This is a genomic window from Dyella japonica (genome assembly GCF_040545895.1).
Classification (GTDB): domain Bacteria; phylum Pseudomonadota; class Gammaproteobacteria; order Xanthomonadales; family Rhodanobacteraceae; genus Dyella; species Dyella japonica_D.
On record NZ_JBEPMU010000004.1, the window covers coordinates 56,688 to 172,030 of the forward strand.

94 protein-coding genes (2 of these 94 cut by a window edge) are annotated in these 115,343 nt (G+C 64.4%); 45 read left to right on the plus strand and 49 right to left on the minus strand.

The annotated features are described in order from the left end of the window. From ABIC75_RS13580 to ABIC75_RS13590, 3 genes are all read right to left on the minus strand, one after another. On the minus strand, positions 1-451 hold the beginning of the coding sequence (locus tag ABIC75_RS13580; protein WP_354014411.1) for a 2-isopropylmalate synthase. The gene continues 1,139 nt to the left of window position 1, outside the view; only the first 451 of its 1,590 coding nucleotides appear in the window; the start codon lies at positions 449-451; its stop codon lies off the left edge, out of view. A 114-nt stretch (positions 452-565) separates the two neighbouring features. After that, positions 566-703 (minus strand): hypothetical protein, encoded by a 138-nt coding sequence (locus ABIC75_RS13585; RefSeq protein ID WP_354014412.1) that lies wholly within the window; start codon positions 701-703, stop codon positions 566-568. 147 nt (positions 704-850) lie between these two features. Beyond that, positions 851-1,405, minus strand: coding sequence for a TetR/AcrR family transcriptional regulator (locus tag ABIC75_RS13590; protein ID WP_354014413.1), 555 nt, complete (start codon positions 1,403-1,405; stop codon positions 851-853). Between the two features lie 201 nt (positions 1,406-1,606). Here ABIC75_RS13590 and ABIC75_RS13595 point away from each other — a divergent pair, with 201 nt between their 5' ends. The 8 genes from ABIC75_RS13595 (at position 1,607) to ABIC75_RS13630 (ending at position 11,912) form a co-directional block, all read left to right on the plus strand. After that, positions 1,607-2,176 (plus strand): hydrolase, encoded by a 570-nt coding sequence (locus ABIC75_RS13595; RefSeq protein ID WP_354014414.1) that lies wholly within the window; start codon positions 1,607-1,609, stop codon positions 2,174-2,176. Between the two features lie 52 nt (positions 2,177-2,228). Continuing rightward, positions 2,229-3,017, plus strand: a complete 789-nt coding sequence (locus tag ABIC75_RS13600) for a prolyl oligopeptidase family serine peptidase (protein WP_354014415.1) — start codon at positions 2,229-2,231, stop codon at positions 3,015-3,017. Positions 3,018-3,260: 243 nt separating this feature from the next. Then, positions 3,261-4,307: a LacI family DNA-binding transcriptional regulator gene (locus tag ABIC75_RS13605; RefSeq protein WP_354014416.1), complete on the plus strand. Its 1,047-nt coding sequence runs from the start codon at positions 3,261-3,263 to the stop codon at positions 4,305-4,307. An 88-nt stretch (positions 4,308-4,395) separates the two neighbouring features. After that, positions 4,396-7,365 (plus strand): TonB-dependent receptor, encoded by a 2,970-nt coding sequence (locus tag ABIC75_RS13610; RefSeq protein WP_354014417.1) that lies wholly within the window; start codon positions 4,396-4,398, stop codon positions 7,363-7,365. Between the two features lie 82 nt (positions 7,366-7,447). After that, positions 7,448-8,902 carry a glucoamylase family protein gene (locus ABIC75_RS13615; protein ID WP_354014418.1) on the plus strand — a complete coding sequence of 485 codons (1,455 nt, stop codon included), beginning with the start codon at positions 7,448-7,450 and terminating at the stop codon, positions 8,900-8,902. A gap of 6 nt (positions 8,903-8,908) precedes the next feature. Continuing rightward, positions 8,909-10,219 (plus strand): sugar ABC transporter substrate-binding protein, encoded by a 1,311-nt coding sequence (locus ABIC75_RS13620; protein ID WP_354014419.1) that lies wholly within the window; start codon positions 8,909-8,911, stop codon positions 10,217-10,219. Next, complete coding sequence (locus ABIC75_RS13625; protein WP_354014420.1) at positions 10,216-11,094, plus strand: carbohydrate ABC transporter permease; 879 nt, start codon at positions 10,216-10,218, stop codon at positions 11,092-11,094. The genes ABIC75_RS13620 and ABIC75_RS13625 overlap by 4 nt, the downstream gene beginning before the upstream one ends. Then, positions 11,091-11,912 carry a carbohydrate ABC transporter permease gene (locus tag ABIC75_RS13630; RefSeq protein ID WP_354014421.1) on the plus strand — a complete coding sequence of 274 codons (822 nt, stop codon included), beginning with the start codon at positions 11,091-11,093 and terminating at the stop codon, positions 11,910-11,912. Before ABIC75_RS13625 ends, ABIC75_RS13630 begins: the two co-directional genes overlap by 4 nt. 8 nt (positions 11,913-11,920) lie before the next feature. Here the strand turns inward: ABIC75_RS13630 and ABIC75_RS13635 are convergent, their stop codons facing one another. Continuing rightward, on the minus strand, positions 11,921-13,012 hold the full coding sequence (locus ABIC75_RS13635; protein WP_354014422.1) for an ABC transporter ATP-binding protein: 1,092 nt from the start codon (positions 13,010-13,012) through the stop codon (positions 11,921-11,923). Between the two features lie 149 nt (positions 13,013-13,161). Between ABIC75_RS13635 and ABIC75_RS13640 the strand changes: the two genes are divergently transcribed. Further along, the gene (locus ABIC75_RS13640) at positions 13,162-14,514 is read left to right on the plus strand and encodes a GH1 family beta-glucosidase (protein WP_354014423.1); all 1,353 of its coding nucleotides are present in this window, start codon (positions 13,162-13,164) and stop codon (positions 14,512-14,514) included. Positions 14,515-15,012: 498 nt separating this feature from the next. On the opposite strand, the gene thrC is transcribed toward ABIC75_RS13640, so the two are convergent. The 6 genes from thrC to ABIC75_RS13670 form a co-directional block, all read right to left on the minus strand. Then, a complete protein-coding gene (gene thrC, locus ABIC75_RS13645; protein ID WP_354014424.1) occupies positions 15,013-16,350 on the minus strand; it encodes a threonine synthase in 1,338 nt (445 codons plus the stop codon). Next, entirely contained in the window at positions 16,347-17,324 is a 978-nt protein-coding gene (locus tag ABIC75_RS13650) for a homoserine kinase (protein ID WP_354014425.1), read from the minus strand. The genes thrC and ABIC75_RS13650 overlap by 4 nt, the downstream gene beginning before the upstream one ends. Further along, complete coding sequence (locus ABIC75_RS13655) at positions 17,324-18,472, minus strand: homoserine dehydrogenase (RefSeq protein ID WP_436407927.1); 1,149 nt, start codon at positions 18,470-18,472, stop codon at positions 17,324-17,326. Before ABIC75_RS13655 ends, ABIC75_RS13650 begins: the two co-directional genes overlap by 1 nt. A 92-nt stretch (positions 18,473-18,564) precedes the next feature. Then, a complete protein-coding gene (locus ABIC75_RS13660) occupies positions 18,565-18,717 on the minus strand; it encodes a hypothetical protein (RefSeq protein ID WP_354014426.1) in 153 nt (50 codons plus the stop codon). 92 nt (positions 18,718-18,809) lie between these two features. Next, on the minus strand, positions 18,810-19,061 hold the full coding sequence (locus ABIC75_RS13665; protein WP_354014427.1) for a hypothetical protein: 252 nt from the start codon (positions 19,059-19,061) through the stop codon (positions 18,810-18,812). A gap of 158 nt (positions 19,062-19,219) precedes the next feature. After that, positions 19,220-21,211, minus strand: a complete 1,992-nt coding sequence (locus ABIC75_RS13670) for a bifunctional 2',3'-cyclic-nucleotide 2'-phosphodiesterase/3'-nucleotidase (protein ID WP_354014428.1) — start codon at positions 21,209-21,211, stop codon at positions 19,220-19,222. Positions 21,212-21,403: 192 nt separating this feature from the next. On the opposite strand from ABIC75_RS13670, the gene ABIC75_RS13675 reads away from it, so the two are divergent. Beyond that, positions 21,404-23,128, plus strand: coding sequence for an LTA synthase family protein (locus tag ABIC75_RS13675; protein ID WP_354014429.1), 1,725 nt, complete (start codon positions 21,404-21,406; stop codon positions 23,126-23,128). Positions 23,129-23,329: 201 nt separating this feature from the next. Here the strand turns inward: ABIC75_RS13675 and nagA are convergent, their stop codons facing one another. The 4 genes from nagA to ABIC75_RS13695 form a co-directional block, all read right to left on the minus strand. After that, positions 23,330-24,484: an N-acetylglucosamine-6-phosphate deacetylase gene (gene nagA, locus ABIC75_RS13680; protein ID WP_354014430.1), complete on the minus strand. Its 1,155-nt coding sequence runs from the start codon at positions 24,482-24,484 to the stop codon at positions 23,330-23,332. After that, positions 24,484-25,518 carry an SIS domain-containing protein gene (locus tag ABIC75_RS13685; protein WP_354014431.1) on the minus strand — a complete coding sequence of 345 codons (1,035 nt, stop codon included), beginning with the start codon at positions 25,516-25,518 and terminating at the stop codon, positions 24,484-24,486. Before ABIC75_RS13685 ends, nagA begins: the two co-directional genes overlap by 1 nt. Positions 25,519-25,581: 63 nt before the next feature. Beyond that, positions 25,582-26,634 (minus strand): LacI family DNA-binding transcriptional regulator, encoded by a 1,053-nt coding sequence (locus ABIC75_RS13690; protein ID WP_354014855.1) that lies wholly within the window; start codon positions 26,632-26,634, stop codon positions 25,582-25,584. A 90-nt stretch (positions 26,635-26,724) separates the two neighbouring features. Further along, positions 26,725-28,011 (minus strand): sugar MFS transporter, encoded by a 1,287-nt coding sequence (locus ABIC75_RS13695; protein ID WP_354014432.1) that lies wholly within the window; start codon positions 28,009-28,011, stop codon positions 26,725-26,727. Positions 28,012-28,216: 205 nt separating this feature from the next. Between ABIC75_RS13695 and ABIC75_RS13700 the strand changes: the two genes are divergently transcribed. The 3 genes from ABIC75_RS13700 (at position 28,217) to ABIC75_RS13710 (ending at position 32,410) form a co-directional block, all read left to right on the plus strand. Further along, a complete protein-coding gene (locus tag ABIC75_RS13700; protein ID WP_354014433.1) occupies positions 28,217-28,471 on the plus strand; it encodes a hypothetical protein in 255 nt (84 codons plus the stop codon). Then, positions 28,468-29,553, plus strand: a complete 1,086-nt coding sequence (gene glk / locus ABIC75_RS13705; protein WP_436407928.1) for a glucokinase — start codon at positions 28,468-28,470, stop codon at positions 29,551-29,553. Before ABIC75_RS13700 ends, glk (ABIC75_RS13705) begins: the two co-directional genes overlap by 4 nt. A 94-nt stretch (positions 29,554-29,647) precedes the next feature. Further along, positions 29,648-32,410, plus strand: a complete 2,763-nt coding sequence (locus tag ABIC75_RS13710) for a TonB-dependent receptor (RefSeq protein WP_436407929.1) — start codon at positions 29,648-29,650, stop codon at positions 32,408-32,410. A gap of 72 nt (positions 32,411-32,482) precedes the next feature. On the opposite strand, the gene pcp is transcribed toward ABIC75_RS13710, so the two are convergent. The 6 genes from pcp to pxpB are packed head-to-tail and all read right to left on the minus strand — an operon-like array spanning position 32,483 to position 37,323. Then, entirely contained in the window at positions 32,483-33,136 is a 654-nt protein-coding gene (gene pcp, locus ABIC75_RS13715; protein WP_354014435.1) for a pyroglutamyl-peptidase I, read from the minus strand. Positions 33,137-33,163: 27 nt separating this feature from the next. Continuing rightward, entirely contained in the window at positions 33,164-34,132 is a 969-nt protein-coding gene (locus ABIC75_RS13720; protein WP_354014436.1) for a 5-oxoproline transporter, DUF979 family subunit, read from the minus strand. A gap of 2 nt (positions 34,133-34,134) precedes the next feature. Continuing rightward, positions 34,135-34,830, minus strand: a complete 696-nt coding sequence (locus tag ABIC75_RS13725) for a DUF969 domain-containing protein (RefSeq protein ID WP_354014437.1) — start codon at positions 34,828-34,830, stop codon at positions 34,135-34,137. Further along, the gene (locus ABIC75_RS13730) at positions 34,827-35,618 is read right to left on the minus strand and encodes a LamB/YcsF family protein (protein WP_354014438.1); all 792 of its coding nucleotides are present in this window, start codon (positions 35,616-35,618) and stop codon (positions 34,827-34,829) included. The genes ABIC75_RS13725 and ABIC75_RS13730 overlap by 4 nt, the downstream gene beginning before the upstream one ends. Beyond that, positions 35,615-36,598, minus strand: coding sequence for a biotin-dependent carboxyltransferase family protein (locus ABIC75_RS13735; RefSeq protein WP_354014439.1), 984 nt, complete (start codon positions 36,596-36,598; stop codon positions 35,615-35,617). The genes ABIC75_RS13730 and ABIC75_RS13735 overlap by 4 nt, the downstream gene beginning before the upstream one ends. Beyond that, positions 36,595-37,323, minus strand: coding sequence for a 5-oxoprolinase subunit PxpB (gene pxpB / locus ABIC75_RS13740; RefSeq protein WP_354014440.1), 729 nt, complete (start codon positions 37,321-37,323; stop codon positions 36,595-36,597). The genes ABIC75_RS13735 and pxpB overlap by 4 nt, the downstream gene beginning before the upstream one ends. Positions 37,324-37,938: 615 nt before the next feature. Between pxpB and glk (ABIC75_RS13745) the strand changes: the two genes are divergently transcribed. The 5 genes from glk (ABIC75_RS13745) (at position 37,939) to ABIC75_RS13765 (ending at position 47,295) form a co-directional block, all read left to right on the plus strand. Continuing rightward, positions 37,939-39,012 (plus strand): glucokinase, encoded by a 1,074-nt coding sequence (glk, locus tag ABIC75_RS13745; RefSeq protein WP_436407930.1) that lies wholly within the window; start codon positions 37,939-37,941, stop codon positions 39,010-39,012. 132 nt (positions 39,013-39,144) lie between these two features. Next, entirely contained in the window at positions 39,145-41,958 is a 2,814-nt protein-coding gene (locus tag ABIC75_RS13750) for a TonB-dependent receptor (protein WP_354014442.1), read from the plus strand. 104 nt (positions 41,959-42,062) lie between these two features. After that, positions 42,063-43,904 (plus strand): glycoside hydrolase family 9 protein, encoded by a 1,842-nt coding sequence (locus ABIC75_RS13755; protein ID WP_354014443.1) that lies wholly within the window; start codon positions 42,063-42,065, stop codon positions 43,902-43,904. 20 nt (positions 43,905-43,924) lie between these two features. Next, positions 43,925-46,225 (plus strand): family 20 glycosylhydrolase, encoded by a 2,301-nt coding sequence (locus ABIC75_RS13760; RefSeq protein ID WP_354014444.1) that lies wholly within the window; start codon positions 43,925-43,927, stop codon positions 46,223-46,225. After that, entirely contained in the window at positions 46,222-47,295 is a 1,074-nt protein-coding gene (locus tag ABIC75_RS13765; RefSeq protein ID WP_354014445.1) for an acyltransferase family protein, read from the plus strand. The genes ABIC75_RS13760 and ABIC75_RS13765 overlap by 4 nt, the downstream gene beginning before the upstream one ends. Before the next feature lie 31 nt (positions 47,296-47,326). Here the strand turns inward: ABIC75_RS13765 and ABIC75_RS13770 are convergent, their stop codons facing one another. Further along, the gene (locus ABIC75_RS13770) at positions 47,327-48,715 is read right to left on the minus strand and encodes a sensor domain-containing protein (RefSeq protein WP_354014446.1); all 1,389 of its coding nucleotides are present in this window, start codon (positions 48,713-48,715) and stop codon (positions 47,327-47,329) included. 111 nt (positions 48,716-48,826) lie between these two features. Next, positions 48,827-49,336 carry an Lrp/AsnC family transcriptional regulator gene (locus tag ABIC75_RS13775; RefSeq protein ID WP_354014447.1) on the minus strand — a complete coding sequence of 170 codons (510 nt, stop codon included), beginning with the start codon at positions 49,334-49,336 and terminating at the stop codon, positions 48,827-48,829. A gap of 109 nt (positions 49,337-49,445) precedes the next feature. On the opposite strand from ABIC75_RS13775, the gene ABIC75_RS13780 reads away from it, so the two are divergent. The 3 genes from ABIC75_RS13780 to ABIC75_RS13790 are packed head-to-tail and all read left to right on the plus strand — an operon-like array spanning position 49,446 to position 51,365. Then, complete coding sequence (locus ABIC75_RS13780) at positions 49,446-50,363, plus strand: DMT family transporter (protein WP_354014448.1); 918 nt, start codon at positions 49,446-49,448, stop codon at positions 50,361-50,363. 6 nt (positions 50,364-50,369) lie between these two features. After that, positions 50,370-50,663, plus strand: coding sequence for a cupin domain-containing protein (locus ABIC75_RS13785; protein WP_354014449.1), 294 nt, complete (start codon positions 50,370-50,372; stop codon positions 50,661-50,663). Between the two features lie 18 nt (positions 50,664-50,681). Then, positions 50,682-51,365 (plus strand): glutathione S-transferase family protein, encoded by a 684-nt coding sequence (locus ABIC75_RS13790; RefSeq protein WP_354014450.1) that lies wholly within the window; start codon positions 50,682-50,684, stop codon positions 51,363-51,365. On the opposite strand, the gene ABIC75_RS13795 is transcribed toward ABIC75_RS13790, so the two are convergent. The 6 genes from ABIC75_RS13795 to ABIC75_RS13820 all read right to left on the minus strand — a co-directional run bounded on the left by ABIC75_RS13795 (position 51,366) and on the right by ABIC75_RS13820 (position 59,620). After that, positions 51,366-52,025, minus strand: coding sequence for a Pr6Pr family membrane protein (locus ABIC75_RS13795; protein WP_354014451.1), 660 nt, complete (start codon positions 52,023-52,025; stop codon positions 51,366-51,368). It lies immediately after the preceding gene. 100 nt (positions 52,026-52,125) lie between these two features. Next, positions 52,126-52,881, minus strand: coding sequence for a bifunctional demethylmenaquinone methyltransferase/2-methoxy-6-polyprenyl-1,4-benzoquinol methylase UbiE (ubiE, locus tag ABIC75_RS13800; protein WP_354014452.1), 756 nt, complete (start codon positions 52,879-52,881; stop codon positions 52,126-52,128). A 135-nt stretch (positions 52,882-53,016) separates the two neighbouring features. Continuing rightward, complete coding sequence (locus ABIC75_RS13805) at positions 53,017-54,375, minus strand: metal-dependent hydrolase family protein (RefSeq protein ID WP_354014453.1); 1,359 nt, start codon at positions 54,373-54,375, stop codon at positions 53,017-53,019. A gap of 226 nt (positions 54,376-54,601) precedes the next feature. Then, positions 54,602-57,253 (minus strand): glycerol-3-phosphate 1-O-acyltransferase PlsB, encoded by a 2,652-nt coding sequence (gene plsB, locus ABIC75_RS13810; RefSeq protein WP_436407931.1) that lies wholly within the window; start codon positions 57,251-57,253, stop codon positions 54,602-54,604. 155 nt (positions 57,254-57,408) lie between these two features. After that, entirely contained in the window at positions 57,409-58,407 is a 999-nt protein-coding gene (locus tag ABIC75_RS13815) for a hypothetical protein (RefSeq protein ID WP_354014455.1), read from the minus strand. Between the two features lie 313 nt (positions 58,408-58,720). Beyond that, positions 58,721-59,620: a 5'-nucleotidase, lipoprotein e(P4) family gene (locus ABIC75_RS13820; protein WP_354014456.1), complete on the minus strand. Its 900-nt coding sequence runs from the start codon at positions 59,618-59,620 to the stop codon at positions 58,721-58,723. A 175-nt stretch (positions 59,621-59,795) separates the two neighbouring features. Here ABIC75_RS13820 and ABIC75_RS13825 point away from each other — a divergent pair, with 175 nt between their 5' ends. The 3 genes from ABIC75_RS13825 to ABIC75_RS13835 all read left to right on the plus strand — a co-directional run bounded on the left by ABIC75_RS13825 (position 59,796) and on the right by ABIC75_RS13835 (position 65,263). After that, on the plus strand, positions 59,796-60,701 hold the full coding sequence (locus ABIC75_RS13825; RefSeq protein ID WP_354014457.1) for a prohibitin family protein: 906 nt from the start codon (positions 59,796-59,798) through the stop codon (positions 60,699-60,701). A 160-nt stretch (positions 60,702-60,861) separates the two neighbouring features. Then, complete coding sequence (locus ABIC75_RS13830) at positions 60,862-61,890, plus strand: AI-2E family transporter (RefSeq protein WP_354014458.1); 1,029 nt, start codon at positions 60,862-60,864, stop codon at positions 61,888-61,890. Positions 61,891-62,329: 439 nt separating this feature from the next. Further along, positions 62,330-65,263: a TonB-dependent receptor domain-containing protein gene (locus ABIC75_RS13835; RefSeq protein ID WP_354014459.1), complete on the plus strand. Its 2,934-nt coding sequence runs from the start codon at positions 62,330-62,332 to the stop codon at positions 65,261-65,263. 69 nt (positions 65,264-65,332) lie between these two features. On the opposite strand, the gene ABIC75_RS13840 is transcribed toward ABIC75_RS13835, so the two are convergent. Next, positions 65,333-66,913, minus strand: coding sequence for a tetratricopeptide repeat-containing sulfotransferase family protein (locus ABIC75_RS13840; RefSeq protein ID WP_354014460.1), 1,581 nt, complete (start codon positions 66,911-66,913; stop codon positions 65,333-65,335). 99 nt (positions 66,914-67,012) lie between these two features. Beyond that, on the minus strand, positions 67,013-68,995 hold the full coding sequence (locus ABIC75_RS13845) for a UvrD-helicase domain-containing protein (RefSeq protein WP_354014461.1): 1,983 nt from the start codon (positions 68,993-68,995) through the stop codon (positions 67,013-67,015). Between the two features lie 119 nt (positions 68,996-69,114). Between ABIC75_RS13845 and ABIC75_RS13850 the strand changes: the two genes are divergently transcribed. From ABIC75_RS13850 to ABIC75_RS13870, 5 genes are all read left to right on the plus strand, one after another. Further along, complete coding sequence (locus tag ABIC75_RS13850) at positions 69,115-69,852, plus strand: hypothetical protein (protein ID WP_354014462.1); 738 nt, start codon at positions 69,115-69,117, stop codon at positions 69,850-69,852. Between the two features lie 59 nt (positions 69,853-69,911). Further along, the gene (locus ABIC75_RS13855; RefSeq protein WP_354014463.1) at positions 69,912-70,709 is read left to right on the plus strand and encodes a hypothetical protein; all 798 of its coding nucleotides are present in this window, start codon (positions 69,912-69,914) and stop codon (positions 70,707-70,709) included. Positions 70,710-70,783: 74 nt separating this feature from the next. Next, complete coding sequence (locus ABIC75_RS13860; RefSeq protein WP_354014464.1) at positions 70,784-72,124, plus strand: NAD(P)/FAD-dependent oxidoreductase; 1,341 nt, start codon at positions 70,784-70,786, stop codon at positions 72,122-72,124. Positions 72,125-72,180: 56 nt separating this feature from the next. Beyond that, a complete protein-coding gene (locus ABIC75_RS13865; RefSeq protein WP_354014465.1) occupies positions 72,181-72,813 on the plus strand; it encodes a thymidine kinase in 633 nt (210 codons plus the stop codon). A 33-nt stretch (positions 72,814-72,846) separates the two neighbouring features. Further along, positions 72,847-73,602 (plus strand): hypothetical protein, encoded by a 756-nt coding sequence (locus ABIC75_RS13870; RefSeq protein WP_354014466.1) that lies wholly within the window; start codon positions 72,847-72,849, stop codon positions 73,600-73,602. 1,107 nt (positions 73,603-74,709) lie between these two features. Here the strand turns inward: ABIC75_RS13870 and mutM are convergent. From mutM to ABIC75_RS13900, 6 genes are all read right to left on the minus strand, one after another. Beyond that, positions 74,710-75,537: a bifunctional DNA-formamidopyrimidine glycosylase/DNA-(apurinic or apyrimidinic site) lyase gene (mutM, locus tag ABIC75_RS13875; RefSeq protein WP_354014467.1), complete on the minus strand. Its 828-nt coding sequence runs from the start codon at positions 75,535-75,537 to the stop codon at positions 74,710-74,712. A gap of 81 nt (positions 75,538-75,618) precedes the next feature. After that, positions 75,619-77,028, minus strand: a complete 1,410-nt coding sequence (gene gndA / locus ABIC75_RS13880) for an NADP-dependent phosphogluconate dehydrogenase (RefSeq protein ID WP_354014468.1) — start codon at positions 77,026-77,028, stop codon at positions 75,619-75,621. A gap of 142 nt (positions 77,029-77,170) precedes the next feature. Next, positions 77,171-77,665, minus strand: a complete 495-nt coding sequence (locus tag ABIC75_RS13885) for a hypothetical protein (protein ID WP_354014469.1) — start codon at positions 77,663-77,665, stop codon at positions 77,171-77,173. Further along, positions 77,662-79,017 carry a GldG family protein gene (locus ABIC75_RS13890; RefSeq protein ID WP_354014470.1) on the minus strand — a complete coding sequence of 452 codons (1,356 nt, stop codon included), beginning with the start codon at positions 79,015-79,017 and terminating at the stop codon, positions 77,662-77,664. The genes ABIC75_RS13885 and ABIC75_RS13890 overlap by 4 nt, the downstream gene beginning before the upstream one ends. Then, the gene (locus tag ABIC75_RS13895) at positions 79,017-79,802 is read right to left on the minus strand and encodes an ABC transporter permease (RefSeq protein ID WP_354014471.1); all 786 of its coding nucleotides are present in this window, start codon (positions 79,800-79,802) and stop codon (positions 79,017-79,019) included. Before ABIC75_RS13895 ends, ABIC75_RS13890 begins: the two co-directional genes overlap by 1 nt. Then, entirely contained in the window at positions 79,799-80,554 is a 756-nt protein-coding gene (locus tag ABIC75_RS13900; RefSeq protein ID WP_354014472.1) for an ABC transporter ATP-binding protein, read from the minus strand. The genes ABIC75_RS13895 and ABIC75_RS13900 overlap by 4 nt, the downstream gene beginning before the upstream one ends. Positions 80,555-80,728: 174 nt before the next feature. Here ABIC75_RS13900 and ABIC75_RS13905 point away from each other — a divergent pair, with 174 nt between their 5' ends. Both ABIC75_RS13905 and ABIC75_RS13910 read left to right on the plus strand, forming a co-directional pair. Beyond that, entirely contained in the window at positions 80,729-81,922 is a 1,194-nt protein-coding gene (locus tag ABIC75_RS13905; protein ID WP_354014473.1) for a DesA family fatty acid desaturase, read from the plus strand. 120 nt (positions 81,923-82,042) lie between these two features. Beyond that, entirely contained in the window at positions 82,043-83,155 is a 1,113-nt protein-coding gene (locus ABIC75_RS13910) for a saccharopine dehydrogenase family protein (protein WP_354014474.1), read from the plus strand. On the opposite strand, the gene ABIC75_RS13915 is transcribed toward ABIC75_RS13910, so the two are convergent. The 4 genes from ABIC75_RS13915 to rpmB all read right to left on the minus strand — a co-directional run bounded on the left by ABIC75_RS13915 (position 83,145) and on the right by rpmB (position 84,662). Further along, positions 83,145-83,558 (minus strand): thiol-disulfide oxidoreductase DCC family protein, encoded by a 414-nt coding sequence (locus tag ABIC75_RS13915; RefSeq protein ID WP_354014475.1) that lies wholly within the window; start codon positions 83,556-83,558, stop codon positions 83,145-83,147. The genes ABIC75_RS13910 and ABIC75_RS13915 overlap by 11 nt on opposite strands. After that, on the minus strand, positions 83,548-84,096 hold the full coding sequence (locus tag ABIC75_RS13920; protein WP_354014476.1) for a DUF4166 domain-containing protein: 549 nt from the start codon (positions 84,094-84,096) through the stop codon (positions 83,548-83,550). Before ABIC75_RS13920 ends, ABIC75_RS13915 begins: the two co-directional genes overlap by 11 nt. A 151-nt stretch (positions 84,097-84,247) precedes the next feature. Continuing rightward, the gene (gene rpmG, locus ABIC75_RS13925; protein ID WP_008211962.1) at positions 84,248-84,415 is read right to left on the minus strand and encodes a 50S ribosomal protein L33; all 168 of its coding nucleotides are present in this window, start codon (positions 84,413-84,415) and stop codon (positions 84,248-84,250) included. A gap of 10 nt (positions 84,416-84,425) precedes the next feature. Continuing rightward, positions 84,426-84,662, minus strand: a complete 237-nt coding sequence (gene rpmB, locus ABIC75_RS13930) for a 50S ribosomal protein L28 (protein WP_109127083.1) — start codon at positions 84,660-84,662, stop codon at positions 84,426-84,428. Between the two features lie 310 nt (positions 84,663-84,972). Between rpmB and secB the strand changes: the two genes are divergently transcribed. The 3 genes from secB to ABIC75_RS13945 all read left to right on the plus strand — a co-directional run bounded on the left by secB (position 84,973) and on the right by ABIC75_RS13945 (position 89,678). Continuing rightward, entirely contained in the window at positions 84,973-85,464 is a 492-nt protein-coding gene (gene secB, locus ABIC75_RS13935; RefSeq protein ID WP_354014477.1) for a protein-export chaperone SecB, read from the plus strand. Between the two features lie 15 nt (positions 85,465-85,479). After that, positions 85,480-86,508, plus strand: a complete 1,029-nt coding sequence (locus ABIC75_RS13940) for an NAD(P)H-dependent glycerol-3-phosphate dehydrogenase (protein WP_354014478.1) — start codon at positions 85,480-85,482, stop codon at positions 86,506-86,508. A gap of 143 nt (positions 86,509-86,651) precedes the next feature. Next, entirely contained in the window at positions 86,652-89,678 is a 3,027-nt protein-coding gene (locus ABIC75_RS13945) for a DEAD/DEAH box helicase (RefSeq protein WP_354014479.1), read from the plus strand. A gap of 418 nt (positions 89,679-90,096) precedes the next feature. On the opposite strand, the gene ABIC75_RS13950 is transcribed toward ABIC75_RS13945, so the two are convergent. Continuing rightward, positions 90,097-90,429 (minus strand): hypothetical protein, encoded by a 333-nt coding sequence (locus ABIC75_RS13950; protein ID WP_354014480.1) that lies wholly within the window; start codon positions 90,427-90,429, stop codon positions 90,097-90,099. Positions 90,430-90,561: 132 nt separating this feature from the next. Then, positions 90,562-91,245 carry an HAD family hydrolase gene (locus ABIC75_RS13955; RefSeq protein WP_354014481.1) on the minus strand — a complete coding sequence of 228 codons (684 nt, stop codon included), beginning with the start codon at positions 91,243-91,245 and terminating at the stop codon, positions 90,562-90,564. 284 nt (positions 91,246-91,529) lie between these two features. Between ABIC75_RS13955 and ABIC75_RS13960 the strand changes: the two genes are divergently transcribed. Beyond that, a complete protein-coding gene (locus tag ABIC75_RS13960; protein WP_354014482.1) occupies positions 91,530-91,826 on the plus strand; it encodes a hypothetical protein in 297 nt (98 codons plus the stop codon). Between the two features lie 29 nt (positions 91,827-91,855). Here ABIC75_RS13960 and glk (ABIC75_RS13965) read toward each other — a convergent pair whose 3' ends face one another. After that, the gene (glk, locus tag ABIC75_RS13965; protein ID WP_354014483.1) at positions 91,856-92,875 is read right to left on the minus strand and encodes a glucokinase; all 1,020 of its coding nucleotides are present in this window, start codon (positions 92,873-92,875) and stop codon (positions 91,856-91,858) included. 187 nt (positions 92,876-93,062) lie between these two features. Further along, on the minus strand, positions 93,063-93,764 hold the full coding sequence (locus ABIC75_RS13970) for an SDR family oxidoreductase (protein WP_354014484.1): 702 nt from the start codon (positions 93,762-93,764) through the stop codon (positions 93,063-93,065). A 205-nt stretch (positions 93,765-93,969) separates the two neighbouring features. Between ABIC75_RS13970 and ABIC75_RS13975 the strand changes: the two genes are divergently transcribed. The 8 genes from ABIC75_RS13975 to ABIC75_RS14010 all read left to right on the plus strand — a co-directional run bounded on the left by ABIC75_RS13975 (position 93,970) and on the right by ABIC75_RS14010 (position 103,944). Beyond that, complete coding sequence (locus ABIC75_RS13975; RefSeq protein ID WP_354014485.1) at positions 93,970-94,509, plus strand: winged helix-turn-helix transcriptional regulator; 540 nt, start codon at positions 93,970-93,972, stop codon at positions 94,507-94,509. Then, on the plus strand, positions 94,506-95,609 hold the full coding sequence (locus ABIC75_RS13980; protein WP_354014486.1) for an HlyD family secretion protein: 1,104 nt from the start codon (positions 94,506-94,508) through the stop codon (positions 95,607-95,609). Before ABIC75_RS13975 ends, ABIC75_RS13980 begins: the two co-directional genes overlap by 4 nt. Then, positions 95,606-97,204 carry a DHA2 family efflux MFS transporter permease subunit gene (locus ABIC75_RS13985; RefSeq protein WP_354014487.1) on the plus strand — a complete coding sequence of 533 codons (1,599 nt, stop codon included), beginning with the start codon at positions 95,606-95,608 and terminating at the stop codon, positions 97,202-97,204. Before ABIC75_RS13980 ends, ABIC75_RS13985 begins: the two co-directional genes overlap by 4 nt. A gap of 37 nt (positions 97,205-97,241) precedes the next feature. Then, positions 97,242-98,756 carry an efflux transporter outer membrane subunit gene (locus tag ABIC75_RS13990; RefSeq protein WP_354014488.1) on the plus strand — a complete coding sequence of 505 codons (1,515 nt, stop codon included), beginning with the start codon at positions 97,242-97,244 and terminating at the stop codon, positions 98,754-98,756. 217 nt (positions 98,757-98,973) lie between these two features. Next, entirely contained in the window at positions 98,974-99,597 is a 624-nt protein-coding gene (locus ABIC75_RS13995; RefSeq protein WP_354014489.1) for a hypothetical protein, read from the plus strand. Next, on the plus strand, positions 99,590-100,390 hold the full coding sequence (locus ABIC75_RS14000) for a hypothetical protein (protein WP_354014490.1): 801 nt from the start codon (positions 99,590-99,592) through the stop codon (positions 100,388-100,390). Before ABIC75_RS13995 ends, ABIC75_RS14000 begins: the two co-directional genes overlap by 8 nt. A gap of 190 nt (positions 100,391-100,580) precedes the next feature. Then, positions 100,581-101,648, plus strand: coding sequence for a hypothetical protein (locus ABIC75_RS14005; protein ID WP_354014491.1), 1,068 nt, complete (start codon positions 100,581-100,583; stop codon positions 101,646-101,648). Between the two features lie 220 nt (positions 101,649-101,868). Then, positions 101,869-103,944 carry a peptidoglycan-binding protein gene (locus ABIC75_RS14010; protein WP_354014492.1) on the plus strand — a complete coding sequence of 692 codons (2,076 nt, stop codon included), beginning with the start codon at positions 101,869-101,871 and terminating at the stop codon, positions 103,942-103,944. A gap of 109 nt (positions 103,945-104,053) precedes the next feature. On the opposite strand, the gene ABIC75_RS14015 is transcribed toward ABIC75_RS14010, so the two are convergent. Genes ABIC75_RS14015 through ABIC75_RS14025 form a run of 3 tightly spaced genes read right to left on the minus strand, consistent with a single transcriptional unit; the run spans position 104,054 to position 107,987 of the window. Continuing rightward, positions 104,054-105,493 (minus strand): c-type cytochrome, encoded by a 1,440-nt coding sequence (locus tag ABIC75_RS14015; protein WP_354014493.1) that lies wholly within the window; start codon positions 105,491-105,493, stop codon positions 104,054-104,056. Then, positions 105,490-107,265, minus strand: a complete 1,776-nt coding sequence (locus tag ABIC75_RS14020; RefSeq protein WP_354014494.1) for a GMC family oxidoreductase — start codon at positions 107,263-107,265, stop codon at positions 105,490-105,492. Before ABIC75_RS14020 ends, ABIC75_RS14015 begins: the two co-directional genes overlap by 4 nt. After that, positions 107,262-107,987 carry a gluconate 2-dehydrogenase subunit 3 family protein gene (locus ABIC75_RS14025; RefSeq protein WP_354014495.1) on the minus strand — a complete coding sequence of 242 codons (726 nt, stop codon included), beginning with the start codon at positions 107,985-107,987 and terminating at the stop codon, positions 107,262-107,264. Before ABIC75_RS14025 ends, ABIC75_RS14020 begins: the two co-directional genes overlap by 4 nt. A 403-nt stretch (positions 107,988-108,390) precedes the next feature. Here ABIC75_RS14025 and ABIC75_RS14030 point away from each other — a divergent pair, with 403 nt between their 5' ends. Next, positions 108,391-109,296, plus strand: coding sequence for a cation diffusion facilitator family transporter (locus ABIC75_RS14030; protein WP_354014496.1), 906 nt, complete (start codon positions 108,391-108,393; stop codon positions 109,294-109,296). Between the two features lie 10 nt (positions 109,297-109,306). On the opposite strand, the gene ABIC75_RS14035 is transcribed toward ABIC75_RS14030, so the two are convergent. Both ABIC75_RS14035 and ABIC75_RS14040 read right to left on the minus strand, forming a co-directional pair. Then, the gene (locus ABIC75_RS14035; protein WP_354014497.1) at positions 109,307-110,158 is read right to left on the minus strand and encodes an alpha/beta hydrolase; all 852 of its coding nucleotides are present in this window, start codon (positions 110,156-110,158) and stop codon (positions 109,307-109,309) included. A 193-nt stretch (positions 110,159-110,351) separates the two neighbouring features. Continuing rightward, positions 110,352-112,613 (minus strand): TonB-dependent receptor, encoded by a 2,262-nt coding sequence (locus ABIC75_RS14040; RefSeq protein WP_354014498.1) that lies wholly within the window; start codon positions 112,611-112,613, stop codon positions 110,352-110,354. Between the two features lie 189 nt (positions 112,614-112,802). Here ABIC75_RS14040 and ABIC75_RS14045 point away from each other — a divergent pair, with 189 nt between their 5' ends. Continuing rightward, on the plus strand, positions 112,803-115,343 hold the 5' portion of the coding sequence (locus ABIC75_RS14045) for a DEAD/DEAH box helicase (protein WP_354014499.1). The gene runs 2,097 nt beyond the window's last position; the window shows 2,541 of its 4,638 coding nt (coding positions 1-2,541); the start codon lies at positions 112,803-112,805; its stop codon lies beyond the right edge, outside the window.

The following is a 115,343-nucleotide window of genomic DNA, read 5'->3' on the forward strand; positions in this document are numbered from 1 at the left end:
CTTCGTGGCACAGCTTTTTCGCCCGCTCGATGGCGGCGCAGGCAGTGTCGATCACCTGCTGCTTGCTCATGTTGAGCTTGTGCTCGCGATGCAGCGGGCTGGTGGAAAGGAACACATGGATGCGTGCATGGCGCGCCGCCTCCAGTGCGCGGCCGCAGGCATCGATGTCGTTGTCGTGGCAGCGCGCCAGGCCGCACACGGTGGGGCCGCGCAGCACGCGGGCGATTTCCGACACCGAGGCGAAATCGTCGGGCGAGGCGCTGGGGAAGCCGGCCTCGATGATGTCCACGCCCAGCGCTTCCAGCGCGTGCGCCATGCGGAGCTTGGCCCGGCGATCCATCGAAAAGCCGGGCGCCTGCTCGCCGTCGCGCAGGGTGGTGTCGAAAATTCGCACGCGTTCGGCGGCTACATCGCCCACGTCGCTGTTCTCGTTGTTGTGATCGGGGTTCATCGCTTTGCTCCATGGGCACACGCCTCAGGCAACAAAAAACCCCGCATCCGTTACCGGGTGCGGGGTTCTTTGGTCGTATTCAGGTGGTCTTTCTAGTTACCTGGACACACGCCCTCAGCCCGCACCTCCGTTGGTAATAAGGAGTACGAGTACAAGGGCAAGAAGGAGGTTGTTGCGAAGGCGCAGCACGCCGCCGATGGTCGGTGGACCAATCGGTTCGGCAATGCGATCGTGGCTGTTGCGCTGCGACATGCAGACGAACCTAATGGTCCGTCCGACGGGTTGTCAACAGTTTCTTTTGAAAATGTTTGAATCGCGTGTCGAAGTGCGCATTCGGACGTCCAGATGGCTGGACGTCCTGCGCACGCGTTGCACGTGCGCACGAGAGGCGACAAAAGATCAGCGCGACGCGAGTTCTCGCAGGTACAGCGAAAGTGCTTGCTGCAGCTGGTTTTGCGCGGCTTTGCGAAGCGTCGCGGGCTGCTCGCTCTCGAGCGCAACGGCAGCTTTCATGAATTGCTGCACGACCATGGCGGCGGGACGAAGCTCGCCTGCGGCGATGCCTGGCGCGTGGATGGCGACAATCTGACTCAAATAATCGCGCATGCGCTGGCGAATGGTGCGGCCCAGCAAGGAGGGCAGGGAACCGGCCGTTTCCGCCAGCGCCGCGAAGGCGGGGTGCTGCTTGCGGTAGTCCACGAAGGTGCGGATCAAGCGTGCCGCAAGTTCCTCCGTCGTCCAGTCCGGCGTCTGCGCCACCAGACGCTCCATGGCCTCGTTCAGGCCGGCGGCGTGATGGCTCATCAGCGCCTCGGCCACCGCCTCCTTGGTGGGGAAGAACTGGTAGAGCGAGCCGATGGAGGCCTCCGCGCGCGCGGCGATCTCGGTCATCGTGGTTGCGTCGAAACCTTTTTCGACGAAGCAGTCCGAGGCCGCGGAAAGCAGCGCCGCCACCCGTTCGTGGCCGCGGCGGCGGCTGGGCGCGCGGGCACCCTGGCTTGTGTTTTGTGAGGACATCCTCATAAACTCCTATGTGAGGCTGTCCTCACATAATAGACTTTCCCGGCAGGCATCGCGACCTGGCTGAACACGGCCGATTGTACGTTGATGCCTGCTCGTTCCCGGCTCATTCCCCGCACATCGCTGGAGTTTCCCATGGAAAAGCTTGATCCCCGCATCACCGCGCTCGTCCTGATCGACCTGCAGAAAGGCATCGCCCCGTTCGGCGCCGGCCCGCATTCGAGCGCCGAGGTCTTTGCCCGCGCCGGCCGCCTCGCCGCGCGCTTCCGCGAGTTGAAGGCGCCCGTGGCGCTGGTGCGCGTGGGTTGGTCGGCCGATGGCGGCGACATGCTGCGTCCGCTGACGGACGAGCCCGCGCGCAACTTCACCCTTCCGGACAACTGGTGGGACTACGCCGATGAACTGGCCGTGGCCGAAGGCGACCTTCACATCACCAAGCGCCAGTGGGGCGCGTTCTACGGCACCGAACTGGAATTGCAACTGCGCCGCCGCGGCATTACGCAGATCGTGCTGGCGGGCATTTCCACCAACATCGGCGTGGAATCGACCGCGCGCCAGGCTTTCGAGCTGGGCTTCCACCAGGTGCTGGTGGAAGACGCCATGAGCTCGGGCGACGCTGCGCATCATCGCTTCGCGGTGGAGAACATCTTCCCGCGCCTGGGTCGCGTGCGTTCCACCGAGCAGGTACTCGCCGCTCTGGCTTGATGTACCTCAAGGTCTGTACTCTCCGGCGGATCGACCGGCGGAGAGTGCGGACATGGTGATGAAGCGCGTGGGATGGATGGCAGCCTCGCTGCTGGGCTTGGCGGGTTCGGCGCATGCCGCCGCGGCGCACTTCGTGGCCAGCGAAGTGACGGTGGATGGCCACCGTTATCCGTTCCAGGTATTCGTGCCGGCCGACTGGACGCCCGATCGCGCGTGGCCCGTCGTGCTGTTCCTGCACGGCAGCGGCGAGCGCGGCAGCGACAACGAAGCCCAGCTCAAGCAGGGCCTGCCGCCGTGGCTGGAAAAACACGGTGGCGACTTTCCCGCCGTGGTGGTGGCGCCGCAGGCGCCCGACAACACCGTGTGGAGCGGCGAAGTGGAACGTGCCGCCGTGGCCGCGCTGGAAAAAAGCATCACCGCTTACCACGGCGACCGCACGCGCCTGTACCTCACGGGCTTGTCGATGGGCGGTTACGGCGTGTGGCAGGTGGCGGTGGACCACCCGGGCATGTTCGCCGCCGCCGCACCGATCTGCGGCGGCATTCTCGGGCTGGACGACATGCCCGAGCTGAAGGTCTACGGCGTGCCGGGCGGTGCGGATCCCTACGCATGGGTTGCCCAGCGGGTGAAGCCCACGCCGATGTGGATCTTCCATGGCGCCATCGACGATCAGGTGCCGCCGGCCGATTCGCGCGCCATGAACAAGGCGCTTTCCAGGGCGGGCGATGAAGTGCGCTACACCGAATTTCCGGGCGTGAACCACGGCTCCTGGGTGCCCACCTACGACTCGCCCGCGCTCTGGCCCTGGATGTTTTCCCATCGAACCGTCAGCAAAGGCTGACGGTTCTTTCACTTCGGTGTCTGTTCCCCTACCGAAATTTTAGCGATCGATGTTGCGCTGCCGTATCGCGCGCCACCGCGGCGGCGGCGTGGCTGCGCCTGCGTCGCAAGTTTTCCCGGCAATAACTTTTGCAGTGCAGCGAAAAACGCGCGATATCGTGTCTTTACAAGTTTCGATGAAAACGTTTACGTTCCGCCGCGAAGCCGTCGGGGGAACGCCCACCGCCGTGTCCCAGGAGCCGATGTGACCACCAAGAAGGCCACCATCAAGGATGTGGCGCGCGAGGCGAAAGTCTCGATCGCGTCGGTCTCGCGCGTGCTCAACGGGCTGGGCGGTGTCACCGCGGAAACGCAGGATGCCGTGCGCAAGGCGGCGGCTCATCTCCACTACGTACCCGATTCCGCCGCACGCAGCCTGATCACCGGCCGCACGCACACCATCGGTGCGGTGCTGCCCGACCTGTATGGCGAATTCTTCTCCGAGCTGATCCGCGGCATCGACCTGGCGGCCCGTGCGCGCGGCCTGCACCTGCTGGTGTCGAGCTCGCACGACGGCGTGGAAGACGCTACGGCGGCCGTGCGCACGATGCGCGGTCGCGTGGACGGCATGATCATTCTTTCGCAGTTCGTCGACGGCGAGTTCCTGGACCGCAACCTGCCGTCGGACCTGCCCGCCGTATTGCTGGACAGCCCGGTCGACAACCCGCGTTATCCGTCGATCAATATCGACAACATCGCCGGCGCCCAGGCGATGGTGAAGCACATGCTCGATGCCGGCCACGAGTCGGTGGCCTTCATCACCGGGCCGGCCGGCAACTACGACGCGCAGGAACGCGAAAAGGGCTATCGCGCCGCGATGGCCCAACACGCGCCGAAAGCGCCGCTGCAGATCATCACCGGCGATTTCACCGAGGAATCGGGGTATCGCGCCGGCCGCGAACTGCTCGCGCAGGCCAGGCGTCCGCGCGCCGTGTTCGCGGCCAACGACATGACGGCCGTGGGCTGTCTTTACGCATTCAAGGAAGCCGGCATCCGTGTCCCCGAGGACATCGCGCTGGCCGGCTTCGACGACATCCTCATCGCACGGTACGTATCGCCTTCGCTCAGTACCGTGAGCGTCAGCATTGCGGATTTGGGCAAGAGCGCGCTGCTCCTGCTCACCGAGCTCATGGAAGGCAAGGGGCCGCAGGGCTCCAACACACGCACTTTGCGTTGCGACGTCGTCGTGCGCGAGTCGTGCGGAGCTCATCAGACCAACGTAGCAACGAAACATCCTCCGGCGCTCGTCTGAGCGGCGGCCTTTGTGGGAGGGGAGACACCAGATGATGACTCAAAGCCAAAAAAGTAAACGTTTACTAGCTGCCGCCATTGCCCTCGCGATGGCTTCTTCCGCGCCGGCGATCTCGTTCGCGCAGAGCTCTGACGCGACCATTCGCGGCCAGGCTCCGGCCGACACCGACGTGGTCGCCAAGAACACCGCGACGGGCGCTTCGCGTCGTACGCATTCGGACAAGGCAGGCAGCTATGCGCTGGTCGGCCTGCAGCCCGGTACGTACACGGTGGATGCAGGTCCCGGTACGCAGCGCACGGTGACGGTGACGGTGGCTTCCGTGTTCCAGTTGAACCTGACGGCGCAGCAGGCTGCCGCCGCAGCACCAGCGGAAGCGAATGCGAAGGAACTGGGCGCCATTTCCGTATCGGCCACGGCGCTGCAGGAAGTGAAAACCTCCGAAGTGGGCACGCTCGTGTCCATGCGCCAGATCGAGACCACGCCGGCCGCCTCGCGCAACTTCCTCGAGTTCGCCGACACCGTGCCGGGCATGGTGTTCACGCGTAATGCCGATGGAACGACCAGTCTGCGCTCGGGTGCGCAGGCCAGCTCCAATATCAACGTCTACATCGACGGTGTGGGCCAGAAGAACTACGTGCTGCCCGGTGGCGTCACCGGCCAGAACAACAGCCAGGGCAACCCGTTCCCGCAGCTGGCCGTGGCCGAGTACAAGGTCATCACGTCCAACTACAAGGCCGAGTACGATCAGCTTTCCAGCGCTGCAGTGACCGCCGAAACCAAGTCGGGCACCAACGAGTTCCACGGCGACGTGTTCGGCAGCTTCACCAATACTGCGATGCGCGCGGAAACACCGTCCGAGCAGAACGCCGGAAAGAAGGTCGATTCGCACGAGAAGGACTATGGCTTCGATATCGGCGGCCCGATCCTGAAGGACCAGGCGCACTTCTTCCTTGCCTACGAAGGCAAGGAATTCGATAGCCCGACGGCAGTGACGCCGCAGGGCGATTCCACGCTGTGGTCGAAGTTGCCGCAAAGCGTGCAGAACGAGTTCGGCCCGGCCAATCTGCCGTTCAAGGAAAACAATTGGTTCGGCAAGGTGGACTGGGAGCCGACCGATCGCGACCGCGTTGAAGTGAGCGCCAAGTACCGCGACGAAACGGCCATCAGCGGCGTGGGTGATGCCAACACCGCGAACGCCGCACTCAACACGCGCAACACCGACAAGCGCTTCGACATCCGCTGGGACCACAGTACCGACAGCTGGTTCAACCGTCTGCAGGCGACGTACGAAGACGCGTTCTATACGCCCACGCCGATCATCACGGGTTACGGCGCGAGTTACACAGAGCTGGAAAACCGCAACCAGACGATCATTACCGACGGTGCCTCCCCGCTCTCGTTCCAGAACAAGGGACAGAAGGGTCCTGCGATCTCGGACGACTTCACCCTCAACGACGTGCAGTGGCATGGTGACCACGTCATCAAGATGGGCGTGAAGTTCAAATCGGTGAAGCTGACCGCACAGGACGCGGGTGACAGCAATGCGCTGTACACCTACGCGGTAGGTCCGAATGGCACCGAGTCCATTCCATACCAGGTCCAGTTTGGTTCGCCGGTGCCGGGTGTGAGTCCGGTGGCGACCAGCCGCGACAAGCAGTTCGGCACCTATATCCAGGACGACTGGCAGGTGGACGACCACTGGACCTTCAACCTGGGTGTGCGCTGGGATTACGAAGAAACGCCTTCGTACCTCAACTACGTGACGCCGTCCGACGTCGTCGCCGCGCTCAACTCGCAGGATCCGAACGCGCCGACGGGCCAGACGTACGCACAGTCGCTCGCCAAGGGCGGCGTGAACATCAACGATTACATCAGCACTGGCAACAACCGCAAGGCGAAGAAGAACGAGATCCAGCCGCGCCTGGGCTTCTCCAATGATCTGTTCGGCGACGAAGAGCACGTGATCTTCGGCGGCTGGGGGCGTTCGTACGATCGCAACCTGTACGAGTCGTTGCAGGTGGAGCAGACCAAGTCGGTACTGTCGCAGCCGACGCTTCTCTTCAACACGCCGAACGTGCCGTGCGCGCCAAGCGCCACCTGTATCCCCTGGGATCCGGCGTATCTGAACCTTGCCAACCTGCAGGCGCTCGTCGCAGGCAGTACTGCGGGCAAGGAAGTGGATATGGTCAACAACAACCTGAAGGCGCCGTATTCCGATCAGCTGAGCATCGGCATGCGCAACAAGATCGGCGAGTGGAATACCAGCGTTACCTTCGTGAATATCAAGAGCCACGACGGCATCGTGTACACGTTGGGCAACCGGTATCCCGATGGCAGTTTCTGGCAGAACGGCAGCCAGCCGTGGAGCTATGGCATTCCGGGCTTCGGCAGCCTGATCATTGGCAACAACGGCCTGAAGACCAAGACCAATCAGTTCCTGATTTCTGCCGAAAAGCCGTACACGGCCGATTCCCATTGGGGCGCGACGATCGCGTATACGTATACGAATGCCGTGCAGAACAACGACAACAACGATCCGACCGATCAATACGCGTTCGACTTCTCGACCATCGGCGCCTATCCGTTCACGGGTGCGAATGTCGCCAAGCATCGCCTGGTGGCCACCGGTTCGCTGGACGGTCCGTGGGGCTTCGTGTTCGGCGGCAAGCTGACACTTGCCACGCCGACGGCGGATCTCAACCTTGCCTGCTATGGCTTGCCGGTGACGAACCAGGAAGTGGGCAGCGTCAACGGTGCAGGTTGCCAGGCCGTGTCGATCAGGCCGCCGGGTACGGGGCGCTTCATCGTCGGCGGCAAGGTGTTCGGTTACCGCGACATCGATTTCCAGGCCACCAAGAACTTCAAGATCTGGGGCAACTTCAACGGCTACGTGCGCATTGACCTGATCAATGCGTTCAACTGGAACAACTACACCCAGTACATCGAGAACTTCGGTTCCAACGGTGTGTTGAACAAGCGCGCTGTGGTCTACAACCCCATCGGCGACATCACCGGCTACCCGCGCACCCTCAAGGTCACCGCAGGTATCAACTTCTAAGTGGCACCCCCCATGGCCGTCAGGGACGATGGCATTTAACGAGGCCCGCGCATTGCGGGCCTCTCTTTGAGAGCATCGCATCATGACCAAGCATCTTCTTCGCGCCGTACTGGTCGGCGCTCTCACGCTGGCCGCCGGCACCGCCTGGGCGGCGCCGGTGCCGGATACCGCACCCACACTCAAGTACAACGCGCTTCCCAAGGACCAGCGCGCCGCCATCGATGAGCTGGAGCAGCGCACGTTCCAATGGTTCTGGGACAGCGCCGATCCGAAGACAGGACTGATTCCCGATCATTGGCCGGGCGAATCATTCGCCAGCATCGCCTCGGTGGGCTTCGGGCTCACCGCCTACGGCGTGGGCGTGGAGCGCGGCTACGTGACGCGTGCGCAGGCCGTGGATCGCACACTGGCCACGCTGCGTTTCTTCAACGAGGCCACGCAGAACGACAGCGAGGACGACGCCACCGGCTATCACGGCTTCTTCTATCACTTCCTCGACATGAAGACCGGCAAGCGCTATGGGCGCGGGGTCGAACTGTCGAGTGTGGACACCACGTGGCTGCTTTGCGGCGTGTTGTTCGCGCAGACCTATTTCGACGGCCATTCCGCCAAGGAAAAAGAAATACGCGAGCTGGCCGACGCGATCTACAAGCGCGTCGACTGGACGTGGATGCAACCGAAGGCGCCGCTGGTCAGCATGGGCTGGACGCCGGGCGGCAAGTTCATCCCGGCCAACTGGAAAGGCTACGACGAAGGCATGCTGGTGTACGTGCTGGCGATGGGCTCGCCCACGCATCCGGTGAGCGACGACGCGTGGCAGGCCTGGACAAAGACGTACCCGAAGCAGTGGGGCGAATTCCAGGGACGCACCTTCCTCAACTTCGCGCCTTTGTTCGGCCACCAGTACAGCCATGCGTGGGTCGACTTCCGCGGCATCCAGGATGCCTGGGGCCGCGACCACCACACCGACTATTTCGAGAACAGCCGCCAGGCTACCTACGCCCAGCGTTCCTACGCCATTGCCAATCCCAATCATTGGGAAGACTACGGCGAGAACGTGTGGGGCCTCACCGCCTGCAACGGCCCGGGCGATGCGGTGGTGAAACGCGACGACGGCAGCACGCGCGCGTTCTACGGTTACACGGCGCGCGGCGCGGGTCTCGACTACGTCTCCGATGACGGTACCATCGCTCCGACCGCCGCCGGCGGCTCCATCGCGTTCGCGCCGGAAATCGTGGTGCCCGCGCTGCTGGAGATGAAGAAGCGCTACGGTGATGCGGTCTATGGCAAATACGGTTTCGTCGATGCCTTCAACCCGAGCTACGACACCGGCGCCAAGCCCAGCGAAGGCCGCGTGGTGCCGGGCATGGGCTGGGCTGACGACAAGCAGATCGGCATCGACCAGGGGCCCATCGTGTTGATGATCGAGAACTGGCGCAGCGGCTTCGTGTGGAACGTGATGCGCAAGAACCCGTACGTCCGCAAGGGTCTGGAACGCGCCGGCTTCACCGGTGGCTGGATGGACCAGAAGAAGTGATGAGCGATGCCTGAGCCGTCACGCCGCATCAGCGCCACACGCAGCCGGCTGGCAAGCGGCTTGCTGCTCCTGGTTGCGCTGGTGCTGGCGGGCTGCTCTTCATCGCAGGACGCACACACGCTGACCTTCTGGACCATCGGCCGCGAAGGCGAAGCGGTGGTGAAGCTGTTGCCCGAGTTCGAGCGCGAACATCCAGGCATCCGCGTGAAGGTGCAGCAGATGCCGCTGACAGCAGCGCACCAGAAGCTGCTCACGGCGTTTGCGGGAAACTCCACGCCGGACCTTAGCCAGCTCGGCAATACCTGGCTGCCGGAGTTCGTGGCGTTGCGTGCGCTCGAACCGCTGCAGCAACGCGTCGCCGCCTCGACGGTGGTGAAGCCTGCGGATTACTTCGATCACATCTGGTCGACCAATGTGATCGATGGCAGGCTCTATGGCGTGCCGTGGTATGTGGATACGCGCCTGCTGTTCTATCGCCGTGACTTGCTGAAAGCGGCGGGTTTCGATGCGCCACCGCGCGACTGGGCGCAATGGCGCGCCATGCTGGCGGCGCTCAGCCATCCCGATCGCGGCACCTTCGGCATCCTGCTGCCCACCAACGAATACGAACAGCTGATGTCGCTGGCGCTGCAGCAGCCCGAGTCGATGCTGCGCGACGGCGGGCGCTACGGCAATTTCCGCAGCGCCGGCTTCAAGCGTGCGCTGGCGTTCTATGTCGATACGTTCCGCCTGCATCAGGCGCCGGCCATCACCGCGGTGGAGGCGGGCAACCCGTGGGAGGAATTCGGCCGCGGCGTGTACGCGTTCTATTTCTCGGGGCCCTGGAACATCGGCGAGTTTCGCCAGCGCCTGCCAGAGGATCGCGAGAACGAATGGGCCACGGCTCCGCTACCCGGCCCCGATGGTGCAGGCTCCGGTGCCGCGGGCGGTTCCAGCCTCGTGGTGTTCCGCCGTTCCACGCACAAGGATGAAGCATGGGCGCTCATCGAATACCTTTCGCGGCCCGACGTGCAGCAACGCTTCTACGATCTGCTCGGCGACATGCCGGCACGCCGTAGCGCGTGGGATGGCGGCAGCCTGCGCACCGATCCGAAAGTGCAGGCATTCCGCGAACAGCTCGAACACGTGAAGGCCACGCCGCCGGTGCCCGAATGGGAACAGATCGCCAGCGAGATGCAGCTGGTGGCGGCGCAGGCTGTCGCGGGTGAATTGACCATCGATGAGGCCGCGGCCGAGATCGATCGTCGCGCGGATCGCATCCTGGAAAAACGGCGCTGGATACTCGACCACTCGCCGGTGGCGCAGGTGAAGCCATGAACGGACAGCGAGCGGCATGGTGGTTCCTCGCGCCGGCGCTGCTGGTGCTCGGCGTGTTCTTCCTGCTGCCGGTGGTAGCCGCACTGGGGCTCAGCCTCACCGACTACGACCTCTACGCGCTCGCGGACATTCGCCATTTGCGGTTCGTTGCGCTGGGCAATTACTGGAATCTTTTGCACCAGCCCAAGTTCTGGTCCGCACTGGGCCACACGTTCTACTTCGTGGTCGTTGGCGTGCCGCTGTCGCTGATGGTGTCGCTGGGCGCGGCCTTGCTGCTGCATTCGCCGCTGGTGCGCTTCAAGACGGTGTTCCGTACAGCGCTGTTCGCGCCGGTGGTCACCACCGTGGTGGCCGTGGCGGTGGTGTGGCGCTACATCCTCAACACCAAGTACGGCTTGTTGAATTACGTGCTGGGCGCGGTGGGCATTCACCCGGTGGACTGGCTGGGCGACCCGCACTGGGCGATGCCTTCGATCATCGTGTTCGCCGCGTGGAAGAACTTCGGCTACAACATGATCATCTTCCTCGCCGGTTTGCAGGCGATTCCCAAGGATCTGTACGAGGCCGCGCGTATCGATGGCGCGTCCGCGTTGCAGCAGTTCCGCCACATCACGCTGCCCATGCTCGGCCCCACGCTGCTGATGGTGAGCATTCTTACCGTCTCCGGCTATTTCCAGCTGTTCGCCGAGCCGTACGTAATGACCGAAGGCGGCCCGCTGCAGAGCACCACCAGCGTGCTGTACCTGATGTACAACGAAGGCTTCAAATGGTGGAACTTCGGTGCCGCGTCGGCGGTGGCGTTCCTTCTGTTCGTGATCATGTTCGTGGTCACCGCGCTGATGTTGCGGTTGGGGCGGCGAGGAGAGCCTGCATGAATCCACGCGCAGCCAAGGCCATCATCCATGGGCTGCTGATCGGCGGCACGCTGGTCGCCGTGTTTCCCTTGCTGTGGATGTTCTCCGTATCGTTCATGCGGCCCGGCGAGGCGAGCAGCCTGCCGCCGCCGTTGTGGCCTGCACATGCGAGCTGGCATAACTACGAAGTGCTGTTCCTGCGCGCCGGCGTGGGGCGCTATCTCTTTAACAGCCTGGCGATTTCCACCGCCATCACCGTGCTGTCGCTCGCCTTCAACTTGATGGCGGGTTATGCCTTCGCGAAGTTGCGTTTCGCCGGTCGCGAGCGTCTGTTCCAGTCGCTACTCGGCATGCTGGTGATTCCGGCGCAGGTAGCGATGCTGCCGCTGTTCCTGATGCTCAAGTACATGGGCCTGGTGAACAGCTACGCCGCGGTGATCGTGCCGGCCATGGCCACGGCGTTCGGCATCTTCCTGGTGCGCCAATACGCACGCGGCATTCCCGATGAATTGCTGGAGGCGGCGCGCATCGATGGCGCAGGCGAGTGGCGCATCTTCGGCCAGATCGTGCTGCCGCTGCTCAAGCCCATCATGGTGACCCTGGCGATCTTCACCTTCCTCACCGCGTGGAACGATTTCATGTGGCCGCTGATCGCGCTGACTGGCCAGGAGCACTACACGTTGCCCTTGGGGCTGGCGTCGCTGGCGCGCGAACACGCGCAGGACAGCGAGCTGATGATGGCCGGCTCGGTGGTCACGGTGATCCCTGTGCTGGTGCTGTTCCTCGCGATGCAGCGCTACTACATCGAAGGTCTCTTGCTGGGCAGCGTGAAGGGCTGACTGTCCGCTCAGGCGATTCGTGCGCCGGAGGTGGGGTCGAAGACATGCAGACGATCAAGCGCCAGTTCGAAATGCATCACGCTGCCGGCGTCGGGCAACGCGCCAGGCGGTACGCGCGATACCAGCGATTGTTCGCCGCGGCGCAGGTTGAGGAAGATCTCGTTGCCGACGGGTTCCGTCACTTCGAGCACGGCATGCACCACTGCGTTCGCTTCGCTCGCAGGGCGCAGGTCTTCCGGACGAACGCCGAGGACCACGTTGCGATCGATCCACGGCAGCAGTTCGGGCGTTTGCGCCTCCAGTGCGCCCAGCCGCACATCACCCAGCGGCGTCTCGAGTTGCCAGCCGTCGCCGTGGCGCAAGGTGCCACTCAGAAGATTCATCGCCGGCGAGCCGAGAAAGCCGGCCACGAACAGGTTGGCCGGCTTTTGATAAAGGCGCATCGGGGTGTCGATCTGCTGGATCTGCCCGCCATTGAGCACCACGATGCGCTGGCCCAGCGTCATCGCTTCCACCTGGTCGTGCGTCACGTAGATCATGGTGGCGCCGAGCTGGCGATGCAGTCGCGCGATCTCCACGCGCATCGAGAGGCGCAGCTTGGCGTCGAGGTTGGACAGCGGTTCGTCCAGCAGGAACACCTTCGGCTCGCGCACCAGCGCACGCCCCAGCGCCACGCGTTGCCGCTGGCCGCCGGACAGCGCCGCGGGCAGCGACGTGAGTCGGTGTTCCAGCTCCAGTTGCCTGGCCGCCTGCTGCACACGCTGATCGATTTCGGTTTTCGACTTCCCGCGCAAGCGCAGGCCGAAGGCGAGATTCTCGGCCACCGTCATGTGCGGATAGAGCGCATAGTTCTGGAACACCATGGCGATGTCGCGATCCTTCGGCGACACGTCGTTCACCACGCGTCCGTCAATGCTGAGTGTGCCGGAGGAAATCGATTCCAGTCCGGCGATCATGCGCAGCAGCGTGGTCTTGCCGCAGCCCGAGGGGCCAACCAATACCAGCAGCTCGCCATTGGCGATATCGAACGTGGCTTCGGCCACGCCGATGTGGCCATTGGAGTAGACCTTGCTGACGCGATCCAGATTCACCGTTGCCATCGACGCCTGACACTCCTGCTCTGCGGCGGCTGGGTGGCTCACCGTATACGAATGTGGATGCAACCGGTGCACATCTTGGTCGCGCTCGGCTATTCTCAGTATGTAATCGTTTACATCAAGCCGCACTGCGGCATAGGGGATCTTTCCAAATGACCCAGAGCTATCGCTTTCCCCCAGGCTTCCATTGGGGTGCCGCGACCTCGGCCTATCAAATCGAAGGCTCACCCCTGGCCGACGGTGCGGGTCCGAGCATCTGGGAACGCTTCGCGCATACGCCCGGCATGATGGCCAACGGCGACACCGGCGACATCGCCTGCGATCACTACCGCCGCTACAAGGACGACGTGCAGCTGATGCGCACGCTCGGCTTGCAGGGCTATCGCTTCAGCATCGCCTGGGCGCGCGTGTTGCCCGAGGGTACCGGTCGCATCAACCAGAAGGGCGTGGATTTCTATTCGCGCCTGGTCGACGAGTTGCTCGAGAACGGAATCGAGCCCAACGCCACGCTGTTCCACTGGGATCTTCCCGCGGCGCTGGACGATCGCGGCGGCTGGCTCAACCGAGATATCGCGAACTGGTTCGCCGAGTACGCCAGCGTCATGTACAAGGCGCTGGACGGCCGCGTGAAGCGCTGGTCCACGCTCAACGAACCGTGGGTGGTCACCGATGGCGGCTACCTGCACGGCGCGCTGGCGCCGGGACATCGCAGCAAATACGAAGCGCCCATCGCCGCGCACAACCTGATGCGCGCGAGCGGCGCCGGCATCCAGGCGTATCGCGCCGTGGGCAAGCACGAGATCGGCGTGGTGTTCAACATCGAGCCGAAGTATCCCGCGTCCAACAGCCCGGAAGACATCGCCGCCACGCGTCGCGCGCATGCGTACATGAATGAGCAGTTCGCCGACCCGGCGCTGCTGGGCAGCTATCCGCCGGAGTTGAAGGAGATCTTTGGGCCGGCGTGGCCGGATTTTCCGGAAGAGGATTTCAAGCTCACCAAGCAGAAGGTGGATTTCGTCGGCCTCAACTACTACACGCGCGCGGTGGTGAAGCACGATCCCAATGCCTATCCGCTGAAGGCGGTGCCTGTGAAGCAACCCAACACCACGTACACGGAAACCGGTTGGGAAGTGTACGAACAGGGCTTCACCGACATGTTCACCTGGTTCAAGGATCGCTACGGCGATATTCCGCTCTACGTCACCGAGAACGGCTCGGCCTTCTACGATGCGCCGGTGGCCGAGGGTGATGTCGTGCAGGATCCGCTGCGCACCAGCTATCTGCGCAAGCACTTGAAGGCCATGCACGATGCCATCGAGCAGGGCGTGAACATCAAGGGCTATTACGCGTGGTCGCTGCTGGACAACCTGGAGTGGTCGCTGGGCTTCGCCAAGCGCTTTGGCTTGTATCACGTGGATTTTGCGACGCAGAAGCGCACGCCGAAGGCGACGGCGAAGTTCTATGCGCGGGTGATTGAGACGAATGGGGACGTGTTGGGGGATTGATTGCTCTGCTGCTGGCGCAGCCCTTTGCTCGTCATTCCAGCGAAAGCTGGAATCCAGTGACTTTGCGCTTCGGTTGTCGCGGTGTCGCCAGCTTGCCGCTTACGCAGCGGGCGTTTCGACTGCCTGCCGGCAGCCGAGTCACTTTTCTCTTGCTGGCCCAAGAGATCCCACGGGGACTAGCCTCGCGTCGAAAGTAACCCAAAGAGAATGGCCTCAAGAGCTGGCAGCATCGTGGCGAATACGAGCCAGAACGCTCGAGGCGCGTCTAACGGGACAACCCATGGGAGGGTACCCCAGGGGTACTTCCAAGCGCTGCGCAACGCGCCCGAATCGCTGAGGACTTAAAGCGGAGCTCGCTTCGCACGATGCACATCACTTCTCCCTCTCCCCGCCGGGGAGAGGGCTGGGGTGAGGGGCGGGTGCTCGCGGGAACGCTTCAACACTGCTTGCTGTGGATCGGGTGTTCGATGTGCTGACGCGCGGGCGACAGCAAACTACTCAACCTGTCGCCGCGGCCGTAGATCGAACCTCCAAGTTCTTATCCAGCCACGCCTTCAATACATCATCGCTTGCCGACATCGGCTCCGCATGCGCCGGGCGCTGCAGCATCGTTGCCAATGCAGGCGGCACTTCGATCCGACGACCGATCAACGGCTCGACCACGCTGTCGAACTTGGCTGGATGGGCGGTCGACACCACGGCCCAGGGCAGGCCGGTGACACCCATGTTGTCCAGCAGATGCACGGCGGTGGCGGTGTGAGGACAGAACACCTCGTCGTGGTCGCGCGCGTGGCGCACGATGGTGTCGCGAATGGCGTTGTCGTCGACGCTGCTGGCGTGCAGTTGCAGGCGCAGTTCGTGATCGTGCGGATAGGTCCAGCGCAGTCGTTCGAAGTTGCTCGGTGCGCCGACGTCCATGGCGTTGGCCAGCGTGGCCACGGCCGGACGCGGCGAATAGGGCGAGCCGTCGAAGTAGTCGCTGAGCGTGGCGTTGGCGTTGCAGGCAAGATGGATTTCGCCCACGGGCAGGCCCATGTCGCGTACCCACACGCAGGCCAGCGCATTGCCGAGGTTGCCGGTGGGCACGATGAAGTTGAGCGGCGCGCGGTGCTGATGCCACCACGCCAGCGAGGCATGCGCGTAGTAACTCATCTGCGGCAGCAGGCGGCCCAGGCTGATGCTGTTGGCCGATGAGAGCGGCACACGCGCTTGCAGCGACGCATCGTTGAGCGACGCCTTCACCATGCGCTGGCACTCATCGAATGTGCCGTCCACGCGCAAGGCCTGCACGTTGTCGCCGAAGCAGCCGAGCTGATGCGCCTGGCGTGGCGATACGCGGCCATCCGGATAGAGAATCACCACGCGCACGCCAGGCTGGCGATGGAATGCCGCTGCAACGGCGGCGCCGGTGTCGCCGGAGGTCGCGACCAGGATGGTCAGCGGCGCTTCGGCATGACGTCGCAGGCGACGGAAACAGGCGGCGAGAAAACGTGCGCCCACATCCTTGAACGCGGCGCTTGGGCCGTGGAAGAGTTCCAGTAGCGATGCATCCTGGCGATACGCCAACGGCCTGAGCGGTATGTCGAAGTTGAGCGCTTCACGGCAGATCGCCGGAAGTTCGCCAGCCAGCGACGATCCGCGGAAGAACGGATCGAGCAGCGTGGTCGCGGTGTCGGCCAGCGAACCATCGGGATCGAAGTCCGCCACGTCCAGCTGCGGCAATGCCTCCGGCACGTAGAGGCCGCCATCGGGCGCCAGGCCCGCGGCGATCACTTCCTCGATGCGTGCGGCATGCTTCGCTCCACGCGTGCTTCGGTAATGCAACGGCTCGATCATGCCGCGTCTTCCTCGTCGACCAGCGCTGCGGCGGGTCCATTGATGGGTGACACCAGCGCGTCGCTGGCGAGGCCTTCGTCGGCGAACGCCGCCGACATGGCCACCGCCGCACGCTCGGCATCCTCGCGTCGCTCATACCAGCCGAACACGCTGGGACCGGCGCCGGAAATACTTGCGCCGAGCGCGTGGTGATCCAGGGCCGCCTGTTTCACTCGCGCGAAGCCTGGGACCAGCGGCGCGCGCCTTGGTTCCACCAGGACATCCTTCAGGCCATCGCGCACCAGTTCCGCATCGCTGCGATGAAGGCCGGTGAGCACGAGGGCGAGGTTCGCGTGTTGCGCCACCACGTCATGCAGCGAGAAGCCATCGGCAAGCACCGCGCGCGCCTTGCGTGTTTCCAGCACGGTGTGCGGATGCACCAGTGCGCAGTGCCAGTGCTCTGGCACGGGCAACCGCAGCAGGCGATCGCGCGTGGCGAGCACCAGGCCACCGAGCAGCATGGGCCCGAGGTTGTCGCCATGGCGGCTGCCGCTGGCCACGGCTTCGCCGTCGAGTGCGAAGCCATAGAGCGCTTCGCGCGGAAGCGGGCGTTCGAGCAGCGCGTTGGCCGCTACCAACGCAGCCACGCATGAGGCCGCCGAACCGCCCATGCCGGAACCGAGCGCGATGCCCTTGTGCAGTTCCACTTCGAAGCCATGGCGCAAGCCCAGCGCGCGGCGCAGCGACAGCAAGGCGGCACCCGCCGTGTTGCTGCTGGCTTCCAGCGGCAGGTCGGTCACGCGCCCGTGGATGGCCGCGATGCGCACGGTGGGCTCGTCGATGCGGCGCACGATGGCGCGATCGCCCGCGCCGGCCACGCAATGACCAAGAATGTCGAAGCCGACCGCGACGTTGCCGACACTGGCATAGGCCATGGCTTGTGCGCTCAGCGCGCGCTGGGGAGAGGGCATGGGATCGATCAGTTGCGCATTCATCACCGCACCTCCAGCGCTTCGGCAATGCGCAGGAGATCGGCGAAAACGCCCGCCGCCGTCACTTCCGGCCCGGCGCCGGGACCCTGCACCAGCATCGGGTTCTCGCGATAGCGGTGCGTGGTGAACTGTACGATGTTGTCGGTGAGACGCGTATGAGCGAACGGATGCGATGCCGGCAACAGCGCCAGCCGCACGCTCGCATGGCCCTTCGCATCGAGGCTGGCGACATGGCGCAGCACGCAGCCCTGGGCCTGCGCATGCGCCAGCTGATTCGCCATGGGCGCATCGAGCCGATGCAGTTGGTCCATCGCCTCGGCGGCAGGCAGATCGGCCAGTTCGGGCGGCACCAGGCTCTGCACGTCCACGTCGTCGAGCGAGAGCGACCAGCCCGCCTCACGGGCGAGAATCACCAGCTTGCGCGCCACATCCAGGCCGGAGAGATCGTCGCGCGGATCGGGCTCGGTATAACCCAGCGCATGCGCTTCGCGAACCAGCGCGGAGAACGGACGGCTGCCGTCATGGCGATGGCACAGCCACGCCAGCGTGCCGGAGAACATGCCTTCCACCGCGAGCAATTCGTCGCCGGTATCGAGCAGATCGCGCAGCGTCTGCACCACCGGCAGGCCCGCACACACGGTGGCTTCGTAGCGGAAGCGCGCGCCGCCGCCGCATGCGGCGCGAATGGCTTGCAGGCGCCACAGCGGCCCGCTGCTGGCGAGTTTGTTCGGCGTCACCACATGGATGCCCGCGGCGAGCCAGTCGGCGTAGCGTGATGCCACGGCTTCGCTGGCGCTGCAATCGATCAGCAGTGCATGACGGCCATCGTCGCCACGCAGATGCGCGGCGAATTCATCGAGGTTGCTGGGGCGCCAGATCTGCGCGCTGCCGTGCCGGCCGTTGAGTTCGGGGTCGTCCGCATCGAGCCACATGCGACGGCTCGCCGCCACGCCACACAAACGCAGCTCCAGTCCTGCCCGCGCAAGACGCGGCTGGGCGGTTCGCAGCTGCTCCAGCAGGGCGCTACCGACACGGCCGGGGCCCACGAGGCCCACGGCGAGCACGCGTTGGCGTGCGGTGACCGTCGGCAGCGCCACGGCATGCGGCGGTAGCGACGGCTGTTCGAGCGAAGGTGATGCGACAACGTTCACGATGGTCTCCTTGTGGAGGCCCGTGTTCGTTGAGGAAGTCGGAGTGTGCGCCGGCCCGCCTCATCGAGGGCGGGGCCGTTGGCGTCAGAAACTTAGTCGCGCACGGAAACCCACCCCGACCCGGTGGTAATAGTGGTCGTGGTGGTGGTCATGGTGGCGAGGGTCATGGCGCCAGCGAACAGCGACGCGTACCCGGTGCAGACCGGGTTCTGGAACATGCGTGCTGGCGCAATAAGTGGCGACATGGCTTGAACATAGGTCGATTGCTGCACCGCAGTCAACAGATTCGTTTGAAACTTTCGGAGGTTTACACCCGGCTGTTTCAACGATGAAACGCTCAGTCGCCGCCACCCGAGCGCCAGCGTGGCGGCTCGCCCTTGAGCCAGCACACGAGCATCAGCAGGGCGGTGAGCGCGGCGGCGTAGAGCAGGAACAAGCCGCTCTGGTGATCGCGCACCAGCCATTGCGTGCCGAACGCGAGCGCTGCGGCATAGGCGACGAACACCAGCACGCCCTGCCAGGTCGTGGGAAAACCCCAGCCCCAGCCGTAGCGCTTGGCGGGGAACCAGTATTTCTTTTCGTCCTGCATGAAGGTTTCCAAGCATGCCGATTGGGATCGCTGCGGAGTGTATGCCGAAGAGAGCCCTGGAGCTTCCGCAAGCTCACGCATCAGCGTTCCCCCTCCACCGTCATTCCCGCGAAAGCGGGAATGACGGTGGGAGTGCTGGCTCCGTGCGGGATTTGGCCTCAGTGCGTGAGGTCGATGGTGTAGATCGCCGTGCCGTCGCCGTTGTCCTTGAGCTGGCGGATGTTCCTGAGGCCCGCTTCGCGCGCCACGTCCTGCTTGTTCGAGGCGGCCTTGAACACCACCTCGCCGCGCGTCTTCACCGGCACGAAATGCCACGAGGTGGCGGGCAGATCCTTGGCGGTCAGGGTCTGCTTCTTCTGCAGCCATTTGGCCAGGATTTCGCGGGCGCCATCGGGCGCGGCCAGCACGATGTTGTTGCCGTCCAGGCCTGGGAAGTTGCCGCCGCCGCTGGCGCGGTAATTGTTCGTGGCGACAATGAAGAACTGCTCCGGCTTCACCGGCTTGCCCTTGTAGCTGAGCTTGACGATGCGCTCGCCCACCGGCTTGGTCACGTCGATCTGGTAGCTGAGGTCGCCCTGGATCTGGTCGAAGTTGTAGCCGGGCAGGCGGTCGCTGATCAGCTGCTGCTCGCCGTCCTTGCTTGGGTCGATGCGGTTGAAGCGTTCGGCGGCCTTTTCCAGCCATGCCTTGAGGCCGGCGCCATCCACCTTCACCGCCGAAAGCGTATTCGGATAGAAGTACAGGTCGGCCGCGCTGCGCAGCGTGAGCGGGCCCACGGCGATGTCGGTGTAGTCGTCGGGGCCGCCAAAGCCGGTGCGGAACGCGGCGGCGGCGGAGAGCACCGGCAGCTTGGCCAGTTCCGGATGCGTCTTGGCCAGTTCGCCCTGCACGTAATCGCGCATCGCCGCGTTGATCGGCGCGAGCGCCGTCATGTTGCCTTCGTCTGCGAAGTAGCTGCTCAGGTGCACGCGCGTCTCGCCGATGGGCGTGTTCACGTAGGTCACGGCGCTTTCGTGCGCCTGCTTCACCAGCGGCGCGATGGTTGGGTCGGCCGGCACGCAGTCGTTCTTCTTGGCGCAGATGGGGCGCACTTCGCTATGCGTCTGGCTGTCGTCGATCACCCAGTGGCCGTCCTTGCGCTGCAGGGCCAGGTCGATCACGCCCAGGTCTTTGCCGAAGAAGCCGCCCATCACGGCGGGCTTGCCGCGTACGAAGCCGTGCTCGGCGTCCACGTCCTTCATGCCCTTGTAGTGCGGGCCGGGGAATTCGGTGTGCGAATGGCCCATCAGCAGCACGTCGATGCCGGGCACGCCGGCCAGGTACCAGCCACCGTTCTCCATGTCGGGCGTGTACGGCGCGGTGTTGAGGCCGCCGTGCAGCACGGCGACGACGATGTCCGGATGCTGCGCTTCGAGTTCCGGCAGGTATTTCTGCGCGGCTTCGACCACGCCGGTGACCGTCACCTTGCCAGCGAGGTTCTGCTTGTCCCAGTCGAGGATAGGCGGCGGCGTGAAGCCGATGATGCCGACCTTGAGCGGTACCTTGCGTGCCTTTCCATCCGGCCCGGTGACGGTGATGTCCTTCTGCACCACGGTCCACGGCTTGAAGATCGGCGCGCCGTCGCGGGCGCTGAACACGTTGGAGAGCACCAGCGGGAAGTGCGGGCCGGCGCAGCGGTCGGCGTGGCCGCCTTCCACGTTCATCGGCGTGCCGGTGACCTGGGAAAGGAAGGCCAGCCCGTAATTGAACTCGTGGTTGCCGGCGGTGCCGCCGTCGTAGCCCATGGCGTCCATGGCCTGGTAGATGCCCAATTCCTCACCGCAGCCCACCGGCTTCACCAGCGACTGGTAGTCGGCCAGCACGCTGCCCTGGATGGTGTCGCCGCTGTCGAACAGGAAGTTGTTCGGGTACTGCGCGCGGGCGCGGCGGATCAGCGTGGCCACGCGCTCGTAGCCCACCGTGTCGTCTTCGCGCTGCTTGTAATAGTCGTAGCTGAGCACGTTGGAGTGGACGTCGGTGGTTTCCAGGATAGCCACCTGCGCGCGGCTGCCATCGGGCAGGGCGGAAACGGGGTGGCTGGTCGTCTGGTTGGCGCAGCCGGCCAGCACGGCGGCGGCCAGGGCAGCGAGGGGAAGAAGGCGGTGGGTCATCGGCCTGTCCATGGGTGGGCAACGGGGGAAAACGGGAAACCTAGCAGATCGGCATGTCGGCTTGCCGGCGCAACGGCCGCTGAACCGCATGGGGCCGCCGTTTGTCCGTTGCCGGCCATTGTGCATGTGACAGTGGCAAGTCCGTAGAATTGCGGCCGAATGACACCGGGCCAAACAGGGGGCCTTTTCCATATGCCGCAACCACTGAAGCGCTTTCTGCAAAAAACCGGACCCTGGCTGGTCGCGGCCGGTTTCTTCCTGTTTTGCGTGAGCATGACTGCGCTGCGCGAGCCCGCGCTGTTGCAGCAGGCGTTCGTGATCGCGCTGATGGTGTGCGCGTTCGGTGTGCTGGTGTCGGCCTTTGCACGACCGGCCACGGCGCTGGTGGTCAGCGGCGGGTTGTTCCTCGGGCTGAACTTCCTGTCCGTGATGAAGCTGCGCTATCTCGACTCGCCGCTGATGCCGGCCGACTTCGTCTACTACGCGCGGAGCAGCCTGCTCGAAACGCTGGGCCACTATCCGCACCTGTGGATGCTCTCGGTGGTCGTGTGCGTGGTGGTGCCGCTGGTGCTGTGGGCGGTATGGCATTTCGATCGCCGCCTGCTGGCGCACCTGAGCCGCGGCCGCGCGTGGACGATGCGCTTGAGTGGCATGGCGCTGTGGGCCTTCGCGTTCTGGGTGTGCCTGCTGCCGAACGGTCCCTTCGCCGAAGTGCATGCGAAGAACGTGTGGGAGAAACTCTCCGACGACGCGCAGATCACCAACTTCTTCGTCAACTTCAGCGACTCGGACGTGCGCATGCCGGAGATGGGCGATGACGCCCAGGCCGAGCAGGAATGGGGCGCCACCGCATCGGGCGAACCAGCGGCCATTCCCCGTTCGCCGGAGTCGTATCCGGACATCGTGCAGGTGCTGGAAGAAAGCACCTTCAATCCGTCCAACTTCACCCAGTGCAACATCCCCGAATGCCGCGTGGCGATGTTCAAGCCTGACGTGCGTACGCGCTCGACCGGCCCGATGCGCGTGCACACGTTTGGCGGCGGCACGTGGGTGAGCGAGTTCGCCACGCTTACCGGTATGCCGCAGGACATCTTCGGCCCGGGCGGCATGTACGCGCCCTACGTGCTCGCACCGCACGTGCAGGACAGCCTGCCGCGCCAGCTGCAGCGCCTGGGCTACCTCACGATAGCCATCTATCCCACCAACGGCGCCTTCCTCAACGGACGCAACGCGTACCGCGCGTACGGTTTCGACCAGTTCTACGATGCCAACCAGCTAGGTCTGGAAGAGTGGGAAGAGACCGACAAGCAGATGTTCGACGCCGCCAAGCGCGTCTACGACAAGGTGAAGAAGCCGGGCCAGCCGGTGTTCGTGATGATCCTCACGCTGGCGCAGCACGGGCCGCACGATACCGATCCGCTGTCGTCGCTGCCTGCGCCGTTCAACAAGGGCGTGCTGAAGGGTTTGCCGACGCGCGAGTCGCTCAACTTCAACACCTACCTGGCAAACCTGCGCAATTCCGATGTGGCGATGCGTGGCCTGGAGCACGACTTCCTCGATCGCGCGCAGCCCACGGTGATCGTGCACTTTGGTGACCACCAGCCGTCGTTCAGCGGTTTGATTCGCGAGATGCCGCGCACGTGGCCGGATGAGTTGTCCTCGGTCAAGGACTACCTCACCTATTACATGATCAAGAGCAACTTCCAGGGTGCGTCACTGCCGCACTACCCGATGCTCGACATTGCGCTGCTGCCGAGCATGGTGCTGCAGGCGGCCGACCTGCCGACCGATCCGTATTTCTCGGCGGCCATCGCACTGCGTACGCGTTGCAAAGGCCTCTATACCGATTGCGCGCAGCCCGGGCTGGTGAAGTCGTATCACGCGTGGATCTTCAATCGACTGCACGTGTACGAGTGAGCGAAATTCTTGGGGCTGTTTCACGATCCCCTGATGACTTCCTGCCCCTCGCCGTTATTCCCGCGAAAGCGGGAATCCAGCGTCTTCAGGCATGTAAGAGCAAAGTCTCTGGATTCCCGCTTTCGCGGGAATGACGGTGGGGGATTGGCTGCTCACGGAAACGCTTGAACAGGCGCAGATTGCCGTGTCGCGTAGCCGACATTAGGTGTCGTAACGCACGCCCGAAATCCATGTCTCTGTGACTACCAGGCCATCATCGAGCACGGCGAAATCCGCATGCTGGCCGGCGACAAGGCGACCGTGCGTGCGGTCGAGTCCCAGCCAGGCGGCGGGGTACGCGCTCGCCATGCGCGAGGCCTCGGCCAGCGGCAGCCCGACCATCTCCACCAGGTTGCGCACGCCGGTCGCCATGTCCAGCGCGGAACCGGCGAGCACGCCGTCGTCGCTCTGGCAGACGCTGTCGCGAGCAACGATGGTCTGGCCGTTGAGCACGTACTCCGGGTTGTCCGAACCCACCGGCGGCATCGCGTCGGTGACCAGCACGCTCTTGCCCTTGGCCTTGGCCGCAATGGCTACGCGCAGCGCGACGGGATGCACGTGATGGCCGTCCACGATCAGGCCGCACCAGCTGTGCGGATCGTCCAGCGCCGCGCCGACCACGCCGGGCTCGCGACTGCCGAGCGGCGTCATGGCGTTGTACAGGTGCGTGAAACCGGTGACGCCCGCATCGAGCGCCGCGCGCGTGATGTCGTACGTCGCCGCGGTGTGGCCCGCGACCACGATGACGCCTGCTTCGCTGAGCTGGCGAATGGTATCCATCGGCACTTCTTCCACCGCAAGCGTGAGCATCACCACGCCGCGACGGTTGCGCGTGATGGCGGCGATGTCATCGGCATCGGGCAGGCGGAACAGCTTGGCGTCGTGGATGCCCTTGCGCGCGGTGGCGAGGAACGGGCCTTCGAGATGGATGCCGAGCACGCCCGGCACGCCTTGTTCGATGGCGGCGTCCACCGCATCGAGCGCCTTGCGCATCACCTCGGCAGTGTCGGTGATCAGCGTGGGCAGGAAGCCGGTGGTGCCGTACTTGCGATGCGCGGCGCCCATGGTCGCCAGTGCCTCCACCGTGGGCTCGGCGTTGAACAGCACGCCGCCGCCGCCGTTGACCTGCACGTCGATGAAGCCGGGCAGCAACAGGTGGCCCTTGAGATCGTGCGTCTTCGCGCGGGTGATGCGTGCGTCGTCGGCTCGCGTGATCGCTTCGATGCGATCGCCGCGCACCAGCACCGCCAGTCCGCCTTGCGGGCCGTGGTCGGTTAGGACGCGACCGTTGATGAGTGCGGTGAGTGGCGTGCTCATTACATCGTCTCCGTCACCTTGCGCAGATGCGGCGGTACGTCAGGATCGAAACCGCGTGCGAGCGACAGCGCGCTGGCGGCGCGATAGAAACTCTGCACGGCGAGCAGCGGCGTCACGATGGGCGCGATGTTGTCGGGCAGCGGCAGCTTGTCGGGATCGTGGTTGCCGGGCGCGGCGATGAACACGCGCGCGCCGCGCGAGCGGAACTCGTTTGCCACGGCGATGGTGTTGTCCTGCGTGCCGTCGCCCTGCGCGAAGAACAGCACCGGAAAACCTTCGCCCACGATGGCCATCGGGCCGTGTTTCACTTCGGCGGCGCTGAAGGCCTCCGCGTGGAGTCCGCAGGTTTCCTTAAGCTTGAGCGCGGCTTCCAGTGCGGCGCCGAAACCGAAGCCACGACCGACCACAAACAGGCTGCTCGCATTGGTGAGGCCTTGCACCATCGCGCTCCAGTCGCAGTCCCAGCCACGACGCAGATCATCCGGCAGTCGATTGACCACTTCGTGCAGCGTCGCGTCGTTGCTCCAGTGCGCGGTGAGCTGCAGCACGGCGGCCAGCGTGGCGAGATAGCTCTTGGTGGCGGCCACGCTCAGTTCCGGGCCCGCGCGCAGTGGCACGAAGGTGTCGGCCATCTGTGCCAGCGGCGAATCTTCCACGTTCACCAGCGCCACCACGTGGGCGCCGGCATCCTTCGCGGCCTGTGCGCTGCGCAGCAGGTCGGGGCTCTTGCCCGATTGCGAGATGGCGACGAACAGCGCGCCGTCCATGTGCAGGTCGGCATCGTAGATGGAGGAGATGGACGGCGATGCAGAAGCAGTGATCAGCCCCAGGCGCGTTTCGAACACGTACTTGGCGTAAGCGGCCGCGTGATCGGAACTGCCACGCGCACAGGTGACGATGAAGCGCGGCGGCTTGGCCCGCAGCTGCTCGCCGAGCGTCTTGAGTATCTGCGCGTTCTCGCGCAGCTGGCGCTCGACCACGGCGGCCGCCTCGTGGGCCTCGCGGTACATCAAAGTGTCGCTTGCTTCTTTCATCGTCCTATCTCGGTGACATGCACGAGGCGCATGCCGCGAGGCCAGAGGTGCGCGAGCGCGACCTCAGCCCTTGCGGGGCGCCGGGGTTTGCGGCGGCGCGGTGGATCCACGCACGACCAGTTCGGGTACAAAACATTCGCTGTGCGGCAGCTCGACGGCGGCGCCGGCCTTGCGCTGCAATTCGGCCATCAGCTGCAGCGCGGCGTGGCGGCCGATGTCGCTGGTGGACTGGCGTGCGGTGGTGAGTGCTGGCCATGCCTGCTTGGAGAACGGGCTGTCCTCGAAGCCGGCGATGGAAAGGCCCCACGGCACATCCAGCCCGCTGGAGCGGGCGGCGGCGAGCACGCCGGCGGCGATTTCATCGTTGCTGCCGAAGATGGCGGTGGGCGGATCCTTCAGCGCGAGCAGCTTGCGTGCGCCGCGGAAACCATCGTCGAACGCATAGCGGCCGGGCAGCACCAGCTTCTTGTCGAGCGGCAGGCCGTAGTCGCGCAGCGCGTCGGCATAACCCTGGTAACGCTCCGGGCTGGAACGGTGATGCGGTTCGCCCCACAGGAAGCCGATGCGCTTGTGGCCCATCTGGATCAGGTGTTCGGTGATCGCGTACGCCGCGCTGCGGTCGTCGATGTAGACGCATGGCGCGCCATCGTGAGGATCGTCGCGCGAGGAAATGATGCGCACGAAGCTGATGTCGTTGGCGATCAGCGTGTTGACCAGCTCGGCCTGCTCGGACATCGGCGGCGCCAGCACCAGGCCTGCCAGGCGATTGCGCTCCACCAGCGCGCACAACTCCGCGGCGAGGTCAGGCGACGTCGAATCACACGGATGGATCAGCAGGCCGAAACCGCGCTCGCGACAGGCGGACAGCACGCCGTCCTGCATGCTGATCACGTAGTGCGCATTCGGGTTGTCGTAGACCAGCCCGATGGCATAGGCGTGCGTGCTGCGCAGGCCGCGCGCGGAGGGATTGGGCTGGTAGCCCAAGGCCTCGATCGCGCGTTCGACCTTTTCGCGCGTGTCGGCGCGCACCGAGGCTTCCCGGTTGATCACGCGCGAGACGGTCTTGAGCGAAACGCCCGAACGCTTGGCGACGTCCTTGATGGTGGGGTTGCGCAACACAAGAAACTCCAGCAAAACGGGGGAAGTGCATCGTAGCCCAGCGGAACCTTGCCTGCGGGTGGCGCGGCTTGCGCGCCAGCCCTGGGCTCAGCGTGCGTGCTGACCGACGCGGTGCCCCCTCATGCCGTAATAGAGGATGTACAGGTAGCAGGGCACCATCAGTGCCATGAATACCAGTTGGAAGTTGAAGTGCTGTTTCAGGTGCACGAACAGCTGCGGCACCAGGGCACCGCCCGCGATGGCCATGATCAGCAGCGCCGATCCGCGCTCGGTGAGGCGACCGAGGCCATGGATGGCGAGCGGGAAGATGGCTGGCCACATCATGGCGTTGGCAAAACCCAGGGCGGCGACAAAGCCTACCGACGTGTGGCCGGTGGTCACGTACGCGCCTATGGTGAACAGCACGCCGAGCACGGCGGATACGGCCAGGTAGCTCTGCTGCGAAATGAAGCGCGGAATCAGCACCAGGCCGGCGAGGTAGCCGGCGAGCATGGCGATCAGCGTGTACGAGGTGAAATGCTTGGTCTCATCCAGCGGCAGGCCAAAACCCTGGCCATAGGTGCCGATGGCGTCGCCCGCCATCACTTCCACGCCCACGTAGAGGAACAGGCACAGCACGCCCAGCCACAGGTGCGGAAAACTGAAGATGCCGCCCTTGGCGTGGCCGATGTCCGACTCGGCGTTGGCGCCCGATGGCTTGATCTCCGGCAGCGGCGAACGGACCACCCAGATCGCCAGCAGCACCAGCAGCGCCGCCATGATCATGTACGGCATGTGGATCTTGGCGGCGAACGCATTGAGCAGCGCTTCCTTCGCTTCCGGCGAGGGTGCGGCCTTCACCTGCGTGTCGAAGGTGTCGATGCCGGTGAGCACCAGCGCACCGAACACGAACGGCGCGAGGGCGCCGGCCACCTTGTTGCAGATGCCCATGAAAGCGATGCGCTGCGCGGCGCTGTCGATGGGGCCGAGAATGCTGATGTAGGGATTGGATGCCGTCTGCAGCAGCGCCAGGCCGGCGCCGATCACGAACAGGCCGACCAGCGCCGGATAGAAGATGCGCATGCTCACGAACTGGCCGAACAGCACCGCGCCAATCGCCATCACGAACAAGCCCAGGCCCATGCCCTTCTTCATGCCGGTGCGGCGAAGCACGCTGGACGAAGGGATGGCGAGGAAGAAATACGAGAAATAGAACACCAGCGGCACGAGGAAGGCGGAAACGTCATCCACGTTGAAGGCGAGCTTCACAAAGGTGATCAGCGGTCCGTTGAGCCAGGTCACGAAGCCGAAGATGAAGAACAGCACGCCGATGATGAGCATCGGCACCACGCTGGAAGCGCGCGACTCGCCAGCGGCAACGGTGTTGGCAGACATGGATGGACTTAACTCCCCGCGGATTGCCGCTGAACGATGGACCAGCAGTGGCCCGATTCCCCCGAAAGCCCTGCCCTCGGCGCACGGCGGAGGGCGGGATGAGCGAGTTATCGGTGCTATGCGTAACGTTGTCAAATTCTGACACGAGCAAGCCATCCAAAGGTGCACGCATCGGTGGTCGCAAGGACCCCCGTGAAAGCCTGCCGTGCTGCGCCGCAATGGTCCCGGTTTGGCAGCAGTTGCGCCCGCTTCAGTAGTTAAAAATCCCTTTGATTACATGGTGTTGCACTGCATCATGTTTTTGCGGCGCAGGCGTCATTTGCTGCGATTGCTGGGCTGCGCCAAATCCTTGTTTCGCATGAAAAAACGGTCTGTTGACAACGTTGTCATCCGTGACGAGACTCGGGCCAAAATCGGGTCGCAGGTCGTGCAATGCGACAAGGGAATGACGAGGGGATGACGGTGGCGCAAAGCAGCAACCACAGTCTGGAGGCACGTCGGCTGGCGCTTCCTGCGGGGGTGTTCCTGGCGGCGGACGTCGGAGGAACGCACGCTCGCATCGGACTGGTGAGCCGCGATCCGGACGGCACGCGCCCGGTGACGGTGCTGCAGTACCACCGCTATGCCTGCGCGGAGTGGCCGAGCCTCACTGCCGTGCTGCAGGACTTCGTCGGACAGCTCGACCGTTCCGTGCACGTGAGCCGCTGCGCCGTGGCCAGCGCGGGTTATGTGCTGGGCGACGCCATCGTCAACGACAACCTGCCGTGGCCCGTCTCCATTCGCGACATCCGCGACAGCCTGGGCATCGAACAGCTCGCCGTCGTCAATGACTTCGAAGCCGTGGCCTATGCCACGCAGTTCCTCAGCCAGGCCGACACCACCGCGGTGATCGACACCGAAGCGCTGCCGGCCGAAGGTCCGGTGCTGGTGATGGGCCCCGGTACCGGCCTGGGTTCGGCCGTACTGCTGCCCGGCAAACCGCACGCCACCGTGCTGGCCACCGAAGCAGGCCAGATCGCGCTGGCGCCGGGCAACGAACGCGAGATCGAGATTCTTCGTTATCTGGCACGCGACCGTGCGTACGTGTCGTTCGAACACGCGCTGTCCGGCCCTGGCCTGCTCAATCTCTATCGCGCGTTGTGCGTGTTGCGTGGGCAGGCACCGGTACTGACCTTGCCCAGCCAGGTGACGCAGTCGGCGCTGGAGCGCAGCGATGACGCGGCGGTGGAAGCGCTGGACGTGTTCTGCGGCCTGCTCGGCAGCTTCGTGGGCGATCTGTGCCTGCTGTACGGCGCGCGCGGCGGCGTGTTTCTCGCCGGCGGGATTCTTCCGCAGATCCGCGACGTGCTGCTGGCCAGCAGCTTCCGCCAGCGCTTTTTCAACAAGGGCGTGATGCGCGCCTTTCTGCAACAGGTTCCCGTACGACTGATGGAGCACGGCCAGCACGGTGTCATCGGCGCCGCCGGGCTGTTCCTCGATCTGCAAGACGGAGAGGGCGCCCTCACGGGCTCTCGCGCCGGGGAGAGCGCAGTAACCAGGTAGCACACATCAACTGACCGGGCGCAAGCCCAAACGCCACGTAGCAGCCGGACGTCCCACACATCCGCTGTCGTAACGCCTTCGAGGGGAGGAAACCATGTCACACCGTAGAACATTGCTAGCCGCGAGTATCGTTGCCGGACTGTGTATCTCCATGTCGCTCCAGGCGCAGGATGCGCCGCAGACCGGTACCACCACCACGCCACCGGCCACCACACAGCAGACGCCGGACCAGTCGCAAGCCAAGCAGCTCGAAACGGTGACCGTCACTGGCATCCGCGCCAGCCTGCAGCAGTCGCTGGACACCAAGCGCAATGCGGACGCCATCGTCGACGCCATCACGGCCGAAGACATCGGCAAGTTCCCCGCCACCAACGTGGCCGAAGCGCTGGCGCAGATTCCGGGCGTCACGCTGGATCGCGCATTTGGCGCCACGCAGCGCGTGAGCATCAACGGCATCGATCCCAGCCTCAACCTCTCGTTCCTCGATGGCCACCCGGTGGCGCAGGCCATGTGGCTGTACGGCGACAGCCCCAACCGCGGCTTCAACTACTCGCTGCTGCCGCCGGAAATCCTCGGTTCGCTGGAAATCTACAAGAGTCCGGAAGCGCGCCTGCCGGAAGGCAGTCTCGGCGGCACGGTGATCATGCACACCATCCAGCCGCTCGACGTGCCGGCCAACACGCTCAGCGGTTCGTTCGGCGTGAACTACAACGACATGGTCGAGCAGAGCCGTCCGAACGCGTCGCTGTTCTACAGCTGGCACAACGCCGACAAGACCTTCGGCGCGGATGTCTCCCTCTCGCACTACGAGCAGAAGACCGATCGCCAAGGCCAGGAAATCTTCGGCTATACGCCGGTATCGGCCATCGCCGCCGCCAATCCGGCCATTGCAGGACAGATCGCCGCCGGCACGCTCAAGGCATCCGACCAGATGCCGACGGAACTCAACGCGGCCGATTTCCAGCAGACCGAGAAGCGCAGCAGCATCCTGGTCAACCTGCAGTACAAGCCGAACGATCACTTCGAAAGCACGCTCAGCCTGCTGTACATGACCGATCGCCTCGACAACCTCAACGTGTCGATGTACCCGATCGCTGGCTTCAACTACGCCGGTATCTCGCACCTCACCGAAGGCCCGAACGGCATCGTGGTGGCGGGCACGCAGGTCGGCACGCCGTGCTTCAACACCACCTCGTGCACCAGCACGGCCGAAACCTTCATGGATAACGACGCACGCAAGTCGTTCATCCGCACCAAGGGCGCCGACTGGCGCGGCACCTACAAGGGCGATGGCTGGCGCATCAACGGCCAGTTGGGCGTGAGCACTTCGGACAACACCATCACGCAGGCCTTCAAGGAACTGTTCTACGGCGGCGGTTTCGACTGGAACATCAACAAGGGCTTCAACTACACCGACCTAGCCTCGGCAAACAACCCGTCCTATTGGGCGGACAACAACTTCGGCGGCAACATCGGTTACAAGCCGTACAAGGCGCGAGACGAATATGCCCAAGCCGATTTCACCAAGGACTTCGACGGCTTCTTCAACAGCCTGCAGGTCGGCGCACGCTGGGCGTCGCACTGGGAAAGCCAGTCGCTGCTGATCGACAATGTGGGCGTGCCCAACCAGACGCTCAATGAAATCGGTTATGGCGGCATCAGCAACCTGAGCGGCGCATCGAGCATCGGCCTCTCCGGCAGCACGGTACATCACGTGCAGACGCTGGGCTTCCAGTCGATCTACAACGCCGTGCTCGACGGCAACCAGTTGAGCTCCAACGACCCGGTCGACTACTGGGACAACACCTTCAACGTGCAGCAGCAGAACAGCGCGGGCTTTGCCCAGTTGAACTTCGGCAACGACAACGTGCACGGCAACCTCGGCGTGCGCTTCGTGCACACCAAGATCGATTCCTTCGGCTACAACGTGCCCAGCACTTGCAGCACCTGGGATTGCGTGTTCCCGCCGGGCTTTGGCTATGTCGGCACCACCAGCACCTCCAACGACTGGCTGCCGGCGTTCAACGTCGCCTGGAACGTAACGCCCGACATCATCCTGCGTGGTGCCGGTTCCGAGACGATTGCGTACGCGCCGTACAACCAGCTGGCGCCGTACTTCGAAGCCAACGACACCGTGCTCACCGCCACGGCCGGCAATCCCAACCTCAAGCCGTATCGTTCGGTGAACTTCGATCTTTCCGGCGAGTGGTACTTCAACAACGAGTCGGTGATCGCGGTATCTGGCTTCTACAAGAACGTGCTGAACTACGTGGTCAATGCTGCCACCGTGCAGGGTCGCCAGAACGGCTCGTGGGCGGAACTGATCCAAGGCTCCACCGGCCAGATGCTGGTGAATAACGGCATGTGTACGCTCGAAGGCTTCTGCCAGTACAGCGTGTCCGCGCCGATCAACGGCGGCCGCGCCAAGGTGAAGGGTGCCGCGATCAGCTACCAGCAGGCGTTCGGCGACAGCGGCTTCGGCGTGCGTGCCAACTTCACCTATTCCGATTCGAGCACCGCGGCCGGCGGCCCGCTGCCGTACAACTCCAAGGACTCGTACAACCTCTCGCCGTATTTCGAGAAGGGCCCGTACAGCGCCAGCATCGCGTACAACTATCGCAGCAAGTACCTCGCAGGCGGTTACGTGGCCGGTGCGCCGGATTCGTATACCGACAGCTACAAGGAACTCGATGCCTCGCTGGGCTACAAGTTCAACGACCACATGTCGGTCACGTTCGATGCGCTGAACCTGCTCAACTCGACCTACAAGCAGTTCTACGGCGCTCAGATGACCGAGCTCGCGAACGAATACGCCAGCGGTCGCGAGTACATCCTCGAAGCGCACTTCAAGCTCTGATTTACCCAAACCTCCCCGGTAAGGGCCTGGCATGTTGCCAGGCCCTCTTTTTATGCGCGGCTGGCGTGGTGCTCAGTCGAGCGTGCCGGCGCCGAAGCGTTCGTCCGCCTGCTGCGTGGCGGCCACGCGCAGCGCAATGGAGAGCGCGCGCACCACATCGTCCTGGCTCATGCTGGGTGCGTTCGGAAAACGCGCGGCCTGCGAAGGCAGGTAGGGAATGTGGATGAAACCCGCCCGCAGGCCGCGATGCTGCGCGGCCAGATGCAGCATCAAGTAAGCCACGTGGTTGCACACAAAGGTGCCTGCGGTGTTCGACACTTCGGCGGGCAGGCCTTCGGCGAGCAAGGCCTTCAGCATGGCCTTGATCGGCAGCGTGCTGAAGTAGGCGGCGGGTCCGTCGACAACGATGGCGTCGTCGATGGGCTGGGCACCGGCGTTGTCCGCGATGCGTGCGTCCTGCACGTTGATCGCCACGCGTTCGAGCGACAACCGACTGCGTCCACCGGCCTGGCCCACGCCGAGCAGGATGGCCGGTTCGACGTCATCCACCGCCAGCGCCAGCTCGCGTTGCGAGTCGGCGAAGATCGTCGGCAGCAGGCGCGCGACCACGCGATGGCCGCCGATATGCTTGCCGTCGAGTTCGCGCACGGCTTCCCACGACGGGTTGATGTCTTCATTGCCGAAGGGAGTGAATCCGGTCAACAGAATGCGTGGCGATGACGTCATGGTTGCAATGCTCGGGGCGTGCGTCGATTAGCGAAAGACCAGCGCCCACATGATGAGGAAGGTGGCGACGAAGATGCCGGCCGCGCTCCACGCCTGCGCGCGGATCACGCCGTAGGGGTTGCGCAGCTCCAGCAAGGCCGCGGGCACCAGGTTGTAATCGGCGGCCATGGGCGTGAGCAGCGTGCCGCAATAGCCGCACAGCATGCCCATGGAACCAAGGATGGCCGGACTTGCACCGTACCGCTGCACCAGCAGCGGCAGGCCGATGCCGGCCATCATCACCGGAAACGCGGCGAAGGCATTGCCCATGATCACGGTGAACAACACCATGCCCAGCGCGAACACCAGCAGGCACATGAAGGCGTTGCCTTCGGGCAGGATCATCTGCGCCAGCGCCGAGATGGCCGCGCCCACGCCACTCTGCGTGAACACCTCGCCCAGCGCCGCCAACAGCAACGGCAACAGCGCCGCCCAACCGATGGCATCGAGCAGGCGTCGGCCTTCCGACACACCCTGACGCAGCGGCGCCTGCGCCACGCGCGCTGCCGCGAACAGCGCCACCACGCAGGCGAGGGTGAGTCCGGTCAGTGTCATCTGCGGCTTGGCGAACAAGGCGAGGCCGCCGAGGGAAAGGTGTTCCCCGAGCAAGGCCACTAGCAAGGTCACCAACGGAATCAGCAGCGCCGGCACGAACAGCTTGTGACCCAGGCGAGCGGCCGACGCCATGCGCGCTGACGCGCTCGCCGTTTCCGGATGCGCCTGGCGGCGCAGGCGCGGCGCGAGCAAGGCCAGTGCGATCACCATGCCGCCGGCGATCTGCGCAGGCAGCACGTTGCCGGCCTTCTGTTCGGCCAGCACCAGGTCGCCACCGGCAAACAGCAGGCCGAGCAAGGCCCAGAACGCCGCGCGCCAGAGCTGTCGTTCGCGCGCATTGCGCCACGCCGTGTAGAACAAAAAGGCTGCGATCAGCCAATACGCATATTCGATACGCAGCATGCTCAGGCTTCCTCGCCCGCGCGATTGGCCTGCGCGCGCCGTTGCAGCCGGCGCTGGAACAGCCAGACGCGCACCGACTGGATCACGAAGGCCGCGATGGCCGTGGGCAGCGCCCACAGGGCGATCGACAGCGGCGTGAGATCGATGCCGTGCTGCGCGTAGAAACCCTGGATCAACAGCACGGCGCCGAGCGCGATGAACACATCCTCGCCGAAGAAGCGGCCGATGTTGTCGGTGGCCGCGGCGACGGCGCGCACTTCGTCGCGCTCGGCGTCGCTCAGTTCCGGATGGATCTTCTCCGCAGCGGCTTCACTCATCGGCGTGAGCAAGGGCCGCACGGTTTGCGCGGCGCCCGCCACGCCGGTGAGTCCCAGCATGGCGAGCAGTTCGCGCACCAGCAGATAACCGATCAGCAGCCGCGCCAGCGTCATGCCGCGCAACCGTCCCATCCATTGCTGCGCATGCTCGCGCAAGCCGGCGTGTTCCAGCAGGCCAATGGCAGGCAGGGTGAGCATGAACAGCAGCAACATGCGCGAAGACACGAAGCTCTTGCCCAGCAACGCCAGCAGCTCAGGCAGGTGCAAGCCTGCCAGTAAGCCGCTGACGAGCGCCGCGCAAACCACCACGGGAACCGCATTGAAACGCAGTGCAAAGCCGATCACGATGACCGCGACGCCGAGCAGCGGCCAGTAATTCATGCGTGCGCCTCCGTGGCGCGTGGCGGCGCGATGCCGATGTCGGCCGCCTCCAGTGCGGCGCGCAGCTGGCGGGCGAAGGCGACCGCGTGCGCGCCATCGCCGTGCACGCACAAGGTGTCGGCCTGCAGCGTGACAATGCTGCCATCGACCGCGCGAACCTGGCCCTCGCGCGCCATCGCCATGGCCTGGGCAATGGCTTCGTCGCTTTCCTGGATCACCGCGTCAGGCTCGCGCCGTGGCTGCAGCGAACCATCGGGTCGGTAGCGCCGGTCGGCGAATGCTTCGGCCGCCACGGGAATGCCCGCGGCGATGCCGGCGTCGATCAACGCCGAATTGGCGAGGCCGAACAGGCACAATGACGGATCGAAATCGCGCACGGCGCGGGCGATCGCTTCCGCCAGCTTCATGTCACGTGCCGCCATGTTGTAAAGCGCGCCGTGCGGCTTCACGTGGCGCAGGCGCGTGCCCGCGGCCTGTGCGAAAGCCTGCAGTGCGCCGATCTGGTAGAGCGTCATGGCGTAGGCTTCGTTCGGCGTCACCGCCATCTCGCGTCGACCGAAGCCCTGCAGATCGGGCAGCGACACATGCGCGCCGATGGCCACGTCGTGCTGCACGGCCAGGGCCACGGTGCCGCGCATGATGTCCGGATCGCCGCCGTGAAAGCCGCAGGCGATGTTGGCGGAGCTCACGATGGCCAGCAGCGCGGCGTCGTCGCCCATGCGCCACGCGCCGAAGGATTCGCCCAGGTCGCTGTTGATGTCGATGGTCTTGGCGGTGGCAATCTTCATGCGGATTCCAGACGTTGTTCGATGCGTTGAAGCAGGCGTCGCAGCGAGGTATCCCGTTCGCCGAGGCGTTGCAGCGCCTCGTCCAGGGTGGTCTCCCGGAAGGATACGGTATCGCCTGGCCGCCGCTGCGCCAGGCGCGGCAGATCCACGGCGGCGAGCTGCCCGATGCGCGGATAACCGCCCGTCACCGGCGCTTCTGCCAGCAACAGGATGGGCTGGCCCGAGGGCGGCAGCTGCAGGGTGCCCGGCAGCGTCGCTTCGGAAATCAGTTCCAGCGGTTGGCGCAGGCGCAGCGGCGCGCCGTCCAGCCGGTTGCCGGTGCGGTTGCTGTCCTTGCTGACCATGAAGCGCTGGGTGAACAGGGCGTGTTGCGAGGCATCGTCCAGCGCATCCGCGTGATGGCCGCGCATCAGCGCCAACGGTTCGCGTGCATAGTCGAGCCACGGTTGCGGGTCGAGTCCCCAGCGCAGCGCCTGCATGCCAGGACCCGCGTGAAACCACGGCACCGAAGCGTGCTCGCCGATGGCAAGGACATCGCCCGCCTTCACGGCCTTGCCGTGCAACGGACCCACGCCCGCATGCAGATCAGTGCTGCGGCTACCCAGCACTAACGCGCCGTCGAAGCCGCCGCGCACGGCGAGATAGCTGCGGCAACCATGGCGCATGCCGCCGAGGCGAAGCACGCTGCCGGCAGGCAGGAAGCATGTGCTCCATGCCGGCAGCGGCTGGCCTTCCACGCGCGCTTCGATAAGCGCGCCGGTGAGCGCCACGATGGCGTCCTGCTGAAAGCGCAGCGTGGGACCGGCCAGCGTGATCTCCAACGCGGCTTCGTCCCCCGCGTTGCCCACGAGGGCATTCGCCAGTCGCCACGCGGGTTCGTCCACCGCACCGGCGCGGCCCAGGCCGAGGTGCGCATACCCGCGGCGCCCGGCATCCTGCAGGCTGGTGAGCAAGCCGGGCTTGATCACTTCGACGCTCATGCGCTCGCGCTCGCGCTCGCATCGTCGGCGAGTCGCCCGTACTCGCGTTCGTCGATGGCGCGGAAGCGCACATGGTCGCCCGGCTGGAGCAGCGAGGGCGAGGCGACGGCGAGATCGAACAGCCGCACCGGCGTGCGCCCGATCAACTGCCAGCCACCCGGCAGCGCTTGCGGATAGATGCCCGTCTGCTGCCCGCCAATCGCGACGCTGCCCGCGGGCACGCTGGTGCGGGGGTTGCTTCGACGCGGCATGGCCAGCGCGGGATCGAGGCCGAGCAGGTAGGGAAATCCTGGGGCAAACCCAAGCATGGCGACGCGATAGATCGCCGCCACGTGGCGCGCCACCACCTCGTCCGCCGACATGCGCGCATGCGCGGCTACCTCGGGCAGATCCGCGCCCGCGTCGCCGCCGTACCACACGGGAATGATCACTTCGCGCGTCGCAGTTTCCGTCGAGGAACTCGCGTTCCAGGCTGCGGCGATCACGTGTTGCAGGCGCTCCGCACAGAAGCGGCCGTCATCATCCAGCCAGTGGGTCACATCGAAGCGCAGCAACAGGCTGGCATAGGCCGGTATGCATTCCACGTTGAGGAGGTTCGCGCGCAGCCTTGCTGCCGCAGCGTGTACGCGGTTGTTCACATCAGCATCGATCGTGTCGCCGAAACGCAACAGCCATGCGTCCTCGGCCAGTGCTTCGATCTGTACGTCCGCCAGTGGGAAGGTCACGCGCGCACCTGCCCCGCACCGTCGTTCTCTGCACGTGTGCCGAATTCTCTTGTGTGCATCGACATGGGGCGATTCGTGAGAGGGGATGAGTCGAGTGCTGAGTGTTGCAGAAGCGATTGCGTTTGCCGACTTGCACTGCGGCAGGGCGCGCCTGCGCAAGACCTCGCCGTCTCCATCGCAAGCTGTGTCGAAAGGCGGCTCGCCGCCGCATGGCTTTGCGATGACGGCGGCGCATGTTTGTGTGCGCGGTGAATGCGTGGCACGTGAAATTGCGTCGCATGCTTCTGCGGTCCGGTGACTTCGCAACGTTGTCAAACGGGGACGTCTCCACCTGCCATGGCAGTCAAAAAGAGGCCGAAAATCCCCCCTTTTGGGAGCGGAAATGGCTGGCGTAGGTCAAGCGTCATGAGTGCCGTCGTGGCGCGCTGCGAGAGGGTTTTTCTGTGGCTTGTCTGGATGCCATAAAGACTTATAAAACATATGGTTAAGCGCGATAACCTGGGGCGGATTGCGGTACCGGAAGGACGAGGATGTTGCCCCGCCGCATAGGCCTTTTTCGTATGTGCCGGATGGATTGTTGACAACGTTGTCAGCCATTACCCAGACTCCGGCCAAATGGGGTCGCGTTCACAGGAACGTGACACAGGGATGACGAGGGGATCGCAAGTGGTCGAAGGGGTCAGCCACAGCGCACGTGAGTTCTTGGCGCAAGAAGCCATGTTTCTCGCGGCGGACGTCGGAGGAACGCACGCTCGCATCGGGTTGGTGAGCCGCGATCCGGACGGCACGCGCCCGGTGACGGTGCTGCAGTACCACCGCTATGCCTGCGCGGAGTGGCCGAGCCTCACCGCCGTGCTGCAGGACTTCGTCGGTCAGCTTGATCGCAGCGTGCACGTGAGCCGCTGCGCCGTGGCCAGCGCCGGCTATGTGCTGGGCGACGCCATCGTCAACGACAACCTGCCGTGGCCGGTCTCCATTCGCGACATCCGCGACAGCCTCGGCATCGAACAGCTCGCCGTCGTCAACGACTTCGAAGCGGTGGCCTATGCCACGCAGTTCCTCAGCCAGGCCGACACCACGGCGGTCATCGACACCGACGCATTGCCCGCCGAAGGTCCGGTGCTGGTGATGGGCCCCGGTACCGGCCTGGGTTCGGCCGTACTGCTGCCCGGCAAACCGCACGCCACCGTGCTGGCCACCGAAGCGGGCCAGATCGCGCTGGCACCAGGCAACGAACGCGAGATCGAGATTCTTCGTTATCTGGCGCGCGACCGCGCGTACGTGTCGTTCGAACACGCGCTGTCCGGCCCCGGTCTGCTCAACCTCTATCGCGCGCTGTGCGCGTTGCGCGGACAAGCACCGGTACTGACCTTGCCCAGCCAGGTGACGCAGTCGGCGCTGGAGCGCAGCGATGACGCGGCGGTGGAAGCATTGGACGTGTTCTGCGGCCTGCTCGGCAGCTTCGTGGGCGATCTGTGCCTGCTGTACGGCGCGCGCGGCGGCGTGTTTCTCGCCGGCGGGATTCTTCCGCAGATCCGCGACGTGCTGCTGGCCAGCAGCTTCCGCCAGCGCTTCTTCAACAAGGGCGTGATGCGCGCCTTTCTGCAACAGGTTCCCGTACGACTGATGGAGCACGGCCAGCACGGTGTCATCGGTGCGGCTGGCTTGTACCTGGACGGACGCACGTAAAAACCGCGCAAGACGAAGTACCGATTTAGCACCACACCGTTGCACTGAACCGGGCATCTGCCCAGACAGCCACGCCGCAGCCGGACGACCCACAACATCCGCTGCAGAAAACGCCTTCGAGGGGAGGACACCATGTCACACCGCAAGACTCTACTAGCCGCCAGCATCATCGCCGGACTCTGTCTGTCCGGTTCGCTCTATGCCGCCGACAACACGCCTGCGGCGCAGCCGGCCGCATCGGGCCAGGACAACGCACAGACCACCGCCGAAAAGGCCAAGGCCAAAGAGCTCGGCACGGTCACCGTGGTCGGCATCCGCGATTCGGAAGCCGAGTCGCTGAACCTCAAGAAGGCCGCTAACTCGCACATCGAAGTGATCACCGCCGAAGACATCGGCAAGCTGCCGGCCAAGAACGTGGCCGACACGCTGCAGCGCCTGCCCGGCATCAACATCAGCTCGTCCAGCGCCAGCGAAGGCGGTTTCGACGAGAACGATCGCGTGAGCCTGCGTGGCACCAACCCGAGCATGACGCAGACGCTCGTCAACGGTCACACCGTGGGCACCGGCGACTGGTTCGTGCTGAGCCAGGTGCAGACCGTGGGCCGCAGCGTGAGCTACAGCCTGCTGCCGTCGGAAATCGTCAGCGAAGTCACCGTGCACAAGACGTCCGAAGCCAAGCTGCAGGAAGGCGGCAGCGCGGGCACCGTGGACATCACCACGCGCAAGCCGCTGGAGTTCGCCAAGCCGTTCACCGCACAGGCGTCGATCGGTGGCGTGTATGCGGATCTTCCGGGCGATACCAAGCCGCAGTTCAACGGCCTGGTGAACTGGAAGAGCGACGACAACACCTTCGGTGTGATGGCGCAGGGCTTCTATGAGAAGCGCAGCCTGCAGCGCGATGGCCAGGAAATCGTGGGCGGCTACAGCCAGATCGGCGCGACCGATGCCATTGCCGTGGCGCACCCGGAGCTGGCGGGCAAGTACTACCCGAACCTGATCGGCCAGACGTTGTTCACGCAGACGCGCACCCGCAAGGGCGGCACGATCGACATCGAGTGGAAGCCGCTCGACAACCTCACGCTGAACCTCGACAGCTTCTACTCCAAGCTGGAAGCGGACAACTTCAACCGCAACTACATGCTGTGGACGAGCAAGTTCGTCGCCAGCGGCGCGCAGCTGCAGCCGGGTTATCAGGTGAAGGGCAACGTCCTCACCAACGCGAACTTCGGCAAGCCGTCGGCCACCGACGTCTGCACGCCCGCCACTGCTACCTCGTCGGCCGTGTTGTGCGCCGATACGCCGTACGGCGTGTACGACCAGATCTCGCGTCCGGGCGCTTCGTCGTCTTCCGCGTTCACCACGCTCGATGCCGAATGGCGCGCCACCGACCACCTGACCTTCACCGGCCAGGTCGGTACCACGCAGGGCAAGGGCAACAGCGACGAGCAGAACGTCAGCGAGCTGGGCTTCGGCGCCGGCGCCGGCGCGAGCTGGGGCATGCGTGGCACGGGCAATCCGACCAACTGGTCGATCGGCGGCGACAACACCACGCCGTCGGGCATCATTCCGTCGGCTGGCTGGATCTTCGGCGACCAGAACATCCACGTGAAGGACAAGGAAAACTTCTTCCAGGCCGACGGCGAATACGCCTTCGACAGCTCGCCGATTTCGCTGAGCACGCTCGACTTCGGCATTCGCTATTCCGATCACACCCGTGAGAACAAGACCGACATCGGTCAGGGTCCGACCGGCGACTGGCAGAATCCGGCCAACTATCCGACCAGCTGGAAGAACTATCCGGGCAGCTTCAACAGCGATCTGGGCGTGAATGGCCCCGGTCCGGCCTGGTACTACAGCGAGGGTGATCTCGCCGCGTTCGATGCGAAGTACGCCAACCGCGATCCGGTGACGCGCTTCAACTGGCAGAACATCTACAAGGTCAACGAGAAGGACACGGCGGCTTACCTGCAGGCCAACTTCTCCGGTGAACGCTGGAGCGCCAACGCGGGCTTCCGTTACGTCTATACCAAGGAAGACATCAACTACAACTCCAGCGCGGTGTCCAATTACACCGTGGCCGGCCCGATCACGGGCTCCGCGTTTGGCGACTACTACAAGAACACGTACAAGCACAGCTACGACAAGCTGCTGCCGAGCTTCAACTTCCGGTACAGCCTGACGGACGACCTGCTGGCACGCTTCGCCGGCTCGCAGACCATGACGCGCCCGGACTACTCGGCACTGGCCGGTTCGTACTCGCTCGACGACCTCACGCACACCGGCACCGGCGGCAATCCGCAGCTCAAGCCGCTGATCTCGACCAACTTCGATGCGTCGCTGGAGTGGTATTTCGCTCCGCGTGGCCTCGTGTCGGCCGGCGTGTACAACATGCAGCTGAGCGATTACATCAACTTCGGTAACCAGAACATCCAGTTCAAGGACCAGCAGGCCAGCAACACGGCCGGCCGCGATGTGTTCTCGACGTACCAGGTCAGCGTGCCGACCAACGTCGATGGTCACGTGAAGGGCGTGGAGTTGAACTACATCCAGCCGATCGGCGACAACTTCGGCGTGCAGACCAACTACACCTACGCCAGCGGTTCGGCGGACAACGGCGCGCCGTTGCAGGGCACCTCGAAGAACACGTTCAACGTGTCCGGTTACTTCGAGAACCAGATGTTCAACGCCCGCATCAGCTACACGTACCGTTCGTCGTTCTACGCCGGCGTGAGCCGCACCGACACGTTCTACCAGGACGGCATCGGCAACCTGGCGGCATCGTTCGGCTACAACATCAACTCGTGGCTGTCGCTCACTCTGGACGCCATGAACCTCAACAACCCCAAGCTCAAGTACTACACGCCCAGCGACAAGTACGGCAAGCAGCCGTATGCGTTCTACGTCAATGGCCGCCAGTACTACTTGAACCTGCGCTTCAAGATCTAACTTAAGGCTTCCTCCCCGCCACCGGGCCCGGCACACTTGCCGGGCCCGATTTTTCTTCGGGGATCGGAAAGCCGCTGTTCCAAGAACCTGCTGGAGTCGATGGCATGATGCAACGTCGTGTTCTTGCGGTTGCCTTGCTGGTGTTCGTCGCGCACGGCGCGGCCGCATCGGAAGGGAAGGTGCTGGTCGACCAGGTGGGTTACGACACCGGTGCGATCAAGCAAGCCATCGTCACCGGCGACGCGGCAGCGTCCGCGCAGGCTTTTCGCGTGGTAAATGCCGATACCGGTGCCGTCGCACTGCAGGGCACGCTGTCGCCCACGGGCAAGGTGGCCCGATGGAGCGATGACGGCTACGCCATCGCCGATTTCAGCATGGTGCGTACACCCGGCCACTACTACGTTGAATTGCCGCAAGGCGGTCGCGAATGGCGTTCGTGGACATTCGACGTGCAGGACAACGTGCTCGAGAGGAACACGCTCTCCAACGTCGTCTACTACTTCAAGGGCCAGCGTTCCAGCGGTCTGCTGGACAAGGCCGATACGCATCTTCCGCATCCCGACGGCACGCCGGGAACGCTCGATATCCACGGTGGCTGGTACGACGCCACGGGCGACTACGGCATCCACCTGTCGCACCAGAATCCGACCAGCTACTTCAACACCCAGCAGTTGCCGCTCGCCGCGTGGAGCCTGCTGCGCACCTGGCAGCAGCTGGAATCACGCAACGACAAGAATTTCCGCGAGTACGACCGTCGCCTGCTCGACGAAGGTTTGTTCGGCGCCGATTTCCTGGTGCGCGACAAGCGCCCCGATGGCTCGTTCTATCAGTCCATCGACGGTCCCGGCCCCGGCAAGCTGCCGCAAGACCGCCGCATCGGCGATCCGAACTGGCGCACGCAGATCAAGCTGAAGCCCGGCGACCATACCGAGCGCGTCGACGAACCTGCGCATGGCCCGCATGCCTACGAGGCGAGCTTCCGCGCCGGCGGCGGCATGGCCATCGCCACGCTCGCACTCGCTGCGCGCACCGGCGTGGACGGCGATTTCACCTCGAAGGATTACCTCAAGGCTGCGGAAGACGCTTACCGTTTTCTTGACGCGCACAATCGCGAGCTGACCAACGACGGCAAGGACAACATCACCGACGACTACTGCGCCTTGCTCGCTGCGGTGGAGCTTTATCGCACCACGCACAACGAGGCTTGGCGAAAGGCGGCGGATGCACGGGCCGATCATCTCCTCGCGCGGTTGATCACACACGGCGGCCATCGCGACTACTGGCGCGCGGATGATGGCACGCGTCCGTTCTTCCATCCTTCGGATGCCGGGCTGCCGGTGGTGGCGCTGGTGGAATACGCGGGCATCGCCGATGCGAAACGCCAGGCGAAGGTGCGCGACATCGTGAAGCGTTCGCTCGCCGCCGAGCTTGCCGTCACGGGCGAGGTCAACAACCCGTTCGGTTATGCACGGCAGCTGGTGCGCGGTGGCGATGGCCGGGTGCGCACGGCGTTCTTCTTCCCGCACGATACCGAGGCGGCACCGTGGTGGCAGGGCGAGAACGCGCGAATCGCCTCGCTGGCCGCCGCGGCGCGCATGGCAGCGCCGCTTTACACCGGCGCCGGCGATGAAGCGTTTCGGCAGCAGCTGCAGGCCTACGCCTGGAACCAGCTGCACTGGATACTCGGCCGCAACCCGTACGACAGCAGCATGCTGATGGGCAGCGGCCACCGCAACGCGCCGTACATGTTCTTCGACTCGTACGCGTACACCAACGCGCCGGGCGCGATCATCAACGGCATCACCGCCGGCCTCACCGACGACGAAGGCATCGCCTTCGATCTCGGCTACGCGCAGACCGGCAAGGACGACGACTGGCGCTGGACCGAGCAATGGTTGCCGCATGATGCGTGGTACCTGTTCGCCATCAGCCTTCCCCACGATTGACGTCGCAAGCGAGACGAACGATGAAGAAGACACGCTACGTGCTGGCCCTTGCCCTGGGTGGACTCAGCGCCTTCGCCCATGGCGCCGCGCCGGTGAACCTGATCCCCATGCCGGCACAGCTGAGTGTTTCGGGCCAAGGCTTCACGGTGACGCCGCAGACCACCATCTTCGTCGACCCGGGCGATCCGGCCGCGCGTCGCACGGCGGAATACCTTGCCTCGCTCACGGCGCATACGCGTCATCTTCAAATGCAGGTGAAGGCCGGAGACGCCGACGCCGGGGCGATCGTGCTCAAGCTCGATCCGAAGGCCCCGATCACAAGCCCGGAAGGCTACACGCTTGATGTCTACAGTGCGGGTATCCGCATCGTGGCGCGTGACGAAGCCGGCTTGTTCTATGGCGCCGTCACCGCATGGCAGCTGATGACGCCGTCGCCGGGAACGGGCGACGTGCGCGTGGAGCCGGTGCACATTCGCGACGAACCACGCTTTGCGTGGCGCGGCATGATGCTGGACTCCGCGCGCCACTTCCAGACGCCGGCCGAAGTGCGCACCGTCATCGACCAGATGGCGCAACACAAGCTCAACACGCTGCACTGGCATCTCACCGATGACCAGGGCTGGCGCATCGAGATCAAGCGGTATCCGGAACTCACGCGCATCGGTGCATGGCGCACGCCGCCCACGCTGGGCAAGAAGGCCGGGGCGGGCCGTTACGGCGGTTTCTATACGCAGGACGACATCCGCGCCATCGTGGCGTACGCCGCCGAGCGCCACATCACGGTGGTGCCGGAGATCGACATGCCGGGGCACGCGCAGGCGGCGGTGGCGTCGTATCCGGAACTCGGCGTCACCGGCACGCGTCCGCCGGTTTCGCCGGACTGGGGCGTGAACCCGTACCTCTACAACGTCGACGACAACACCGTGCACTTCCTGCAGAACGTGCTCGACGAAGTGATGGCCTTGTTCCCCTCCACCTATATCCACGTGGGTGGCGACGAGGCGGTGAAGGACCAGTGGAAGGCATCGGCCGCCGTGCAGGCGCGCATGCACGCGCTGGGCATCAAGAACGAGGATGCGCTGCAGACCTGGTTCATCGATCAGATGGGTGGGTACCTCACGGCGCATGGCCGTCGCCTGATCGGCTGGGACGAAATCCTCGAAGGCGGCATACCCGCGAGCGCCACGGTGATGTCGTGGCGCGGCACGCAGGGCGCCATCGATGCGGCCAAGCAAGGCCACGACGTGGTGCTGTCGCCGGCGCCGCAACTCTATCTCGACCAGATGCAGAGCGATCTTCCCGACGAAACCACCGGTCGTCTGCCATCGATGTCGCTCAAGAGCTACTACGACTTCGAGGCCGTGCCCAAGGCGTTGAACGCAGCGCAGGCGAAACACGTGCTCGGCATGCAGGCCAACATGTGGACCGAGCACATGCCCACGCTGCGTCACGTCGAGCACGCCGTGTTCCCGCGCATGGACGCATTGTCCGAAGCCGCATGGACGCCGGCAAAGGAACGCGACTGGCACGGTTTCCTCGACCGCCTGCCGTCGCAGCTGGCGCGCTATCGCATGCAGGACATCGCCTATGCCGACAGCGCCTTTGCGCCGTCCATCGAGGTCGATCGCAATGCGGCCATCGCCAGCGGCCACGCGAACGTCACGCTGTCGAACCAGGCGAAGTACGGCGGTGTGCACTACACCACCGATGGCAGCGAACCGAATGCTTCCTCACCGTTGTACGTGCGTCCGTTCGCCGTGAACCTGCCTACGACCATCAAGGCCGTGGCGCTCGCTGCCGACGGCACGCCGTTGGCCGACGTGCGCACGCGCGTGCTCGATCTGCCATCGCTGCGCACACGTGGCACCGGCGAGCTGGAGAACTGCCCGGGCAGCGATTTCCGCCTGCGCGTGCAGCCCACGCCTGACGCCACCAGCATGGCGCCCACATACCTGATCAACGTGTTCGACAACTGCCGCATGTATCGCGCGGCGAAGCTGGACGGCATGGCGGCGATTCGCGTGGATACGGCCACGCTGCCGCGCAATTACCAGTTGGCGCACGACGCCAAGCTGGTGAAGGCATACACGTCGGCCACGCCGCAGGGCGAACTGGTGGTGCGCATGGACAGCTGCAAGGGCAAGCCGCTGGCCTCGCTGCCGTTGCCCACCGATCAGCCGGCCACGTTCACCCTGCAGGGCGCCATGGCGAAGCAGGCGGGCACGCATGACCTGTGCCTGGTATTCACCTCGCCCATCACGGGGCCGATCTACGGCGTGGGCGCCGTGACGCTGGTGCCGGCCGAGAAGGCGGCGCCTTGAGCAGCGTGCTTCGTCGCCTCGCTTCGGTCGACGCCCTGCGTGGATGCACCGTCGCGCTCATGTTGCTGGTCAACGATCCGGGTGACTGGGAGCACGTGTATTGGCCGCTCGAACATGCACAGTGGAACGGTTGCACGCCAACGGACCTGGTGTTTCCGTTCTTCCTGTTCGTGGTGGGCGTTTCCATTGCGCTCGCCATCGGGCCGCGCGTGGAGCAGGGCGCGGACAAGGGCGCACTCGCGCGCGCGGCCATGAAGCGCGGCTTGCGCATCCTGCTGCTTGGTGTGGCGATCAATGTGCTGGCATGGTGGATCATGCCGCATGCGCATCTGCGTTTTCCCGGCGTGCTGCAGCGTATCGGCGTGTGCTTTGCGGGCGCGGCGCTGTTCGCGATCTACACCCGGCCGCGCGTGCAATGGATCACCATCGCCGTGTTGCTGCTCGGCTATTGGGCGCTGCTGTTGGCGGGCGGTTCGCTCGAACCCTTCGCCAACATCGTCAGCCGCACCGACTTCGCCATCTTCGGTCACACGGTTTATCTGATCGATCCGGCGACGGGTCGCGGTCATGATCCGGAGGGCCTGCTGGGCTGCCTTCCTTCGCTTGCCACCAGCCTGCTCGGTTTGCGTGCCGGCCAATGGCTGCGCGAGGAGAACAGAAAGGCGCTGATGCTATCGGGCGTCGCGTGGCTGCTGCTGGGTTTCGCGTGGTCGCTGGTGTTCCCGCTCAACAAGAACCTATGGACGTCGTCGTTCGTGTTGTGGACGGCGGGCTGGGCCACGCTCGCGCTGCTGCTGTTCCACGTGCTGATCGACCAGCACGGTTGGCCGGCCGTCGGGCGACGCTTTGGCGTGAATGCGGTGGCGGCCTATGCGGGTTCGGAGCTGATGCAGATCGTGCTGCCGGGCCTTGGCCTGCAGGACGCGCTCTATCAGCACGCGTTCGCCGGCTGGATCACGCCGATGGCGGGACCTTATGTGGCGTCGCTCGCCTATGCCATCGTGTTTGTCGCGGTGTGGTGGGTGATCGTCTACGCGATGGATCGCAGGAAGATCTACCTCAAGCTCTGATCGGCGCGCCGGCGATGTGCTGGCGCGTGCATCAGTGCGGCGAAGCGAAACTCGATCGTTCGCCGTCGTCGGCCAGGTCGGTGAGTATCGCCACACGCACGCGGTTGCCGCCTTCTTTCTTGACCTGGTACATCGCCGCATCGGCGGCGCGCGTGAGATCGCGCGACGTGCGTCCGTGCAGCGGGTAGGTCGCCACGCCCACGCTGGTCGATGCGTGCAAGGTGCGATCGGCCAGCTGGAACGGCGTGTTGATGGCGGCGCGCAGTTTCTCGGCCACCTGGATGCTGTCCGCCACCGATTGCAGGCGACACAGCAGCACCACGAATTCATCGCCGCCCATGCGCCCCACCACGTCGCCTTCGCGCAGGTGGCTGCGGATGCGCTGCGCCACTTCGCACAGCAGCAGGTCGCCGGTGTGGTGGCCGAAGCGGTCGTTCACCTGCTTGAACTTGTCCAGGTCGATATAGAGCAGGGCCAGGTTGCCGCCGAAGCGCGTCACGTTTTCCAGTGCTGCCTCGAACTGCTGGTGGAACAGGTCGCGGTTGGCCAGGTCGGTGAGCGGATCGTGGCGCGCGATGTGGTGCAGCCGCGCCTCGGCCTGTTTGCGTTCGATAGCGGCGGCCACCTGCGTGGACACGAACTGCAGCAGTTCCTTGTCGGCCTCGGTGTAGCGCGTGGCATCGGAATAGCTCTGCACCACCAGCGCGCCCACCGCGCAACCCTGCGAGCACAGCGGCACGCCCAGCCAGTGCAACGCATCGCTGCCGATCACAGGCAGCGACGGATCGGATGGCGCGCCCGGGGTGACCAGCAAGGCCTGCCCGGTGCGAATGAGTTGCGCCGTCAACGAACCGGAATCGATGCTTTGCGCGGGTGGTGCGCTGTCGTGCTCATCGACGAAATACGGAAAGCTCAGCTCGCCGTGCAAAGGGTCGTACAGCGCCACGAAGAAATTGTTCGCCGGCAGCAGCGTGCCGACGATGCGGTGGATCTCCTCGTAGAGCGCCGGCAGGTTGTCCGCCGTGTGGGCTGCCTCGGAGATGGCGTGCAGCGCGGCGGTCATCGACTCGGCGCGTTTGAGCGCGGTGATGTCGCGCGCCACGGCGATGCGCATCTGGTCGGGTTCCGACCAGCGCGCGGACCACATGATGTGCACCACCGAGCCGTCCTTGCGGATGTAGCGGTTCTGGAAGTGCGACTGCGGCTGGCCGGCCATGATTGCCGAGGCCACTTCCATGGTGGCTTCGCGGTCATCCGGATGCACCAGCTCGATCATGCGGCGGCCGATCACTTCCTCCGGCCTGTAGCCGAAGATGCGCTCGTACGAGGCACTGACGAAGACGTATCGCCCTTCCGTGTCCACGACACAGATGGCATCCCACAGGAGATCCATGATCTTGTTGAGTAGGGCGATTTCCATGGGGCGCGTCCGGACGGCTACCACTGGCTCGAAGTTGGCGGTATCCAACGGTGAGGCAAGATGCGTGCCGGAAGCCCGGTGGCTGGTCGTCTTCCAGCCTGGCAACGAAGGCTATTCGTCGAGCAGGGCGCGCGCCGTATTCCACATGGTACGGGTAAGCGGTCGGTTCTCGTGGGGAGTCTGCAACACCACGAGCGTCGTGGTGCTGATGCTGGCATGGATCTTCAGCAGGCGGTCCAGCACGATTTCCAGGTGCTGGATGGACATGGCCACCACGCGCAGCAGGGCCGAGTCCTCGCCGGCCAGGCGACGGCAGTCGAGCACTTCGGGAATGTCCGCCACCAGCGCGCCCACGCGGGCGCAAATGCCGCCATCGCAGCGCAGGCGGATCATGGCGTCGATCTCATAGCCCAGCTTGCGCGGGTTCACCACGGCCCGGTAACCGGCGATCACCCCGGCTTCTTCCAGGCGTTTCACGCGCTCGGCCACGGCTGGTGCGGAGAGTTTCACCTTGCGTCCCAGCTCGGCGTAACCCAGGCGGGCGTCCTGCTGCAGGGCCTCCAGCAGCAGCCAATCCGTGGCATCCCAAATCGGTTTCGATTCAAAGGTGACTGCGTTCATGGACATTTCGTTCGTTGGCGAAACATCCTCATCCTACGCTGATTCATCATTCAAGCGAAACGCGGCGGAACTTACGATGCGCAACATTCGCCACCGGAAAATTACCCCCATGCACACCGAACGCCTCGACGGGCGCGCGCTCGCTTTCATTGGCATCGCCCTGCTTACCTGGTCGTCGGCCTATGCCGCGATCGCTTATGCACTGGCCTCGTTCACGCCGGGCGAAGTGGCGCTGGCGCGGTTGGCCATCGGCTCGCTGTGTTTCGCGGTGCTGCTGGCCGTGAAGCGGGTGCCGTTGCCGGCCCGCCGCGACTGGCCGCAACTGACGCTGCTCGGCGTGATCGGTCTCACCGTGTACCACTTGTGCCTCAATACGGCCGAAACGCGCGTGGCCAGCGGCACCGCCGCCATCCTGATCTCGCTGGTGCCCGCGACGACGGCGGCGCTGTCGGCCATCTGGCTGCGTGAACGCTTGTCGCCGCGCACGCTCACGGGCCTGGCCATTGCGCTGATCGGCGTGGTGCTGGTGGTGCTCACCAGCGGCAAGGACGTGAAGATCGAACCCATGGCCGCGCTGGTGCTGGTGAGCGTGGTGGCCTGCTCGATCTTCTTCGTGTGGCAGAAGCCGTTGTTCGCGCGCAACAGCATGCTCGGCGTCACCGGCTTCACGTTCTTCGCCGGCACGCTGGCTGCGCTGCCGTTCGGCGTGCATCTGCCGCAGGCGTTGATGCATGCGCCAGCGTCGCATATCGGCGCGCTGCTGTGGCTGGGCATCGCGCCCACCTTCATCGGCTACATCGCGTGGAACGCTGCGTTGCAGCGCGCGCCGGCTTCGCAGGTGAGCAGCTTCATCTATTTCTCGCCGCCCATCGCCGTGCTGATCGGCTGGGTGTGGCTGGGCGAACGGCCGACGCTGCTCACCTTGGCGGGCGGCGTGATCACCGTGGGCGGCGTGGTGCTGGCCAACGCGCGTCGCCGCGCGGCTGCAGCGGCGCCCGTCGTGGGTTCGCCGGCCAAGCAGCACTGAGCCATAATGCCGATCCGGTTGGTCGATGCCGCTGCGCAGTTGCCCGAGGCCTGGTCCTCACGCGTGCTTGCCGCCTTCGGCGACGCACGCCTGAAGCTGTTGCGCATGGACGAGGCGGCGTATCCCGAGGAAAGCCATGATTACGACGAAGCCCTGCTCGTGCTCGATGGCGTGATGGTGTTGCGCATCCAGGGCGAGATCCTGCGGGTGGGCGCGGGCGAGCTGTATGTGGTTCCGGCCGGTGTGCCGCACAGCGTGGAGGGCGGCAGTCGCGGTACGCTGCTGATCATCGACACCTGATCGCACGCTGGAGCCGCCGTGGCCACGCTCTACATCGCCAACAAGAATTACTCGTCGTGGTCGCTGCGTCCGTGGGTCCTGATGACCCATCTGGGCATCCCTTTCGACGAGCAGCTCCGGGTGTTCGGCGAAGGCTCGAACTGGGATGCCTTTCGCCGGTTCTCGCCGAACGGCCGCGTGCCGTGCCTGCATGACGGCGATAGCGTCGTATGGGATTCGCTGGCGATCATGGAATACCTCGCCGAACGGCATCCGGGCATTTGGCCGTCCGATGCCGGTGCGCGCGCGTGGGCGCGTTGCGCGGCGGCGGAAATGCACTCGGGCTTTGCCACATTGCGCAATGCGTGTGGCATGAGCTGCGGCGTTCGCGTGCGATTGCGCGAGGTGGACGCCGCGCTGAAGGCGGACATCGCACGTATCAACGAATTGTGGAACGAAGGACTGGCGCGTCTTGGCGGCCCCTTCCTCGCGGGTAACGCCTTCACGGCCGTCGACGCGTTCTTTGCGCCAGTGGTGTTCCGCATCCAGACCTACGGCCTGCCCATGGAAGGCGCGGCCTCGGCATACGTGGCACGCATGCTGGCGCTGCCGGCGATGCGTGAGTGGTACGTCGCCGCGCTGGCCGAGCCCTGGCGCGATGGCGCGCACGAAGCGGAAACGCTGCACTACGGCGAGGTGATCGAGGATTTTCGCATCGCCTGATCAGGCGAGGTCAGCGATGGCATGACGCTGGCGACGCGCCTGCCATCGTCCCAGTGCCACCAGCAGCAACGCGACCACGATGAAAGCCGCCAGCACGCCGATGGCATCGATCAGTACCTGCGCATAACCGAGCTCGCGCACGTCGAGAAACGGATAGGGATACCAGCCGCTCACCGCGCCACGCAGCAGCACATAGAAGAAATAGCCGGCGGGGTAGCTTTGCCACGCCAGCACCTGCGTCCAGCGCAGTCCGCCCTTGGGCACGGCCAGCCACCAGTACGCGAGATACAGCAGCGGCATCGCGTCGTGCACGATCACGTCCGCCACCAGCAACCAGCCCGACGGACTCCACAACTGGCGCAGCATCAGGTTGTAGATCGCGCTGACGATCACGATGCTCATCGCCGCCGCCGTCTGCACGCCGGGCCTGGTGAGGAATGGGCTCAATCGGCTGCGCGAACCGGTGACCGCCGCCGTGAGCACGCCAGCCACCAGCAGGTTGGTGAGAATGGTGTAGAAACCGAGAAACAGCCACAGGCCTTCCAGCGCCGTGCCGCCGTTGTCTTCCGTCATCCGGATCGAGAACCACAGCTGCAAGGCAAGGCCGAACCAGCCGAGCAACGCGGCAACAAGGGCGAACTGGCGATAAGGCCGCGTCATGGTGTCGGGTTCCACGTGACGTCAGGCCAGCGATCCTAGACCGTGCCGCGCAGACACGCGGTGATGGCCGGCCACGCAGGCGCCCCGGCCATCGCAAGCATCAGAACTTGTACCCGCGATGGATGGCCACGATGCCGTTGCTGAGGTTGCGCACGTCCACGCGGCCGAAGCCGGCGCGCTCCATCATGCCCTTGAGCGTTTCCTGGTCCGGATGCTTGCGGATCGACTCGGCCAGGTACTGGTAGCTGTCGGCGTCGCCCGCGAAGAGCTGGCCGAGCTTGGGCAGCACCTTGAAGGAGTGGAAATCGTAGAGCTTGCTGAAGAGTTCGCTCTGCACGCGCGAGAATTCCAGCACCAGCGCGCGTCCGCCGGGCTTGAGCACGCGACAGATGTCCGCCAGCGCCTTGTCCTTGTCGGTGACGTTGCGCAGGCCGAAGGCCATGGTCACGGCGTCGAAGCTGTTGTCCGGAAACGGCAGGGCTTCGGCGTTGAGCTGCGTCCAGCGCAGGCCCGAGACCAGGCCACGGTCCGTCATGCGATCGCGACCCACGCCGAGCATGGCGGCGTTGATGTCGCCCACGATGATCTCGCCATCGGCGCCCACCACCGGCTTGAGCAGCGCGGCGATGTCGCCGGTGCCACCGGCCAGATCCAGCACGCGATCGCCACGGCGCACGCCGCTGACGGCCACGAAATGGCGCTTCCACAGGCGGTGGATGCCGAACGACATCAGGTCGTTCATCAAGTCATAGCTGCTCGCGACGGAGGTGAACACCTGGCCGACGAGCTTTTGCTTGTCGGCGACCGGGACGTCGCGGAAACCGAAATGGGTGGTCTTGGGCTGCTGGTCGTTCATGGGCTAATGGTAGCGGATTGGGGCGCGGGCTTTGTTGCGTGCAACTGGATAATCCTTGCCCCGCCACCCCGGCCTGCGCCGGGATGGCGGGTAGCAAAGTGTGCCGGTCGCCAGCGGGAACCCAGACCCGCGGCCTCAGTCCGTTGTCGCGCTCGCGTCAGCCTTGTAGATCACGCCGCCCTTCATCACGAAATTCACCTTCTGCATCACCGTGATGTCGTCGATCGGGTTGCCGGGCACGGCGATGATGTCGGCCATGCGGCCCACCGCGATCTGGCCCAGCTCGTTCTGCTTGTGCAGCAGTTCGGCGGCGTGGGTGGTGGCGGCCTGCAGCACGAACATCGGCGGCATGCCGGCCTGCACCATGTATTCGAATTCCTTGGCGTTCTGGCCGTGCGGATAGACGGCCGCATCGGTGCCGAAGGCGATCTTCACGCCGGCCTTGTACGCCTTGCCGGCGGTGGTCTGGATGATCGGGCCGACCTTCAGCGCCTTGGCGGCCACCTGCGGCGGGTAGTAGCCCGGCTTGGCGGCCATTTCCTGCACGTACTTGCCGGCGATGATGGTGGGCACGTACCAGGTGCCGTGTTCCTTCATGAGCTTCATGTCCTCGTCGTTCATGAAGGTGCCGTGCTCGATGGAGTCCACGCCGGCAAGCACGGCGCGACGGATCGCCTCGGCGCCGTGCGCGTGCGCGGCCACGGTGAAGCCGTAGTCGTGCGCCGCGGTGACCACGGCCTTGATCTCTTCGACGGTCATCTGCGCGTTGTCGGCGCTGCTGCTTTCATCGAGCACGCCGCCGGAGGGCATGATCTTGATCACGTCCACGCCATCCTTGTAGTGCTGGCGCACCGTCTTGTAGGCATCGTCGACGCTGTTGATGATGCCTTCCTTCGGGCCCGGATCGCCTTCCAGGTCCATGCGGTAGCCGTCGGTGGGGTCCGCGTGGCCGCCAGTGGTGCCAATCGCCTTGCCGGCGGTGAAGATGCGCGGACCCGGCACGATGCCGGCGTTGATGGCGTTGCGCAGCGCGATCGATTCGTTGCTGGCGTCGCCCAGGTTGCGCACCGCGGTAAAGCCGGCCATCAGCGTGCGGCGCGCGTAGACGGTGGAACGCACGGCGTAGTCGGCGACGTTCCAGCGGAACTGGTCGGTGTAGCCGGTCGGGCTGGTTTCGCTGGTGAGATGCGTATGCGCGTCGATCAGGCCCGGCAGGCAGGTACCGTTGATGAACTTCTGAAAGCGAAAGCTCGCGCCCGAGGCCTTGGCGGCATCGGCGTAGCTGCTGTAATCCGCGTAGCCCGCCTTGATCTCCTTGACCTGCTTGCCTTCGATCACCAGCGTGGTCTCGCCCAGCAGCTTGCCGGCGGCGGTATCGACCATGTGCGCACATTGCAGCACGGTGACGTCGGGCGGCGTCTGGGTGGGTTCGGCCGCGATGGCGGCGGGCAGCGCAAGGGCTGCAGCGATGGCGAAGGCAACGCGTGTGATCATGATGAGCTCCCCGGATGAAGGGGTCATCTTAGGGTGAGACCGGGGCGGCCGACCCATGACGATCTACCTATATGGGGAGGCGAGGTGCGGGTCAGTTCGTCCTACCGAATCTTGCGGGTTGCCGCAAAAGGAGAGCCGTCTTCCCGGCCTGCGCCGGGATGACGACGAGAGAGGTGGTCGCCAGGTTATTTGCCGCACGCGGGCAGTGACTGATCGCGAGGCGGCCTCAATCCTTCGACTGCGTCTCGCCGTTCGCACTCTCTTCCACTGTCACCGTCTCCACCACCGTCGCCTCGACCGGCGCATGCTCATGGTGCTCGGCTGTCACATGGCGTTCGTGCAGCGCTTCGCTGGTGGCATCGGCAGGCAGTGGCTTCTCGGGCGGTTCCTTCTCGCCGTCGCCGCCGGGCGTGATCTTGAGGATGGAGTGGCGCACTTCACGAGCGAGGATCACGCGCGCATCGCGCACCATGTCTTCCAGGCCGGTGTCGTAGTCGAGCTTGCCGGCGTCGTCGGTCCATACGATGCGGTTTTCGCGCAGCTTCTGGATGAAGCCGCGGAACAGCGCCTTGTCGAAGAACTCCGGTGCCGACAATTCGTTGAGCATGCTCAGGCGCTGCGCGGTGAGCGTGCAGGCGTTTTCCAGTTCCGCCGAGGTGAGCGTGTGCGGGCCGTTCTTCACCAGCGCGGCGATGGTGATGTAGTAGCGCTCGAACGCCTGGATCAGGCTGCGCGCGATGATCTTGAGCTGGAAGGCCGCATCGTCCTGACCCGGTCCGCGTTCGAGCACGCGGCCTTCGCCGGTGGCTTCGAGCAGGCCGCGGCGCACGAAGAAATCGATGGTGGCCTGCAGTTGCGTGCAGAAGCCGTCGGCATCCCACGGCAGGAACAGCTCGCCCTGGATGAAGGGATAAATGATGCGGCCCAGGCGCAGCACCGAGGCGCGCGACATGCGGCGGTTGTTCAAGAAGCACGAGGCCACCCACGCCGCCGTGGCGGTGAGGTGCAGCACGTTGTTGCGGAAGTAGCTCAGCAACACCGCCTGCTCGTCTTCGGTAACCAGCACGTCGCCCAGCGGATGGCGCACGCGACGGATCCAGCCCATCTGCTCGCCGTAGGCGATGATGCCGGGCGGATCCATCGAGGTGAGCGTCATACGATCGGAATAGGGCAGCTCTTCCAGCAGCGCCTTCATCAGTTCGATCTGCGCGAGCAGGTCGTTTTCCGCCATCGCATGCTTGGGCGTGGCGAGCAGCGCCAGCGCGAGCAGGTTGATGGGGTTCACGTCGGCGGCGCGGTTGATGTTGATCTGGATCTTGTCGGCCAGGTCATCCACCACGCGGCCCAGCCATTCGGGCTTGGCGTCCGGGTCGTCCGTGCGCCAGTCGGGGCTGGCGGCATCGAGCATGGGATTGAGTTCGATGGGTTCGCCGAAATTCAACGCCACGTGGCCATAACGCTGGCGCAGCACCTTCAGGCCGCGCAGCAGGCCGATCAGCGATTCCTTCTCCTTGGGCTTGCCGGAGAGTTCGCCGATGTAGCTCTTGCCTTCCATCAGCTTCTCGTAGCCGATGTACACCGGCTGGAACAGCACCGGTCGACGCGGCGCGCGCAGGAAGGCACGCACCGTCATCGCCAGCATGCCGGCGCGCGGCGCGAGCAGGCGGCCGGTGCGCGAGCGGCCGCCTTCGATGAAATATTCCATCGGCACACCGCGGTCGATCAGCTGCGCCACGTATTCGTTGAACACCACCGAATACAGCGCATTGCCCTTGAAGCTGCGGCGCAGGAAGAACGCACCGCCGCGACGCAGGATCGGGCCGATCACGGGCAGGTTGAGGTTCACGCCTGCCGCGATGTGCGGTACCACCACGCCGGACATGTGCAGCTGGTAGGACATCAGCAGGTAGTCGGCGTGGCTGCGATGGCAGGGCACGTACACCACTTCATGACCGGGTGCGGCGGCACGGGCCTTCTCGAAGTGGTGCATGTGGATGCCGTCGTACAGCTTGTTCCAGAAATTGGAGAGCAGGAACGAGGCGGAGCGCACCACCGGATGCGAATAGTCCGCGGCGATCTCCATCACCAGATCGTGCGCGCGACGCCACGCCTTGGCCTGGCTGATGTTTTCCTTCGCGGCAGTGGCCGCGATGGCCGCGCGCACGGGCTCGGCGTTCAACACCGAATCGACCACGGTGCGGCGATGCGAAAGATCGGGGCCAATCACCGCCGCGCGGATGCGGCGGAAGTGCGTGCGTAGCACACGACCGATCTTGCGCGTGAGTCGTTCGGGGCGGACCTCGCCCGCTTCGTTCACCACCGTGCGCAGCGACACCGGCGTGGAGAAATGCACCACCGTGTCGCGGCCGTTGAGCAGCAGTGCCAGCATGCGGCGGAAGCGGCCCACCACCACCCAGTTTTCCGAGAACAGCACGCTGAACCAGCCCGATTCGCGGGTAGGCGCGCGGCCGACGTAGATGGAGACGGGCACGATCTGTACGTCGCGCTCCGGGTCGCCTTCCAGCGAACGCACCAACTGGCCCAGCGGCTCATTCGGCGAACGCTTGCGGTTGCGGCCGAACAGCCAGCCGTCACGGCGGGCCAGGGCGAACACCGAGCGCTTGCGGCGCGTGCCGGAGAGCGGCTGCATGGGCGAAGGCAGCCCGGCCTCGCGGCAGGCGCGCTCCAGGATCAGGGCATCGGAAAGCCCGTCGCGCTCGATCACGTAGCAAACCGGGATGCCTGCCTTGAGCAGGGCAGCCGGTTCGGCGGGATCGCGGCGGATGCGCATCCAGGGTTCGAGCAACTGCCCGGCCAGGTTGAACCACCAGGGCGCGCGGCTACGGGCGGGAGAGTCCGTGGTCGACATATTCAGCATCCCCTGATTGTAACTGGTGGGCCCGGGTGATCCGGGATTTTTGGGCGCGGTCGGCGTCGTTCGCGACAAGTCGCAGTGTGATCGGCGAACGGCGCCCATGGGCTTCGCTCCGGCCTTTTACCGGAGCGGAAGTAAACAAGGTGTTTTGCGGAGGCTTAGTGCTTGGCGGGCGTGGGCGCCATCGCCTGGATCGGCGCATTGATGCTGGCCGCCGTGGCTGGCGTAGGCGCGCTGCCTGCCGGTGCCGGTGGCGCAAGCAGGCGCTCATGTGCCTCGCGCACGTTCTGCAGTACGTCTTCGCTGTACCAGCGGCCGTCCTGCTGGATCAGGTCCGATTGCGTGGAAAGCGGCTTGCCGAGCAGGGTGTAGTCGATTTTCACGTGGGCGTGGCCGCTGCGGATTTCCACCGTGCTCACCTTCACCGAATCGAGCGTCTCGTCCAGCGACAGGCCGTAGACCGTCAGGGCCTGCTTGATGCCCAGAAAACCGACGCTGTATTTCTGCATGGCCGTGTCGAAGTCCATGGCCTTCAGCTGCTCGGGCGTCTTCAGGTCGAGCTTGCGGGCGGTGTCCACGGCAATGCCGATCACCTGCTTGGCGCGGGTCTGGTCGAACCACGGCACGTTCTGCGCCCACGGCGCGAGCACGTTGATGACCTCGGTGGCCTGCTGCTTCTGCGGGTTGGTGAGGTCCTTGCTCTGCGATACGCCGGTGGCGGCGATGGCCTGGAAGATGCCGATCATCACCGGCACCTGATCCTGGTACTGCGCCTGCAACTGGCTGAGCTTCGGCTTGGCCACGGCGTACAGTTTGGTCTCCGCGTCCGGCTCGGTGAGCTGCTTCATGGTCTTGACGAAGTCGGCGCGGTCTTCCGGCGTCAGAGGATGCTCGTCGGGGCGCGGGCGGGTCCAGTCCGCGCGCAGCGTGTCGTAGTCCGCCGGCGGCAGGGCGTGCTTCCAGAAGCCGGCGAAGTCACCTGCCTTGATCAGCGCCACCGACTGCTGCACCGACTGCTCGGGCGTATCGCCACCGGCCACCACCGGCGCAAGACCGACGGGCTTGTGGTGCGACGTCATGAACAACGCGGCCGCCGTGGCCAGCACCAGCAGGGCAATGAATGCACCAACGGCGTAGTAGACAGATGAGCGACGCATGGAATCTCGTTTGGCGGCGCCCGGCGACCTGAGGTTGGGCGGTCGGCGGAGCGTAAGGGTGTCGGCTCCGCGCGAACAAGAGGCGTGACACCAAGTTGAGAGCCTGTTCAAGCGCTCTTTAGGAAGCACCAAAAGAAAACCCCGCGGGCGTTGGGCCTCACGGGGTAGTCCGGCAGAGCCGGAAGGGAAATGGCCTTGCCTGCGGAATTATCAAGGTCAGCAGGTGTTGGCGAGGAAGATGTTACTTCCCCGTCAAACTTAAAGCAATACTTTAGCTTGTGCCGTGTAAATGATTGTTTTTATTCGATGAATATCAATCAAAACGCAGCGACTGGATCTTCTGGCGGCGGCGCTCGTCGCGCGGGGCCGTGTAGTCATTATTAAACAATGCGGGTTCCCATGCGCCATAGGTCGGGTTGGGCAGCACGAACCAGCGGGTACCGATCCAGTCCATGTAGGGCTTCATAGCCTTCTGGCGACCGTCGGCATTGTTGGCAAGAACCGTCACAAAATCGCCGATCTGGTCACCAAACTGCATCAACACGCGGTATTTGTGGCTGATGAGCTGGCGGCGGCAACCCTTCTCCGTGCCGATCTGCTCGCAGTCCTCCACGAACGTGCCCAGGCCCAGGAAGGATTCCGGCCCCGATACCGGCAACCCCGCCTTGCGCAGGTTGGCCAGGGTGGCCTGGTCCAGGTCCTTGGCGCGGTTGGAAATGTAGATCACGGCAATGCCGTGCTTGGCGGCGAACTGGGTGAACTCGACCACGCCGGGCAGGGCGCGGGCGCGCTGTTCGTTGCACCAGGCGGCCCAATCGGCCTCGTTGTATTCGCCACCGCTCTTGATCAGGCGTGCCTGGTAGGGCGAGTTGTCGAGCACGGTTTCGTCGATATCCAGCACCACGGCCGGCTTCAGGTCCTTGGCGGGCGCCACGCGATCGTCCTTCGGCAGGGCGTCCCACTGCTTGTCGGCCAGGGCCGCGAGCAGCCGCGACTGGGCATCGCGATAGGTCTGCAGGTAGATCAGGTCGTGCTCGATGGCCGTCTGGCTCCAGGCGACCGCATTGAGGTTGTCATCGGCCGGCGTCGTGGGCGCGGGTGCAGCGACGGGTGCGACGGGAGCCGTGGGCGCAGGCGCCTTGGTCGGCGTGGTGGTGGAACAACCGGCAAGCAGGACCAGGGCGGCAAGCGCCGCCGACAAACGAACGGACATGAAGAATCCTCAGAGAACAGGGTGCGTAGGATCCCGTAACTTTACGACAGCGAGACGTCACCCTACATTCGCGGCGGGGAATTGAACTCACACTCTCGTCGGCCCGAAACGCAGGCTGCGCACAGACCGCGCCCGACCCGTGGCCGCTTCTTTCTTTTCACAAGGATGTTCATCGATGCCAGCACTTGCACCCGGCAACACCAACCTCATCAAGCTCCTGCGTAACCTGGTCATCGCGGTGATAGCGATCATCTTGATCACCTCGTTTTGGCCATTTCGCACCGTGCCTACGGGATCACGTGGCGTGCTGACCCAGTTCGGCGCCATCAAGAAGATCGAGCCCGAGGGCCTGGTCGTGGTGCCGCCCTGGCAGAAGCTCGCGCTTTTCAGTATTCGCGCCGAGGAAGCGCAGATCGACGAAGCCGATGGCAGCACCAGCGATACGCAGCCCGTCAAGGTCAGCCTCACCGTGCGCTACAGCATCCAGACTGACCGTGTGTCCGAGGTGTACGAGAAGTACAGCCATAATGGAGATCTTTCCTCCTACGTGCAGACAGCCACGCAGGAAGTCTTCAAGGCCGTGACGGCCCGCTATTCCGCGCCGGACCTGATCGCCAAGCGTTCGCAGGTGTCGTTCGACATCAACCAGGCGCTGAAGGAGAAACTCAACATGTACGGCGCGCAGGTGATCAATATCGACATGCGCAACTTCTCGTTCTCCGACACCTATATGCACGCCATCAACGAAAAGGTGACGCAGGAACAGCTGCGCCTGGCCGCGGAAAACAAGGTGAAGACGGTCGAGGCCGAACAGCGCGCCAAGGTGGTCACCGCGCAGGCCGATGCCGATGCGCTCAAGGCCCAGGCAGATGGCGAGGCTTATGCCACCGTCACGGCAGCCAACGCCCAGGCTGAGGCCCTCAAAGCGCAAAGCGAGGCCCTGGCCAAGAGCAAGGATGTACTGGAACTGCGCCGCATCGAGGTCGAAAAGATCAAGGCGGAAAAGTGGAATGGCGAACTGCCGCAGCATATCTATGCCAACGCACCCATCCCGTTCCTTCCGTTGGATGGCAACAAGTAAACCTGCTCTATCGGAAGGTGAGAGACCTCAGGCATACCGGTCGCCCGCGATCTTGGGCGAGGCGACCCGTGAAAGCATAACGGCCGCCCGTCGACGAGGCTGGCGGCCGTCATGGTCTGCTGACAGACTGCACGCATCCCCGTTGCCGGCATGAAGTTGCATGGAACCCGCCTCGAACGTCCGCTCGCCGTCGCCCGCCATCCGCATTACGAGCTATGCGCTGGCCGGCCTCGCGCTGGTGATGGTGTTGGGTTTGCGATTGCTGCCGGCGCTCTTTGCCGGTCTGCTCGTCTACGAACTGGTGCAGTCCACCGCGCCGTTGCTGGGCAAGCGCGTGCCCGGCGATCGCGCGCGCGTGCTGGTGGTGGCCTTGCTGGGCACCATCGTGGTCGGCTTGCTGGTGTTGCTGATCCTGAGCGCGGTGAGTTTCCTGCGCAATGAAATCGGCAACCCCGAACAGATGTGGCAGCAGCAATTGATGCCGCTGGTGGAAAAGGCGCGCGAACAGTTGCCCACCTCCGTGGTCGGCTGGCTGCCGGACAGCGTGGATGATCTGCGCCTGATGGCGCTGGAACTCACGCGCAAGCATTCGGTGAGCCTGCAGACAATAGGCAAGGAAGCGGCCCGCGTGTTCGTGCACATCCTGATCGGCATGGTGCTCGGCGCCATCGTGGCGCTCAGTCGCGCACGGCCGGCGCACCAGGTGGGTCCGCTTGCGTCGGCGCTGGGCCTGCGCGCGCAACGCCTGGCCGAGGCGTTTCACAACATCGTGTTCGCACAGATCAAGATCTCGTTCCTCAACACGGTGTTCACCGCCATCTTCCTGCTGGGCGTGCTGCCGCTGCTCGACATTCACGTGCCGCTGGCCAAGACGCTGGTGGTGGTCACCTTCATCGTTGGCTTGCTGCCGGTCATCGGCAATCTCATTTCCAACACCGCCATCACCATTGCCGGTTTGTCGATCTCGCTCGGCGTGGGCATTGCGGCGCTCGGCTTCCTCATACTCATCCACAAGCTCGAGTATTTCCTCAACGCACGCATCGTTGGTGGACAGATCCGCGCACGCGCGTGGGAACTGCTGGTGGCGATGCTGTTGATGGAAGCCGCCTTCGGCCTCGCCGGCTTGATCGCCGCGCCCATCTACTACGCGTATCTGAAAAGCGAGCTGGAAGCCGAACGGCTTATCTGATCGCGACGTCTTCGCGTCGCCACTTCGGCGACGACGCGGACACAGCCCATCTCATGTGAAGGCTTTCTTGCGACCTCGGCGGCATGCGCAGGTGCCAGCACGTGCTTTTTCACGTTCGCAAAATATTGCGCATCAGTCGACGCATGAGCCGCGATTAGCACTTGCGATCGATCCAATCGGCATCTTTCCCCGCGGTCCTAACGCGTTTCCGGGCTCTATTCCCCTTTCACATGACAAGCATGCAGGAGCGCTCACAGCATGAACTTGCGCTTCACAAAATTCGCATATGTAAAGGAAAAGTTTCGTGCTAAGAAACCTACGACGGGGATAGAAAGTTGACGACAACGTCCTAGGGGAAACAGGACTTGTCGGATCCCCGTTACAGCCCGCGCCGGGGGACGGCGTGATGTCTGACAATAAAGTGTAGGGGAGACAAAAGATGTTGAAGTCCAAGCTGACGGCTGCCGTCCTGGCAGCCTTGGCGTTCGGCTATGCGTCCGCGACACTCGCGGCCACCGACGCCGGTTCCACACCCGCATCATCCTCGCCGCAGGACACCTCCACATCGTCACAAAGCGGCACACAGGACGATGAAGCTGTAAAGAAGGCCAAAAAGCTCGAAGCCGTCACGGTGACCGGTTCGCTGATTCCACAGTCGCAGGTGGAAACCGCGCAGCCGGTCATCACGATCACCGCCGAGGACATGAAGGCTCGCGGCTTCACCACGGTGGCCGAAGCGCTCCAGCAGTCATCGTTTGCCACGGGCAGCGCGCAGGGCCCGCAGGACAACAACTCGTTCACCACCGGTGCGAAAACGCTCAGCCTGTTCGGCCTGCCGGTGGGTTTCACCAAGTACCTGATCGATGGCCGCCCGATGGGAGATTTCCCGGGCCTTTACAACGGCAGCGACGTATTCAACAACCTCAGCAACATTCCGCAGGAAATGGTCGACCACATCGACATCCTGCCCGGTGGCCAGTCGTCGCTGTATGGCTCCGACGCCATTGCCGGCGTAGTGAACATCGTGCTGAAGAAGAAGGTGGATGCGCCCACCGTCGATGTACGTTTTGGCGGCCTGAGCGAAGGCGGCGGCGCCAGCCAGCGCATCAGTTTCGCGGACAGCTTCAATGTCGGCAAATTCAACACGCTCATCGGTGCGCAGTACGAGCAGACCAAGCCGATCTGGGGCTACAGCCGCAGCCTGACCAAGACCTACTTCAACGGCGGCAGCGAACCGGGCGTGGCATCACGCGATTACCTCGTCACGGGTTACTTCAGCGGATACCAGTTCGAGGACCCGAACAATTGCGCGAACGTCAGTGCCGGCTACAACGGTGACGAGAAGTTCCGCAATCGTCCTGGCCATGGTGACTACTGCGGCTCGCTGGCCAGCGCCGGCTATTCCACGCTGGCCAACCAGGACACCACCGCCAACCTGTATTCGCATTCGACCTTCGACGTCAACGACAACCTGCAGCTCTACGGCGACCTGCTCTACAACTACGAGGAGCAGAAGTTCACCTCCGGCACCAACACCACGTTCTGGAGCACGGGCATTGCCACGGCCGGCGGCGCCCCCTATTTCTACGACCCCGCTACCCAAGATTTCGAGACGGTGCAGCGCATCTTTACGCCGGAAGAAGTGGGTGGCTACCAGAACATCATGAACAAGCAGTACGAGAACTCGTACCTGCTGACCCTGGGTGGCAAGGGCACCATTGGCCAGTCGAACTGGGATTACGACCTGGGCTTCTCCCACTCCGATGACAAGCTCATCAACCGCGACTTCCAGCGCTTCACGGCGCCGATCGAGAAGTACTTTGCCGACCACGTCATGGGTCAGGCAATTCCCGGCACGTACTCGGGCTATCCGCAGTTCTCGCCCAACTACGCTAACCTCTACCACCCGGTATCCAACGCGGACTTCCGCAGCTTCACCGGCTACACCACGTCCAACTCCAAGACGTGGGACAACATGACGCGCGGCCAGCTGACCAACCAGTCATTGTTCCGTCTCGCCGGCGGCGACGCGGGTATCGCGGTGGTGCTGGAAGGCGGCAACCAGGGCTGGGATTCCTCGCCTGATCCGCGTTTGCTGCAAACCTACGTTGACCAGTACGGCAACACGCAAAGCGTGGTCTACGGCACCAGCGCCACGCCGGGTGCCGGCCATCGTTCGCGTTACGCCGCCACCACGGAACTTCGCCTGCCGCTGATGGAGCAGGTGACCATGGATCTTTCCGGCCGTTACGACAGCTACAACGTCGAAGGAAAGACGGTCAGCCACCCGACCTTCAACGTGGGCATCGAATATCGCCCCGTCGATACCTTGTTGCTTCGTGGCCGCTACGGCTCGGCATTCAAGGCTCCCACGCTGGCCGACGAGTTCCAGCGCCCGAGTGGTTACTACAACAGCGTCACCGACTACGTGAACTGCGCTCGGCTGGGCTACGGCCCCGATGTCGCGGCCAGCAAGTGCCCGTATCCGTACGACTCGACGCAGTATCAGGGTCAGACCTACGGCAACCCCAACCTGGAGCCGATCACCGCCAAGGTGTGGAGCTACGGTTTCGTGTGGGCGCCGATCGAGCACATGTCGTTCGCCGTTGATTACCTGCATTGGGACATCAACAACGAAGTGTCGCAGATCAGTGCCGACCAGCTCTCCAGGACGGAATACCTGTGCGAGACCGGTGGCCTCGATCCAAACTCCGGTTCGTGCGTGGCGGCATTCAATCTCGTCACGCGCGGCGCAGGCACGACCGCACCGGACGGCACGCCGCTGCTGGGCCAGATCACCAATATCACCACGCCCAAGCTCAATATCGCCAACGAGCAGGTGAATGCCATCACGGCCAACTTTGGCTACATCCGGCCTATTGGCTATCTGGGTAGCCTGGCCTTGAACCTGTCGTATTCGGATGAGCTCAAGCACACCACGCAGGATTACATCACCGATCCGAAGATCGACGTGTTGCGTCATCCGGGTGCGTATCCGAACGGCACGGACTTCAAGAGCAAGGCGAACGGTTCGCTCACCTGGACCAACACCGGCGACAACTGGAGTGCCACGGTGTACTTCAACCGTTATGGCAGCTCGCCGAACTATGCCGCCACCATCGCCGACAACTACACCGATCCGGGTACCGGCAGGCTGGCGCCGTGGATCCTGTACAACGCGAGCGTGACGTACAACCCGTTCAAGAGCCTGGCAATCTCGTTGCTGGTGAACAACGTCTTCAACAAGATGCCGCCCAAGGACGACAGCTATCCGAATACGACGAATTCGCCGTACAACACGGATAACTACAACGTCTACGGTCGCGCGTATTACCTCGAAGCGAAGTACTCGTTCGGGGGTAGCGCGAAGTAAAAGTTCAGCTGGATGATTCGTTCATCGACGGCCCCGCTTCGGCGGGGCCGTTTTTATGAGTGGATCGCATCAGCGTTCGACGCGAATGCCGTTCGCTTCCAACAGCTCAATCAGATCGCCAAGCCTGGATTCGTATTTCTTCCAGCGTTTCACGGCGGACGTATAGATCGGCGCGCGAACCTGGATGGCGCTGGCAGTGGAGACGGGCGCTTCGTTCTGTTCGAAGTGCATGACGCTCTCGTGCCACGGAAGACCGCAGAAATCCAGCAACTCCCGCGAGTGCTGCTCCTGCGATGCCACCAGCGCCTCGTACTGGATCTCGAGGATCCGCCCGGGAAAGACGCGCTTCCAGTGCGCCATCAGGCGATCGAACAACACGTAGTAGCGCCCCGCGTCCAGCAGGTCGAACGAGTAGCCGTAGTAGGGCGACTTCTGTGCGAACAGCTGGCGGAAATTGCTCAGCACGGTGTCGATCGGATCGCGACGAAGGCAAATGATCCTGGCGTTTGGCAGCGCCTTGGCGATAAAGCCGACATAGAGAAAGTTGTGCGGCAGCTTGTCGATGAAATGCGCTTGGCTACCTGTTGCCGGTCGCGTGCTGCTGAGATAGGCCGCGCCGAGTCTTTTCAAGTCGACTTCCCGCGCTCGCGTAATCACGTCCAGGTCGAGCATGGCCGGCGTGCGGCTGCCCGTTGCGCGCTTGAGCGCCACGCCGAAGTTCTGCAACTCACCGGCGGAGTACACGTCCGGATGGCTGGAAACGATGCGCTCCACCAGGGTCGTGCCGGTGCGCGGCATGCCGATGACGAAAATTGGCTCGTCGGTCGGATCGCCGCTCGCTGCATTGTCCTGCACCGCGGGAAAGGCCCGGGTCAAGGCGTCGAACAGCGCTTCATCTTCTGCAAACGCGTAGTCGCGTTGCGCACGCCCCGCCGCCTTGCCTTGCGTGAAATGATCGAACGCCCGCGAGTGCTCGGCGAGGTCCTCATGTTCCTTTGCCAGCGCCATGTGCAGATACGTCTGCCCCATCGGGTCGCTGGTATGCGCAGAGAGCAACTTCTGCAGTCGCTCGATGTGATTCGACGCCGCCGTCTGCTTGCGCAGCTGTGACAGCGTAAGGTGTGCCATCCAGAACGTAGGGTCCAGCGCGATGCAGGCCTCAAGCTCGGTCTGTGCATCCTCGATGTCACCCGTTGCCACAAGCGCCGTGGCCAGGTTGAAACGATAGGGTGCATGGCGAGGCGCGAGTCGCACGGCACGACGGAACGCCTCGGCAGCGCGCTCATTGGCGTGCGCCTGCGTGTAGACCACGCCCAGCGTGTCGAGCGTCAGTGGATCGTCGGGCAAGAGGGCGAGTGCGCGATCGGCAGCCTCCAGCGCTTCCGACGTTCGTCGCACCATGGTCAGTGCCTTCGCGAACTGGGTGGCGAAATCGGCGCGCGTGGGTTCCCAGTGACTGGCCTGGTCCAGGTAGCCGAGCGCTGCAGGCATCTGCTTCAGCTCCATGCAGGAAACGCCGGTGATGTAGGAGACACCAGCGTGTCGGGGTGCAAGCGGCAGCAGCTTGGCGGCAACGTCGAGCACCTGTTGCCACTGCCGTTGGTTGAAGGCGGCGACGAGGTGTCCGTAGAGCTGGGCTGGATCGGTCATGGGATTCCGGGGCCACGAAGTTCGCCCTGGCATTCTATGCGAGCGGCGCCTGCCCGTCTGGCCTGCTTTCAGGTGCCGATGGAGCCGAAGAAAAGCGCCTCAGCCGCCCGCCAGCATCGCCGCAATCTTGGCCATGTGCGACTCGGCCGTTTCGCGCACCACTTCCTTGTCCGCTTCCGGATCCTTGCCCTGCCAATGCAGGTCGTCCTGCGGCAGTTCGTGCAGGAAGCGGCTGGGCTGGTTGCTGTGCACTTCGCCGTAGCGCTTGGTCTTGGCCGACCAGGACAGCGTGAGCATTTCCTTGGCGCGGGTGATGCCGACGTACATCAGGCGCCGTTCTTCGTCGATGCGGCCCTCGTCGATGGCGCCATCGTGCGGCAGCGTGCCTTCCTCGCAACCCACGATGAAGACGAAGCGGAACTCCAGGCCCTTGGCGGCGTGCAGCGTCATCATGCGCACGGCGTTGCCCGGTTCGTCACGGTCTGCATGCGTGAGCAGTGCGAGCTGTGCGGCGAGGTCGCCGGTGGTGTTGTCGTTGCGCTGCATGGCGCGAAACCAGTCGGCCAGTTCGCGCAGGTTGCCCAGACGGCGTTCGCGCAGCGTGGCGTCGGTGGTGCTGGCGGCCACATGCGCGGCGTAGCCGGTACGTTGCAGCACGGTTTCTACCAGGTCGGCCGCGCTCTGATGGATGGAGGCACTGCGCAGTTCGTCCATCAGCTGTGTGAAGGAGGCCAGCGCCGAGGCCGGACGCGGTGACAGCTGGCGCAACACCGCATCGCTGCGCGCGGCTTCCAGCAGCGGGGCGTGACGCGTCTGAGCGATTTCGCCGAGCTTCTCCAGCGTGGTGGCGCCAATCTCGCGCTTGGGTACGTTCACCACGCGCAGGAACGCGGCGTCATCGCTGGGGTTGGTGAGCAGGCGGAAGTAGCAGAGCAGGTCCTTCACTTCCGCGCGATCGAGAAAACTCAACGCGCCGGAAAGGTGATAGGGCACGCGCGCCAGACGCAGTGCCTTTTCCAGTGGACGCGCCTGGAAGTTGCCGCGATAGAGAATGGCAATGTCGTGCCAGCGCGCCTTGTGCTTTTCCGCGAGCGTGGCGGCAATGGCGGCCACGCGCTCGGCTTCGTGCTCGTTTTCCTTGCACTCGAGCACGCGGATCTGCGCACCTTCCGGGTGTTCGCTCCACAGCTTCTTTTCGTGGAGATGCGGATTGTTGGCAATCAGCTTGTTGGCTGCGCGCAGGATGCGCTTGCCGCAACGGTAGTTCTGCTCCAGCTTGATCACGCGCAGGCTCGGCCAGTCCTTGCCGAGCTGGTCGATATTTTCCGGATTGGCGCCGCGCCAGGCGTAGATCGACTGGTCGTCATCGCCCACGCAAGTGAAGCTGCCGCGCTCGCCGGCCAGGGCCTTGAGCAAGCGATATTGCGCGTCGTTGGTGTCCTGGTACTCGTCCACCAGCAGGTAGCGCAGACGTTCGCGCCACACGGTGCGGCATTCCTCATCGCTTTCGAGGATGCGCAGCGGCAGTCGGATCAAGTCGTCGAAGTCCACCGCGTTGAACGCGTTGAGGCGCGCCTGGTACATCTCGTAGATGGTGGCGGCGTCGAGCTCGCGCGGGCTGCGCGCGGCCGCCAGCGCTTCTTCCGGCGAGAGCCCTGCGTTCTTCGCGCGGCTGACCAAATTGCGGATGCCGAACAGCACGTCGGGCTTGATGCCCTTGGGCGCCAGCTCCTTGATGATGCCTTCGCTGTCGTCCGCGTCGAGTACCGAAAAACCCTTGCGCAGTCCGGCGCGCGCGTGCTCCATCTGCAGGAACTTCAGCCCCAGCGCGTGGAAGGTACACACGGTGAGCGCGGCGGCGTCTTCGCTGGTGATGAGCTTGGCCACGCGCTCGCGCATTTCCTTCGCGGCCTTGTTGGTGAAGGTGATGGCTGCGATGCGCGAGGGCGCGAGTTTCTTGCGGGCGATGAGATAGGCGATCTTCTGCGTGATCACCGACGTCTTGCCGGATCCCGCGCCTGCCAATACCAGCAGCGGACCGTCACAGTGTTCCACGGCGGCCAATTGTTGGGGATTGAGCATGGGAATCGCGGTCGATGAGCGGCGCCCGATGGTAGCAGAGCGTCCCCGCCCAAAGCAGGTTATGCTGGTCAAACCGCAGGCTGCGGCACGCCGGAACCTGCGCATCACAGGAGCGTGAGATGGACAGGCTGGCGAGTATCGGCATAGTCGTCCTGGCGCTTGCATGCGCCAGTCATGCAGCGGCGCAGCAGGCGGTCGACTCCACCGACATCAAGCGCAGCACCGAGCTGCTCGGCGGCATGGAGTCGCGCATGTTCGTCGATACCCATAGCGACCTGCGCTATCGTTACAAGGGCATGGAAGCCTATGCGGATGGCCACCATCGCGACGCCTTCCATTATTTCCGCCTGGCGTCCCGCTACGCCGACAAGACCTCGCAGGCGCTGGTGGGCGTGATGTACTGGACCGGCGATGGCGTGGCCAGGGATCGCCCGCTCGGCTACGCATGGATGGACCTTGCGGCCAGTCGCGGTTACCCCGAGCTGCTGCATCAGCGACAGATCTACTGGGATCAGTTGAGCGATGCGGAACGCGCCAAGGCGCAGGCGTTGCGCCCCACGCTCGACGCCGACTACGGCGACGTGGCCGGCGCCAACCGCGTCACGCTCGAGTTCGGTGCCGGCCGCAGGCAAGTCACCGGCAGCCACGTCGGCTGGGTGGGCACGGTTACCGCGTCCTACGGCGACAACACCGTGGAAGACTTCAGCAAGTTCAACAAGGCACTGCACATGAACACCGCCGAGTACCTGCAGGTGAAGGATGTGCAGTGGGAGTTGCAGATGAACAGTCGCGTCAACGTGGGCGAGCCGGAGCCAGTTGAGCCGCCCCGCAAGCCCCCCGCGCGACCCGCCGCATGAACCCACACGACAGGCCGGCGCGCCCGCTGGCCAAGTCGCATCGCCAAGGAGAGAGCGTCATGAGCAAGGCCGTCCTAAGCAGTCTCTGTATCGCCATACTGGCGCTCGCGCCGGGAAAAAACATGGCGCAGACCCCGGATTCGTCGGCGCATCCGGACGATCGCAGGCAGCTCGGCGAACTCGAGCGGGCGCAGGCCACACCTGACGTAGTGGAACATCACTCGGATCTGTATTTCCGCAGCATCGGGGTCGATGCCTACAAGGCGGGCCACCAGGAACGCGCGCTTGAGATGTTCATCGCGGCCGCTCGCTTCGGCGACAAGCCCTCCGAGGCAATGGTGGCCACCATGTACTGGAACGGCGAAGGCACGGCGGTGGATCGTCCGCGTGCGTACGCCTGGATGGATCTGGCCGCCGATCGCGGCTACCACGACCTGATCATCCAGCGCGAGCTGTACTGGAATCGCCTGAGTGCGAGCGAGCGCGACGAGGCCATCAAGGTGGGCAAGGATGTCTACGCGCAGTATTCGGACGAGCAAGGACAGCAGCATCTGGCGGCGGAGATGTTCCGCGCGACCAGCCAGATCACCGGCAGCCACACTGGCGCTATCGGCAACGGCGTGGTGATGCATTCGCTCGGCGGCATGGGTTCCATGCATATGCGCGCCACCTGGTTCATCGACGACAACGATGAGCGGGCGCTGGACAAGTACTACAGCAGCGCCGTGTGGTCGCCCAAGGACTACCTTCGCCTGAAGGACATGCAGTGGCGCCTGAGCGGTCCGCTGCAGGGTAACGTCGAAGTGGGCGAGCCGCTCCAGCTTTCATCCCCGCCCACAGTCCGGCCCCTGATCTGAGCCAGCCGCCTCGATGCGCCGCAACGGCCATCCTGAGGTCATAATCGGCCTGGGCCATGGTTTGGGGATGCGGCGTGTCAGAGGCGACTTCGGAAATCCACGATCAGTGCGACGTGGTGGTGATCGGCGGCGGTCCGGCGGGCAGCACGGCAGCGACGTTGCTGGTGCGACGCGGCCATCGCGTCATTGCGCTGGAGAAAGACCACCATCCGCGCTTTCACATCGGTGAATCGTTGCTGCCGATGAACCTGCCGATCTTCGAGCGGCTCGGCGTGATGGACAAGGTGCGTGCGCTGGGCGTGTTCAAGCCGGGTGCCGATTTCGAGGCCGACAACGAGGCCGGCTACATCACCTTCGAGTTCGCGCGCGCGCTGGGGCAGAGTCCGCCGCATGCGTATCAGGTGAGGCGTCAGGATTTCGATCACATGCTCTTCCGTCACGCCGCCGACAACGGCGTCGATGCGCGCGAAGGCCATGAAGTGCGTGCCGTGGAAGAAATTGGCAGGCACGACTGGCGGGTGCAGGTGACCAATGACAAGGGCGAGCCGTATGCCATTCGCGCGCGCTATGTGGTCGATGCCTCGGGTCGCGACGCGTTTCTTTCCAGCAAGAAGAAGCTCAAGCGCAAGAACGACGAGCATCAGAGCGCAGCCATCTTCGGCCACTTCCGCGGCGCGGAGCAGCGCCCCGGCGAGCACGCCGGCAACATCAGCATCTATCGCTTCGATTACGGCTGGATGTGGATGATTCCCTTGCCCGATGGCGTGATGAGCGTGGGCGCCGTGTGCTGGCCCAGCTATCTCAAGCAGCGCCGCGGACGCACCACCGATTTCCTGATGGAAACCCTGCGCCAGAATCCCTCGTTGTGGAAACGCATCGAGCACGCCGAACTGATCGACAACGAAGTGCGTGTCACGGGCAACTACTCGTACGACTCCGCACGCATGGCTGGTCCCGGCTGGGTATTGATCGGCGATGCGTTTGCCTTCCTCGATCCGGTGTTTTCCTCCGGTGTCTATCTGGCCATGAGCGGCGCGGAGCAGGCAGTGGAGGTGGTGGATGCAGCGCTGCGCGATCCCGCGCGCGAGGTGGCCTTGCAACGCCGTCTGGAACGTCGTCAGCGTCGCGGCATGAAACGCTTTGCGTTTTTCATCTACCGTTTCAACGGGCCGATCATGCGCCAGGCCTTCAGTTCGCCGCGCAATACCTTCCAGATCGAGCAAGGCGTGATCTCGATGCTGGCGGGCGACGTGTTCGATTCGTTCAAGGTCTGGAGTCGCATCCTGGCGTTCAAGGGCGTGTACCGCATTCTTTCCCTTCGGAACTGGGGCCGCTGGAGCGCCGATCGCCATGAGCGTCTCGCGCAGGCGCGTTCGCAATTCACCGGCGGCACCACGCCACTGGACAGGGAATAGGCGCTGAAGGCCATCGGACAAACGGGTAACATCAGCGCCCCGCCACAGGAACTGTCATGGCCAAGCTCTATTTCTATTATTCGGCGATGAATGCCGGCAAGACCACGACCTTGCTGCAGAGCGCCTACAACTACCACGAGCGTGGCATGCGCACGCTCATCCTCACGCCGGCACTGGACAATCGTTACGGCGAGGGCGTGGTGGCTTCGCGCATTGGCCTGAAGGCGAACGCGTTGCGCTTTGGTGGCGAAGAAGACCTGTTCGAATTGGTGCAGCAAGACATCGCCGGTCGCGGCCCGCTGCACTGCGTGTTCGTCGACGAGGCGCAGTTCCTCAGCAAGGCGCAGGCGTGGCAGCTCAGCGATGTGGTGGACAAGCTCAATATTCCGGTGCTGGCCTATGGCCTGCGCACCGATTTCCGCGGCGAATTGTTCGAGGGCAGCCGCTATCTGCTGGCGTGGGCGGACAACCTCGAAGAGATCAAGACCATCTGCCACACCGGCCGCAAGGCCACCATGGTGGTGCGCGTGGATGAACACGGCCGCGCCGTCACCGAAGGCCCACAGGTTGAGATCGGCGGCAACGACCGCTATGTCTCGGTGAGCCGCGCCGAGTTCAAGAACATTACGGAAGGGCACGGCAGGATTGAACTGCAGCAGCCGGTGCTGCCGCTGGGCGAAGGGCATTGAGCCCGTCGCATCCATCTAAGGAATGGTAACGGTATGAGCAAGATCCCTTTTCCCGCCTGGCAGCGTCCGCACTGGCAGCCGAGCAACGAAAACATCCTGTTGCAGTTCTTCGTGTTCGGCAAATTCCAGTCTGGTCGTGCGCCGTCGCTGGACTACGGCAGCGAGGGCCTGCCCGAAGGCGTGGAGATGACCAGCCACAACCACGCACAGCTGCGGCAGTGGGATGGCTATCCGCTGCGCGGCAGCGTGGGCCGCATGTTCAAGGACGATGCGCCCGAAGCCTACCGCCAGGCCATCGATGCACCCGAAGTGCTGGTGATCCGCGGGCAACTGCCCGACAGCGCCGACACCGGCTACCTGCGCGATACGCTGGGCGTGCTTGCCGCGTTGCTCGACATGGGCGGCGTGGCCATCCTCGATCCGCAAACGCTCAACCTCTACGACGCCGACACTTGGCGCCGCCACTTCCTCGTGCGCGATGGCGCACCGATCCGCAACCACCTGCTGATTCTGCGTGACGCGGAGAAGAACGGGAGTTACTGGATTCATACGCGAGGCATGCGCAAGTTCGGTCGCCCGGACATCAGCATTCGCAATGTGCCCGAATCCGATAGCGATCGCGCGGGTTTGTTGTGCGAGCGGTTGGTGGAGCTGGAAGCGTTGGGCGCGCGGTTCGCCGAGGGACAGGAGCTGGAGGCGGATGGGATGTCGCTGGTGGCGCGTTTGGGTGGTGGTCTGGAAGATCCGGATTTCAACAATACGTTTGTTGAGTTTCGTTGGCCGGAGTGATGGTTCTTTTTCCCTCTGCCTTGGCAGGGAGAGGGTTGGGTCATAGCCGCCTTTTCGTTGGCATTGCCACCGTCATGGTGGTGATGCGCCAACCTTGCCTCGTCGTGTAGATGTTCCGCTCTTTTTTGCTCGTCATCCCGGCGTAGGCCGGGATCCAGTGACTTTATGCTTGGTTGTCGCGTGGTCGCTATCTGGCTCGCCTGCGGCGGGCTTCCGACCTCCTGCCGGAGGCCGGGTTACTTTTCTTTGCTTGCCCAAAGAAAAGTAACCAAAAGAAACGGCCCCCGGATGACGCGCCTTCCGGGCGCAGCCCGGAAGGTACGCGTGCGGGTTGCGGGGTTTTTCGACAGGGCGTCCCTGTCCTGTCGAAAAACTGGCCGGCATCCATGCCGGCCACCCTACGGGCTTTCCTCCACCCGCCCGCCGCTGTCATACGGGGACCCCGAAGAGCCAAGAGCAAAAGCTCGTCTTCGCGACGCTTCCGCGAGCACCCGCCCCTCACCCCGGCCCTCTCCCGCAAGGGGAGAGGGAGAAGTGCGATGCATCGCGTATGACCTTGAAGAGCGAAGCCAAGCAAAGGCCGATGCGAGGCGAGGCTCCGCTTTAAGTCCTCAGCGATTCGGGCGCGTTGCGCAGCGCTACGGAGTATCCGCTGTATGGCCTCCCATGGGTGTCCCGTCCCAACCATCCTCTAGCGCTCGGGCTTATCCCAACACGATGCTGCGAGCCTTTGCTCTGAAGGCCATTTTCTTTGGGTTACTTTTCTTTGACTCCGGGCATCCTGCCCTCCGCCCTTCGGGCCGGCTTCGCCGTTCGCATGCGCTCCTGCGCATGCGTGGGCCAGCAAAAGAAAAGTGACTCGAGCGGCGGCAGCCGATCGAAACGCCCGCCGCGTAGGCGGCACGCTGGCGGCAGCGTTTTACAAGAGCGAGCAAAGTGATCGCGATAACCAAGTGCAAAATCACTGGATGACCAGCCTTCGGCTGTTGAAAAGCGCCTCCTGCTTTCGCAGGAATGCCGAACTAGAGCAAAAGTCGACGCACGAGAGTTGTCGTTGTGCATGCTCCACGCTTAATGAGCAAACAAAACGCAAACGCCACACCAACCCTACTTCTGACACCTCGCACACCAAAACGTCGACCGCTGTCCCAACACCACCTGCCGCACCGGCGTCCCACACGCCCGGCACGCCTCTCCCTCACGCCCATACACCTGCAACTCGCGAAAGAAATACCCCGGCGCACCATCCGGATTGATGAAATCGCGCAACGTCGTGCCGCCGCGCTCGATGGCCCACGCAAGAATGCGCTTCACCTCCGCCGCCAGCCGCGCATAACGCGCCCGTGAAATCGAGCCGGCCGGTTTGCGTGGATCGATGCCCGCCGCGAACAGCGCTTCGCTCGCGTAGATGTTGCCCACGCCGACCACGATCGCGTTGTCCATCAGGAACAGTTTCACTGCCGCCGTGCGCCCGCGCGACAGCCGCCACAGCAGGTCACCGTCGAAATCATCGGTGAGCGGCTCCGGGCCCAATGCTTCCAGCAATTCGTGCGTTTCTCCGGCGGGTTGCCACAGCAGGCAACCGAAGCGACGCGCGTCGGTGAAGCGCAGCACGCGCGGGCCTTCGGTGGCGGTAGGCTCCAGCGCGATGTCCACGTGATCGTGCTTGCCGACCAGTGCATCCGGTGGAAGCACGCGCAGCACGCCCGTCATGCCCAGATGCAGCAAGGCGCTGCCAATCTCGGTGTGCAGCAGCAGATACTTCGCGCGCCGCTCAACCGCATCGATGCGCTGGCCAGGCAATTGCGTGGTGATCTCCGGCGGAATCGGCCAGCGCAAATCGGGGCGACGCAGGGTCACGCCGGTGACGCGTCGTCCGATCAGGTGCGGGGCAATGCCGCGGCGCGTGGTTTCGACTTCGGGTAATTCGGGCACTGCGTATCTCGGTCAGGGCAGGTGGCGTGGCGTATCGCGATCACGAGGTTGCGCGTCGCGATACGCCGCATCAGGGACGCATCAGCTCCAGTCGTTGTGGAAGCTGCCTTCCTTGTCCACGCGTTCGAAGGTGTGTGCGCCGAAGTAGTCGCGCTGCGCCTGGATCAGGTTGGCGGGCAGGTGCTCGGCGCGGTAGCTGTCGTAGTACGCAATGGCCGACGAGAAGCACGGCACCGGCACGCCAGCCTTCACCGCCGCCGCGACCACCTCACGCAACGCGCCCTGGTATTCGGTGGCGATGTCGCGGAAGTACGGATCGAGCAGCAGGTTCTTCAGCTGCGCGTCGCGTTCGTAGGCGTCGGTGATCTTCTGCAGGAAGCGCGCGCGGATGATGCAGCCGGCGCGGAAGATGCGCGCGATGGTGCCGTACGGCAGGTTCCACTGGTATTCGTCCGACGCGGCGCGCAGCTGCGCGAAGCCCTGCGCGTAGGAGACGATCTTGCTCAGGTACAGCGCGCGGTGCACGGCTTCGATGAAGGCCTTGCGATCGCCATCGAGCTTGCCCGACGCCGGTCCCTTGAGCACCTTGCTAGCTGCCACGCGTTCGTCCTTCAGCGCGGAGAGCAGGCGCGCGAACACCGATTCGGTGATCAGCGGCAGCGGCACGCCAAGGTCGAGCGCGCTCTGGCTGGTCCATTTGCCGGTGCCTTTCTGCGCGGCGCGGTCGAGGATGATGTCGACCATCGCCTTGCCGGTGTCCTTGTCCTTCTTGGTGAAGATGTCGGCGGTGATGCTGATGAGGTAGCTGTCGAGCTCGCCCTTGTTCCAGTCGGCGTAGACCTCGGCGAGCTCTTCGTTGGATAGGCCGAGCACGTGATGCAGCACCGCATAGCTTTCGGCGATGAGCTGCATGTCGCCGTACTCGATGCCGTTGTGCACCATCTTCACGTAGTGGCCGGCGCCGTTCGGGCCCATGTAGGCCACGCAGGGCTCGCCATCGGGCGCTCGTGCCGCGATTTCGGTGAGGATGGGGGCCACTAGGTCATACGCTTCGCGCGGACCGCCGGGCATGATCGACGGGCCGTGCAGCGCACCTTCTTCGCCGCCGGAGACGCCGGTGCCGATGAAGTGCAGTCCTGCCGCGCTCATCTCACTCTCGCGGCGCATGGTGTCCTTGAAGAAGGTGTTGCCGCCGTCGATGACGATGTCGCCCTTGTCGAGCAGCGGCTTGAGCTGCGCCAGCGTGGCATCGGTGGGTTCGCCGGCCTTCACCATCAGCAGGATGCGGCGCGGCTTTTCCAGCGACGCGACGAAGTCCTCGAGCGTGTACGCGGGCACCAGCTTCTTGCCGGGGTTCTGCGCGACCACTTCGTCCGTGCGCTCGCGGTGTCGGTTGTAGATGGACACGGCGTGGCCGCGACTTTCGATATTCAGGGCCAGATTGCTGCCCATCACGGCCATGCCCACTACGCCGATCGCCTGCTTGCTCATCTCATCGCTCCTGTCGAGGTTGATTCCCATATGGGGAGTCTGGAAGACGGTGCAAGGTACGCTTTGGCGGGGCAGGAGTGAGTGAAGAAGAGTGAGAAGTGAGAGAAACCCGGGCTCCCTCTCACTTCTCACTCCTCCCTGCTCACTCCTTGATCTTGGTCGCCTCGCCGGTGGCGCCGCGCGGGGTATAGCGCACGGAAATCAGCGCCACGCGATCGCCCACCCGCACGTAACGCTGCGGACCCGTCACCGAGGTTTCACCAAATTCCAGCCGCTGGCCATCCAGCGTGAGCACCGCGACAGGTGTGGCCAGCCCGATCCTGGCGGGATCGAAATCGTGCAGTGGCCGCCAGCTCAGCACCGCGGCGGCGGCCGTATCGGCGAGTTCGCCGAGGCGGCCATCGTCCGCACGCGCAGGTGTGCCATCCGTGCGCCACCAGTGGCCGTCGCGCCGGGCGAAGTGTTCGGTGTTGCCGTTGCCGATGGCGAGTGCCACCGAGTTCACGCTGGCAGGGTCGAGCGCCAGCAGCGTGCCTGTGGCCTGTGCGCGATCCTGTTGCCACTGCCAGCCGGCCACGACCAGCAGGGCCGCGACGATGCCGGCAAGCCACAGGCGCTGTCGCGTCGCACGCTTCATGCGCGACGCCGGCGCCACACGATGAAGCCGCCGATCACCAGCAGCAACAGCGGCAGCACCACCAGGAAGCCGAGCGTCACGCTACTCAACTGCGCCTGCGTGATTTGCAGCACGCGATCCGGTGCGCCGCGCGGCGGCAGGTTCACCAGCGCGTCGTCGCCGAGCAGCCAGTCGAAGATGCGCTCGCCCAGCGCGCGGTTGCCGCCGTTGCCGAGGAAGGTGTTGGAGAGGAAATCGCCATCGCCGATCACCACCACGCGCTGTTCGGCCTTGTCGGGACTCGGCGAGAGGCGACTGAGTGCGAAGCCGAAATCCAGCGGACCCTTCAGCTCGCCGGCGCTGGCGTCGTACTGGATGGTCGAGGCCTGCGCGTTGTCGATCGCTTTGAACTCCGTCCAGCTCTGTGCGCTGGAGCGCAGGAACGGCGCCACTTTCCAGTCGGTGCGCGCGGCCATGGCCAGCGCGGACACCTGCGGGAACAACGTGGTCAGCTGGAAGCCGCGCGTGATCGCGTGCTGTGGGTAGTCGCCCAGCGCGAGCATGCGCGGGTCCTTCAAGCCGAGTGCCGCGCCCTGGCCATCGACCAGCACGCCCGGTAGCACGCGGATGCCCAGCGTGTCCGCCAGCGGCGCCAGATGCAGATCGTCGTTGGTCGGTTCGCTCAGCCACAGCAAATTGCCGCCGTTGCTCACGTAGTCGGTGAGCGCCTTCACCGCGCCATCGGGCAGCGCGAGTTCGGGGCTCGCCAGCACCACCAGATCAGTGTGCTGCGGCACAGCCGTAACCTGTGCGAAGTTCAGCGGCACGGCGCGCATGCCGCGGCCTTCCATCTGCGTCATGAACATGCCGAGGTCGGCGTTGCCCTTGTCGTCGGGGCGACGCTCGCCGTCGCCGGAAACGAACGCCACGATGCGCTCGCCGCCGCGCGCCAGACGTTCCAGTGCGTTGGTGAGGCTGCGTTCGGACAGCTCATCCAGACGCTGCTCGCGTCCCTGGTAATGCAGGATCAGCGCGCCATCCACGGTGATGCCCAGCTCACGCATCGCGGCCGGGTCTTGCTGCGGATCGACGAAGCGCACGGTGAGGTCGGGCTTCACGCGCGAATAGCGCTCGACGAAACCGGCCACGGTGTGGCGCAGGTCGCCTTGTGGATTGGCGTAGCTGACGATCTCCACCGGACCGTGCAGCGCGGCCAGTACCGCGCGGCTTTCGGGCGACAGGCTGGCGCGCCCGCCAAACGTCCAGTCGCTGACATGATCGTGGCGCGACGTGAGGTAGCCGACGGCGCTCGCGCCCATCAACAGGCCAGCTGCAAATAGCCATCCATTTACATGACGGAAGAAGCGCGCCATCAGCCACGCTCCTTTTCGGCAGCCAGTCGTTGGGTGGCCAACGCAAGCGCCACTACGATGACGAGCAGGAACCACGCCACGTCGGAAAGCGACACGAGTCCGCGCAGCATGTCTTCCAGATGGCCGCTCAACGCCAGCCAGTTGAACACGCCGCTGGTGGCGCCGGCCTTCTGCACGGCGATGTTCATGCCGGCAAGCACCAGGCCAACGGTGAGCGCGATGGTGGCCGCAATGGACGCATGCGATGCGTAGGCCGAACTTGCCACGCCAATGGCGCCCAGCGCGGCGAGCGTGAGCAATGCGCCCAGCGACGCGGCGGCAAGCTTGCCCCAGTCGAGCGTGACGCCGTGCGACAGACTCAACGGCATCGCCAGCGCGAGTGCCAGCCACAGCACCAGCCACAGCATCAGCGCGAGGTATTTGCCCAGCACGATGCGCGAGGCGGGCAGGCCGGCGGCGAACCACAGCGGCAGCGTGCCGTTGCTGCGTTCACCGGCCAGGGAAGACATGGTGAGCAGCGGCACGATCACCAGCGCCAGCTCCACCACGCCGAACGGCAGGATGCCGCCAGTAAGAATGCTGCTGAGCATCGGCACGCCCACCAGGTCGGTGTAGCCCGGGCCGCCGGGCAACGCGGCGAGCTTGATCTGCCCCGCCAGAAACCCGCCGAGCAGCAAGGTGAAGCGCCACGCCAGCTGCGCCAGCGTCAGCGCGGCGAGGACCCAGGCGAGCGGACGAACGAACAGGCGGCGCAGTTCCAACCGCGTCACGGCAAGCACACTCATGCGGCCTGCACCTTGTCGTGGCCGCCGTCGCCGCGCAGGGCGATGTCGAAGAACGTCTGCTCGAGCATCTTGTGATCGCTATCGGTGATGGGGCCGTCGTAGCGCAGCCGCCCTTCGTGCAGGATCGCCACGCGGTCGCAGGCCGCGGTGACCTCGGCGAGCAGATGCGTGGAAAGAATGACGGCGGTGCCGGTGGCCGCTTGTTCGCGGATCACGGCACGCAAGGCGGCCACCTGTACGGGATCGAGCGCGTTGGCCGGTTCGTCCAGCACCAGCAGCGCCGGTTCGTGCAGCAGCGCGCAGGCCAGGCCCAGGCGCTGGCGCTGGCCCTGCGACAGCACGCCGGCCAATCGACGCGACAACGCGCCAAGTTCCAGGCGCTCGACGATGCGCTGGCGGGCCTTGGCCAGCGCCGCGGCACCGAGGCCGCGCAGGCGGCCGTGTGCGTCCAGATGTTCCAGGACGGTCAGTTCCGGCCACAGCGGGGCACGTTCGGGCAGCCAGCCGATGCCGCGTTGCGCCAGTTCCGGGTGCTCCAGAAAGTCCTTGCCATTCAGCTTGATGGTGCCGCTGTCGGGTGTGAGCGCGCCCGCGATCATGGCCAGCGTGGTGCTCTTGCCGGCACCGTTGACGCCCAGCAAACCCAGTACCTGTCCCGCGTCCAGCGTGAGGCTGAGATCGGCGACGGCGGGTCGGCCCGCGCGATGACGGGTTATGTGATCCAGTTGCAATACGGCGGTAGGCGCGGTCATTGCATGATTGTCAGTGCGGCCCCAACTTCATACAACCGGGAGAGGGCGCCAGTGGGCGACACAGCACATTAACCTTGTCGCCTCAAAGGGGTGCGACAATATTTTGCTGGTCCATGCTGGCGGGTACGGAAACCCCTCGTTTAGACTGACTTTTCATACACCTGGGTGTTTCCCATGCTCGATGCAGTACTCAACTTCCTGTCCAACGGCCTGACGCACGCCAGTTGGCTGACCATGCTGGTCTACATGCTGGTCATGACCCAGCTCACCATTTTCACGGTGACGCTGTACCTGCATCGCTGCCAGACCCACCGCGGCGTGGATCTGCACTGGTCCATTTCGCACTTCTTCCGCTTCTGGGGCTGGCTCACCACGGGCATGGTCACCAAGGAGTGGGTGGCGGTGCACCGCAAGCACCACGCCAAGGTCGAGACCGAGGAAGATCCGCACAGCCCGCAGATCTACGGCATCAAGAAGGTCTTCTGGGATGGCGTGTCGCTCTACCGCGACGCCAGCGAAGTGAAGGAAGACCTGGAGAAGTACGGCCGCGGCACGCCGGACGACTGGATCGAGCGCAAGCTCTACGCCGCCCACCCGTACTGGGGCCCGACCCTCATGCTGTTCATCAGCGTCGCGCTGTTCGGCGTGATCGGCGCCGCCCTGTGGGCCGTGCAGATGATCTGGATCCCGTTCTGGGCCGCCGGTTTCGTCAACGGCATCGGCCACTGGTGGGGCTACCGCAACTTCGAAAGCGCCGATACCGCGACCAACCTCATTCCGTGGGGCTTCTGGATCGGCGGCGAAGAGCTGCACAACAACCACCACGCCTTCCCGAGCTCGGCCAAGTTCGCCCTGCGCAAGTGGGAATTCGACATTGGCTGGGCCGCCATCTGCGCACTGCGCGCCGTGGGTCTGGCCAAGGTGCTGCGTGTGGCGCCGACGCTGGACGTCCGCCCGAACGTGCACCTGCCGGATGCCGAAACGCTCAAGGGCGTGCTCACCCATCGCTTCGCCGCGATGACCGACTACTACCGCAACGTGATCATGCCGACCCTGCGCGACGAAGCGCAGCACGCCGGCGACAGCATCAAGTCGGTGCCGCGCCGCATGCGCCGTGCATTGGCCGATGGTGGCCGTTGGCTCGACAGCGAAGGCCGCGACCGCATGCAGGCCGTGCTGGCCAAGCGCCCCACGCTGAGCACCGTGTGCGAGTTCCGCAACCGCCTCGCCGCCCTGATGGAGCAGCGCGGTGCGGACCAGGCACTGAAGGGTCTGCAGCAGTGGATCGCCGAAGCCGAGCAGAGCGGTATCCGCGCGCTGCAGGAATTCGCCGGCCGCCTGAAGAGCTACTCGGTCGCCAGCGCCTGATCCAGCTTCACCGTTTCAAAGAAAAAGCCCGCCGCAAGGCGGGCTTTTTTTGTCCGAGGTTTTCGAAGCGTGCGCACTCGGTTCTAATCGTCGGCAATCACGGATGAAGAAGGACCAGGCATGGGATTGCGGGTAGTGGTGATCGGATCGACCGGCGTATTCGGCTCGCGGGCCGCACGCCGACTTGCGCACGACGCGCGCTTCGACCTCGTGCTGGCCGGTCGACGACGTCCGGCATTGGAAGCGTTGCGGGACGATATCGGCGATCCATGTGTGCAGGTGGCGGAACTCGATCTGGAGCGCGAGGGCTTTTCCTCCGCGCTCGCAGCACTGCAACCGGCCCTGGTCATCCATACGGCGGGCCCTTTCCAGGGGCAGGATTACCGCGTGGCCGAGGCATGTCTGTCCTGCGGTAGCGACTACATCGATCTTGCCGATGGCAGGACCTTCGTCACCGGCTTCCATCGCCTGGATGAGCAGGCCCGACGGGCCGGTCGCTTGCTGGTGACGGGCGCCTCCAGCGTGCCGGCGTTGAGTTCAGCCGCGGTGGATGCCTTGTTGCCGCGCTTTGCTTCGATCGAGGCCATCGAGCACACCATCAATCCGGGCAATCGCACGCCACGCGGTGATGCCACAGTCGCCTCGATCCTGGGTTATTGCGGGCGCCCCTTCAATCTATGGAAGGATGGCCGCTGGCAAGTCGCCCACGGCTGGATGGACAGTCGCGTGCAGTCCTATCCCTTTGGCCGCCGCCGTGTGGGCGTCTGCGATATTCCCGACCTGGCGTTGTTTCCCGAACGCTACGCGCCGGTGCGTAGCGTCGTCTTCCGCGCCGGCCTGGAGCTGGCACCGCTGCAGTGGGCCACCTGGTGCATGGGCGTGCTCGTGCGCATCGGCATCATCCGCGATCTCGCGCGCCATGCGCCCGCACTGCGCCGAATGAGCGAGTGGTTCCTGCGTTTCGGTTCGGACGTGGGCGGCATGACGGTGGAATTGCGCGGCAAGGCGCTGGCTGGTCAGTCCTTGCATCTGCGCTGGTGGTTATCCGCCGACGCGGGCGACGGGCCGCAGGTGCCGGTCACACCTGCCGTAGTCCTTGCTCGTCATCTTGCCGATGGTCGCATCACTGCCAAGGGCGCCATACCGTGCATGGGCCTGCTGACGTTGGACGAACTGGTGGAAGGCTTCGACGGTTTTGCGTTGCGCACCGGCGTCGAGGTGGTCAGTCGATGAAACGCCACGCCTGCTCGGGTTCGGGCAGGCGGCACTGCGAGCGCCTGCCGAACAGGTGATAGCGATGGCGCGCGATCCAGCGATAGGCCGGATCACGCAATGGCCTCGGAATCACGCGCAACGCAGTCGCGGTTGCACGCCAGCGGCCACCCAGCAGATGCAGTACGCGCGCGATGGCATCCGTATCGCTGTAACCCTGTCCGCCCTCGACCAGCAGGAAGGAAGCCGGATCGTCGGGAGACAGGCCATGCGCAAGCAGCAGGGCGCGTCCGTGCGTGCCCTGCATCGCCGCCAGCCGGAAGCGTCCCGTTCGATCGTGGCGCAGTATGAAATCCACCCAGCGGCTGCACAGCACGCAGACGCCATCGAAGACGATCACGGGACGATCCAGCTCAGCCGACATGGTCGATCTCCAGCCAGCCACGATAGGCGATCAATGGTCCCAGCAAGGGTAGGTGCACGTCGATGTCGAAGGCATAGCGACCATCGCGTGCCCCGCTGCGCGACAGCACCTGGGCACTGAGCGTGCGCGGCAGCGGCAGGCCCAGCAGTGTCACGCGATGCAGCTGCCAGTCGATCGCATCGCCGTCGCGGCGCAGCGTGAAATGCAGCGCCACGGGGCCCAGTTTTTCTTTCAGCGGTGTCGGCCCGCCTGGATGCAAGGTGGAGCGCATGTGGCCGCGCGCGAAACGGCGGGTCCATCGTTCGTGGGTGGCGTGGCGTTCGATGGTGAGTGCGATGCGTTGGCCGTGGCCGGGTTCCGGCAGCGTCAGCAGACGGCGCAGCAACCTCGCGAACGCGTGGCGGGCGCCGTCCACGTCGGCCTCACCGCTCGCCTGGATCACGCGGCCTTCGGCGTGCATGCGCTGCACCGCCGGCGCGAGACGTGACCAGTCGGCGGTATCGAGCAATACATGGAACAGGGCGGTGGGCGATGACATGCCACAGCATCATCGGGAACACGGTGGGCGAGAGCAAGCATGCGTTGTGCGGTGGGCGTCTGGTTCTTCTTTCGCGCGCGGAACCGGACCCAACAAAAAAACCCGCCTCGCGGCGGGTTCTTCTTGAAAGCGTCAAATAAACCCAAAGGGCTTACTTGATCTTGCCTTCCTTGTAGATCACATGCTTGCGAACCACCGGATCGTACTTCTTGAACTCGAACTTTTCCGGGGTGTTCTTCTTGTTCTTCTGCGTGGTGTAGAAGTGGCCGGTGCCGGCCGAAGAGATCAGGCGGATCTTGTCTTGCTTGCTGTTAGCCATGGCTCAATCCTCAGATCTTTTCGCCGCGGGCGCGCAGGTCGGCGAGGACGGACTCGATGCCGTTCTTGTCGATGGTGCGCAGGGCATGGTTGGAAACGCGCAGCTTCACCCAGCGGTTCTCGCTCGGGACCCAGAAGCGGCGCTCATGCAGGTTCGGCAACCAGCGGCGGCGAGTTTTGTTGTTTGCGTGCGAGACGTTGTTACCAGTCTGCACACCCTTTCCGGTGACTTGGCAAATACGGGCCATGATGACCTCCTGTTAGGCGCCCAAGGGCGCGTTTGCCACCCGTTAGCCAGGGCGGCATCGGCCCAGCGGCACAAGGCCACGCGATGCTGGAGATGGTTCTTTTCGCTTCAGCCGTGAGGCCCGCATCGCGTGGCGGACGTGCCCGATAAGTCGGGTCGGCATGGTCGAGCCGGCTATTCTCCCAGAAAAACAGGGTGGTGCGCAATCTTTCGCCAATTTCAGGATCCTGGCGCATGGCAGGGCGCGGGGATGTATGGAACAATCAAGACCTTTGCGTTTTCACGCACCGAACACTTACGAGGAATACCCCATGGCAGACGTCTCCGCCAACGGCCAGCCCGGCCAGCCCCAGCTGGTACTGCAGAAGATCTACATCAAGGACGTGTCCTACGAGGCGCCCAACGCCCCGCAGATCTTCCAGGAAGTCGGTGAAACCGATATGCAGCCGCAAGTTCAGCTGAACCTGGGCCAGAAGTCCGCCGACATGGGCAACGACATGTACGAAGTGGTGCTCAGCCTCACGCTGACCTGCTCGCTGAACGACCGCACCGCCTATCTGGCCGAAGTGCACCAGGCCGGCGTGTTCGGCATTGCCGGTTTCTCGGAAGAAGACCTGGCCGGCATCCTCAACAGCTACTGCCCGAACCTGCTGTTCCCGTACGCCCGCCAGATGCTGTCGTCGCTGGTGCTGGAAGGCGGCTTCCCGCCGTTCCTGCTGCAGCCGATCAACTTCGATGCGCTGTACGCCGAACAGCAGCGCCGCATCCTCGGCGGCAGCGCCGCACCGATGCTCAACAGCTGATCCAAGGCGTTGCTCATGGTTGAGCGTCCGACCCTGGCCGTACTGGGTGCGGGTTCCTGGGGCACCGCCCTGGCCGCCCTGGCCGCCCGCAATCAGGTGCCGACCCGGCTGTGGGGGCGCGATGCCTCCGCGCTGAAGGCAATGGAACAAACCCATTGCAACCAGCGTTACCTGCCCGACGTCGAGCTGCCTGCAGAGCTGGTCTACGAAGCCGATCTGGCCGCCGCCCTGCGCGGCGCCCAGGTGGTGCTGATCGTGGTGCCGAGCCACGCCTTCGCCTCCATGCTGGAGGAGATCGAGCCGTACCTGGAACCCGGCGCCCGCATCGCCTGGGCCACCAAGGGCTTCGAGCCTGGCACCGGCCGTTTCCTGCACGAGCTGGTGGCCGAGCGCTTCCCGGGCCGTCCGGCAGCGGTCGTCACCGGGCCCTCGTTCGCCAAGGAAGTGGCCTCGGGCATGCCCAGCGCCGTCACCGTGCATTCGGATGACGCCGCCTTCGCGCATGACATGGCGCTGATCCTGCACGCGCCCAACTTCCGCGCCTATTCCGGCAGCGACGTGCTCGGCGCGGAACTGGGCGGCGCGATGAAGAACGTGCTGGCGGTGGCCACCGGCGTGGCCGACGGCATGGACCTGGGCCTGAACGCCCGCGCCGGCCTCATCACCCGCGGCATGAACGAAATGCTCCGCCTGGGCATGGCGCTGGGTGCGCGTCCGGAAACGCTGATGGGCCTGGCTGGCCTGGGCGATCTGGTGCTCACCTGTACCGGCGATCTTTCGCGCAACCGTCGTCTTGGGCTCGCGCTGGGTCGCGGCAAGGCCATCGATGAAGCCGTGCGCGAGATCGGCCAGGTGGTGGAAAGCGTGCTCACCGCCGACGAGGTGGCGCGATTGGCCGCCAAGCATGGCCTGGATCTTCCCATCAGCAGCGGCGTGCGCGCCGTGCTTCATGGCGAGGTGACACCGGCCGAAGGGCTCAAGATGCTGATGAGCCGCGAACAGAAGCCTGAATATCCGCATGGCTTGTTCACGCCCGCGGTCTAAGCACTTGGGCTATCGGTGTGCCGGTCACGCTGAACATTTTGCTGACTGAGATAACTCCGGTTGAAAAAACCGGAGCGTGAGACGCGCACATACGCTAGACCCTTGCTAAGCTGAATCTTTTGGTCGCCCTGGACCGAATGCGCATGCAGTCACCGGACGATAAACGGCACGACCGCTTGACCACGCCACGCGACGAGGGCGTCAGCGAACCGCTGCCCGGCGTCTGGCGGAAGCTGCTGGCCTTGCCCGCCCCGATCGTGCCGTCGGAGCCGCTGGTACTGGGCTTCTTCATCGACGTGGTGCCCGAAGAAGGCGTGTTCTACGCACACGTGGATGTGGCGCCCGTGCTGCTCGCCATGGCCGAGCAGGGCCGCTACGTGCGCCCCGCGCCGCTGGACAGCAAACACCTGTCGCAACAGCCACTGCAGCCGCACGAACAACGCCTCGCCGCCACCGTGCTCGGCCTGCCGCAGACGCTGCGCAAGAGCCGCAGTTACGCACGCCTCGCCGGTCACGTGGGCGATGCCTTGCTGGCGGAAATCCTCGACACCACGCCGTGCTTCCTCGGCGGCCTGGCAGGCCTGCGCCTGTCGCGCGGCAAGGGCCACCAGCTCAACTGGCAGTGGCATCTGGAAAACGATGGCAGCCAGCGCCTGCAGCCGTGCATGCCGACCAATCATCGCGTGCTTCGCATCGACGCCCTGTGGTACCTCGACGCCGAGCGCGCGGAGATGGGCCATCTGGACGCGCCGCTGGAAGAAACGGCGTGGCTGGACTTGCCGCCGCTGAAGCACGAATACAGCCAGATCCTGCGCGATGCGCTGCCGAGCAGCCGCCTTTCGCATCGCCTGCCGCTGCCGCAGGTGCTGGGCGAAATGCGTCGCGCAGAACTCGCACCCAAGCCGGTGCTCACGCTGCACGCGCTCACGCGCCACGCACGCCTTGCTGCCGGCACGCCGCCGCTGGCCTATGCGCGCCTCGCGTTCGACTACGCGGGCGAACGTCTGCCCGGTCGCGGCGGCGAGCCGCTGGTGCGGCGCGTGCGCAACGGACACCTGGTCGAAATCACGCGCCGTCGCGCGGAAGAACTCTCCGCGATGGAACAACTCGAACGCGCCGGCCTCACGCCCGGCGTGGATACCGAAGGCCTGCCCTGGGATCTCGCCGACACGCTGCCGGAAGACGCCTGGCTGTTCCCTGGCAAGGGCTACGCGGGTGCGCTGGAAGTGAACACGCCGGCGCGCTGGCTGGCGCTGCGTCCCAAGCTGGAAGCGGAAGGCTTCGTGCTCGACTACGCACCTAGCTTCCCGTTCGAAGTGCTCGAAGGCCCGGTGCGTTGGTATGGCAACGCGGTGGAAGACACCGACGACCACGCCTTCGACCTGGAAATCGGCATCGAAGTGGAAGGCAAGCGCCACAACCTGCTGCCCGCCGTGGCGCAGGCGCTGGCCGACCATCAGTTGAACCTCAGCCCGGTGCCGAACGAGCCGGAAGACGCGGTGTGGTACGCACCCGTCGACGAACGTCGCCGCGTGCCCGTGCGCCTGAAAGAGCTGCGCGGACTGCTGGCGCCGCTGGCCGAATACCTCGAACGCCCGCGCAAGAAACTCCATCTGCCGCGCGTGCAGGCCGGCCGCCTGGAAGAACTGGTGGAAGCGCTGCCCACCGGCGGCGAACTCGTCGCGCCCGATGTGTTGCGTGGCTTCACCGCGCGCCTGCGCGACGCGGCGGAGCGTGCCAGCGATGTGGTGCCCGACGGCCTCACCGTCGAACTGCGCCCCTACCAGCGTGAAGGCCTGCGTTGGCTCAACGCGCTGGCCGAAGCGGGCGTGGGCGGCGTGCTCGCCGACGACATGGGCCTGGGCAAGACGCTGCAGCTCATCACGCATTTGCTCTCGCTGAAGGACAGCGGCGCGCTCACCGAACCGGCGCTGGTGGTCGTACCCACCAGCCTCATTCCGAACTGGCTCGCCGAAGTGGCGCGTTTTGCACCCGCGCTGCGCGTGCTGGCGCTGCATGGCCCGCAGCGCAGTGGCGACTTCTCGCAGATCGCCACGCACGATCTCATCCTCACCAGCTACGCGCTGCTGCCGCGCGACGTGGTGTCGCTGCGCAAGCAGCCGTTCTCGCTGATCGTGCTCGATGAAGCACAGCAGGTGAAGAATCCGCGCACGCAGGCACGCCGCGCCGTGCTCAGCCTGCGCGCACCGCGTTGCATCTGCCTCACCGGCACGCCGCTGGAAAATCACCTGGGCGAACTGTGGTCGCAGGTCGACCTGGCCGTGCCCGGCCTGCTCGGCGACGAAGGTGCGTTCCGTCGTCACTACCGCGTGCCGATCGAGCGCCATCGCGACACCGAATGCCAGGATCGCCTCAACCGGCGCCTTGCGCCGTTCATCCTGCGCCGCACGAAGTCGCAGGTGGCGAGCGAGTTGCCGCCCAAGACGGAGATCACGCGCCGCGTGGTGCTCGAAGGCAAGCAGCGCGAACTGTACGAAAGCCTGCGCCTGTCGCTGGCCGAAGAACTGCGCGAGGTGATCGCGCAGCGCGGCATCTCGCACAGCGGCATCGTGGTGCTCGATGCGCTGCTCAAGCTGCGCCAGGTGTGCTGCGATCCGCGACTGGTGAAGCTGGAAGCGGCGCGCGGCGTACGCGATTCGGCGAAGTTCGAACTGTTGATGGACATGCTGCCCGCGCTGCTCGCCGAGGGCCGCAAAGTGCTGCTGTTCTCGCAGTTCACCGAAATGCTGAAGCTGATCGCGCACGAACTCGATCGCCATCGCATTCCCTACGTCACGCTCACCGGCGAAACGCGCGACCGTGCCGAACCCGTTCGCCAATTCCAGGAAGGCGAAGTACCGCTGTTCCTGCTGTCGCTCAAGGCTGGCGGCGTGGGCCTCAACCTCACCGCGGCCGACACGGTCATCCACTACGACCCGTGGTGGAATCCTGCCGCGGAGGCGCAGGCGTCCGATCGCGCGCATCGCATCGGTCAGGACAAGCCGGTGTTCGTGTTCCGCCTGATCACCGGCGGCACGGTGGAGGAGCGCATCGAGGAGTTGAAGGCGCGCAAGGCGGAGTTGGCGGAGGCGGTGCTGGAGGGTGGTGGCACGCGGGAGAAGTTGAGTTTTGATCAGTCGGATCTGGATGCGTTGTTGGCGCCGGGTTGATCGCTGGTTTTCTTTCTTCTTTAGATCGTCATCCCGGCGCAGGCCGGGATCCAGTGACTTCGATCTCCGACTGTCGCGAATGAAGTGATGGCCTTCGGTTGCCGTGCTCCCGCGACCGGGCCGCCTACGCAGCGGGCGTTTCGAACGGCTGCCGCCGCTCGAGTCACCTTTCTTTTGCTGGCCCAAAAGAAAAGTAACCCAAAGAAAATGGCCTTTAGAGCCAAGGCTCGCAGCATCGTGTTGGGATAAGCCCGAACGCTTGAGTCGCGTTTTGACGGGACACCTTTCTCCGCTACACAGCGGATACTCCGAAGCCTTGCGCAACGCGCCCGAATCGTAGAGGACTTAAAGCGAGGCTCGCTTCGCATCGCTTGAGCATGTGCGTTCCAGCGCTGTTATGGCGAGGGAACGCTACGATTCACATCGCCGGCCTTGTCCTCAACAACGCATCCACCGCTTGTTGCCACTGCGGCGAACCCAAGGGTGATTGGGGTGCTTCCTGGCCGAGTTTGTGCTGCACGGCGTTGTTCCATTCCGACGAACCGCGGTCGGGGCCGTGGCCGTCGTCGCTGATGTGCAGGCGGTCGTCGACCCATTCGTACCATTGCGGCGAACCCAGCTCGGCATTGTCCGGCGTGTCCTGCGCTATCGCCGTGGCCTTGGGCTGCGGTGGTTTCTGGTCGGGCGGCGGCGACGAGGGAGAGCACGCGGCGAGCAGCGCGAGGGGAAGCAGGGCGAGGAAATGGCGCATGAGCCCTCCGGTGTGCGGATCCACTTCCGAGACTAGCGCAAGCGATGGCGTGGCGATGAATCGCGCCTGAGGACAAACACAAGAAGCGGGTTAAGCGGTGCGAGTGGCGTGCACTCGCACAGGCATAAAAGGTCAGCTGCGCGCGACGACTTCGTCGATGTGCTTGAGCAAATCCGCCGGATCTTCGTAGACGCGGAATGCGCCGGCATCTTCCAGTTCCTCCTGGCCGTATCCACCCGACAGCAGACCCACGCCGAGCGAACGTGCGCGCTGCGCGGCAAGCATGTCCCAGATGCTGTCGCCGATGACCAGGCTGTAGTGGATGTCCACGCCCAATCGCTGCGCCGCGGTGATGAAGAGATCGGGATCGGGCTTGGCGTGGCGTACCTGGTCACGCGTCACCACCGGCACCTTGGAAGGATCCACGCCGAGCGCTTCGAGGTTGTGCGCGGCCGTGGTCATGCGGCCGCTGGTGGCGATGGCCCAGGGAATCTCCGCGTCGGTCAGGAAGGCCAGCAGTTCGCGCGCACCGGGCAGCGGGCGCACCGAGCCCTGCGTCGCCTGGCGGTTGTAGGCCTCGGCATGCCAGGTGCGCAGACGCGCGAGTCGTTCCTCGGTGATCTCGATGCCGGTTTCGCGCAGCAGGATGTTGGCGAACAGGCCGCCGCTCATGCCGATCTTGCGATGGATGCGCCATACCGAGAGCTCGACGCCTTCGCGGTCGAGCGCTTCCTTCCAGGCCAGCACGTGCTGGTAGACGCTGTCGACCAGCGTGCCATCGAGATCGAACAGGAAAGCAGTATCGGCGCGGCGCATGGGGACATCACTCAACGGGAGGGCGTTCAAGCGTAGCACCGGCACATGCATCGCTTCGTTGGTGACGTGGGACACGTGGCTTTGTAGGCGCCCCCTCGTGGATGACAGAAATCGTGTTGCGCTTGGCCTAGGATCATTCCGTCGAACACGTGCATCCGCCGGGGGGCGAGGGGCGCGTGGTGCGGCAGGGGAGTGCGCTGCCCTGCCGCACTGCCGTTATCAAAGAGCTCTGCCCCGGCCGGTGACGCGTGCGACGCACCGATCATCACGCAAGGGGGCATCTCATGAATCGCAAACTTCTACTCATCGTCGTGGCGCTGGCATCCACGGGCGCGGCATATGCGCAAAGCGCCGAAAGCCAACTGTCGTTTACGGGGAGCGTGGTGCAGTCCGCATGCAATCCCGCGCAACCGCTGCCGGGCTCGCATGCCGGCATGGGCAGCTGCGGTACGGGCCGCACGCGGTCGATCTATGCGGAGCAATCCACGTTGGCACCGTATGCGACGGGCATCGCCATGCTCGACTATTTCACCGAACGCAGTGGCGGCACCAAATACATGGTTACGCGCGAATACCGCTGAGCAAGCGCGCCACGGCTGGCGCGTAAGCGTCAGCCGTTCGGCAGCAGGGTTTTGCCGGCGTCGAGCACGGCCAGCGCGGCGGCGCCGAGCAGGCCCGGGTCCGGATGCATCATGGCCACCGTGGGCACCTGTTCCATGGTTTCGCGGAAGCGGCCCTTGGCTTCGAAGCGTTCGCGGAAACCGCCATGCTTCAGCCACGGCAGCAGGATGGGCAGCATGCCGCCGGTGAGATAGACGCCGTCCCAGCCTCCCAGGTTGAGCACGAGATCGCCCGCCACGCTGCCGAAGATGCCGGCCAGCGTTTCCACCGTGCGCACGCACAGCGGATCGCTGCCCGCTTCCGCGCGGGCAGTGATGTCTTCGGGCGTGTATTCCTCCGGCGGCTGGCCGGCGATGTCGGCCAGGGCGAGGTAGAGGTTCACCAGGCCGTTGCCGCAGATCATGCGTTCGTTGGAGACGCGGCCAAAGCGCTCGTTGAGGCGATGCAGGATTTCCACGTCTTCGGTGGTGTGCGCCGCGAAGCCGGCGTGGCCGCCTTCCGTTTCCAGCACCATCCAGCGACCTTCGCGCCGCATCAGCCCTGCCACGCCAAGGCCTGTGCCGGGGCCCACGACCACGAAGGTCTGTGATTCACGCGTGCCCAGCGCGGGGATCGGTTGCGCACCGACCGACGAGAGCTGGTCGTGCGTGTGCAGCGGCACGGCCATCGCCTGCGCGGCGAAATCGTTGACCAGGTGCACCGCTTCCATGCCCAGCTCCGCCTGCAGCGCATGAGCCGCGACCTGCCACGGATTGTTGGTGACCTTCACCGTCTCGCCTTCGCTCACGCGGCCGGCGGCGGCGATGATGGCGCGCGAGGCAGTAAAGCCCGTGTCCTTGAAGTACTGGCGCATGGCCTCGGCCAGCGAGTCGTGATCCTTGACGCGGTAGCGGCGCACGCTGTCGTCCATCAACGGGTTGGCGCGGCCCGTATCAGCCAGTGCAAAACGCACGTTGGTGCCGCCGAGGTCAGCAAGCAAGGTCGGGGCGGCACGGGCTGGTGTTCTCATGGACGGTCCTGCACTTGGGGAGACGGTAAGCGTGACTCCCTCGGGCTTTTTCGTCCAGTAGTGCGCTGCAGCGAAACGCCACTTTTTCGCCATTCGCCGCCGCATGGCCGGCCCTCCGGGTGTCCCGATGGGCCTGGCTTGCGACAACGCCGCAGGCGATCGGCTCGCCTGCGGCGGATGCTGCCGATCAGGCGCCCAGATAAGCCGCCGGCGTGGCGTTGAAGCCTGCCTTCACGTACTTGGCGGTGTCGTCGGCGAGCACTTCGGAATCGCCGCGCTCCAGCGCTTCGACGGTGCGCTTGGCGATGTCGTCCGGGCTGGTCTTGGGTGCATCGACGTGGCTCACCATGTCGGTGTCGATGTAGCCGGCATGGATGCCGAGCACCTGCGTGCCTTGCGCGCGCAATTCATTGCGAAGGCTGTTGGTGAGCGCCCACGCGGCGGCCTTGGAGACCGAATACGCGCTGGTCGTTTCCAGGCTGATCCAGCTCAGTGCAGAGAGCATGTTCACCAGCGCACCGCCGCCGTTCTTCTTCAGCACCGGCGCAAACGCGGCGCTCACGTTGTAGACGCCGTAGAGGTTGGTTTCCATGATGCGGCGCAGGTTGCTGTCGCCATCCTTCGCATCGAGCAGCGGTGTGCCGCCGGTGATGCCGGCGTTGTTGATCACGATGTCGACGTCGGAGGCCAGCGCAGCCGCGGCAGCGACGTCCTGCGGGTTGTTCACGTCCAGCTTCACCGGCACCACGCCGGGCAGTTTGACGGTGGAGGGATCGCGCGCACCGGCATAAACCTTGCGCGCGCCAGCGGCCAGCAGGGCCTTGGCAAAGGCGAGCCCGAGGCCGCGGTTGGCGCCGGTGACGAGAACGGTAGAGCCTTGGATTTTCATAGCGAATGTCCGGTAAGGGAGAGGGGAAACGACGGATCATTTAAAATGACAATCATCATATAACGGACGCCGGGCGGTCTTTCAAGGCTACGACGACCACTTTTCTTCGGATCACGTTCTTCACGCCAGCCTCACAAAAAGTCACTTGCATTTCGCAAGTTACGCTTTATATGATGATTATCATGTAACGTAGCGAGACTGCCCCGTGCGCCGTACCACCTCCGAAAACATGCAGTGCCCCATCGCCCGCGGACTGGACCGCGTCGGCGAGTGGTGGAGCATGCTGATCCTGCGCGACGCCTTTTACGGGCTGACCCGCTTCGACGATTTCCAGACCAGCCTGGGCATCGCCCCCAACATCCTCAGCCGCCGACTGGCGACGCTGGTGGAAGCGGGCATGCTCGAACGCCGTCGCTACAGCCAACGTCCGGTGCGCCACGAATACGTGCTGACCGATCGCGGCCGCGATTTCCGCCCGGTGCTGTTGGCGATGATGGCGTGGGGCAGCCGCCACTTTGCTCCGGAAGGCCAGGCCATCGAACTCGTCGACCGGCAGACCGGCCAGCTCGTTGAGCCGGTGCTGGTCGATCGCCACACCGGCGAACCCATCACGCGCGAGCGCCACGAAGTGCGCGCCGGCCCGGCAGCCAGCGAGCGCATGCGTGCGCGCATCGCCTTCCGAATGTCACGGGTACAGGCCCGCCAGACCCTTTCCGATCCCAACCTTCCGGAGTCTCACTCATGAATGCCGTCACCGTTGCCGAGCGCGCGGACAGTCCCGCCGTCTCGGAATCCAAGCCACGCAGCAGGAAGAAACAACTCGCACGCCTTGCCATTGGTGCCGCCGTGGTTGCCGGTGTCGTCTATGGTGGCCACTGGTGGAGCGTCGGGCGCTTCATCGAAGACACCGACGACGCCTACGTCGGCGGCGATGTCACCGTGATCGGCCCCAAGGTGCCCGGTTACATCACCCAGGTGGCCGTGACCGACAACCAAGTGGTGCACGCCGGCGATCTGCTGGTGAAGATCGATGACCGCGATTACCGCGCCGCGTTGGCCAAGGCCGATGGTGCCGTCGCCGCACAGCAGGCGCTGCTCGCCAATCTCGACGCCACCGAAAAACTGCAGGAAGCGGTGATTCGCCAGGCGCAGGCCAGCGTGGTCGCGGCGGACGCCGAAACCCAGCGTTCGCGCGATGATGAAACACGCTACCGCGATCTTTCCAGCCGCTCGGCCGTGTCCATCGAAAGCGCGCAGCGCGCCGATGCCACCTACAAGACCGCACGCGCCGGTTCGGACAAGGCGCAGGCTGCACTCATCGCCGCGCAGCGCCAGATCGACGTGATCGAATCGCAGAAGCAGCAGGCGCGCGCCGCCCTGCAACAGGCCAAGGCCGAGCAGGACATCGCGCGACTCAACGAGGGTTACACCGAACTGCGCGCGCCGGTCGACGGCGTGGTCGGCAATCGTCGTGCACGTACCGGCGCTTATGCTGCCGCCGGCACGCAGCTGTTGTCGGTGGTGCCGTCGCACGGCCTGTGGGTCGACGCTAACTTCAAGGAAGACCAGCTCGCGCGCATGAGCGCGGGGCAGGCCGTCGAAATTCGCGCGGACGTGATGCCGGGCCGCGTGTTCCACGGTCACCTGGCCAGCCTGGCGCCCGCTACCGGCGCGCAGTTCAGCGTGCTGCCGCCGGAGAACGCCACCGGCAACTTCACCAAGGTCGTGCAGCGCGTGCCGGTGCGCGTGGTGCTGGACAGCAAGGACGACGCGCTGGGCGTGCTGCGTCCGGGCCTTTCCGTGGTGGCTGAAGTGGATACGCGCGGCCGGATCGCCTCGCCATGAACGCTGCCGCCGCCAGCGCGCCGCTGAGCGGGCCCATGGATCCGGCCACGCTCGGCATCGCGCAGAAAGTGTTTGCCTTCGCCAGCATGTGCGTGGGCATGTTCATCGCCTTGCTGGACATCCAGATCGTGTCGGCCTCGCTGCGTGACATCGGCGGTGGCCTGTCCGCCGGCGCGGATGAAACGGCGTGGGTGCAGACGAGCTACCTCATCGCCGAGATCGTAGTTATTCCACTGTCGGGCTGGCTCTCGCGCGTCATGTCCACGCGCTGGCTGTTCGCCGCCTCGGCGGCCGGCTTCACCGTCACCAGCATGCTCTGCGGCATGGCATGGGACATCAAGAGCATGATCGTGTTCCGCGCGCTGCAGGGTTTCCTGGGCGGCTCGATGATCCCGATGGTGTTCACCACGGCGTTCGTGTTCTTCCAGAACAAGCAGCGCGTGATCGCGGCGGCCACCATCGGCGCCATCGCCTCGCTGGCGCCCACGCTCGGGCCCACGCTGGGTGGCTGGATCACCGATCACTCGTCGTGGCACTGGTTGTTCTTCATCAACCTCGTGCCCGGCATCTTCGTCGCCGTCGCGGTGCCGATGCTGGTCAACATCGACCGGCCGGATCTCTCATTGATTCGTCATGCCGACTACATCGGCATGCTGTTGCTGGCGGTGTTTCTCGGCTGCCTGGAATACACGCTGGAAGAAGGCCCGCGCTGGAACTGGTTCAGCGACCAGGTGATCCTTGCCAATGCGTGGTTGTCGGGCATCGCCGGCGTAGGCTTCATTGCGCGCAGCCTTACCTACGATCATCCGGTGGTGGACCTGCGCGCCTTGCGCGATCGCAATTTTGCGTTGGGCTGCTTCTTCTCCTTTGTCACCGGCATTGGCCTGTTCGCCACCATCTATCTCACGCCGCTGTTCCTCGGCCGCGTGCGTGGCTACAGCGCGCTGCAGATCGGCGAGGCGGTGTTTTCCACCGGCGTGTTCCAGATCCTCACCATCCCGCTGTACACCTTTCTCGCCAAACGCTACGACCTGCGCTGGATCATGATGGCGGGCCTGGCCGTGTTCGCCGTGTCGATGTGGGACTTCGCACCCATCACGCACGACTGGGGCGCGCACGAACTCCTGCTGCCGCAGGCGTTGCGCGGCATGGCGCAACAGCTGGCGGTGCCGCCGGCGGTCACGCTCACGCTGGGCGGCCTTGCGCCGCAGCGGTTGAAGCTGGCCTCGGGCCTGTTCAACCTGATGCGCAACCTGGGGGGCGCCATCGGCATCGCCGTCTGCGCCACCATCCTCAATGACCGCACCAATCTGCATTTCTACCGGTTGTCCGAACATCTCAACGCCAGCAACGAAGCGATGAACGGCTGGCTGGCGCAGACCACCGGCCACATCGCCGATCTCGGACAGAACCTCGATGACGCCACCGGCGGTTCGCTGCGGCAGCTGTGGCTGCTGACCTATCGCGAAGCGCAGACCTTGTCGTACGCGGATGCCTTCCTGGCCATTGGCCTGTGCTTTGTCGTCGCCACGGCAATGGTGCCGCTGATGCGCAAGGTCGCGCCGCCGGCGGCGCCCTCCGCCGATGCGCACTGAGATTTCTCATCACCTTCTTTCTCTTCGAGACATCACGATGAACACCTCGATTTCGTCCACTGGCGCGTCACGGTCATCGTCGCGTCGCTTCTCCCTTCGCATGGGCGCCGTCGCCGCTGCGCTGATTGGCCTGGCCGGTTGCACGGTCGGCCCGAACTACGTGCGCCCCGACGTGAAGACCAACGCGAGCTATGCCAGCCAGACCATGCTGGAAACGCGTAACGCCACGCGCGCCGCACCCGCGCTCGATGCGTGGTGGCAAGGTTTCGATGATCCGGAGCTCACCCGCATCATCAGTCGCGTGATGACGCAGAACCTCGATCTCGCTGCTGCGATGGCACGCGTCGACCAGGCCCGCGCCGCGGCGCGCGAAGCGGGTGCGCAGCTGGCGCCGCAGGGCAGCCTCGACGCGCAAGTGCTGCAGCAACATCAATCGACCAAGGGCGCGCTGGGCGAAATCGCCAGTCAGTCTCCCGGGTACACGCGCACGCAGACACTCGAAACGCTGGGCGCGGGCGCCAGCTGGGAACTGGATATCGCCGGCGGGCTGCATCGCGGCGCCGAAGCGGCCGACGCGGAAGCGCAGGCGGCGGAAGCAAACCAGGATGGCGTACGCATTTCGGTCGCCGCCGAAGCGGCGGACAGCTATTTCCAGGTGCGCGGTGCGCAGGAGCGCATCCGCCTCGCGCAAGAGCAGATCGACACCGAAACCCGCTTGCTGGAACTGGTGAAGGATCGCCTGGCCGGCGGCCTTGCCACCTCGCGTGAAGTGGCGCAGGCGCAGGCCCTGGTACTACAGGCCAAGGCCACCTTGCCGCCGCTGCGCATCGTGCTCGCGCAACAGCTCAATCGCCTCGACGTGTTGATGGGCGCAGCGCCAGGCACCTATGCCGCCGAACTCAAGGACAGCCCGCAGAACTTCACCGTGCCGGTGATCGCCACCGACGGCGGCCCCGACATGCTGCTGCGTCGCCGCCCCGATGTGATCGCCGCCGAGCGCAAGCTTGCCGCATCCAACGCGCGCATCGGCGTGGCCGTGGCCGAGTACTACCCGAAGGTATCCCTCGGCGGACTGCTCGGTTTCGAAACCCTGCAGAGCGGCTCGCTGTTCTCGTCACAGGCCTTCCAGCCGCAGGCCGTGCTTGGCCTGCACTGGCGCCTGTTCGACTTCGGTCGCGTGGATGCGGAAGTGGCGCAGGCCAAGGGCGCGAATGCCGAAGCGCTGGCGCTGTACCGCCAGTCCATGTTGCGCGCCACGGAGGACGTGGAAAACGCCATCGTCTCGCTTGCCGAACTGGAAACGCAGCACCGCGATCTCACACAGGAAGTGCAGGCGCACGTGCAAGCGCGCGATGCCGCGCAGGATGCCTACAAAGGCGGTGCAGTGAGCCTGATCGAAGTGCTGGACGAAGATCGCCAATTGCTATCGTCACGAGATCAGCTGGCACGCGTGCACGCCGACGATGCACGTGCCGCCGTAGCCACATTCCGCGCATTGGGCGGCGGCTGGTCGGGCAGCAACGTGGAGGCGAAGGACGTGGCGGCGCGTTGAGCGTGACCCTGCGCGTGAAAAGCGTTTATCAAGAACTCGGTAAACCCTGACTCCACTCAGCGCCACGAACTGAAAGAAGAACTCATGTCTTGCGCCTAGGCCTCTCGAAGTCCGTTCCAGAAAAGGCATGTGTTGTGCGCAGAAAAAGAGCAGCCCCTGGCGGCCTGTTGTTGATGGCGCTCATCGTGCGTGTGTCGTCTGCGTTGTCGGCTAAGGCATGGATGCCAATGCGGGACAGGAGGACGACGCGATGAAACTAGGCCACTTGGCGGCGACGGCGGCGTTGACTGCAAGCACGCTGACGGGATGTGGTGATCCCCACCATCCAGCCCTCAATCCGCATCCAAAGCAGAAGTACGAGATCACGCTCAAGATCGAGGATGCGCCGGGGCCGTTTGAGTCGGTGACGGCGTTTGCCAGCTATGAGATTGCCAATCCGTCAGAGTGTGCGCCGCAAGATCCCTTCAACGGCGTTTACACCACGGATGGCTTCGATACCGAAATAGTTATCCAAACCATCGGTGACAATACTTATCGGGGCATCATCTATCTGGATTTGCCGATTGACGGTAACTACTACCTGAAAGGTCAGTGTCATTGGAGGTTTGTCAGCGTCAATTTCGTTCCGAAAAGACAGGGCGTTACATTCGGTGCTGGGCTCGTGCTTCATCAGGTTATTGCACAAAAAATGGAGTCAACCTATCCATTGAAGATGGATTATTTTTACCCCCGTTTTCCTGGCATAGATTCAGGTGGTACTTACATGACTAACGAGGTTCAAGACCATCGCGCAAACTATTTCTCGATGACAATTACCGCTAAGGAGGGCGCCAATGAGTGATTGTGAGCTGCCGTTCACGCGAGATGACTATTCCGCATTTGCCAAAGATGGCTACAGTGACAGGCGGCAGGAAGGCGGAATGGTGACAATCAATGGCGTTGACTATCGCGTGCTAGCCAAAGCCGACGATCCTAGTGGTTTCCAAGGCATTGCCTATCGGAGTTTGGATGAGAACAAGCTCGTCATCAGCTATCGCGGCACCGAGGCAATCAAGCCGAAGTTGTGGGATCAGCCCGTAAAGGACCTCGGCACCGATTACGTCATGGTCCGCGATCAGTTCAACCGCCAGGAATCGGACGCCGATGCTTTTACGCGGCGCGTGTTTGATCTAGTAAGAGAAAAGCACCCCAATTGGAACTTGAGCGAACACATCACCGTCACCGGCCACTCCCTCGGCGGCACCCACGCTCAGATGATGGCCGCCCGCTACGGTCTTGGCGGCATGGCCTATAACGCTTATGGTGCCGTGGATATAGGCTCGCTGGTTCCTGAAGGCCAACCCGCCAACGCGCCAAGCTTCATCAATCACGTGCGCGCCACCGACGTGGTGAGCGCGGGTAACCGCCACTACGGCAGCGTGGTCGGCTACGCCACCGAACAAGACATCGCCAATCTGCAGTTTGGCGGCTATCTCGACGCCCCCAACCCCGCGCACCCGCCCAACCCTCTCCTCGCCGCCAGTCTCACCGCGCACTTCGTCAACAACTTCTCTCCCGACCCGGGTGGCCAGACGGTGATGACCGAGGCCAATGAAGCGCGCTATCGCCAGTATCAAGGTGCCATCGAGCACTGAAGGGGCACCGTGCGGGTCGCGCGTATGCGCCTGCGTGTGCGCGACCACGCTCGCTGGGTGCTCTTCACTACCCCGAACTGACACCGCCATAAGCATCCGCTGATGGCGTCGCAACGCCCGTCTGACCCAGATTGGCGGGGTGCGTGACGCCGTTGCGCCACCAACGACGCGTACCCCATCAAGGAGATCCATGGGCATCCGTGACGATATCCGCATCGGCAAGCTGTATCCGCCCGAGCCCGACCTGCCGGAGCCAAGCAGCTCCGTTCCGGAAGGGTGCGAGCGTGTGCGTATCAGTGCGCGTCGCTGGCGTGTGTTCCTCAAGGCCACCGAGTTCGAGCTGAAATACGGTCGCGAACTGACCTACGGCATCAACGACGAGCCCGATCCGGATCTGCGCCGTGTCATTGACGAAGAAGGTGCGCGGCCCACCTCCCTCATCCCGGTACATCGGCCTGACAGGCGCGATCCGTTGCACGATCTGCAGTTGTTGCGTGATCTGAAGATCATCGACGAGCGAACAGTCAAAGAGATCGGGCCTCTGCCCAAGGTTGGGTTGCCGGTGCTGGAGAAGCGCAAGCCTGCGCTGTATCGATCGCACGAGCCAACCACGGCTGATGTGTTGCCCGTCGAAACAAGGACAAGACATGAGGACGACGCGATGAAACTAGGCCACTTGGCGGCGACGGCGGCGTTGACTGCAAGCACGCTGACGGGATGTGGTGATCCCCACCATCCAGCCCTCAATCCGCATCCAAAGCAGAAGTACGAGATCACGCTCAAGATCGAGGATGCGCCGGGGCCGTTTGAGTCGGTGACGGCGTTTGCCAGCTATGAGATTGCCAATCCGTCAGAGTGTGCGCCGCAAGATCCAATCAGTGGTGTATATGCCATGGCGAAATATCACCACGATGTACCTCTCTATCCGAGTGGTGACGGCACCTATAGTGGCACGATCTACTTAGATCTTCCCCTCGATCAGACTTACTACTTCAAAGGGCTGTGTCGTTGGGTATTCACTAGCATAAACGTCTCAATTAGAAATCAGGGTGGTGGTTTTGACGCGGGGCTTGGGCTTGATGAGGTCATTACCCAGCGAACGCTGACTACATATCCGCAAAAACGGTTGTACGACGATCGTGAGTCCCAGGAGAACCATTGGAGCTTTAGCGGTGGCTACATGTCCGATGAGGTCGCCTCCCACCGTGCCGACTATTTCTCGATGACTATCTCTGCGAAGGAGCGCTTGCATGAGTAGTGCATATTCAACGCATACCAAGGACGATTACGCCGGCTTCTCTAAAGATAGCTACAGCGATGACAATCGTGTCGGTGGCAAGGCAATCATCAATGGCATCGAATACAAAGTGCTTGCTGTGGCCAGCAACCCCAGTGGTTTCCAAGGCATTGCGTATCAACAACTTCCTGATGGCGACGTCGTCACCGCCTGCCGTGGCACCGAAGCCGCCAAGGCAAGGATGTGGGACCAGCCGGTAAAGGACCTCGGCACCGACTACATCATGATCCGCGATCAGTTCAACCGCCAGGAACCGGACGCCGATGCCTTTACACGGCGGGTGTTTGATCTGGTCAAGAAAAATCACCCCGACTGGAACCTAAGCGAACACATCACCGTCACCGGCCACTCCCTTGGCGGCACCCACGCTCAAATGATGGCTGCCCGTTATGGCCTGGGTGGGATGGCCGTGAATCCGTACGGCGCCATCGATCTGGGCTTCTCCATTCCTGAAGGCCAACCCGCCAACGCGCCAAGCTTCATCAATCACGTGCGCGCCACCGACGTGGTGAGCGCGGGTAACCGCCACTACGGCAGCGTGGTCGGCTACGCCACCGAACAAGACATCGCCAATCTGCAGTTTGGCGGCTATCTCGACGCCCCCAACCCCGCGCACCCGCCCAACCCTCTCCTCGCCGCCAGTCTCACCGCGCACTTCGTCAACAACTTCTCTCCCGACCCGGGTGGCCAGACGGTGATGACCGAGGCCAATGAAGCGCGCTATCGCCAGTATCAAGGTGCCATCGAGCACTATCGTCACGACGTCATGGCAGCCCGCCTCGATCTGCACGATGTACTGTCCTATCAGCAGCATCCCGAGCAAGCTCAGCGGTTGCAGAACCAGGTGGCTGACGCCGTAGCCGCAGCCACTTATCACCAAACGGTGCAAGGTGTCGCCCATGTCAGCGCCATCGGCTTGACCTCGCACGTCCTGGAGCAGTCCTCCGAACGCCTGCACGCGGCAGGCGAGGTCACGCAGGCCAGCCTGCATAACGCAGCCGCAGGCGCGCATGACCTGGGGCAAGCCTTGCACCGCGGTGCCGATGCCGCGGCTCACGCGGCACAAACGACTGGACAGGGCCTCGACCAGGTCACCCAGGCGTTGGCCCGTGAAGCAGCACGTGCGGCACCCTTGTCGCCTGGCCTGGCACTCGGCGCGCTCGTCAGCGCCCAGGCGGGCATCACTGCCCATGCCGCGGGAGATCAGTTGGGACATGTTGCCCGTGATGTCGCCGGATTTGCCCAGGCCGTGAGTGGCGGTGTTTCGCAGGCGCTCGATGCGGCGGGCGATCGCCTGAACAACGTTCTGGAAACGGCTGGTCAGCGCGCTCATGAGGGCTCTCAGCAGATCGAGCAACGCATTCAGCGCGCCAGCAGTCCGCAGGCCATGCATCATATGCAGGAGCAGTTGGCCGACAACGTACATGCCGTGCAGCACAGCTTGCATGGCGCGCAAGAGGCGATCTCCCGCGGGTTCGACACCGTCGATCGCCGCTCGAACCAGGCGACGAATGGTCATGAGGCGTTCGGGATACCAGTCGCGCCGTCGGCGCTCGAGCCCCATCGCGTGCAGGCCTTGCAGGAAAACCTCAACGCGCTTGGCTTGACCGATCACCGTGGTCAGCCGTTGCCGACGCATGGCACCTACGATCACGCGACGCGGGCCGCCGTAGCGGGCTTCCAGCATGAACACGGCTTGCCTGCGACGGGCCAACCCGACCCTGGCACACTCGCCCTTGCGCAGGCGCACGCCCAACTGGCGGCACTGCAAAAGCCCGCCGCCGCCCTCGATCTGGCCACCGTTCAGGCCACACGGGCCGGGCAAGCGCCCGACATGCATCGTGCCGAGGCGTCAACCAATCCGTCGCTGGCCGCGCGCGTCGATACGCCCCAAGCGTCGGGCCAGCGGCCCTTCAGCGATCCGAGTCATCCCCAGCATGCGCTGTATAGCGAACTCAAAGCGCTGCTTCCGAAGAGTGCCTGCGAAGAACGTCTTGCCCAGCTCACCGTGGCCTGCCACCAGGGCAACATCAAGGCCGGGCAGATCGAAAGCATCACGCTTGAGAACAAGCAAGCCACCATCGTTGGGCTCGCTGGCTTCGCCCGTGTTGACATGACTCAGAATTCGCCGCCATTGCAGCAGAGCCTGCAGCAGGCGGATACGTTCAATCAACAACAAGCCCAGCAACAACGCATGCGCGAACAATCACAGGCGCAGATACAGGCTGGGCCCACCTTGTCTCTTTCACGTCATTAGCCTGGCGCGTACGGTTTTCGTGCCTGCGCTCCGGCAACAATCGCCTCCATTAGCAGGCGATTGCAGCGGCGTTCGACACCGGGCTCTCGCTGGGGTCTCGCAATGTGCACTACTTGTGCGTCACCGGCGTGCCGGCCTGATCCTCGGCATCGGGGCCCGGGCCTTCGGAACCACGCACGCGTGGATCGTAACCGGTCATCAACGGCTGGCCGGCCGGTGGCAGGTCGCGCAGATGTGCAACGTCCTGTGCGGTCACCGCGCTGCCGCGATTGCCCCAGCTGGAGCGCGCGAAGGTGAGTACCTCGGCGATCTGCTGATTGTTCAGACGCTCGCGGAACGCGGGCATGCTGAATTGCGTGGGTGCATCGCGGCCCGACGGCATGGTGCCGCCGTGTAGCACCAGCCGGATCGCCGAGCCGGCATTCTGGCCGTTGAGTACGGGGTTGCCGGCCAGCGCCGGGAACACCTGACCGTAGCCGTGGCCGTCGGTGCGATGGCAGGTGGCGCAGTTGTCGACATAGAGCTGCGCGCCAGCCACTGCCACGTTGCCGCTCATGAGGGCGGTGCGTGTCGCCTCGTCGTACGTCACCGCCTGTTCCTCGTGTGCGGCAGGCAACGATTTGAGGAAGTGCGCCACGGCGGCGAGATCGGCATCGCTCATGTACTGCGTGCTGTGTTCCACCACGTCGCTCATGCCGCCGAACACGGCGCTGCGCTCGGTGCGTCCGCTCTTGAGCAGCGTGGCGATGTCATCTTCGCTCACGCTGCCGAGTCCGCTGGCCAGTTCGCCGCGCAAGCTGGGGGCGACCCAGTTGTCGCTCTCGCCGCCGCTCAGGTAGGCCGTGCCGTCATTCGGGCCCAAGGCTTTTTCGCGCAGCGTAAAGGTGCGTGGCGTGTGGCATGCGCCGCAGTGGCCAAGGCCTTCCACCAGATATTGCCCGCGCGCCACGGTCGGATCGCCCGTCGCTGCCGTCTGCACCGGCGTCACCTTGGGCGCGAACATCCAGCGCCAATACGTGAGCGGCCAACGCATCGAAAGCGGCCATGCGATGCCTTCGGCATGGTTGTCCTGTTTTACCGGCTGCACGCCGTGCATGAAATACGCGTACAGCGCCTGGACGTCCTGGTCGCTGACCTTCGCGTACGACGGGTAGGGCATGGCCGGGTAGAGCGTGTGGCCTTCGGCATCGATGCCGCGGCGCACCGCACGCTCGAATTGCCCATAGGTGTATTTGCCGATGCCGGTATCCGGATCGGGCGTGATGTTGGTGCTGTAGATGGTGCCGATGGGCGAGGCAATCGCCAGCCCGCCGGCGTACGGTTTGCCACCGGGCGCCGTGTGGCACGCGGCGCAATCGCCAAGACGCGCGAGGTATTCACCCTGCTTGAGCTGATCGGGCGTGGATTCCGCGGCCTTCGCGGCGGGATCGCCGCCGCCGCCCGGAAACAGCATCGCTGCCATCCACGCGATCACCAGCAGTACGATCAACACGATGATGACGCGTAACAGGCCGCCACCGCGACGACGAGGCTTGGCGTACGTGTTCATGCCTGCACCAGGGGTCCTGGATTCTTGAGGTAGGTCTCACGGATGGCCTTGACGGACATGTAGGTGAGGCCGCCGATGAGGCCGGTCGGGTTGTAGCCCAGGTTCTGCGGAAAGGCGGACGCGCCGGTGACGAACACGTTGTGCACATCCCAGTTCTGCTGGAAGCGATTGAGTGCACTGGTCTCCGGCGACGTACCCTGGATCACGCCGCCCGTGGTGTGCGTGGTCTGGTATTGCCGCACGTCGTAGTGGTCGCCGGGTTTGCGTATCGTCTGCGAGGTCTGCTTCGGCTTCATCGCATCGGCGATTTCCTGCGCGCGATCGGTGAGGAAGCGCGTCATCTTGTATTCGTTGTCGTGCCAGTCGAAGGTGATGCGCAGCAGCGGCTGGCCGAAGGCGTCCTTGTATGTCGGGTCGAGATCGAGATAGCGGTCGCGATACGACATCACCGAGCCATGCGTCTGCACGCCGGTGGTGTGCAGGTAGCTGTCCTTCGCCGCGCGCTTCCACTTTTCGCCCCAGCCCGGCGTGCCTGGCGGCAACAGCAATTGCTGGATCGGTCGCCCGCCCGTCTGTCCGCCCAGAATGTAACCGCCACCCACGAAACCATGCGGGCCGTGGTCGAAGTGGTCGGAGTTGAATTCGTCAATGATGACGTTGCCGCCGGAACCCGCGCCGATGAACGGGTTGATCGCCACGTCCTTGTCGTAGAAGACGGTGACGTTGCTCATCATCTGGTACGCGTAGTTCTTGCCGATCACGCCCTTGCCGGTGTTGGGGTCATACGGCTTGCCGATGCCCGAGAGCAGCATCAACCGCGTGTTGTGCATCTGGAACGCGGCGACGATCACCAGATCCGCCGGCTGCTCCACCTGCTGGCCTTGCGCGTCGATATAGGTGACGCCGGTGGCACGCTTGCCGCTGGAGTCGAGATTGATCTTCGTCACGTGGCTGTGCGTGCGCAGCTCGAAGTTCGGCTTGCGCATCAACACCGGAAGAATCGTGGTCTGCGGCGATGCCTTGGAATACATGAAGCAACCGAAGCGCTCGCAATAGCCGCACAGGTTGCACGGCCCCAGGCGCACGCCGTGCGGATTGGTGTAAGGCTGCGATGCGTTGGACGACGGTTGCGGGAACGGCTTGTAACCCTTCGAACGCGCCGCATCCGCGAAAAGCTGCGCGCCATAGTTGTTCTTCACCGCAGGGTTCGGATATGCCTTCTTGCGCGGACCCTCGAACGGATTGCCGCCTTCCTTGATCTCGCCGTTGAGGTTGCCCGCCGTGCCCGAGGTGCCGCACAGGTATTCGAACTGTTCGAGGAACGGCTCCAGTTCGTCGTAGGTCACGCCGTAATCCTGGATCTGCATGTCCGCCGGCATGAACTTGTCGCCGTAGCGCTTACTGATGTGGCTGTGGAATTCCAGGTCTTCCGGCGAGGGACGATAGTGCTGGCCGTTCCAGTGGATGCCTGCGCCGCCCACGTTGTTGCCGAGCAAGAAGGAACCGTATTGGCGATACGGCACCGCGGTCTCGTTGAGGTTGTGACGTATGGTCACCGTCTCGCGCGCCAGCGGCTGGAACAGTTCGCCGCGAATGCCATAGGCCAGCTCGTCGGCGTTGTGCGGATAGGTGAAGTCGGGCGAGGTGTCGCGATACGCGCCGCGTTCCAGTGCCAGCACCTTCAATCCCGTGTCGACCAGCTCGATGCCCATGATGGCGCCGGTCCAGCCGAAGCCGACGATCACCACGTCGACCGGTTTCATGCGGATCATGACTTCGCCCCTTCGATGGACACCGGACCGAACGGATAGACCTTGCCGGGTTGTTCGACCCAGTCGGCAAAATCGGCGCGTGCGCCGGGAAAGCCGATCATTTTCCAAGCCGCCATCTGTTTGTTGCCTCCGTACATCGGGTCGGCGAAGTAGCCTTCCTTGGTATTGGTGAGCAGTTGCGAGAAGAACGTGGTGGCAGGCACGTCGTCGAGTTTGATCTCGCCTTTTTCCAGCTGGTGAAGAATCGCGTCGCGCTGGTCCGGCGGCAGCGCCGCGAAGGCGTTGTTGTGCTGTTTCTTGCACCAGTCGTCGATGGCGGCGATGCCCTTGCGATAGAACTCGCGCGGCGTGTAGCGCAACTGGTAGCCAAGCGTGGCTGGCGCGTCGGGCACGAACGGTCCCTGCATGTACCACAGCGAACCATGGCCGTAGGCCGCGTCCATCTGTCGATCGAGGAACTCCGGCACGCCCGCTTCCACGGCGCTCGGGCCGTCATCGTTGGGTGGAATCAATCGCTCGACGGCGGCCTGCAGGAATTCCCATTCGGGCGCCGTGAAATAACGCGGCGTGTAGCTCGCCCCACTCGCTGCGGCCGGCGCGGCCGCCGTGCCGCTTTGCGTCTGCGCTATGGCGGATGTTCCCAGCAGGCTGACCGCAGGTACCGCCACCAGCGACTGTCGCAGGAAGTCGCGACGTGAGGGTGAATTGGGCTTGCTCGACATGACCTTCCCCGTACCAAACGCGCCGTGCGTTCGCACATGCTGACGCGACAGGTGAAATCAAAACGTGAAGGTTCGTTTACAGAATGACACCACGAAGGCGGCGCGCAGTTTGTCGTTTGCCACGCCGTTTGGACGCCCATCCTTCACGGTCCATCGACCGCGCGCATGGCGACAATCCGTATCAGGGTGTCACCGAAAGAACGCAGTGCCGATGGGGTCGGCCGCGATGCGGTTGGAGCGCAGAAGTGTTGCGCGCCTCTTTATGTCTTCGGTCGACAAGCGCATGGTTGCGACTGACATCCGGTCTGCGGGGAGCAGCACCGTTTGGGTCGTGGTACGCGGTGGCAGCGTTGAAGCAACAGGTTTGTCGAAAACGCTCGAAGCGAGGCAGGCCGAACATCTCATGATGGACACTTCCCGCGAGCAACGTCAGCTGCGCCTTTCCATCGGCGTGACCTTCCTGGTCGGCGTGGCCTGCGTGGCCGTGGGCCTGCTGATGCATTCGCAAGCCATCGCCTTCGATGGTTTCTATTCCCTGGTGGACGTGGTGCTCACGGCCGGTTCCCTCGCGGTATCGCATCTCGTCACCAGCGAGGGCAGCCGGCGCTTCCAGTTCGGCTACTGGCACCTGGAGCCGCTGGTGCTGGTGTTCAACGCCGCCGTGCTCACCGCCATCTGCAGCTACGGCGGGTTCACCGCGCTGCATGGCCTGCTCACCGGAGGGCATGAACTGGCCTTCGGTTTCGGTGCGATATGGGCAGCGATCGTGGGCGTGGTGAGCCTGTTCATGGCGCTCTACATGCGCCGCGAATCGATCGCTATGGGTTCGGTGCTGTTGCAGCTCGATGCCAAGGGCTGGCTCATCGGCGGCTGCATCAGCGTCGCGGTGCTGGTGGGTTTCGCGCTGGCGGCGGTGATCCAGGGCGGGCCGCTCGATCACTGGACGCGTTACATCGATTCCACCGTGCTGCTGCTGTTGACGCTGGGCTTGTTGCCGTTGCCGCTGGGCAGCCTGTGGGAGGCGCTGCGCGAAGTGCTGCAGCTGGCGCCCGATGCGCTCGACCAGCGCGTGCGCGACGTGATGACGACCCTGGTGCAGGAACGCGGTTACCTCGATTTCACCAGCTACGTGGCGAAGATCGGCCGCATGCGCTTCATCGACATCCACATCCTGGTGGAATCGTCGCGCCCGCTGGGTGACATGGGCGATGTCGATGCCGTGCGCAACGAGATCGCCAGGCGACTGGGCAGCGACATCCGCGTCGAATGGCTCACCATCGTGTTCACCGGCAAGCGCGAATGGATGTGAGGCCGGTCGATCAGGAACGTTTTTGCAGCCAGTCGCCCAACTGCTTCAGCACCTGGCTGCGCGCCGGCTCGGCCTCGTTGAACAGCTCGTGGTAGAGCGAGTCAAAATAGCGCGTGGTGACCTTGTTGCCCGCCCACGTGGCCGACGAAAAATCACGGCTGCCTGATGGATTCACCAGCTTGTCCGCGCCGGCCACCAGCAGCAGTGTGGGAATGGCGAGCTTCGATGCATCCGCCACGGAGGCATCGCCCGCGCGGAAGATGAAATCCGCCAGTCGCGGCGTGATCCAGCCATGGCGCAGCGGATCGGCGCGATAGGTCGGTTCCACCTGCGGATCGTGCGAGAGCTTGTCGAACGGCAGCCCGTTGGGCATCGGCAGGTTGGGCAGCGCCTTGGCCAGCATGGCCGCCAGTTTCTGCCGCCACGCCGGCTCCCACGTGCGCAGGGCAGGGGAGGACAGCACCATCGCCGGCGGTTGCAGTCGGCGGTCCAGCACGGCACGTGCAGCGACCAGGCCGCCCATGCTGTGGCCGAGCAGCAAGGGTCGTTTCGGCAGGGACTGAGCGTAGTCGTTGTAGACGGTGGCCAGGTCTTCGAGCAGGTCATCCGGATGCGCCAATGCACCGCGCCGGCCCGGCGTCTGGCCGTGGCCGCGCTGGTCGTAGCTGCGCACCGCATGGCCGCGCGTGTGGAACCACTGCGCCATCCGCTGGTAGCGCCCGCTGTGCTCGCCCAGGCCATGCACGATCAGCACCGCGTCGTGCGCACGGCTGCTCGGCCAGTCACGCACGAACAGTTGCTGGCCATCGGCCATGGTGAGGAGCTGGGAGCGTTCGCTGCCGTGGTCGCCCGGGTGGTTCACATCGTTCACTCGACGGTAAAGGTCTGCATTCTGCAACAAGCGGCGTGCGTTTGGCGCCTTGCAGGAGGTTCATCGCTGAAGACCGGGCTTGGCGGCTCCGCTCTAAAGACCTGCCAGGCACCAAAGAAAAGGGGAGCGGACGGTCCGCTCCCCTTTTTACATCACGCGACAGGCACTCAAGCCGATCGGAACATCAGAAGTCCGCGCGGAACTCCACGCCGATGATGCGCGGGTCGTTGACGAACGCGGTGCGGTTGTTGAAGTCGATCGCACCGGTGATGTACTGCTTGTTGGTGATGTTGCGGCCGTACAGGGCGATTTCGCGCTTGCCGAAATCCCAGTTGTAGCCCACGCGCACGCCGCCCTCGAGCGCCGGCTTGCCGCGGAATTCTTCCGAGTCGTACAGGAAGAAATTCACTTCGCTGCGGTAGCTCCAGTCGGTGTAGATGAAGAACTCGCCGCTCTCGCCGTACGGAATGCCGTAGCGCGCGGTGAAGTTGCCGATCCACTGAGGCGCGTTCGGCAGCGGGTTGCCGTTGACCAGCGCGTTGCCGTCGGCATTGACCGGGTCGAGCACGGTGCAGCCCGAGCCGCACACGGCCACGGCCAGGTTCGGGTCGTCCAGCTTGGTGTGGTTGTAGCTGCCGCCGGCGGTGAGGATGAAGTTCGGCGTCACGTACGCTTCCAGATCGAACTCGGCGCCGTAGCCTTCGGTCTTCTTCGCGTTGATCAGTCGCGTGACGTTGATGTCGCCGCCCACCGCGGTGAGCTGCTGGTTGTGCATGGTGTAGTCGTACACGTCCGCGTTGAAGCGCAGGCGGTTGTCCATGCCGGTGGTCTTCACGCCCAACTCGTACGAGGTAATCGTCTCGGGCTTGGCCTGCGAAATGAAGTCGGCAAACAGCACGCGACCCTGCACGCTGGGCGCGCGGAAGCCATTGGCGATGCGGCCGTACACGTTGACGTTCGGGTTCAGCTCCCACGTGCCGGTGAGGTCGCCGCTCCAGCGCGCGTCATGCGGGTTGGCGCTGAGCGACAGCGGGCCGCCGCCGATCGGCGACAGGATGCGGTCCACATGGAAGTCGCGCGAATCGTGCGACCAGCGCGTACCGGCACGCACGTCGAAGTCGTCGGTGATGTGATAGTCGGCCGAACCGAACACCGCGTATGCCTTGGTGGTCTGCGCCTGCTGCGCGTAGCCGTCCATTGCATGGTTGTCGAGCGTGGCGTAGTCGTAATTGACGATCGCGATGTTTTCGTAGAAGTAGTACGCGCCCACCTGCCAGTTCAGGCGATCCTGCGGATTGCTGGCCAGGCGCACTTCCTGCGTGATCTGGCGATCGTGCGGCAGCGCATCGGCGGTTTCGGACGGGAACGGCGTCTTGTACGCGTCCTGGTTCGGCGCGAGCGGAATGGCGATACCGCCGTCCACGTCGCCGAGGCTGTACGTGGTGGCCTTCTCGAAACCGGTGATCGAGGTGAGCGTGTAGTCACCGAGATTCCAGGTGAGGTGCAGGTTGCTGCCCCACGAGAACAGATGCTGGCGGTTGCGGCCATCCTGGTACACCACATCGCGATCGAAGCCCGGCGCGAGGCTGTCGCTGCCCAGCGGAATCGCATTGGCGCGGTTGACCATGGCGCTGCCGTCGAGCCAGCGGCCGTGCACGTTGATCAGCGCGTTGAAATCCTGCACGTCATACATGGCCTGCAGACGCACGGCGCGGTCGTTGTAGCCGCCGAGGTCGTCCTTCTTGCCGGTGTAGTCGTTGTCGATCCAGCCATCGCGATGCTGCGCCAGCGCCGACACACGGCCCGACCAGTTGCCGCCCAGCGAGCCGCCGAGCGCGGCTTCCGCATTGGCGGTGCCCTTGGTGCCGTAGGAAGCCTTGGCGTAGCCGCTGGTTTCCTGGCTCGGCTTCACCGAGTCGAACTTGATCACGCCGGCCGGCGAGTTGCGGCCGAACATGGTGCCCTGCGGACCGCGCAGCACTTCCACCTGCTGCAGGTCGAACAGCGGGAAGCCCTTGAGGATGGGGTTTTCCTGCACGATGTCGTCGTACACCATCGACACCGGCTGCGACGCGTTGAGGTCGAAGTCGCTGTTGCCCAGGCCGCGGATGTAGAAACGCGGGAACTCACGACCGTAAGACGTTTCGGCGTACACGCTCGGCGCGCGGCCGGCGAGCTGCAGCACGGTATCGCCCGACTGGCCGTAGTTGCTCAATTGCTCCGGGGTGATCACGGTCATGGAGACCGGCACCTTCTGCAGGTTCTCGACGCGCTTTTCGGCGGTCACGTTGATGGTTTCGAGCTGGACGGGCTTGCCGGTCTGACCCTTGGCCGGAGCGGCGGCGGGCGGGTTCGCGTCCTGTGCGAAAGCGGTCGTTCCTACGGCAAGGGCGCTGGCAATGGAAAGGGCGAGCAACGCGAAACGCGTCGGGCTGGCGGCGGTCATTGGATGGTCCCCGGAGATAAGGAAAAGAGCAGGAAAACGCCGCAAGAAATCAGCTGTAGCCGCGGCTTAACGATATTGTCACGTAATTCTGCGAGGGACTGAAGCGAATTTTCTTTCGAACAATTGCCAAAAACCCTTGACGTCCCCATATCTCAAGCTCTGAGAGCGGCCTGAGCCACACTTAAGTCCATGCCCCTGCACGACTTTCATCCAGCCGTTGCCGCCTGGTTCCAGGGTGCGTTTCCTGAACCGACAGCACCGCAAAAAGCCGCTTGGCCGTCCATACGGTCAGGCCGGCACACGCTGGTGGCCGCGCCCACGGGCTCGGGCAAGACGCTCACGGCCTTTCTTTCCGCCATCGACGCCCTGGTGCGCGAAGGCGTGGCCAACGATGGCGCGCTGCCCGATGCCACCACCGTGGTGTACATCTCGCCGCTGAAAGCGCTCTCCAACGACATCCGCATCAACCTGGAAGCGCCGCTGGAAGGCATTCGCGCGCAGCTCGCCGCGATGGGCCTGCCCGACGTGGCCATCCGCACCGCCGTACGCACCGGCGACACGCCGCAGGCTGAGCGCACATGGATGCGCAAGCAGCCGCCGCACATCCTCGTCACCACGCCCGAATCGCTCTACATCCTGCTTGGCTCCGAATCGGGACGCACGATGTTGGCGAGCACGCGCACGGTGATTGTGGACGAGATTCACGCGCTCGCTTCCAGCAAGCGTGGCGCGCATCTGGCGTTGTCGCTGGAGCGATTGGAGTCATTGTGCCAGCGGCGGTTGTTGAGGATCGGGTTGTCGGCGACGCAGAAGCCGATTGAGGACGTGGCGAAGTTTCTGGTTGGCAGCCACGCCACACTTCTCCCTCTCCCCGACGGGGAGAGGGCCGGGGTGAGAGGCCAACCTGGCGACACGTCCACAAAGAAGCGCGCTTCGAAAAAGACCGAGGCAAGCTCCGCCCCCTCATCCGACCCTTCGGGCCACCTTCTCCCCGGCGGGGAGAAGGAAAGAGATCGCGTCAACATCATCGACGTCGGCCACGCCCGCGCACGCGACCTCGCCATCGAAGTCCCGCCGGTGCCGCTCGAATCGGTGATGTCCAACGACTGCTGGGAACTCGTCTACAACCGCCTCGCGCAACTGGTCGAATCGCATCGCACCACGCTCGTCTTCGTCAACACGCGGCGCATGGCCGAGCGCGTGGCGCGCCATCTTTCCGAACGTCTCGGCAAAGAAGCCGTGGCCGCGCACCACGGCAGCCTGGCGAAAGAGCAGCGGCTGGATGCGGAACAGCGCCTCAAGCGCGGCGACCTGCGCGTGCTGGTGGCGACGGCCTCGCTGGAACTCGGCATCGATATCGGCGATGTGGATCTCGTCTGCCAGCTCGCCTCGCCGCGTTCCATTGCGGCTTTCCTGCAGCGCGCGGGCCGTTCGGGCCACGCGGTGAACGGCACGCCGAAAGCGCGCCTGTTTCCCACCTCGCGCGACGACCTGGTGGAATGCACCGCCTTGCTCGACTGCGTACGCCGCGGCGAACTCGACACGTTGATCCAGCCGCCGCAGCCGCTCGACGTGCTCGCGCAGCAGATCGTGGCGGAAGTGGCCGGGCAGGAATGGAACGAGGACGCGTTGTACGACACGCTGCGTCGCGCCTATCCCTATCGCGACCTTTCGCGCGAACAATTCGATGCCACCGTGCGCATGCTCGCCGATGGCTTCACCACGCGAAACGGCCCGCGCGCGGCGTACATCCATCGTGATGCCGTGCACAAGCAGCTGCGCGCGCGCCGCAATGCGCGGCTCACCGCGGTCACCTCCGGTGGCGCCATTCCCGACACCGCCGACTATCTTGTGGTGCTGGAGCCGCAAGCCACCATCATCGGCACGGTGAACGAAGACTTCGCCGTGGAAAGCCTCGCCGGCGACGTGTTCCAGCTCGGCAACACCAGTTACCGCATCATCCGCGTGGAACGCGATCGCCTGCGCGTGGAAGACGCGCAAGGCGTGCCGCCCAATATTCCGTTCTGGCTGGGCGAAGCGCCGGGCCGCAGCGCCGAGCTGTCGCACGGCGTATCGCGCCTGCGCGAAGAAATTGCCACGCGCCTGGACGAAGGCGGCGTGCCCGCCGTCATGCACTGGCTGATGCACACGCTGGGCATGAACGAAGCGTCCGCGCAGCTACTGGCCGACTACATGGCTGCCGCGAAGGCCGCGCTCGGCGTGCTGCCCACGCAGGAAGTGCTGGTGTTCGAGCGGTTCTTCGACGAATCGGGCGGCACGCAGCTCATCATCCACACGCCGTGGGGCAGCCGCATCAATCGCGCGTGGGGCCTGGCGCTGCGCAAGCGCTTCTGCCGACAGTTCAACTTCGAACTGCAGGCGGCGGCCACGGAAGATGCCATCGTGCTGTCGCTCTCCACCAGCCACAGTTTTCCGCTGGAAGAAGTGGCGCGTTACCTGCACTCCAATACCGCCGAGCACGTGCTGGTGCAGGCGCTGCTCGATGCGCCGCTGTTTCCCGCGCGCTGGCGCTGGAATGCCACCACCGCGCTCGCCTTGCCGCGCTTCCAGGGCGGCAAGAAAGTGCCGCCGCCACTTCAGCGCATGAAGAGCGAAGACCTGCTCGCCGCCGTGTTTCCCGATCAGGTCGCGTGTCTGGAAAACATCGTGGGCGAGCGCGAGATTCCCGATCACCCGCTGGTGAACCAGACGCTGCACGACTGCCTGCGC

Excerpts from the sequence above, each read along its gene's own strand:
- ABIC75_RS13585 (WP_354014412.1), bottom strand. The coding sequence starts at position 703 with ATGTCGCAGCGCAACAGCCACGATCGCATTGCCGAACCGATTGGTCCA.
- ABIC75_RS13595 (WP_354014414.1), top strand. The coding sequence starts at position 1,607 with ATGGAAAAGCTTGATCCCCGCATCACCGCGCTCGTCCTGATCGACCTG.
- ABIC75_RS13600 (WP_354014415.1), top strand. The coding sequence starts at position 2,229 with ATGGTGATGAAGCGCGTGGGATGGATGGCAGCCTCGCTGCTGGGCTTG.
- ABIC75_RS13610 (WP_354014417.1), top strand. The coding sequence starts at position 4,396 with ATGGCTTCTTCCGCGCCGGCGATCTCGTTCGCGCAGAGCTCTGACGCG.
- ABIC75_RS13615 (WP_354014418.1), top strand. The coding sequence starts at position 7,448 with ATGACCAAGCATCTTCTTCGCGCCGTACTGGTCGGCGCTCTCACGCTG.
- ABIC75_RS13620 (WP_354014419.1), top strand. The coding sequence starts at position 8,909 with ATGCCTGAGCCGTCACGCCGCATCAGCGCCACACGCAGCCGGCTGGCA.
- ABIC75_RS13625 (WP_354014420.1), top strand. The coding sequence starts at position 10,216 with ATGAACGGACAGCGAGCGGCATGGTGGTTCCTCGCGCCGGCGCTGCTG.
- ABIC75_RS13630 (WP_354014421.1), top strand. The coding sequence starts at position 11,091 with ATGAATCCACGCGCAGCCAAGGCCATCATCCATGGGCTGCTGATCGGC.
- ABIC75_RS13635 (WP_354014422.1), bottom strand. The coding sequence starts at position 13,012 with ATGGCAACGGTGAATCTGGATCGCGTCAGCAAGGTCTACTCCAATGGC.
- ABIC75_RS13640 (WP_354014423.1), top strand. The coding sequence starts at position 13,162 with ATGACCCAGAGCTATCGCTTTCCCCCAGGCTTCCATTGGGGTGCCGCG.
- thrC (WP_354014424.1), bottom strand. The coding sequence starts at position 16,350 with ATGATCGAGCCGTTGCATTACCGAAGCACGCGTGGAGCGAAGCATGCC.
- ABIC75_RS13650 (WP_354014425.1), bottom strand. The coding sequence starts at position 17,324 with ATGAATGCGCAACTGATCGATCCCATGCCCTCTCCCCAGCGCGCGCTG.
- ABIC75_RS13660 (WP_354014426.1), bottom strand. The coding sequence starts at position 18,717 with ATGTCGCCACTTATTGCGCCAGCACGCATGTTCCAGAACCCGGTCTGC.
- ABIC75_RS13665 (WP_354014427.1), bottom strand. The coding sequence starts at position 19,061 with ATGCAGGACGAAAAGAAATACTGGTTCCCCGCCAAGCGCTACGGCTGG.
- ABIC75_RS13670 (WP_354014428.1), bottom strand. The coding sequence starts at position 21,211 with ATGACCCACCGCCTTCTTCCCCTCGCTGCCCTGGCCGCCGCCGTGCTG.
- ABIC75_RS13675 (WP_354014429.1), top strand. The coding sequence starts at position 21,404 with ATGCCGCAACCACTGAAGCGCTTTCTGCAAAAAACCGGACCCTGGCTG.
- nagA (WP_354014430.1), bottom strand. The coding sequence starts at position 24,484 with ATGAGCACGCCACTCACCGCACTCATCAACGGTCGCGTCCTAACCGAC.
- ABIC75_RS13685 (WP_354014431.1), bottom strand. The coding sequence starts at position 25,518 with ATGAAAGAAGCAAGCGACACTTTGATGTACCGCGAGGCCCACGAGGCG.
- ABIC75_RS13695 (WP_354014432.1), bottom strand. The coding sequence starts at position 28,011 with ATGTCTGCCAACACCGTTGCCGCTGGCGAGTCGCGCGCTTCCAGCGTG.
- glk (WP_436407928.1), top strand. The coding sequence starts at position 28,468 with ATGACGGTGGCGCAAAGCAGCAACCACAGTCTGGAGGCACGTCGGCTG.
- ABIC75_RS13710 (WP_436407929.1), top strand. The coding sequence starts at position 29,648 with ATGTCACACCGTAGAACATTGCTAGCCGCGAGTATCGTTGCCGGACTG.
- pcp (WP_354014435.1), bottom strand. The coding sequence starts at position 33,136 with ATGACGTCATCGCCACGCATTCTGTTGACCGGATTCACTCCCTTCGGC.
- ABIC75_RS13720 (WP_354014436.1), bottom strand. The coding sequence starts at position 34,132 with ATGCTGCGTATCGAATATGCGTATTGGCTGATCGCAGCCTTTTTGTTC.
- ABIC75_RS13725 (WP_354014437.1), bottom strand. The coding sequence starts at position 34,830 with ATGAATTACTGGCCGCTGCTCGGCGTCGCGGTCATCGTGATCGGCTTT.
- ABIC75_RS13730 (WP_354014438.1), bottom strand. The coding sequence starts at position 35,618 with ATGAAGATTGCCACCGCCAAGACCATCGACATCAACAGCGACCTGGGC.
- ABIC75_RS13735 (WP_354014439.1), bottom strand. The coding sequence starts at position 36,598 with ATGAGCGTCGAAGTGATCAAGCCCGGCTTGCTCACCAGCCTGCAGGAT.
- glk (WP_436407930.1), top strand. The coding sequence starts at position 37,939 with ATGGGGTCGCGTTCACAGGAACGTGACACAGGGATGACGAGGGGATCG.
- ABIC75_RS13750 (WP_354014442.1), top strand. The coding sequence starts at position 39,145 with ATGTCACACCGCAAGACTCTACTAGCCGCCAGCATCATCGCCGGACTC.
- ABIC75_RS13755 (WP_354014443.1), top strand. The coding sequence starts at position 42,063 with ATGATGCAACGTCGTGTTCTTGCGGTTGCCTTGCTGGTGTTCGTCGCG.
- ABIC75_RS13760 (WP_354014444.1), top strand. The coding sequence starts at position 43,925 with ATGAAGAAGACACGCTACGTGCTGGCCCTTGCCCTGGGTGGACTCAGC.
- ABIC75_RS13770 (WP_354014446.1), bottom strand. The coding sequence starts at position 48,715 with ATGGAAATCGCCCTACTCAACAAGATCATGGATCTCCTGTGGGATGCC.
- ABIC75_RS13775 (WP_354014447.1), bottom strand. The coding sequence starts at position 49,336 with ATGAACGCAGTCACCTTTGAATCGAAACCGATTTGGGATGCCACGGAT.
- ABIC75_RS13780 (WP_354014448.1), top strand. The coding sequence starts at position 49,446 with ATGCACACCGAACGCCTCGACGGGCGCGCGCTCGCTTTCATTGGCATC.
- ABIC75_RS13785 (WP_354014449.1), top strand. The coding sequence starts at position 50,370 with ATGCCGATCCGGTTGGTCGATGCCGCTGCGCAGTTGCCCGAGGCCTGG.
- ABIC75_RS13795 (WP_354014451.1), bottom strand. The coding sequence starts at position 52,025 with ATGACGCGGCCTTATCGCCAGTTCGCCCTTGTTGCCGCGTTGCTCGGC.
- ubiE (WP_354014452.1), bottom strand. The coding sequence starts at position 52,881 with ATGAACGACCAGCAGCCCAAGACCACCCATTTCGGTTTCCGCGACGTC.
- ABIC75_RS13805 (WP_354014453.1), bottom strand. The coding sequence starts at position 54,375 with ATGATCACACGCGTTGCCTTCGCCATCGCTGCAGCCCTTGCGCTGCCC.
- plsB (WP_436407931.1), bottom strand. The coding sequence starts at position 57,253 with ATGCTGAATATGTCGACCACGGACTCTCCCGCCCGTAGCCGCGCGCCC.
- ABIC75_RS13815 (WP_354014455.1), bottom strand. The coding sequence starts at position 58,407 with ATGCGTCGCTCATCTGTCTACTACGCCGTTGGTGCATTCATTGCCCTG.
- ABIC75_RS13820 (WP_354014456.1), bottom strand. The coding sequence starts at position 59,620 with ATGTCCGTTCGTTTGTCGGCGGCGCTTGCCGCCCTGGTCCTGCTTGCC.
- ABIC75_RS13825 (WP_354014457.1), top strand. The coding sequence starts at position 59,796 with ATGCCAGCACTTGCACCCGGCAACACCAACCTCATCAAGCTCCTGCGT.
- ABIC75_RS13830 (WP_354014458.1), top strand. The coding sequence starts at position 60,862 with ATGGAACCCGCCTCGAACGTCCGCTCGCCGTCGCCCGCCATCCGCATT.
- ABIC75_RS13835 (WP_354014459.1), top strand. The coding sequence starts at position 62,330 with ATGTTGAAGTCCAAGCTGACGGCTGCCGTCCTGGCAGCCTTGGCGTTC.
- ABIC75_RS13840 (WP_354014460.1), bottom strand. The coding sequence starts at position 66,913 with ATGACCGATCCAGCCCAGCTCTACGGACACCTCGTCGCCGCCTTCAAC.
- ABIC75_RS13845 (WP_354014461.1), bottom strand. The coding sequence starts at position 68,995 with ATGCTCAATCCCCAACAATTGGCCGCCGTGGAACACTGTGACGGTCCG.
- ABIC75_RS13850 (WP_354014462.1), top strand. The coding sequence starts at position 69,115 with ATGGACAGGCTGGCGAGTATCGGCATAGTCGTCCTGGCGCTTGCATGC.
- ABIC75_RS13855 (WP_354014463.1), top strand. The coding sequence starts at position 69,912 with ATGAGCAAGGCCGTCCTAAGCAGTCTCTGTATCGCCATACTGGCGCTC.
- ABIC75_RS13865 (WP_354014465.1), top strand. The coding sequence starts at position 72,181 with ATGGCCAAGCTCTATTTCTATTATTCGGCGATGAATGCCGGCAAGACC.
- ABIC75_RS13870 (WP_354014466.1), top strand. The coding sequence starts at position 72,847 with ATGAGCAAGATCCCTTTTCCCGCCTGGCAGCGTCCGCACTGGCAGCCG.
- gndA (WP_354014468.1), bottom strand. The coding sequence starts at position 77,028 with ATGAGCAAGCAGGCGATCGGCGTAGTGGGCATGGCCGTGATGGGCAGC.
- ABIC75_RS13885 (WP_354014469.1), bottom strand. The coding sequence starts at position 77,665 with ATGAAGCGTGCGACGCGACAGCGCCTGTGGCTTGCCGGCATCGTCGCG.
- ABIC75_RS13890 (WP_354014470.1), bottom strand. The coding sequence starts at position 79,017 with ATGGCGCGCTTCTTCCGTCATGTAAATGGATGGCTATTTGCAGCTGGC.
- ABIC75_RS13895 (WP_354014471.1), bottom strand. The coding sequence starts at position 79,802 with ATGAGTGTGCTTGCCGTGACGCGGTTGGAACTGCGCCGCCTGTTCGTT.
- ABIC75_RS13900 (WP_354014472.1), bottom strand. The coding sequence starts at position 80,554 with ATGACCGCGCCTACCGCCGTATTGCAACTGGATCACATAACCCGTCAT.
- ABIC75_RS13905 (WP_354014473.1), top strand. The coding sequence starts at position 80,729 with ATGCTCGATGCAGTACTCAACTTCCTGTCCAACGGCCTGACGCACGCC.
- ABIC75_RS13910 (WP_354014474.1), top strand. The coding sequence starts at position 82,043 with ATGGGATTGCGGGTAGTGGTGATCGGATCGACCGGCGTATTCGGCTCG.
- ABIC75_RS13915 (WP_354014475.1), bottom strand. The coding sequence starts at position 83,558 with ATGTCGGCTGAGCTGGATCGTCCCGTGATCGTCTTCGATGGCGTCTGC.
- ABIC75_RS13920 (WP_354014476.1), bottom strand. The coding sequence starts at position 84,096 with ATGTCATCGCCCACCGCCCTGTTCCATGTATTGCTCGATACCGCCGAC.
- rpmG (WP_008211962.1), bottom strand. The coding sequence starts at position 84,415 with ATGGCTAACAGCAAGCAAGACAAGATCCGCCTGATCTCTTCGGCCGGC.
- rpmB (WP_109127083.1), bottom strand. The coding sequence starts at position 84,662 with ATGGCCCGTATTTGCCAAGTCACCGGAAAGGGTGTGCAGACTGGTAAC.
- secB (WP_354014477.1), top strand. The coding sequence starts at position 84,973 with ATGGCAGACGTCTCCGCCAACGGCCAGCCCGGCCAGCCCCAGCTGGTA.
- ABIC75_RS13940 (WP_354014478.1), top strand. The coding sequence starts at position 85,480 with ATGGTTGAGCGTCCGACCCTGGCCGTACTGGGTGCGGGTTCCTGGGGC.
- ABIC75_RS13945 (WP_354014479.1), top strand. The coding sequence starts at position 86,652 with ATGCAGTCACCGGACGATAAACGGCACGACCGCTTGACCACGCCACGC.
- ABIC75_RS13950 (WP_354014480.1), bottom strand. The coding sequence starts at position 90,429 with ATGCGCCATTTCCTCGCCCTGCTTCCCCTCGCGCTGCTCGCCGCGTGC.
- ABIC75_RS13955 (WP_354014481.1), bottom strand. The coding sequence starts at position 91,245 with ATGCGCCGCGCCGATACTGCTTTCCTGTTCGATCTCGATGGCACGCTG.
- ABIC75_RS13960 (WP_354014482.1), top strand. The coding sequence starts at position 91,530 with ATGAATCGCAAACTTCTACTCATCGTCGTGGCGCTGGCATCCACGGGC.
- glk (WP_354014483.1), bottom strand. The coding sequence starts at position 92,875 with ATGAGAACACCAGCCCGTGCCGCCCCGACCTTGCTTGCTGACCTCGGC.
- ABIC75_RS13970 (WP_354014484.1), bottom strand. The coding sequence starts at position 93,764 with ATGAAAATCCAAGGCTCTACCGTTCTCGTCACCGGCGCCAACCGCGGC.
- ABIC75_RS13980 (WP_354014486.1), top strand. The coding sequence starts at position 94,506 with ATGAATGCCGTCACCGTTGCCGAGCGCGCGGACAGTCCCGCCGTCTCG.
- ABIC75_RS13985 (WP_354014487.1), top strand. The coding sequence starts at position 95,606 with ATGAACGCTGCCGCCGCCAGCGCGCCGCTGAGCGGGCCCATGGATCCG.
- ABIC75_RS13990 (WP_354014488.1), top strand. The coding sequence starts at position 97,242 with ATGAACACCTCGATTTCGTCCACTGGCGCGTCACGGTCATCGTCGCGT.
- ABIC75_RS13995 (WP_354014489.1), top strand. The coding sequence starts at position 98,974 with ATGGATGCCAATGCGGGACAGGAGGACGACGCGATGAAACTAGGCCAC.
- ABIC75_RS14000 (WP_354014490.1), top strand. The coding sequence starts at position 99,590 with ATGAGTGATTGTGAGCTGCCGTTCACGCGAGATGACTATTCCGCATTT.
- ABIC75_RS14005 (WP_354014491.1), top strand. The coding sequence starts at position 100,581 with ATGGGCATCCGTGACGATATCCGCATCGGCAAGCTGTATCCGCCCGAG.
- ABIC75_RS14010 (WP_354014492.1), top strand. The coding sequence starts at position 101,869 with ATGTGGGACCAGCCGGTAAAGGACCTCGGCACCGACTACATCATGATC.
- ABIC75_RS14015 (WP_354014493.1), bottom strand. The coding sequence starts at position 105,493 with ATGAACACGTACGCCAAGCCTCGTCGTCGCGGTGGCGGCCTGTTACGC.
- ABIC75_RS14020 (WP_354014494.1), bottom strand. The coding sequence starts at position 107,265 with ATGATCCGCATGAAACCGGTCGACGTGGTGATCGTCGGCTTCGGCTGG.
- ABIC75_RS14025 (WP_354014495.1), bottom strand. The coding sequence starts at position 107,987 with ATGTCGAGCAAGCCCAATTCACCCTCACGTCGCGACTTCCTGCGACAG.
- ABIC75_RS14030 (WP_354014496.1), top strand. The coding sequence starts at position 108,391 with ATGATGGACACTTCCCGCGAGCAACGTCAGCTGCGCCTTTCCATCGGC.
- ABIC75_RS14040 (WP_354014498.1), bottom strand. The coding sequence starts at position 112,613 with ATGACCGCCGCCAGCCCGACGCGTTTCGCGTTGCTCGCCCTTTCCATT.